The organism is Hephaestia caeni (assembly GCF_003550065.1).
In the GTDB taxonomy this organism is placed as follows: Bacteria; Pseudomonadota; Alphaproteobacteria; order Sphingomonadales; family Sphingomonadaceae; genus Sphingomonas; species Sphingomonas caeni_A.
The window spans coordinates 57,554-169,651 of the sequence record NZ_QXDC01000005.1 but is presented as its reverse complement, the minus strand read 5'-3'; the positions used below and the strand labels follow the sequence as shown (position 1 = coordinate 169,651).

Below are 112,098 nucleotides of genomic sequence, written 5' to 3'. Positions count from 1 at the left end.
TTCAAATCCCACAGGCTGGTGAAGACCTGGTTTTCGGACAGAGCGGCGAGCGTCATCGGCGTCACGAAGTGCGCGCCGCTTTGCGTAAGGACGCAGCGCACCGCGATCCCCGCCTTGCGCGCGAGCCGGATCAGCTCGCACGCCTTGTAGGCGGCGATGCCGCCGCCGACGATCAGCAGGATACGCTTCATCGCTGGGCCCCTGTCATCGCTGGATTCGCGTCACGGTGATGCGGCGCGTATCGAACGCCGCGGTGATGATATCGCGAATCGCATCGGGTGCGAAGGCGAGGCCGATCAGTGCCGTCGGCGCGATCATCAGACCCCAGTAGAAATTGTCAGGCCGCGCGAACAGCCCGATCAGCAGGGCGTAGACGAGCAACGTCGCCAGCGTCCGCGTCGCGAGCGGATCGTTCCACCCCGCCCAGCCGACGATGGCGACGAGCAGCAGCGCGCCCGCCAGCCAGATCGGCAGCGCGGCGAGCGCGGTCGACACCGCGATCGATTCGAGCACGAAGCCAAGCCCCATCATCCCCTGCCAGCCCGGCGAGGTGAGGTCGCCGGGCTGGACGACCATGCCCACCGCGTGGATATGGACCGCCACGACGACCGCGAAGATCAGCACCGTCGCGGCCCAGCCGAGCGCTTCGCGTGATCGGCCTTCGAGCAGTGCCAGCCCGCCCATCGCGAGCACGAACAGCAATGCCGTCTCGCGCACCAGCATCGCGATCAGCCCCAGCGCCACCGCATCGAGCCAGCGTTCCGGCCGGCGCACCGCGAGCGCGAGTGCGATCAGCAGCCCGGCCCAGATTTCATGGAAGACGACAAGCGGAGGCTGGACGAAGGCGATCAGCCCGCCCGCGATCAGCACCATCGCCGCGCCGAGCGGGCCGGGGCGGGGCAGCGCGACCCGCAGTCGCGTCAGCCAGGCCGCGGCGGTGATCGCGGCGAGCACGAACAGCAGCAGCATATCGGCGACCCGCGGCAGCGCGGCCTCGACCACCGCGAGCGTCGGCAGCCGGAAGGCAACGAACGGGCGCAGCGGATAATGGCCCGCCCGCAGCGCATCGGCGGCGACGTCGTAATAGCCGCCGCCGTTGCGGATGCCCTCGACGATGGAGCGGTAGAGCGCGGCGTCGGTCTGGCGATGGCCCGAATCGGCGTGGCGGGGCGGGGGCAGCGACGAACTGGTCGAGAGCGCGACGGCGATCGCGGCGAGCACGACGGCGATCGCGAGCAGCAGCCGGGCATTGTGGCGATGCAGCCCGGCGAAGCGGCTCGGCCGGGCGGTAAAGAGCGGAGGCCGCGCGCGCGCCATCGATCAGTGGACCAGCAGCCAGGTCGCGCCAATGCTGATCGCCGCCGTCACCAGCGCGACCGCGAGATAGCGCCAGCCGCCGCCGATCCGCACGACCTCGATCTCGCGCAGCGGCGGGGCGGGCGGCGCGCCGCCGGGCGGCGGATAGCGCGCCTCGATCGAGCGGATGAGGTCGGGGAGCCGCGCCAGCGTGCGCAGATCGGTGACGATGCGATCGGCGATCGCGGCTTCCGGCCCCAATTCGGTGCGAATCCATTCGCGCACGAACGGCGCGGCGGTATCCCACAGGTTGATATCGGGATCGAGCGCGGTGGCGACGCCTTCGACCATCACCATCGTCTTTTGCAGCAGCAGCAGGTGCGGCTGGGTCTGCATGTCGAAATCGCGGGTGATATTGAACAGCCCGTCGAGCATCATCCCGATCGACATATCCTTGACGGGCAGCCCGCGCATCGGCTCGCCCACCGCGCGCAGCGCGGTCGCGAATTCGGCGACATTGTGGTGCGGGGGCACGTACCCCGCCTCGAAATGGATTTCGGCGACACGCTTATAATCGCCGGTGATGAGGCCGTAGAGAATCTCGGCGAGCCACACGCGGGCACGCCGGTCGATCCGGCCCATGATGCCGAAATCGATCGCGCCGATCCGGTTGCCGGGCAGCGCGAACAAATTCCCCTGGTGCATGTCGGCGTGGAAGAAGCCTTCCGAGATCGCCTGCCGCAGGAACGCATGGACGAGCGTGCCCGCCAGCGCCGACAGATCGTAGCCCGCGGCGACCAGCGCCTCGCGGTTCGACAGCTTGATACCGTCGATCCATTCGAGCGTCAGCACGCGCCCCGAGGTGCGCTGCCAATCGATCGCGGGGACGTGATATTGCGGCTCAGCCTCCATCATCTGCGCGAGTTCGGACGCCGAGGCGGCCTCGCGGCGCAGATCGAGTTCGCGCGCGGTCCAGCGCTTGAAGGTCTCGATGACGAGGCGCGGGCGCAGCCGGGCGATCTCGCCGCCCTGCGCTTCGAGCTGCGCGGCCGCCCATTCGTAGGTTTCGATGTCGCGCGCGAATTCCTTCTCGATCCCCGGGCGCAGCACCTTGACTGCGACCTGGCGGCCGTCGGTGGTGGTGGCGCGGTGGACCTGCGCGATCGACGCGGCGCCGATCGGGGCCGGATCGATCGCGGTGAACAGCGTTTCGAGCGGCCGGCCGAAGCTCGCGCGCATCGCCTCGCGGATCGTCTCGAAGGGAACGGGGGGCAGCGCGTCCTGGAGGCGCAGCAAATCGCTCGCGGCTTCCTCGCCGACGAGATCGGGCCGGGTCGCGAGCGTCTGGCCGAGCTTGATCGCGGCGGGGCCGATCGCCTGGAACGCGTCGGCATAGCGCGGCACTTTGGGCACGCGGGCGCCGAAGCGGGCGACACGCGCCAGCCGTCGCACCGGGGCGGGCGTGTTGGGATCGCGCTCGATTCCTGTCAGCGCGCCGTGGCGGGCGAGCGTGCGGCCCCATTTGAGGAGGCGCCAGAGATGGACGGCGGGGAGAGTCACCGGGCGCGACACTCGGAAGAAATCGGGTTCGCGCAGAGGCGCAGAGGCGCAGAGAGGGCGATTGCGGGCCTGCCGTCGCGCGCCAGCGAGATCTCAACTTTCTTGACTGACCGTGAGGAGGAAGGCCGCTGGCGCGGCTGGGCACGCCACGGGCGACACCCCTCTGCGCCTCTGTGCCTTTGCGCGACCAAGTTCAAATCTTCCACCCCGAATGGATCGCCACCAGCCCGCCGAGCATCGGCTCGACGTGCGTGTTCACGAACCCGGCGTCGGCGATCATGCGTTCGAAGGTCGGCATATCGGGGAAGCGGCGGATCGATTCGATCAGGTAACGATAGCTGTCTTCGTCATGCGCGAGCAGCTTGCCGACCTTGGGGACGATCCTGTGCGAATAGGCGTCGTAGACCTGCGCGAAGCCGGGCCACAAGGTGGTCGAGAATTCGAGGCAGAAGAAGCGCCCGCCGCGCTTGAGCACGCGGTGCGCCTCACGCAGCGCGGCGGGAATGTCGGTGACGTTCCTGATCCCGAACGCGATCGTATAGGCGTCGAAGAAGCGGTTGGGGAACAGGAGCGTCTCGGCATTGGCCTCGGTCCAGACCAGCCCATCGATCCCGCGTTGCTGCGCGCGATCCACGCCGACCTCGAGCATCGCCGGGTTGATGTCCGCGACGGTGACGGCGGCGCCCGATTTGGCGAGCCGGAAGGCGATGTCGCCGGTGCCGCCGGCCATATCGAGAATCTGCTCGCCGGCGCGCGGCTTCACCCGGCGCACGAAGCGATCCTTCCACAGCCGGTGCATGCCCCCCGACATGGCGTCGTTCATCAGATCATAGCTGCGGGCGACGCTAGTGAAGACGCCGCCGACGCGGGCGGTCTTCTCCTCAGGGGCTACGTCGGCGTAGCCGAAGGACACGGTCTCGGTCATGTGCGGCGTGTAGCCAAGGCTTGTGGGGGGAGCAAACGCATCCTAGCTGGATTATTCATCGATCGCGGCCCCGGCCCGCTCCCCCACCCTGCCTCCCACGTGCCGCATACTGAATGGGAGGCGGGGTGGGGGAGCGGGCCGGGTGCGGCACCTGACGGATCATCAATGCCCGAGCTTCCCGAAGTCGAAACCACCGTCTGTGGCCTGCGCCCCGTGCTCGAAGGGCAACGAATCGCGCGCATCCAGGCGCGGCGGGCCGATCTGCGGCGCGCGATCCCGGTCGATCTGGGGCAGCGGCTGACCGGCGCGGTGGTGACGCGACTCGGGCGGCGCGCCAAATACGGGCTGATCGATACCGATCGCGGCGATACGCTGATCTTCCATCTCGGCATGTCGGGGCGCTGGCGAATCGACCCGGCCGAAGTGCTGGCGCACGATCATGTGCTGATCGAGACCGGGGCGGGGCACCGGCTCGCGCTCAACGATCCGCGGCGATTCGGATCGCTCGATCTCGTCGCAAGCGATGCGCTCGATTCGTATCCGCCGTTCGCGGCGATGGGGCCGGAGCCGCTCGGCCCCGATTTCACCGCCGCCGCGCTGCACGCGGCGCTCGCGGGACGGCGCGCGCCGATCAAGGCGCTGCTGCTCGATCAGCGAACGGTGGCGGGGCTGGGCAATATCTATGTCTGCGAGGCGCTCCACATGGCGGGGATCGCGCCGTCGCGCGCGGGCGGACGGATTTCGATGGTGCGGCTCGCGCGGCTGGTCGAGGCGATTCGCGCGGTGCTGACGGCGGCGATCGCGGCGGGCGGATCGAGCCTGCGCGATTATGTGCGGCCCGATGGCGAACTCGGCTATTTCTCCAAGGAGTGGCGCGTCTATGGCCGCGAGGGCGAAGCATGCGACTGTGGCGCGCCGGTGCGGCGGCAGACCGAGGGTGGGCGCTCGACCTTCTGGTGTCCCGTCTGTCAGCGTTAGAGTTTGATCCACTTGTGTGGCAGCGGCACCGCCCTCCAGCGCCATTCCAACGATGCTACGCATCGCCGGAACCTTGGGCGCTTCCGTCCACTCCCCCACGGGGTCCCCGCAAAGTATTACTTTACGGGGTTGCACCCCCACCCGGCCACCCAACGGCAGTATCCTATGGGTGGCCGGGTGGGGGAGTGGGCCGGTGCCGCGAACGAATTCAGTCTGCCGGAATCCCGGTTTCAGGTTGACCGGGGCACCCCAAATCGGTAAGGGGCCAGCCTTCCGAGGGCGGCGGGACCGGTTCCCAGCGCCCTTTTTCATTGAGCATATTCGAGGACAGGCATGGCGAACACGCCACAGGCGAAGAAGCGCATCCGGCGGAACAACCGTCGCGCGGAGATCAACACCAACCGCGTCGGCCGCATCCGTACCTTCGTCAAGAAGGTCGAGGCGGCGCTGGAAGCGGGCGACAAGGACGCCGCCGCCACCGCGCTGGCGCAGGCGCAGCCCGAATTGCAGCGTGGCGTCGCCCGCGGCGTGCTCCACAAGAACACCGCCTCGCGCAAATTCTCCCGACTGACCAAGCGGTTGTCCGCGCTCGCCTGACGCGCGCCCGCTTCGATGATGACGAGCCCGCTGGTGCCCCCGCACCGGTGGGCTTTTTTCGTATCGTGGCGCGACGATCGGGGGGCGAAGCCGCAACCCTAGGTCTCTCCACGATTCGCGGACCCTGGATTTCCCCACTCCGGGCGAAACGATCCCGAATTCAGATGGTTATCATTTTTTCGACGGGTTTCCGAGGCTAGCGCCGAGTCAATCGGATTATTTCAGTTCCGAGACGGTTCGGGGTCTTGATCGACTCGTCCGGCTGTCCCTACACCATCCTTCTGCGGCGATGATCATCGTCGCGGGTCAAGGGACAGCGTCGCTGATACAGCCGGAGGGTGATTCTGGCTGCGGGCGGGCTGTGCCGGGTGACAGGCGCCGTCTGGGGCGTGACAGGCGCGGTAACACGAGAGGGTGGCATAGTGACGCAGCAAGCGGGGGAAAGGCGCGACGAGATTGCCAGGGCATGGCAGACCGTTCGCACTCACCTTCGCGAATCGGCAGGGGCGCGGCTGTTCGATCAGTGGCTCAAGCCGATGGCGCTGATCGATTCGGCCGAGGCCGATGTCGTCCGGCTGAGCCTGCCTTCGCCGTTCATGACCAACTGGGTGCGCAGCCACTATGCCGAGCGGCTGTTCCAGGAATTCCGCGCGCAGGTGCCCACGGTGCGTCAGGTCTCGATCGAGACGCTGCGCGCCGCGCCCGAGCCCGTGGTGCTCGCGGCGTCGGCATCGGTGGCGACAGCGCCCGCGGCGGTCCGGGCGCCGGCCCCCGCGCTCGATCCGCGGCTGACCTTCGACCGGTTCGTCGTCGATACGTCGAACCGGGTCGCGTTCAACGCCGCGAGAGCGCTTGCCGAGCCGGGCGCGCCGCGGTTCAGCCCGCTGTTCCTTCACAGCGGCACGGGGCAGGGCAAGACCCACCTGATGCACGCGATCGGCCACGCCTATCTGGCGGCGGTGCCCGAGGCGGCGGTGATCTGCATGTCGGCCGAACGCTTCATGTTCGAATTCGTGCAGGCGCTGCGCGCGCGCGACACTTTCTCGTTCAAGGCCCGGCTGCGCGCCGCCGATCTGCTGCTGATCGACGATCTCCAATTCATCGCCGGCAAGGATTCGACGCAGGAAGAATTCTTCCACACGATCAACGAGATCATGGCGGCGGGCAAGCGCATCGTCATCACCGCCGATCGCTGCCCGCAGGCGCTCGACGGGGTCGAGCCGCGCATCCTGTCTCGGCTCGCGGGCGGGCTGGTGGCCGATATCAAGGCGCCCGAGCCGGCGCTCAGGCGCGCGATCCTCGATCGGCGGTGCGCGGAGCTTGTCGATCTCGACGTGCCCGAGGACGTGCGCGTGCTGCTCGCGGGGCGCATCACCACCAACATCCGCGAGCTTGAAGGCGCGCTCAACCGCGTCGCCGCTTATGCACAACTGACCGGCGACACGATCGACGTCGATTTCGCGGTCGCGACGCTGGGCGACGTGCTGCGCGGCAGCCAGCGCCGGATCACGATCGACGAGATCCAGCGCGCGGTATCGGCGCATTTCGCGTTGAAGCCGCTCGAGCTGATCTCCGCCCGGCGCGCGCGCGTGGTGGCGCGGCCGCGCCAGATCGCGATGTATCTCGCCAAAAGGCTGACGACGCGATCGCTGCCTGAGATCGGCCGCAAGTTCGGCGGGCGCGACCATTCGACCGTGATCCACGCGGTCCGCCGCATCGAGGAACTGCGCGACAGCGATCGCGATGTCGACGGCGCGGTGCGCCAGTTGATGCATCAGCTCGAAGGCTGACGGAGCCACTCGCCTTTCTGCACACCCGTCATGCCGGACTTGTTCCGGCATCCAACCATCCACAAACACTGGCGCTTGAGGCGGGTTGGACCCCGGAACAAGTCCGGGGTGACGATGCCGCATAGGCGAGCGGAGACACGTTGGCCCCCGGAACAAGCCGGGGTGACGTGAAGGAACGTCAGCCCCGTTCGGGCGCGATCGTGATCTTGACGGTTTCGCCCGAATTGCCGGGGAAGCCGGTGAACATCGCCTCGACCAGATTGGGCACGATCCGCTGGAGCCGATCGGTGCGCGATTGCGCGCGGGCGGTGCCTTCGAACACGCGCTCGCCGGTCGCCGTCTGCTCGATATCGAGATCAAGCTCGCTGGTGTAGACGGTGTAGCTCGACACGTCATTGTCATAGAACGGATCGTGGAAGCCGTAGAAATAGGAGCGGCGATACCAGGGCCAGCCCCAGCCGTAGCGATTGGGGCCGCCGATCAGATCGCTCACCACTTTCTCGCGGCCGGTATCGACATGATAGCCCATGTTGACGACGAGATCGGCCTGCGCGGGGTCGGTTGCCGGGCGATAGCCTTCACGGACCAGATTGGCCGAGACGAGTTGCGCATACTGGCCGAACTCGATCCCGCCCTGGAGCCGCGGATCGCGCGACTGGACGACGAACGTCTGCCCCGTGGGCACCGAAAGCTGCGAGAAGCGCGAAACGCGCGCGTTGAAGGGCGTGGCGCAGCCCGAAAGCGCGAGCAATGCGGCGCCTGCGGCGAGGAAAAGCGATTTCTTCATCGGATACAAACCCTTCCCCCGAGCAATTTCGAGACGGTCATCCATGTGGCGACCATAACCCCGGCGCCATGAATAGCGCTTGAACGCGGTGATAGCACGCTTTGTCGTGCGCCGCACCGGCCCACTCCCCCACCCGGCCACCCATAGGATACTGGCGTTGGGTGGCCGGTTGGGGGAGTGGGCCGGTGCGGTACAAATGATACCCTCACACCTGGAGCCCGACGGCCGCCTGCGCCTCGGCGAGCGTGGGGTTGGCCAGCGTGGCGGCACGGTCGCCGCCGCGCGCGAGGATTTGGGCAACGGCACCGCGGTCGTCGAGCAGCCGCGTCAGCCGGTCGCGAATCGGCCCCAGCGTCGCGATCGCGAGATCGGCGAGCGTGGGCTTGAAGCTGCCGAAACCCTGGCCGGCGAACTCGGCGACCACCGCGTCGGGGGTTTTGCCGGCGAGCGCGGCGTAGATCGTGACGAGGTTCTTCGCCTCCGGCCGCTCGGCGAGCGCGGCGACGGTGTCGGGCAGCGGCTCGGCATCGGTGCGCGCCTTGCGGAATTTCTGAGCGATCGCGTCGTCGCTGTCGGTCAGGTGGATGCGCGACATCTCGGACGGATCGGATTTGGACATCTTGGCGCTGCCGTCACGCAAGCTCATGATCCGGGGCGCGGCGGTCGATACCAAAGGCTCGGGCAGCACGAACAGATCGACCCCGAAATCGGTGTTGAACTTCGCCGCCACATCACGCGCGAATTCGAGATGCTGCTTCTGGTCCTCGCCCACCGGCACATGCGTGGTCTTGTAGACGAGCACGTCGGCGGCCATCAGCACCGGATAGGTGAACAGCCCGGCGCTCTGGCCGTCGCGGTTCTTGCCGGCCTTGTCCTTCCACTGCGTCATCCGGTTGAGCCAGCCCATTCGTGCCGTGCCCTGGAGGATCCAGCACAATTCGGCGTGGGCGGCGACGCGCGCCTGGTTGAACAGGATCGCCTTTTCGGGATCGATCCCGGCCGCGAGCAGCGCGGCGGCCATTTCGATCGTGTTGGCGGCGAGTTCCTTCGGATCGATCGCGACCGTCAGCGCGTGGAGATCGGCGAGGAAGAACAGGCAGTCGCCGCCGGCCTTCGCGACATCATCCTGCATCGCCACCCATTGCTTGATCGCGCCCAGATAATTGCCGAGATGAAGGTTTCCGGTGGGCTGGATGCCCGAGACGACGCGCATGATGTTTCCCTGACAGATGGTGTCTATGCCGCGCGGCGGCGGCTGAGGACGGCCTTGAGATCGGCCGGCCGGAAGGCGCCGGTCACGAAGCACGCGAACGCGTAGATCGCAATACCGGCGATGACGAAAACGCCGAGCGCGGGCAGCGTCTCGATCAGGCTGCCGTGGGCGAACGGCTCGACCAGTGCCTGACCGAAATAGAGCGCGACGCCCATCAATGCCGCCGCGAGGACGAGCCGCGGCAAGCGGCGCCGGAGTTGCGCGTCGGCGACGAAATGCCCGCGCGTGCCCAGCGTGCGGTAGAGCATGTAGACGTTGATCGTCGAGGCGAGCGCGGTCGCGAGTGGTGGGCCGATCGTGCCGATCGTCGGGATCAGGATCAGGTTGCCGACGATGTTCACCGCGATCGAGATCATCGCGTAGCGCACCGGGGTGCGCGTGTCGGCGCGGGCGTAGAAGCCGGGGGTGAGCACCTTGACGAGGACATAGGAGGGCAGGCCGATCGAGAAGGCGGCGAGCGCCCAGCTTGTCACCACGGTATCGGCGGCGTCGAAATGGCCGCGCTCGAACAGCCCGGAGACGATCGGCCCGGCGGCGGCGATGAAGGCGGCGGTGGCGGGCAGCGTGAGGAACAGCGCGAGTTCGATGCCGCGATTCTGCGTCACCATCGCCTCGCGCTCGCGGCCGCTGCTCAAGAGGCGCGAGACGGTGGGCAACAGGATCGTGCCGAGCCCGATCCCGATCAGCCCGAGCGGGAGTTGGTTGAGCCGATCGGCATAATAGAGCGCCGAGATCGAACCTTCGTCGAGCAGCCCGCCGGCGAGCGCGGTCGAGACCGCGAGGTTGATCTGCGCCGCACCCGCGCCTGCCGCGGCGGGCAGGATGAGCTTCATCAACTGCCGCATCTCGGGCGTGAGACGGGGACGCCGCAGCCGCAGACTCACGCCCGAACGGCGACAGGCGAGCATCAGCCAGCCGAGCTGGAGCGCGCCGCCGGCCGAGACCGAGATCGCCTGCGCCTGCGCGGTCTCATACGGATTGTCGCCGTGGAAAAAGAGCAGCGCGACGATCATCGCGACGTTGAGCAGGATCGGCGCGGCGGCGTTGACCCAGAATTTCTCGAGCGAATTGAGGATTCCGCCGAGCAGCGACGCGAGGCTGATCAGCATCAGATAGGGGATGGTGAAGCGCGACAGCATCACCGCGAAGGCGAAATCCGCGTGGCTCGGCTGCTGCTTCGCGAACCCGCCCGACAGCGCCGCCGTCACCGGCCAGGCGGCGGCGAGCATCAGCGCGGTGAAGACGATCAGGATCGGAAACAGGACCGCGAGCGCCTGTTCGGCGAAGCGCAACCCCGCGCTCGTGCCGCCTTCCTCCGCCACCTTGCGGTTGAACATCGGGATGAAGGCGGCCGAGAACGCGCCCTCGGCGAACAGCGCGCGGAACATATTGGGCAGGCGAAAGGCGACGAAGAACGCGTCCGAGGCGAACCCCGCGCCGACATAAGTCGCCTGAAGCGTGTCGCGGCCGAGCGCCAGGACACGGCTGACGAGCGTGAGCCCGCCGACCGATCCCAGCGATCGCAGGAGGTTCATCTCATATGTCCCCGCGCGCCCGGCCCGCGGCGTCAGGCCTGGCCGGTTTCGTCGCCCGCCGCCTCGCTATCGGGCTGCTGTTGCTGTTGCTGCGCTTCGGCCTGCTGGAGATACAGCGCGCTGAAATCGATCGGTTCGAGCAGCAGCGGCTGGAACCCGCCGTCGCGCACCGCGTCGGCGAGCACGCGCCGCGCGAACGGGAACAGGATGCGCGGCGCTTCACCGAGCAGGAACGGCTGGATATGTTCCTGCGGCACGTTCCTCAGGCCGAAAATCCCGGCATAGGTAAGATCGACGACGAACGCGACCTCACCATCGGCCTCGGCGCGCACTTCGAGCTTGAGCAGCACTTCGTGGACCTCGTCGCCGATCTGGTTGGCGCCGATGTTGAACTGGACGTCGATCTGCGGCTGCGCGCCCGAGGGACGCTGGAAGATGCCGGGGGCGTTCGGATTCTCGAACGACAGATCCTTGACGTATTGCGAGATCATGCCGGCGGCGGGCGCGGTGTCCGCGCCGTTCGCCTGCATACCTTCTTCCGGGGCTGCCCTGACTTCGGCCATCGTGATACTTTCCTTCGACTGGAGCGTTGGTTGCGGCGGGCCGCAAACCGTGAAACCGTGCGTGCGCGCCTAGCAGCGCGGGTCGCGCAGTTCAACGGCGGCCGTTCGCAGCGCCGCCGACATGATTTGAACCGGTGCCCGCTTGTGCCTATGTAGGGAGGGACGACATGCCGGAGGCAGAGTGTTCTACGTAGTTCTTCTTGCGATGGTTGCCGCGTTCCTGGCGCTGCGGCTGTATATGGTGCTCGGCAAGCGTACCGGCCACGAACAGCCGCTGGCGCGCGCCGCCGAGGAGCGTGTGCCGCTGCCCGCCATCCCGCGCACCATCGATGCGGTGGCCGAGCCACGCGACACGGGCGCCCGGACGATCGAGCCCGGCGCCGAGGCGGGCCTGCGCGCGATCGTCTCCGCCGAGGGCGGGTTCGACGTGACCCAGTTCCTCGAAGGCGCGCAATCGGCGTATCGCATGATCCTGGAGGCGTTCTGGAAGGGTGATCGCGACGCGCTCGGCTGGCTGACCGAGGCCGATGTCGCGAATGCGTTCGGTGAGGCGATCGATACGCGCGAGGCCGCCGGGCACACACTCGACAACCGGCTGGTGTCGATCGAGCATGCGGTGATCACCAACGCCCAGCTTCAGGGCCGCAATGCGCAGATCACGGTGCGCTTCGACGCCGATATCGCCGCCGTCACGCGCGATGCGGACGGCAATGTGGTCGCCGGCTCGCTGACCGATGCGGTCGAGACGCACGACGTCTGGACCTTTGCACGCACGCTCAAGAGCGACGACCCGAACTGGAAACTTTCCGACACCGACGAGGCGTGACGTGAAACGCGCCTCGGGGGGATTGGCGCTGGCCGCGCTCGTTGCGGCCTGCTCGGGCGGGATCGTGCCGCAAGGGGCGGGGCCATCGAGCGCCGGATCGTCCGCCACGCCGCCGCGAATCGATTATAACGTCCCCGTCCGCCAGCCGACGCCGTCCACCCCGATCGCGCCGGTTGCTGTCGCGACGGTAGCGGGGGCGACCAGCGCGATTACTGCCGGTCTCGCCGCCGGCCCGGCGGTGACGGCGCTTCCCCTCGATCGCGCGCAGGCCGATTCGGCGCTCGCTGCTTTCCGCATCTCGTGCCCGTCGCTCGTCCGCCGCACCGATGCGAGCGGGCTGACCCAAGGCGCCGACTGGCAGGCGGCATGCACCGCCGCGGCCTCGGTGCCGCGTGGCGGGGCGGCCGATTTCTTCGCGCGGTGGTTTTCGCCCGTGCAGGTCGGCGACGGCAAGGCGTTCGCGACCGGCTATTACATTCCCGAAATCCACGGCGCGCGCGAGAAACGGCGCGGGTACGAGGTGCCGATCTACGGGCGGCCGGCCAATCTGGTCGATGTCGATCTCGGCCAGTTCACCGACACGCTCAAAGGCAAGCGCGTGCGCGGCCGTGTCGAGGGCGAGAATCTGGTGCCCTATTACGATCGCACCGCGATCGAGCAGGGCGCGCTGGCGGGCAACGCGCCGGTGATCGCGTGGGGCGCGGACCCGGTCGAGGTGTTCTTTCTCCAGATCCAGGGCTCGGGCAATCTGCGGCTGCCCGACGGCGGCGTCATGCGGCTCGGCTATGACGATCAGAACGGGCGCGATTATACCGGCATCGGCAAGCTGATGATGGATCGCGGGCTGCTCGGCCCCGGCGAATCGTCGATGCAGGGCATCATGGCGTGGCTGCGAGCGCACCCCGACGAGGGCCGCGCGATCATGCGCGAGAACAAGAGTTTCGTCTTTTTCCGCGAGCTTTCCGGCCCGCCCGAGGGCGCGATGGGGCTGCCGGTGACGGGCGGCGCGACGGTCGCGGTCGATCCCAAATTCGTGCCGATGGGCGCGCCGGTGCTGCTGTCGATGGATCGCGCCGATGCGAACGGCATCTGGGTCGCGCAGGATACCGGCGGGGCGATCAAGGGCGCCAACCGCTTCGATACCTTCTGGGGCGGCGGCGATCAGGCGCGCGCGATCGCGGGCGGGATGTCCGCGCGCGGCACTGCCTTCATCCTGCTGCCTCGCGACACGATCGCACGCCTGACCGCGGAGGGGCGGTTTGGAGCGCCGGCTCGCCCCTGAGGAACGCGCGCTGTGGGCGCGGGTGATGGCGAACGTGCGGCCGCTCCACGGCGCATCGGCGCCGGTGCCCGCTGTCGCCCCCGTCGAGGTACAGGCGGCCGGACGTCCCGCCACGACGCGCGTTGTCGCCAAGCCGCGGACCTCGCCGCCATCGCCGCGTCCCAGCCCCGGCGAGACACTCGACGCCGGTTGGGATCGCAAGCTCGCGCGTGGCGTCGTCGCGCCCGATTCGATCGTCGATTTGCACGGGCTCGGCCTTCAGGCGGCCTATGATCTGCTCGACAGGCAATTGGGTGCGGCGATCGCGCGGGGAGACCGCGTGCTGTTGTTGGTCACGGGCCGGCCGCCGCGCGCCGGGAGCGAGCGCCCGCACGCGCGTGGCGCGATTCGCGCGGCGGTGGGTGACTGGATCGCCGCGTCGCGCCATGCCGGCGCGATCGCCGCGATCAGGGCCGCGCATCCGCGCCACGGCGGGGCGGGGGCGCTCTATCTGATCCTGCGGCGCGGCGGTCGCCGGCCTTCATCCAATTCTTAACGAGTTTCCCCGATGATCGCGCGCGCGCCACAGGCACGATGCGGGCGCGAAAGGGGTACGGGCGATCATCAGGAGCGAGGGCGTTTCGTTGAAGAGCCGGGCCGTCGCCTTCGCCTTGTCGGCGGGGGCGGTGGTGTTCATCCTTGCGCTCGCGGCGACGTCGCACGGCCGGGTCGACGCACAGAGCGCGGCCATCGCGCTGATCCCGGCGGTGATCTGCGCGGCGATGAGCTGGGCGTGCGTCGAACGCGCGCTGGCGGGAGTCGCGTCGGCGGTCGATGTCGCGATCGCGCGCCTGTCGCGTGCCGCCAACGGCGATCTCGATGAGGACATTCCGGCGGAAATCGCGCGCACCTTGCCCGAACTGGCGGTCGCGATGGACGGGCTGTTCCGGCAGCTCGGCGAGAATCTGGAAAGCGCGCAGCGGCTGGCGATGTTCGATCCGGTGACGGCGCTGCCCAACCGGATCAATTTCCGGCGGAGTTGCGAACGCGCGCTCGCGGGGCTCGCCCCCGGCAGCGTCGCGGCATTGCTGTTCATCGATCTCGATCGCTTCAAGGCGGTCAACGATTCGCTTGGCCACGCGATCGGCGATTCGCTGCTCGGCATGGTCGCCAACCGGCTGCGCGCGGTCGCCGCGCGGGCAGGGCGGGGAAGCCATGCCATCGTCGGGCGGCTGGCCGGCGACGAATTCACGATCTTCCTGCCCGATATCGGCTCGACCGCGGAGGCCGCGCGGATCGGGCGCGCGGTGCTGTTCGCGCTCAGCGAGCCGTTCGAGATCGCCGGGCAGGAGATCGAGATCGGCGCGTCGGTGGGTGTCGCGCTCCGTCCGCGCCACGGCACCTCGCTGACCGAACTGATGCGCGCCGCCGACGCGGCGATGTATCAGGCGAAGGGGCACGGGCGCGGCCGGGTCGAACAGTTCAGCGAGGCGCTCGCAAGCCAGCTTGCCGATCGCGCGCAGCTCGAGATCGATCTGCGCAGCGCGGTCGAGCGCGATCAGTTCGCGCTCGTCTATCAGCCGCAGGTCCGCCTGACCGACGGCGCGATCGTCGCCGCCGAGGCGCTGCTGCGCTGGAACCACCCCGGCGACGGGCTCAGGCTGCCGGGCAGCTTCATCGAGCGCGCCGAGGAAACCGGGCTGATCGTCGAGATCGGCCAATGGGTGATCGATACCGTCGCGATGACGATCGCGCGCTGGAGCCGGATGGGGATCGAGCAGCGGCTGGCGATCAACGTCAGCCGGCGCCAGCTCGACCACGCGAGCTTCTTTCGCGGCCTGCGCCAGGCGATGCACGCCGCCGGCGCGCCGGCGCGGTTGCTCGAACTCGAAATCACCGAGACGCTGGCGATGCATTGCAGCGACGACGTGCTCGCCGCGATCGGCGAGTTGCGGGCCGATGGCGCGCTGGTCGCGATCGACGATTTCGGCACCGGCTATTCGAACCTCGCGCGGCTCAAGGTCTTGCCGATCGACCGGATCAAGCTCGACCGCTCGATCGTCGAGCATATCGTCGACCATGCCGAGGCGCGCGCGGTGGCGCAGGCGGTGATCGGGCTGATCCACGGTCTCGGTTGCCAGGCGGTCGCCGAGGCGGTCGAGAGCGACGCGCAGATGAACCTGTTGCGCGTGCTCGGCTGCGACGTCGTGCAGGGCTATGCGGTGGCGCCGCCGATGGCCGAAGCCGCGTTCGTCGATTGGGCGCGCGCCGGCGATCGCGCGATCAGCGTGGGATAGAGTCGGCTATCGGGTGCGGCACCCGCCCGCTCCCACGCGAGTGGATCACCCTCTGAATAACCGCGTCGCGATATCGGCGTAGATTTCCGTCAGCCGGTGGAGATCGGCGACCGCGACAGCCTCGTCGAGCTTGTGCATCGTCGCGTTGACCAGCCCGAATTCCGCCGTCGGGCAGAGCACCGACAGGAAGCGCGCGTCCGACGTGCCGCCCGAGGTCGATAGCTCGGGCCGCGTGCCGGTGGCGGCCTCGATCGCATCGCCGATCGCGTCCGACAGCGCGCCGGGCTGGGTGAGGAACGCCTCGCCCGAGATCAGCGGCGTCACGATCGCGGCGGGCGTGTGTTTGTGGGCGATCGCTTCGATCCGCGCCGCGAGATCGGCGCCGCGATGCAGGTCGTTGAAGCGGATGCTGAGCCTGGCCTGCGCGCGGCCGGGGATGACGTTGTGCGCCGGGTTGCCGACGTTCAGATCGGTGACTTCGATGTTCGAGGGCTGGAACCAGTCGGTCCCGTCGTCGAGCACCAGCCCCTCGATCTCGGCGAGGATCGCGATCAGCCGGGTGATCGGATTGTCGGCGAGGTGCGGATAGGCGACGTGGCCCTGCTGGCCGGGCACGTCGATCCAGATATTGACCGAGCCGCGCCGCCCGATCTTGATCGTGTCGCCCAGCCGCGCCACCGACGTGGGCTCGCCGACGAGGCAGAAATCGGGGCGGATGCCGCGCGCGGCCATGCGCTCGATCAGCGCGCGGGTGCCGTGGAGCGCGGGGCCTTCCTCGTCGCCGGTGATGATCAGGCTGAGCGTTCCCGCATCGGCCGATACCTGTGCCGCCGCCGCGACGAAGGCCGCGACCGCGCCCTTCATGTCGACCGCGCCGCGGCCGTAGAGCAGCCCGCCGCGCTCCTCACCCGCGAACGGATCGGCCGACCAGCCCGCGCCCGGCGGCACCACGTCGAGATGCCCGGCGAAGGCAACATGCGGGCCGTCGTGCCCGCGCACCGCGAGCAGGTTTTCGACCGGCCCGTCGGGCGCCTCGCCCGCCGTGAAGCGCTCGACCGCGAAGCCGAGCGGCGTCAGCGCGGCCTCCAGTACGTCGAATACGACGCCGCGTGCGGGAGTCACGCTGTCGCAGGCGATGAGCGCCTTGGTGAGCGCGACCGGATCGGGCAGGATGGCGGCAGACATGGGAGGTTCCATTGCCCAAGCTCGATCCCGATACAATCCCGTTCACCACCGGCAGCGGCTATCCGCCGCCGCTCGACGTGCCGGTCGCGGGGCGCGTGGTGCGCAACCTGTCGGTGCCCGCGGGGGCGACCGACTGGGTGGTGAACCATGTCACGGTGCCGCCGGGCGGCTGGTCGTCGCAGCGGCACTGGCACGAAGGCGAGGACGAAATCGTCGTGATGCTGGCCGGCATGGCGGTGCTGGTCGACGATGAGGGGCGGCACCCGATGCACCCCGGCGATGTCGCGATCTTCCCCAAGGGCGATCGCAACGGCCATCATCTCGTCAACGAATCGGCGGCGGCGTGCGTGTTCGTCGCGCTCGGGCTTCCCGAAGAGTCGCCGTGCCACTATCCCGACGCCGACCTGCTGTGGACGCCGGAAGGCGGCGACACCCACGCGGACGGCACGCCCTATTGAACGGTGCTGAATCGGGAGCGGGCCGGTGCCGCTTCCAAACAAGCAAATCAAACGCTACCCCGCCGACGGGTGTTCGAACTGCTCGATCACCCATTCCTCCTCCTGCGCGGCGGCGATCCAATCCTGCATGAAGGGGTGTTCGAGCACCGCGTGCATATAGGCGGGCGCGAAGCGGGGCACGGGGAGCTGATAGGTGACGATCCGCGTCACCACCGGCGCGAACATGATGTCGGCGGCGCCGAAATCGCCGAACAGGAAATCGCCCCCGCCGCCGAAACGCGCGCGCGCCTCGGCCCAGATCTGCATGATCCGTTGCAGATCGCCGAGCACGTCATCGTCGGGGCGCCGGGCCTCGAAGACCTGGCGGATGTTCATCGAATGCTTGCGGCGCAGCGCCGTGAAGCTCGAATGCATCTCGGCCGCCATCGATCGCGCCATCGCGCGTGCGGCATCGTCGGTGGGCCAGAATGCGTCGCGGCCGGCCTTTTCCGCGAGATATTCGACGATCGCCAGGCTGTCCCACACCACCGCCTCGCCGTCCCACAGGATCGGCACCTTGCCCGAGGAGGGGCCGAACTCCGCGCCTTCGCGCCGCTGGCTCCAGTCGGCGTCGTAGAGCGGCACGACGACTTCCTCGAACGGAAGCCCCGATTGCCTACACGCCAGCCAGCCGCGCAGCGACCACGACGAATATGCCTTGTTGCCGATGATGAGTTTCATGGAAGGGCGGGGTAGGGAACCGCCGCGCGGCTGTCTAGGCCGCGCCGTACGAGTTCGCCTCTAGCCGAGCGCTTCGATCACCGCGGCGCGAAGCTCGGCGATGCCGAGCCCGGTCTCGCTCGACGTCGAAATGATGTCGGGATGCGCGGCGGGGCGCTTGCGCGCTTCGTCGGCGGTCGCCTGCGCGACCGTCACAAGTTCGGTGGGCTTGATCTTGTCGGCCTTGGTGAGGACGATGCGATAGCTGACCGCGGCGTCGTCGAGCATCTTCATCACGTCGCGATCCACGTCCTTGATGCCGTGGCGCGAATCGATGAGGACGAGCGTGCGCTTGAGCACCGCGCGGCCGCGCAGGAAATCGTTGATCAGAAAGCGCCACTTCTTGACGACATCCTTGGGCGCCTTGGCGAAGCCGTAGCCGGGCATGTCGACCAGCCGAAAGACGAGCGGCGTGCCCACGTCGAAGAAGTTCAGTTCCTGCGTGCGCCCCGGCGTCACCGAGGTGCGCGCGAGCGCCTTGCGCCCGGTGAGCGCGTTCAGAAGCGACGACTTGCCGACGTTCGAACGGCCCGCGAACGCGACTTCGGGCGCGGCGGCGTCGGGCAGGAATTGCAGCGACGGCGCGGATTTGAGGAAAGCGATCGGGCCGGCAAAGGCCTTGCGGGCGTGCTCGATCGCCTCCTCGTCGAACCCCGTCACTATTTCACCGCGGCCTGTTTGAGCGCCGGATGTTTCGAATAGAGCCATTGCTGCTGCGCGATGGTGAGCAGGTTCGAGGTGATCCAATAGACCTGAAGGCCGACTGCGAACGGCGCCATCACGAACATCAGCACCCACGGCATCAGCGCGAAAATCTGCTTCTGCGCGGCATCCATCGGCGCGGGGTTGAGCTTGAACTGGAAGTACATCGAGATGCCGAGCAGGATCGGGATCACGCCGATCGCGATGAAGTGCGGCGGCGTGAAATCGAGCAGCCCGAACAGGTTGAGCGGGGTCAGCGGATCGGGCGCCGACAGATCCTTGATCCACAGCACGAACGGCTGGTGGCGCATTTCGATCGTCAGCATCAGCACCTTGTAGAGCGCGTAGAAGATCGGCACCTGGAGCAGGGTGGGCAGGCAGCCCGCGACCGGATTGACCTTCTCGGTCTTGTAGAGCTGCATGATCTCCTGCTGCTGGCGCGGCTTGTCGTCCTTGTAGCGCTCCTGGATCGCCTTCATCTTGGGCTGGAGCGCGCGCATCGACGCCATCGAGGCGAACTGCTTCTGCGCGATCGGGAACATGAGCCCGCGGATCGTGACCGTCAGCAGGATGATCGCGACGCCGAAATTGCCGACCAGTTTGAACAGCCAGTCGAGATAATAGAAGATCGGCTTTTCGACGACGCGGAACCAGCCCCAGTCGATCGCGTAATCGAGCATCGTCACGCCGGCCTTGTCGGTATAGGCGTCGAGCAGGCGCACTTCCTTGGCGCCCGCGAAGAAGCGCGCGGTCTGCGTCACCGCCTGGCCGGGCTGCACCGTCCTGGGCTGAAGCGTGTAATCGGCCTGATAGGCCTTGTTGGCGCCCGCGCGGAACTGCCCCGCGAAGGGCTGCCCCTGATCGGGGATCAGCGCGGTCAGCCAGTATTTGTCGGAAAAGCCGAGCCAGCCACCGGTCGTGTCGAAACGTTCGGGGGCTTTGTCGATATCCTTGAAGTTGATGTCGTAATCGGCGCTGCCGCCATGCACCGCCATCGGGCCGATGTGGATCGTCCAGCTATCGGGATCTTCGGACACGCCCTTCCTGTTGACGAGCGCGTAGGTCGCGACCTGGACCGGCGCGGCGCCCGCATTGGCGACCGTCTGCTGGACGGTGAACATGAAATCCTGATCGATGGCGATCCTGATCTGGAAGCGCTGGCCATGATCGTTGGCCGCGCTCAGCGTCACCGGCGTGGCGGGCGTCAGCTTGGTCCCACTCGCCTGCCAGATCGTGTCCGGCCCGGGCGGGTTGAGCCCCTGCGCCTGCCAGCCGAAGCTCGCGAAATAGGCGTCGGGCGCGCCCGAGGGCGAAAGCAGCCGGATCGGCGCCGAATCCTTGGCGACGGTCTGGTTGTAATCCTTGAGAATCAGATCGTCGATCCGCGGCCCCTTGAGGTTGATCGAGCCCGACAGCGCGGGGGTGTCGATCGCCACGCGCGGCGTTTCGGCGAGCACCTGCTGCCGGTTGCGCACCGCGGCGGGGGCATCGGCGGCGGGATCGGCCGACGGCTGGGGCAAGACCTCGGTCTTGCCGTCCTTGATTGTCGTCACCGGCGGGTTGGCGGTCGGGAAGAACTGGTGCTGCACCAGCGGCCAGCCGAACAGCAGCAGCACCGCGATGAGCGCGAACACGACGAGGTTACGATTGTCTTGGCTCACCAGGCGTGGTCCTTACGTCTGAATTCAAGGCACCGGGTCAGGGCCGTACCCGCCCCACGGGTGGCAGCGCGCGATCCGGCGCGCGGCGAGCCATCCCCCCTTCAGCGCCCCATAGCGGCGGAGCGCCTCGATTGCATAGGCCGAACAACTCGGCTGATAGCGGCAGGTCGGCGGCAGGATCGCCGACGGACCGAGCTGCCACGCGCGGCAGAGCAGGATGAGGAGCCGGGCGATCACCGCGCCACCTTCGCCAGCGCCTTGACGAGTTCGGCACGCAGCGCACCGAAATCGCGCTCGACGCCGCCCGCGCGGCCGATCAGGATGTGATCGGCACCGGCCAGCCCGTGTTCGGGCAACACCTCCCGCGCGAGCGCGCGGAAACGCCGCTTCATGCGATTGCGGACGACGGCATTGCCGATCTTCCTGGTGACGGTGATCCCGATCCGCATCGCCGGATCATCGTCGCCGCGCGGCCGCGCCAGCAGCACGAAGCCGGGCATCGGCGCGCGCCTGCCCGCATTCGCCGCGAGGAAATCGCGGCGGGCCTTGATCGTTGCCACTGCACCAGTCCGTGCCCCCACCATCGTACCCTGTTGGGAGATCGGGTGGAGGGGCGGGCCGGAGCCGTCGCAAATGGCCGTTACGCCGACAGCTTCTTGCGGCCGCGCGCCCGACGCGCCCGGATCACCTTGCGGCCGCCCGGAGTCGCCATCCGCGAGCGGAAGCCGTGACGGCGCGCCCGCACCAGGTTGCTCGGCTGAAAGGTCCGCTTCATCGATCATTCCTCGGAATTCAGAATTGAAAAGGGCCGCCACGCGGACGGCCTTACGGCCCGAGCCCATAGGCAACAGCGCCGCACAAGTCAACGCGAACGCTCCTTGCCGCGCCGCGCGGCGACCCAGCGCCGGACGCGCTCGCGCAAGGGCGGCGTCGGCTCGCGCAATCCCAGTTCGACCTCCTTCGCTCGGCGGCGGCGGAAGCTGCGGCGGCGCAGGCTGTGGTCGGCCATTTCGCCCATTTTCGGCCAGCGTCGCTTGAGCCGCGCGAAGCGCCGCCGCGCCCACAGCGAATTGCGCAGCACCAGCGTCAGCCCCCCGGCAAAGACGAAGATGCCGCCCGGCCCCGGCAGCGGGCCGACGATCGGAGTCGACAGAATCAGCAACGTGCCGACCACCAGCAAGGCGATGCGCACGGCGGGGTGGGAACGGCGCTTGGGGCGATCGGGCGTCACGGGGGCCATCTGGGGTTGGTGTGTTGCGTCTACAAGTCGGCGTGGGGTTGGTTTGCCCCGGAACGGGGCGGTCGCTCTCCTGCCCCGGTTGGCGCGCGGGGAAAAGGGCTTATGGATAAGGTATTGGGGGGATGGGAACATGGTCGCGATCGTATCGACAGTGGCGTATCTCGGGCTCGAGGCGCGCGCGGTCGAGGTGCAGGCGCAGCTCATCGCCGGGCTGCCCGCGTTCCACGTCGTCGGGCTGGCGGACAAGGCGGTCGCCGAAAGCCGTGAACGCGTGCGCGGCGCGGTCGCCGCGCTGGGGCTCGCGCTGCCGCCCAAGCGCATCGTCATCAACCTGTCGCCGGCGGACCTGCCCAAGGAAGGCGCGCATTTCGACCTCGCCGTGGCGCTCGCGCTGTTGGGCGCGATGGGCGTGGTCGATGTCGAGACGCTCGCCGAATACGTCGTCGTCGGCGAACTTGGGCTCGACGGGCGAATCGCGCCGTCGCCGGGGGTGTTGCTCGCTGCGCTGCACGCGTCGACAGAGGGCAAGGGGCTGGTCTGCCCCGCGAGCCAGGGCGCGGAGGCGGCCTGGGCGGGATCGATCGAGGTGGTCGCCGCGCCCGACCTGCTGGCGCTGCTCAACCATTTCAAGGGCCACGGCCTCTTGTCTCCCCCACAGCCCGGCGAGGCGGAGGTGCCCGGCGCGGGGCCGGATCTCAAACAGGTCAAGGGGCAGGAAACCGCCAAGCGCGCGCTGGAGATCGCGGCGGCCGGCGGGCACAATCTGCTGATGGTCGGGCCGCCGGGCGCGGGCAAATCGCTGATGGCGAGTTGTCTGCCCGGCATCCTGCCGCCGCTCGACGCCGCCGAAGCGCTCGAAGTGTCGATGGTGCAATCGGTGGCGGGGACGCTGGCGGGCGGGCGGCTGACGCGGACACGCCCGTTTCGCAACCCCCACCATTCGGCGTCGATGGCGGCGCTAGTCGGCGGCGGGCTCAAGGTCAAGCCGGGCGAGGTCAGCCTGGCGCATCTGGGGGTGTTGTTCCTCGACGAACTCCCCGAATTCCAGCGCGGCGCGCTCGATTCGCTGCGTCAGCCGCTGGAGACCGGCGTGGTCAGCGTCGCGCGCGCCAATGCGCACGTCACCTTCCCGGCGCGCGTGCAACTGATCGCCGCGATGAACCCGTGCCGGTGCGGGCATCTGGGCGACGCCTCGCTCGCCTGTTCGCGCGCGCCGAGGTGCGCGGCGGATTATCAGGCCAAGGTGTCAGGGCCGCTGCTCGACCGGATCGACCTGCATGTCGAGGTGCAGGCGGTAACCGCGGCCGATCTCGTGTTGCCGCCGCCCGCCGAGGGCTCGGCCGAGGTGGCGGCGCGCGTCGCCGCCGCGCGGCAGGTGCAGGCGCGCCGCTATGACGGCACCGAGACGCGCACCAACGCCGAGATCGACGGCGATCTGCTGACGGCGGTGGCGACCCCCGACGAGTCCGGCCGCGTGCTGCTGGCGCAGGCGGCCGAGGCGATGCGGCTTTCGGCGCGGGGCTATACGCGCGTGCTCCGCGTCGCCCGCACGATCGCCGACCTGGCGGGAAGCGACGGGGTAGGGCGGCTCCACGTCGCCGAGGCCCTGAGCTACCGGCGGCAGGCACCGCGCAATTGATCGATCGCGCGCCGCCGACCCCGCTTGCGGCATGCGCGCGCATCGTCTAGCGAGCGGCGCGCTGCCCCTGTGGCGAAATTGGTAGACGCGCTCGACTCAAAATCGAGTGCCGCAAGGCATGCTGGTTCGAGTCCGGCCAGGGGCACCATCATCGGCAATCGACGAGAAAGCCGGGCGTCGGCGTTCGGGGGCGAGGGTACTGGCCTCACCTGAACCTCCCCCGTTGCGTCGTCCGCACGCATCCGCGACAACACCCGTCGATCGCCGGCCGCCGCTCATGATGCGCACCGGGATAGCGGATGGGAGATGGAGCGATGGCCGAGTTGAACACGAGTCGCCGGGATTTGCTGCGCGCGGCCGTGCCGATCGGGGCGGCGCTCGCCGTCGGGATGCCCGCGGGGGCGGGCGCCGCGCCGGTCCCGGCCGCTGCCGCCGCTGCCGGATCGATGGATATCCTGCCCGATCCCGGCTTCGCGCTGTCGCCCTATCTCTATATGCAGTTCATGGAGCCGCTCGGCACCACCGACGGTTCGGTGGAGGCGTCGTGGGATCATTTCACGCAGCGCTGGCGCCCCGATCTGGTCGCCGCCACGCGCGCGCTGGCGCCGCCGATGCTGCGCTGGGGCGGGCTGCTGAGCGCTTATTACCGGTGGCGTGAAGGCGTCGGCCCCCGATCCGCGCGCACGCCGATGCACAATCTGATGTGGGGTGGGGTCGAGACCAGCCAGATCGGCACCGACGAATTTCTCGATTTTTGCGGCCTCATCGGTGCCGAGCCGCTGATGTGCGTCAATTTCGCCAGCGAGGGCGATCCCAAATGGGCGATCAATGCGCTCGGCGAGCACCGCGCGGGCGATGCGCAGGAAGCCGCCGACTGGGTGCGCTATTGCAATGCTGCCACGCATCCCGAACGCGCCGCCAACGGCCACGCCGCCGCGCGGCCGATCCGTTACTGGCAGATCGGCAACGAAACCTCGTACGACAAGGCGCGCTTCAAGAAGCCCGAGGCGATCGCGCAGACGATCGCGTTCGCGCGGGCCATGCGCGGCGTCGACCCGACGATCAAGTTGATCGCCTGGGGCGACAGCGGCTGGGCGCAGGACATGATCGGCGCGGCCGGCGAGCTGATCGACATGCTCGCGTTCCATCATCTGTTCGATCCCGGCCCGGCGTGCGGCGACGAGGCGTACAAGCACGATCCCGCCGCCGCCTGGGAAACGCTGATGGCGAGCGTCGGCACGCAGGAAGCGAAGATCAGGGAGATCCGCCAACAGACCGGATCCACGCCGCTGGCGCTGACCGAGAGCCATTTCACGATCCGGGGCCGCAACCGCGGCGACCTCAATTCGACCTGGGCGGTGGGGGTCGCCTATGCGCGCTTCCAGAACCTCTATCAGCGCCACGGCGACGTGCTCCGCATCGCCAATATCGGCGATTTCTGCGGCAATCGCTGGCAGACCAACGTCGTGATGATGCCCACCCCCAAGGGCGATTCGTATCTGATGCCCGCGGGCAAGGTCGCGGCGCTGTATCGCCACCATAGCGGCGCGCACGCGCTCGCGCTCGCGAGCGTCCCGGGCGACCTCGACGCGGTGGCGAGCCGGACGGGGAACACCGTCTACGTCCATGCCGTCAACACGCGGCTCGATCGCGCCGTCCGGGTGGTGCCGACGATCGCGGGCAAGGCGCCGCGCGCCGTCCGGGCGATCAGGCTGTCGGCGAGCGATCCGTTCGCCGAAATCCAGTCGGCGCGCGAAGACCCGATGGTGCGCGAGGAAGCGACCTATGCGCCGGGTGACGCGGTGCCGTTCCCGGCCGCGTCGGTGACGGTGCTCGAACTCGACGTGTGAGCGGGCCGGCCGGACGACGCCTACGCCGCCTGGAATTTGTCCGCGCGGCGGCGGCCGAGCAGCATGTCGCGTTCGAGGCGGGCGCACAGCGCGGCATAATAATCGAACAGGAAATCGTAATCGTCGCCGTGATCGGGGAGCCCGGCCTTGTGGCGGATCGACGTCGCGACGGTGCGGATCGCGCCGGTTTCGCCCCGGCGCAGCACGTCCTCGAGCGTCTGCAATTCGTAGATTCCGTACAGATCGAGCGCGTCGTCGCTGAACGTCCAGCGCTCGCGATTGATCTGCGCGGCGACGAGATCGCGCCCGAGCGTGCTGCGCACGATATGCACCACCCAGGTGCCCGCGAGCAGATCGCCGACGCGCAGCCGATCGCGGTTGAACAGCGGGAAGAACAGGAAGATGCCGCTCCACAGCAGCGCGCAGACCGTCAGCGCGGTATCGGCGGCGTTCTCCGATCCGCGGAACGCGAGAAACGAGAGCGGGAGGAATATTTCGATCTCGCGCATCGCGTTGCGCACGATCACCGCGCCGCCGGTCAGCCGAGCACCGTCGCGCGCGACGACGCGCAGGCCCATCAGCCGCTTGCCCGGCGTTGCGCCGCGCCCGCCCATCTCGAACAGCGTGAACCAGCCATTGCGCAATACGAAGAAGCCGAGCAGCCACAGGATCGCGACCGCCGAGGCGCCGCTTTCCTCGATATTGCCGAAGATCAGCCAGAGCAGCAGCGTGCCCCCGATCAGGATCGCGAGGATCAGCAGCAGATCGACGAGAAACGCGCCCGCGCGCTCGCCCGCGCCGCCGAGATCGAGCTGGAGGTCGACGCCCTCGGGGGTCACGAAGCTGCGGCGCAGCGATTTGGGCGCGCGACGCTCCGTCGTCTTCTTGCGGCGCCAGATCATGCCCGCCGCCTCGGCGTGTAGAAATAGACCAGCCAGCCGGCGAGCATCCCGAACGCGATCAGATAGCGCTGCCAGTCGACCAGGATCGTCTGGCGGCCTATCCCTTCGAGCAGCCCGGCGACGAGCAGCATCAGGATCACCCCCGCCATCGCCACACCCGCGCTGCGCCCCGCCGAAACCGCCGAATCGATCCGCGACAGGCGGCCCGGAAAGGCCACCGCCATGCCGATGCGGAATCCGGCGGCACCCGCGAGCATAATCGCGAACAATTCGGTCGTGCCGTGGATCAGCAGCCAGCCGCCGAATTCTCCGCCGAGCCCCTTGGGCACGAACACCGCGAAAAACGCCCCGAGCATCAGCCCGTTGTAGACCAGCAGCAACGCGGTCGGCACCGCGAACGCGAAGCCCAGCGCGAAAGCGAACAGGGCGACCTGCGAATTGTGGGTGAACAAGGCGGTGGCGAGCGTCGCCAGCGGGCCGTCGCCGCCGCCGTCATAGAGTGTCGCACGCAGCGACGCGGCCGACGCGGCGGGATCGCGCCCGGCGGCGAGGCCATCGGGGATGATGTCGTAGAACCAGCCCGCATCATGCCGCACGAGCAGATAGCCCAGGATGGTGCCGAACACGGTCAGCATCAGCGCCGCCAGCGTCTCGCGTGCCAGCCCTGCGATCGCATCGGGCCAGCCTTGCGCGACAAAGGCGCGGAGCTGGCGCCAGCCCGAGGTCTGGACGCCGTAGATCTGGAAATAGGCGCGCGTGCACAATTGTTCGAGATAGCGCACCAGCGCGCGATCGAGCGAGGTCTCGCGCGCGACCGACAGCGACGACAGCGCGCCGCGATAGAGCACCGGCAGCGCCAGCAGATCGTCATCGTCGAGCGCGCGCACCGATTTCTTTTCGATCGTGCCGACGATGCGCTCGAGCCGTGCCCAATCGGCCTCGTTCGCGAGGCGGAAACGCGTCGCGTTGACGAGGATCGGCTCGGCGCCCAGCGACGCGCTCACAACAGGTTCCTCCGCTTTAGATCGAGATACGCGGCGATCAGCCGCTCGCCGACGCGATCATATTCGCTCTCGACGACATGCGCGCCCATGTGCCGCAGCCGCGTCAGCACCAGCAGGCGTTCGCGCAGTAGCGCGGCGGCGGTGACCGCGCGAGTGACGTCGTCGACATCCTCAGGCACACGCTCGGCGAGCGCGTCGAGATCGTCGTCGCGCAGCACGACGACGAGCAGCAGGTGCGTGCGCATCAGCCGCGCCGCCGACTGGACGAGGAATTCGGCCGAGGTGGGATCGGTGAATTCGGTGAGCAGCACGATCATCGATCGCCGCGCGAGCCGGCTCGCCAGCGTCGCCAGTGCGAAGGTGTAATTGGGTTCCTCGCCGCTGTAATCGATCCGCGCGGCGAGCCGCTGCAACTCGCCGAACGCGCCCGGGCCGGCGACGAAGCCGCTCGCGAGCCGGGGCCGCGAATCGAACGCGAACAGCGATGCCCGGTCGCCGAGCTTGAGCGCGACCCAGGCGTTTTGCAGCACCGCCGATACCGCGCGATCGAGCCGGGGCAGCCCCGCGATCGGATCGGTCATCTGGCGCCCGGCATCGATCGCGAACACGATCTGGTTGTTGCGTTCGGTGCGAAATTCCTTGGCGCGGAGCTTCAGGTGCCGCGCCGATTGCTTCCAGTCGATCGCGCGGCGGTCCATGCCGGCGCGGAATTCGACCAACGCGTCGAAATCGCTGCCGTCGCCGCGGTTCATCTGCGCGAGTAATCCTTGCAGCGCGTGGCGGCGGAAAATTTCCGAGCCGCGACGCTGGACGGCATCGATATCGGGCAGGATCGCGACATGGGCGTCGATGGCGACGATCCGCTGCTTCCACACCAGCCGGAGCGGTCCACGCCAGCGCACCCACAGCCGCGTGAAGCGCGCGGTGCCGCGGCGCTTTGTGGCCAGCGCAATCGGGGCGGTGCCGTGCCCCTGATCGAGTGCGATCCACGCCTCGCCATCGGCGGTGGCATCGACGAGTGGATCGGGGGGCAGTGCCACTTCGGCCGTGGCGGGCGCGTGCGCGGCATCGATCGTGACATGCGCCAGCGCGACGATCGGCGCGCCCACCGATGCCGTCGCAGGCAGATCGAGCGTCGCACCTGCCGCGCCCGGCCGCGCGCGCGCCACGGCGTCGACGAGCGCGAGCACGATCACCGCGGCGCTCCAGGCAAGCCCCGCATACCATTGGACTGGAAAGAGAATCGCCACCGCGAGCGCGATCGGCGCGCCCGCCGCCGCCGCGATGATCGCCGTTCGTGTCGGATAGATCAACGCGGCGCCTCGATCGTGTCGATGATCGTCGCGACCACCTCCTCGACCTGCCGGCCGTCGATCTCGGCGGCGGGCGATAGGATCAGCCGATGGCGCAGCAACGCTGGCGCGAGCGCCTTGACGTCGTCGGGGATGACGAAATCGCGGCCGTCGATCGCCGCCCGCGCGCGCGCCGCGCCCGCCAGCAATGCGCCGGCACGCGGGCTGGCGCCGCTTTCGAGATCGGCGACGCTGCGCGTGCCGCGGATCAGATCGGCGATATAATCGACGACCTCGTCGACCAGCCGCACGCCTGAGACCGCCGCCACCGCCCCGCCGATCGCCTCGGCATCGGCGGCGCGGGTGACGCCCCAGAATCCGGGGGACATCTGGTCGCTGGCGTTGCCGTGCGCGGCGATGATCCGGCGTTCCTCCTCGGCCGAAGGATAATCGACGATCTGCTTGAACAGGAAGCGATCGAGCTGCGCCTCGGGCAGCGGATAGACGCCCTGCTGCTCGATCGGGTTCTGCGTTGCGATGACGGTGAAGCGTGGCCCCAGCGGCAGCGTGTCGCCGTCGATCGTCACCGTGCGCTCCTGCATCGCCTCGAGCAGCGCGGCCTGCGTCTTGGGCGGGGTGCGGTTGATCTCGTCGGCGAGCAGCATGTCGGTGAAGATCGGCCCGCGCGTCAGCGAGAAGGTCGAGGTCTGGAAGTTGAACAGGTTCGCGCCGATGATGTCGCCGGGCATCAGATCGGGCGTGAACTGGATGCGCCCGAACCGGAGCCCCACCGCCTCGGCGAAACTGTGCGCGAGCAGGGTCTTGGCGGTGCCCGGCGGGCCTTCGAGCAGGATGTGCCCGCCCGAGAACAGCGCGACCAGCATCAGATCGACGGTCGCGTCCTGCCCGATCACGGCCTTCGCCACCTCGCCGCGGATCGCCGCTGCCAGCGTTCGGATGTCGTCAATCGTCACCCAGTCTCTCCCGTTGCCATTGGTGAAGCGCCCGCGCGGCGGCGAGCATCGTTGCATTATCCTCCGCGCCCTCGGCGGCGCTCGCGAGGTCTGAGAAGCGCGTCTCGCCGCCGAGATCGTCGAGATAGGCGTCGATCGCGGGGCCTTTGAGCCGGGGTGACAGCCCGAATCCGCGCACCGCCTGTTCGCGGATCACCGCAGCATAGCGCCCGCCCAGCCGCCGCGCGCGGCCTGCCTTGCGGACCAGCGCCGCGCTGTTATCCACCAGCGCGCGCGTGCCGAAGGCGATCGCCCGGTCGCGCGGGCGCGGCGCCCCGAACCGTCCGCGCGCGCGCCAGCCGAGCAGCAGCGCGGCCGCGGCCAGCGCGAGCGTCATCGCGAGGAAGGGCGGGTCGAACGCGAGCGTGAGCGGGCTGCGACTGCCGCCGAGGCCGTTCAACGTCACGTCGAAGCCGATCGAGGTCGCGTCCTCGCCGTTGATCCAGTCGAGCAGGGCCAGCGCCGAGGCGGCGTTGCGCGCCTCCTTCATCCCGGCATTGTCGAGCAGATCGGGATCGGCGAGGATGTAGAGATTGCCGAGCCGCCCGAGCACGGTGCCGCCCTGGCCGTCGGTGATGAGCGGGATGAAGGGTGGGGGCGCCGCGCCCTCCTCGCCGTCGTCGCCCTCCTCGCTATCCGCATCCGCGTCGACACCCTCGGCGCGCTTGTAATCGACGATCACCTGCGTCTCGCGCGGCGCCGTGAAGGCGATCGCGTCGGGAACGCCCGGTGCGTTGACGAGCGGCTGTCCGCCCTTGCCGCGTCGCCGCATCGAGAAATTTTCGGCCGGCGCCAGCACGCCTTCAGGCTCGTTGATGGGGAGCAGGCCCTTGATCCGCACCCAGCCCGAATGGCGCTCATCCTCCACGGTCTGCCACTTGGGCAGGATCATCAGCGTGGTCTTGTAGAGCCGCGTCTGGGTGAGCCCGCCCACGGGGACGGCCGCGCGCTCGGGGGTCGCGATGACGAGATCGGCGTCGCTCCAGTCGCTGTCGCGGCGGATGATGTGCGGGTTGCGCCCGGTCGCCGAGGCGAGCCGCACGATCCCGGCAAAGCCCACCGCCGATCGCGACAGCGCATGTTCGCCGCCATTGTCGGCCTGGCGCAGATCGGGGGTATAGGCGCCGAGCACGAGCGCGCCGACGAAGCCGATCACCCCGACGATCAGCATCAGCGTCACCGTGCGCGGCGCGAAGATCGCGTCGTCGGTGTCGTGCCGCCCGATGGCGAGATCACTCATCCGCGCCACGCCTTGGGCAGCGCGAAGGTGGCATAAGCCTCGCGCGCCGCCGACCAATCGACGGCATCGACGGCACGGCCGCCGAACAGGCTGCGCTCGACTAGCGCCGCGATCCGCCCGAACAGGTCGCGCGCGGACGCCGGAATGGCATCGGCGGCGGAAAGGTCGCGGCTGGTCGATGCGGGGCGGACGAGCCGCGGCCGGCGCCGTTCGATATCCTCGACACTGCGCAGCAGGAGATGATGGATCGCCTGCGCATAGTCGCCGCGCGCGGCGAACGCGTCGGCCTCGTCGAGCCACCGGCGCGCGGGCGCCGCATCGGGCGCCCAGTCGTCGGCATCCTCGGCAGGGGCGGCGGGTGGCGCGCGCCGCCACAGCGGCAGCCGCCACGCGCCCGTCCGCAACCGCTGGACGGCCATCCAGACGAACGCGGCCAAGGCAGCGGCGATCAGCGTCCACAGCAGGATACGCGCATAAGGCGCGGCGGGCATCAAGCTGGAGATCCAGGCGATCAGCCGGCCGATCGGGCGCAGCACGGTTTCGAACCAATGGCCCAGCGTGCTCAGCCAGGCGGGAGCCTCGGGCGGCGGGGTCACGCTCTGGAGATCGAACTGAACCGACGAATCGCCCCGCAGCGCCCGGTGCGCGGCAACGAAGCGCGGATCACCGGCCGTCGCCTGTTGCAGACCGAAAAATGCCGCAATCACCCCGTTCATTCCCCCGCGCGACCCTCGCCGCTGCGTGCGATCCTAATCGAACGGCGCCGTCGCGCAACCGCCCGTAATGCGCCATCCCTCTGGACAAGCATCGAAATCCCCGTAGCATGGGCTGAAACAAGGGGGAGAGGGGCAATGGCAACCCAGACAGCCGACATCGTCGAGACGGTGTCGATCGGCCGTATTCTCAGCCGCACGGGCGCGGTGCTCGCGGCGAATCCGGTCACCATGTTCGGAATCGCGTTCGTGTTCGGGGCGATCCCGGCGGTGCTCATCAGTTGGTTTCAAGTGTCGCTGCGCACGAGCATCCTCGATCGCTATCAGCAGATGGGGGTAATCGCGGTCGCGATCGTCGCCGGGATCGTCTCGATGATATTCTATGCGCTCGTCCAGGGCGCGCTCGTCCGCGCGACGATCGCGCATACCGAAGGGCAGCGCGCGAGCTTCGGCGAAAGTGCTGCGGCAGGGCTTGCCGTCGCGCTGCCGCTGATCGGGCTGAGCATCCTCGCGGCGCTCGGTATCTGGCTCGGGCTCATCCTGCTGATCGTTCCCGGGATCATGCTGTTCTGCATGTGGGCGGTCGTCGCGCCGGCGCTGGTCGAGGAACGCACCGGGGTGTTCGGCGCCTTCGGCCGCAGCCGCGAACTCACCAAGGGCGCGCGGTGGAAGGTGTTCGGGCTCGAACTGATCCTCCTCGTCGCGATGTGGATCGTGACGGCCGTGTTCGGCCTCCTGATCCTCGGTACCGTCAACGCCGAGGCGATGGCGCAGAATGCCGTGTCGGTCGGCTGGATCGTGGGATCCGCCGTGCTCAACACGCTCATCTATACCGTGTGGGGCACCGTCCAGACCTCGCTCTATGTCGAGCTGCGCAACTGGAAGGAAGGCCCGTCGGGCAAGGCGCTGGAAGACATCTTCGCCTAGATTCGGATTCAGCTACGCTGAATCGGCTGCGGCCCCGGCCCGCTCCCCCACCCCACCTCCCAACGGCAGTATACTGAATGGGAGGTGGGGTGGGGTGTAACCCCACAAAGTACTTTGTGGGGACCCCGTGGGGGAGTGGGCCGGGGCCGCTTCCACGCCAGTGGATCAAACTCTAAGACGGGCCGCCGCCTGCCGTCTCCTCAGGGGAGCGGCGGGACGGCGGCGTGCCGCCGCCGTTCGGCGCGGTGCGTGCGCCGGGCGTAGAACGCGATCACGGCGAAGCACAGGCCGGGCAGCAGCATCGTGGGCTGGATGACGTCGCCGATCGCCTGCGAGGCGAGCCCCATCAGCGGCGGAAACAGCGCGCCGCCGATGATCGCCATGATGATCAGCGGCGCCCCCAGCATCGCGCGATCGCCCAGATCCTTCACCCCCAGCGAGAAGATCGTCGGGAACATGATCGACATGAAGAAGCTCGTCAGCGTCAGCGCCCCCACCGCGACGATGCCGGGCGCGAACGCGGCGATCGCGATCAGCACGATATCGATCGTGGCGAAGACGAGCAGCAGCCGCGTCGCCGATATGCGCTGCATCAGCGCGGTGCCGATGAAGCGCCCCGCCATGAACAGCACCAGGCTGAGCGAAAGCAGGAAGGCAGCGGTCCGCTCAGGCGTCGCGGGGCTCAGTTCCTTCACGAAATCGATGAAGAAGCTCCACACCCCCACCTGCGCGCCGACATAGAAGAATTGCGCGATCACCGCACCGGCGAGCGCGGGCTCGCGCAGCACCGATCGCAGGCCAGACAGCGTCCCCGCGGACGCGCGGTCATGGCTGATCCGCGGCAGCCGGACGAGCGCGATCGCGATGCCGATGCAGATCACGATTCCGGCGAGCGTCAGATAGGGCATCTGCACCATCTGCGCTTCGGAGACGCGATAGGCGGTCAGCTCGGCGGGGGACATCGCAGCCAGCTCGGCGGCGCTGTGCTCGACGCCGGAGAAGATGAACATTCCTCCGATGATCGGCGCCACGAACCCGCCGAAGCCGTTGAACGATTGCGCGAGGTTGAGCCGCTGCGACGCTCGCGCCGGATCACCGAACGCGACGATATAGGGGTTGGCGGCGGTTTCGAGGAACGCCGCGCCCGACGCGATCACGAACAATGCCGCCAGGAACACCCCGTAGGCGCGGATCTCGGCCGCCGGATAGAACAGCACCGCCCCCAGCGCGTAGAGCCCCAGCCCACACAATATCCCCGCGCGATAGCCGAAGCGCCGCATCAGCATCCCCGCCGGCAGCGCCATCAGGAAATAGCCGAGATAGAAGACGAACTGGATCAATCCGGCCTCAGCGCGGTTGAGATCGAGTGCCTTCTGAAAATGGCGGATCAATATGTCGTTGAAATTGTTCGCTATCGCCCAGAGGAAGAACAGGCTGGTGACGAGCGCGAAGCCCAGCTTGAACCCCGGCGTGATGAAGCGGCCGGTGCCGGCTTGTCCGGCATCGGCGTCGGTATCGGCAGTGGCGTCGCCGATCGGCGCAGCGGTGATTCCCATGCGTCCCCTCCTTGGCGCCGCTCTCGTTTCATATCTGATACGGCGTTACGTATATGACGGCGTGCCGCGGCGATGTCGAGGCGCCTTGTCGTCGTCGTTTATTTGGTAGCGTTAACGCGATATGACACACGGCGATAGTGGCCGCGAACGTCGCGGCGGGCGAAACGGGAGAGGGCGCGGGAGATGAACGCAACCATAAGCGGTAACAACGAAAAGCTCACGATCCGCGACGCGCGGGTGGTCGTCACCTGCCCGGGGCGCAATTTCGTCACGCTGGTGATCGAGACCAATCAGGGCATCACCGGCATCGGCGACGCGACTCTCAACGGCCGCGAGCTGGCGGTCGCGAGCTATCTCAACGATCACGTCATCCCCAATCTGATCGGCCGCGACGCGCACCGGATCGAGGATATGTGGCAGTTCCTCTATCGCGGCGCCTATTGGCGGCGCGGGCCGGTGACGATGACCGCGATCGCGGCGGTCGATACTGCTTTGTGGGATATCAAGGCCAAGGCCGCGGGGTTGCCGCTCTATCAATTGCTTGGCGGGCGCTCGCGTGAGGGCGTGCTGGTTTACGGCCATGCCAATGGCGCCGATATCGAGGCGACGGTCGATCAGGTCGGCGTGTATCGCGAGATGGGCTATCGCGCGATCCGCGCACAAAGCGGCATTCCCGGGGTCAAGGGCGCGTATGGCGTCGGCAAGGGCGATCTCTATTACGAGCCCGCGGACGGCACGTTGCCGACCGAGACCCTGTGGTCGACGACCGCCTATCTCAACCACGCGCCCAAATTGTTCGATCGGCTCCGCGCGGTCTACGGCGACGAGATCGAATTGCTCCACGACGTCCACCACCGGCTGACGCCGATCGAAGCGGGGCGGCTGGGCAAGGCGCTCGAACCTTACCATTTGTTCTGGATGGAGGATTCGACCCCGGCCGAGAACCAGGAAGCATTCCGGCTGATCCGCCAGCATACGGTGACGCCGCTGGCGGTGGGCGAAATCTTCAATTCGATCTGGGATTGCCGCGAGCTGATCCAGCACCAGTTGATCGATTATATCCGCACCACCGTCGTCCATGCCGGGGGGATCACCCACCTGCGCCGGATCGCCGATCTCGCGAGCCTCTATCAGGTCCGCACCGGCAGCCACGGCGCGACCGATCTGTCGCCGGTGTGCATGGGCGCGGCGCTCCATTTCGATACCTGGGTGCCCAATTTCGGCATCCAGGAATATATGCGCCACTCGCCCGAGACCGATGCGGTGTTCCCGCACGATTACCGGTTCGACGACGGCTATCTGATCGCGGGCGAAACGCCGGGCCACGGCGTCACCATCGACGAGACGCTGGCAGCGAAATATCCGTACACTCCCAAGCAGTTGCCTGTTGCGCGGCTTGCCGACGGGACGATGTGGAACTGGTGACCGGGGCGAGGCACGGGGGCCGGATCGCGCAGACCGGCCTCAATTGCCAGTGGCTAGGGTCAGGACCCATTGATTGCGCGGTCGTGACGGAGGCGGGAAAGATGGCGCGAGAAGGCGCGAGTGCGGTCCATAGCAGCGCTATGGACCAATCGAGCAACGCCCTCGCGGCGCTTTCCCGCCCCGCCCTTCGGGTGCCGCCATGCAGGTCCGTGGCAGCGTCGACGCGTCTCGACGGGGCAAAAACCCCGCCTTCGGCGCTTGTCCTCGCCACGAACCTGCATGGCGACATCACGATCCTCGCAATCAATGGGTCCTGATCCTAGGTGCGAATCGCGATTATCGTGCCTCGTCGGGATGGTCGGCGAGGCGGAAGATGCGCGTCATCGCGGTCCATTTCTCGCCCTCGGCCGCTGCCGGAACGGGCCGCTGGAAGGCGTCCATCCGGCGTTCCCACGCGATCACCTCGGGGTTGGCCGTATCCAGCGCCGCCTTGCGCGCAAACGAGAAATCGTCGGCGGCGTCGATCACCATCACCATGCGGTTGCCCGCACGAAACAGCTCCATATTCTCGATTCCGGCCGCGCGGATCGATCGGATGATGCCGGGGGGCGTGCGGCCAACCTGGTGCCAGCGTTCGTATTCAGCGATCAGATCGGCATCGTCGACAAGATCGAGCGCCATGCAGAATCGTTGGGTCATGTGGCGGCCCGCCCCCCTGTCGATGAGTGTTGCCTGTCCGGGCTCGTATAGAATGAAACGGCGCCCGCCAGATAGGGGGCCTATTCCGCAATGCCCGGAACCGGGGCGTCGGGGCGGAGCAGCCCCGCGCGCTTCAAGTCCGCCCACAAGGCGGGCGGCAGCGGCGTCGCCATCGCCGCGATCGTCGCCGCCGCCTCGTCGGGGGACGCCATTCCCGGTATCACCGAGGCGATCTGCGGGTGGGCGAGCGGAAATTGCAGCGCCGCCGCCGCCATCGGCACGCCGTGCGCTGCACACAGCGCCTCGATCCGCGCGACGCGGGCGACGATGTCGGCGGGTGGGGGCTCGTAATCGTAATGCACCGGCGCTCCTCCGCCGACGCCCTGCGCGAGGATACCCGAATTATACGGGCCGCCGATCACCACGCCGACCGATCGGCGTTCGCACAGCGGCAGCAAGGTTTGGAGACTGTCCTGTTCGAGCAAGGTGTAGCGCCCGGCGAGCAGGATGAGATCGAGGTCGGCGTGGGCGAGCACCTGTTCGCAGATCGCGACTTCGTTGACGCCGATCCCGATCGCGCGCACCGCCCCGCCATCGCGGAGCGCGCGCATCGCCTTGTACCCGCCGTCGAGGAACGCGCAGAAATGATGGGGATGCGCGTCGCCGTGGGTCAGCCGGCCGAGATCGTGCGCATAGAGCACATCGATCCGGTCGCGGCGCAAGCGCGCGCGGCTCGCCTCATAGCCGCGCATCACCGCGTCATAGCCGTAATCGAACACGCTCTCGACCGGCTCGGGCGAGACGAAGCCCTGGCGCGGGCGCGTGAGATCGGCATCGGGCACCGGATCGAGCCTGCGGCCGACCTTGGTCGACACAATCGCCTGTTCGTCGGGATCGATCTCGGCGAGCGCCGAGCCGAGCCGCTTCTCGCTCAACCCGAAACCGTAATGCGGGGCGGTGTCGAAATAGCGGATGCCCGCATTCCACGCGGCGCGGATCGTGGCGCGCGCGGCGGCGTCGGTCAGCGAGCGATAGAGATTGCCCAGCGGCGCGGCGCCGAAGCCGATCGCGCCCAGCGTGCTCCGGTCCAGCGTCGTCATCGCGAAAGCGTCATCCGCCACGGCATCATCGGTCGCGCGCTCCTCCCGTCGGCATTCCTGCATCGTTCGATGCGCGCGGCAAGGCCATCGATCAACGTCCGCGCCCGAATCGCGGCGACACCCGACGGGCGAACCGCCCGGCGCCGCCGCCCCCCTTATGGCGTGCGCAGCCTGAGCGAGATGCCGATCCGGCGATCTTCCTGAAGGTAATCGCGCGGATGGTTGGGCGTCGCCTGATAGCTCTGCTTCATCTCGCGGGTCAGGTTGACGCCGTCGAGGCTGACCGAGAAGAACGGCGTGAAATCGTAGGAGATGCTGGCGTCGAGCTGGCCGTAGGGTCGGCGATAGATCGGCACCGCGCCGGTGCCGTTGCCGTTGACCGTATCGAGATAGTCGTTGCGCCAGTTCCACGCCGCGCGCGCGGTGAAGCCGTATTTCTCGTAGAAGCCGACGATATTGTAGCTCCACTTCGACAGCCCTTGCAGCGGCGTCTGCAACGGGCGGCCGTTGGCATCGAACGAGACCAGGCTCGGCGCCTTCGAATCGACATAGGTGAGGTTGGCCTGCGCGCCGAAACCATCGAACGGCGAGGGCAGGAAGCTGAAGAAGGTGTTGCCGCCGACCTCGAAGCCCTTGATCGTACCGGCATCGCCATTGACCTGCGCGGTCACCTGGAACGTCTGCGGCCCCTTGCCCGGCACGTCGAACGTCTGGTCGTAGACCGCGGTGCCCTCGAAATTCTTGACCTTCTTGTAGAACAGCGTGCCGTAGAGCATCGTCGTCGAACTCGGATACCATTCGAGCGCGATATCCGCCTGGTTGACCGTCAGCGGTTTCAGGTTCGGATTGCCGCCGGTGCCGGTATTGTTGACGAATTCGGGCACGCACGCCGGATCGGCGGGGTCGGCGCCGGGCGGGCAGCTCGTCGGTGTGCGGTAATTCTCGGTCAGGTTGAAGATCGCGCGCATGTCGTAGAACGGCGGGCGCGAGAGCCCGCGCGATGCAGCGAAGCGCGCCTGTAGCGTATCGGTGATGTGATAGCGCAGATTCAGGCTGGGCAGCACCTCGGTATAATCCTGGCTGCCGCTCAGCGGGGTGGTGACGTTGATATCGGTCGTCGGCGCGCCCGGATCGCGATAGGTGAGCACGTACTGGCCCACCGCGTCGTTCGAGGTCTTGATCACGCGCACGCCGATATTGCCGTCAAGCGGCAGCCCGCCCGAACGGCCGAAATCGAACCGCAACATCGTATAGGCCGTGTAGGTCTTCTCGTGCTGGGTGTTGATGTCGTTGCCGGTGTAGTCGATCAGGGTGCGCGGATAAGGCCCGGCGCCGCCCGACGGCCCGGCGGTATGGGAGAGATTGAGGAAGGTCTCGCCCCCGTTGCGCAGCGTCGGCCAGTTGAAGAAGGGTACGTTGCCCACGACGCCTGTGCCCTCACCGTAGAAGAAGTCGGCGTCGAAGGGGTTGGAGATCGCATAATTGCTGAGCGGCAGCGAATTGCCCGCCCAGGGCGCGGAGAGGAACTGCCAGTTGTACGGCGTCGAGCGGTTGATCGCCGACCGATCGGTATAGCGCACGCCCGCGGTGAAATCCTGGAGCACGCTCGAATCGTCGAAATCCCATTCGAGGTCGAGCCGCCCGGCATATTCGTGCGCGTTGCTGTCTTCGAGGTGATCCATCAGCGCGATGATGTAGTAATTCGCCGGATCGTCGACGCCCGCGGGGCCGAACTGGATCTGCGGCAGCTTGCCCGCAAGATCGATCGAAAGCGTGCCGCCGTCGCGCTGCGGGAAGGCGGTGAAGCTGCGGTTCTCCGCGGTCGCGTCTACGTACTGGAAGTCGCCGTTGATCTTCAGGTGATCGCCCGCGTGCCACTTGAACCCGGCCGAATAATCGGTGGTGATCGATCGGTTGCTGGTGAACTGACTGTTGTTCGCGGTCGCGCCGAAGCCCGAGAAGGCGCCGCTGACGAACGTCCCGTCTTCATCGAACGCGAACGGCCCGTTCGGCTGCATCGTGTTGGTCGCGCAATTGACGTCGGTGCCGCAGGTGACGAACGACGTGTAATTGGGCGTCTCGATCCGGTAATCGGTGCGGAACACCTGGCCGTACAATTCGAGATCGTCGGACGGCGCCCATTGCACCGCGCCATAGAAACCGCGCCGCTTGCGCTCGCCGAAGGTGATGCCGATCCCCGCGCCGTCGGGGACGGAGCGCGCCGTGCCTTCGGAGCCGGGAATGTCGCTGCGGTCGAAATAGGGCTCGATCGTGATGTCGTCGGAGCGGAAGGCGCCCTCGAAGGTCGAGACGTCGACGAGGATGCCGATATCGCCGATCCCGGTCTCCCACCTTTTGCTGGCGAGCAGCGAGGCGTTGAAGCGGCTGTCGTCGATCAGGTCGTAATAATTGAGCCCGACGGTGCCCGAGACGAGCAATTTGTTGTCGGTCTTGTCGAACGGCATCCGCGTGCGCAGGTTGACGAGCCCGCCGACGCCGCCTTCGATCATCATCGCCGACGGGTTCTTGTAGACGTCGACGCCCGCGAGCAGTTCCGACGGCACGTCCTCGAAGCTCAGCGCGCGCCCGCCGCTGGCGCCGAAGCTGTCGCGGCCGTTGACCTCGGTGCGGACCTGGGTGAGCCCGCGGATCGCGATGCTCGATCCCTCGCCGCGGTTGCGCGTGATCTGGATGCCCGAGATGCGCTGGAGTGCCTCGGCGACGTTCTTGTCGGGCAGCTTGCCGATGTCGATCGCGGTCACCGAATCGACGAACTGGCCCGAATTGCGCTTGATCGCCTGTGCCGAGGCGAGCGAGGCGCGCAGTCCGGTGACGACGATCGCGTCGGCGGCGTCTTCTTGCGGCAGCGCCGCGTCGGGCGGCGTCTCCTGTTCGGGCGTGGTTTGCGCCAGCGCCGGGGCGGCGAGGCCGAAGGCGAGCGCCGATGCACCGATGAGCCAGCCCGCGCGTCGCGCTGCCGCCATCTTGCTCATACGTGTGTCGATCATGGCCCTTTGCTCCCCTCCGCGCGTTCAACCGGGCGGCCTCTGGCGGGCGCGCATCGGCGGCGTGAAGATAGCGGTATCACGTCGCCTTATCATCGTCTACAAAAAAACAGAGCATATATGAAAATTGGCGCGGCCACCGGGGCGCGCTACAAGCGACGGTGGGGAGAGCGACGATGAGCGGACGGGCGATACGGAACATCGTGATCGTGGGCGGGGGCACCGCGGGCTGGATGGCGGCGGCGACGATCGGCCGCGCGCTCGCCGATCAGGACGTGAGCGTTACCGTGATCGAATCGGCGGCGATCGGCACCGTCGGCGTCGGCGAAGCGACGATCCCGCCGCTGCTCCATCTCAACCAGTTGCTCGGGATCGACGAGAACGACTTCATCCGCCGTACCAGCGCGACCTTCAAGCTCGGGCTCGATTTCGTTGGCTGGGGCAAGGCGGGGGATCGCTATTTCCACCCCTTCGGGCGCTACGGCGCCGATATCGGCGCGCTACCCTTCCATCAATATTGGCTGCGCGCGCGGGCCGCCGACCCCGCGGCCGCCGGGGCGCTCACCGATTACAGCCTGCCGAGCAAGGCGGCGCTCGCGGGCAAATTCTGCCGCCCGTCGCCCGATCCGAAGAACACGCTGTCCAACATCGCTTATGCCTATCAGTTCGATGCGGCGCGCTACGCGGTCATGCTGCGCGAGATCGCCGAGGCGGCGGGCACGGTGCGGCACGAAGGGCGCATCGTCGAGGTGCTGATGCGCGAGAACGGGTTCGTGCGCGGCGTGCGGCTCGAACGCGGTGAGGTGATCGAGGCCGATTTCTTCATCGATTGCTCGGGTTTCCGTGGGCTGCTGATCGAGGGCGCGCTCGAAACCGGGTATGAATCATGGACGCACTGGTTGCCGTGCGATCGCGCGATCGCGCTTCCGTGCGAGGCGGCGGGCGATCCGACGCCCTACACGCGCTGTTCGGCGCACCGCGCAGGCTGGCAGTGGCGCATTCCGCTCCAGCACCGGATCGGCAACGGGCACGTCTATGCGAGTGCGCACATGGGCGACGACGAGGCCGAGGCGATCCTGCGCGCCAACCTCGACGGCGCGCCGCTGGGCGAGGCCAACCGGCTGCGCTTCACGACCGGGCGGCGACGGCTGTTCTGGAACCGCAACGTGCTCGCCTTGGGGCTCGCCTCGGGGTTTATCGAGCCGCTCGAATCGACCAGCATCCATCTCGTCCAGTCGGGGCTGGCGAAGCTGCTGACGCTGTTCCCCGATCGCGATTTTCACCAGCCCGACATCGATTTCTACAATCGGCAAACCACGGTGGAACACGAACGCCTGCGCGATTTCATCATCATGCATTATCACGCCAACCAGCGCGTCGGAGAACCGTTCTGGGATGCGTGCCGGGCGATGCCGATCCCCGATACGCTCGCCGAGAAGCTGGCGATGTGGCGACGGCATGGCCGCGTGTTCCGCGTCGATGACGAATTGTTCGGCGAACCGAGCTGGGTCGCGGTGCTCGAAGGGCAGGGCTTCCCGCCCGAACGCTACGATCCGCTCGCCGATGCGCTGCCGCCGGAAAAGCTCGCCCGGCTGCCCGCGATCCGCGCCGCGATCGCGCGCGGGGTCGCCGCGATGCCCGAACACGGCGCGTATCTCGCGGGGGCCGGTACGATCGGCACGGCGCCGCCGCGCGCCGTTCCTCCCGATACGCTGGCCGGGCTGGTCACGACTCACACCGGCAGCATCGGCCCGGCGGTGGTGCGGCGGTAAGGTCGCGCGCTATCGGCGGCCCGTCACCCCAGCGCTCCATGTCTCTCGCGATCGGCACCACGGCTAGAGATAGACCCCAGCCTGCGCTGGGGTGACGATATCCTTGCCCGTCCTCTGCGCATGAACCACGCCTTCGAATACCCCCTGTTTGTTCTTTTCGTTGTCCTGCAACCTCCGATCCGTGCCATGTTGCCCGTCGTGTCCGTTGCGCGGGGGAAGGCGAAACAAGCGGGCGTAGTGTAACCTTTGTAACCTTCCGCGCGCTTGGGAAGCGCTTTCGGGGCCGTCCCGGTCGCCGGCGGGGTGCTTCAACCCGGTACGCGGTGTGCGCTCGACGACCGCGGCCAGGCGTAATCGATCAACGTCTCGGGCTTCATCTCGATCGAATAGCCGGGCGCCCGGGGCACCTGATAGGCGGCGTTTTCGACCACGCACGGTTCGACGAAATGTTCGTGGAGGTGATCGATATATTCGGCGACGCGGCCTTCCTTGGTGCCCGCGAAGCATAGATAATCGATCATCGCGAGGTGCTGGACATATTCGCACAAGCCCACGCCACCGGCGTGTGGGCACACCGGCAGATCGTATTTCGCGGCCATCAGCAGCACTGCGAGCACCTCGTTGACGCCGCCGAGCCGGCACGCGTCGAGCTGCACCACGTCGATCGCGCCTTCGGCCATGAACTGTTTGAAGAGGATGCGGTTCTGGCACATCTCGCCGGTTGCGACCTTGATCGGGGCAACGCCTTCACGAATGCGGCGGTGGCCGGCGACATCGTCGGGGCTGGTCGGTTCCTCGATGAACCAGGGCCGCGCGAAGGCGAGCGCGCGGACATGGGCGATCGCTTCGTCGACTTCCCAGATCTGGTTGGCGTCGATCAGCAGCTTGCGATCCGGCCCGATCACCTCGCGGGCAAGGCGGGCGCGGCGGATATCGTCGTCGAGCGACAGCCCGACCTTGAGCTTGATGTGATCGAACCCCTGGTCGACCGCCTCGCGGCACAGCCGGGCCAGCTTCTCGTCCGAATAGCCGAGCCAGCCTGCCGACGTGGTGTAGCAGGGATAGCCATTGGCCTCGAGATCGGCGACGCGCGCCGCCTTGCCCGCCGCGCGCTCGGTGAGCAGCGCGACCGCCCCGTCGGGGGTGATGCAATCGGTCATGTACCGGAAATCGATCTGTCGGACGATGTCCTCCGGCGACATCTCTCCGATCAGCCGCCACAAGGGCTTGCCCGCGCGCTTGGCGAGCAGATCCCACACCGCGTTGACGACCGCGCCCGCGGCGAGGTGGATGGCGCCCTTTTCGGGGCCGATCCAGCGCAACTGGCTGTCGCCCGTCACATGCCGCCAGAAACGGGCGCCGTCCTCGGCGATCCAGTCGAGGTCGAGTCCTTCGACCAACGGCGCCAGCGCCGCGATCGCGGCGCAGCAGATGTCGTTGCCGCGCCCGATCGTGAAGGTCAGCCCGTGGCCCGTGAGGTCCGGCTGATCGGTCTCGAGGATGCAATAGGCCGCCGAATAATCGGGATCGGGGTTCATCGCGTCCGATCCATCGAGCTGCATCGAGGTCGGGAAACGAATGTCGAGGACGCGGAGCCGGGTGATCTTCATCGCGTCCACCTTTTGTCAATGGATTACATTTTCATATGTGCAAAATGCAATCCATGCAAGCGTTCGCGTGTCAGATCCGGTTGTCGCCCTCGGTCAATTGGGTCGAAATGCGGTTCGCCGCCGCGCGGACGGCGGTTGCCGTCTCGTCGGGTGTGGTCGACGGCAGCACCTTCTTGATGTACGGCACCGTCAGCGCCGCCGCCGCCGCGCCGCCGCGCATCACCGGGGCCGAGATGTCGGTGATCCCGGCGACGAAGCGGCTCGGCGTCAGCTCGACCTGGCGTTTGGCGATGGCGCGGGTGTGGACGCGGAATGCCTCGAGCGCGGCCTTGGGAAGCGGCGGATCGAGCAGCTTTTCCCACCGTTCCTGGATGTCGGGCGGCTGGAAGGCGTAGAGCACCGCGCCCGAGGCCGATTCGTGGAGCGCGCGGCGATAGCCGACCCGGACCGAGAAGCCGAGTTGCTCGCTCGATTCCATCCGCGCGATCACCGCCATCTGGCCGCGCGTATGGACCGCGAGGTGGCACGATTGCTCCACCTCGATCGTCAATTGCCGCATGATCGGCAGCGCGATCTCGACGAGGTTCTGGATGCGCGGCTGCTGCATCCCGAGCGAGAAAAGCTGGTCGGTGAGCCGATAGCCGTCGCTGGCGCGGTCCTGCTCGATATAGCCGCGATATTCGAGCACCTGCACCATGCGGAACAGTTCGCCATGCGATCGCTCGAGCCGGTTGACGATCGCGGTCAGCGTCATCGGCAGCGGCTCACTGGCGAGCAGCTCGAGGATATCGAGCCCCTTGTCGAGCGCGGGCGCGCGATAGCGTTGCGGCGCTTCGGCCTCGTCGTCCTTCTTCGCCACCGCTTTCTCCCGCTTGCGTGCGGCGGCGACTGTAGCGCCTTCACGCCGCCTGTGAAGTTGCGATGGTAACGCTCTCAGGCGGGAACGCCGAACAGATCGTGCGCATCGGCGTCCTCGATCGCGACGCGCACGATGTCGCCGACCGCCAGATGGCCCGCGTCGCGCAAATGGACCTCGCCATCGATCTCGGGCGCATCGGCCTCGGAGCGGCCGGTGGCGCCGCCGCTCTCGGCATCGACCGCATCGATGATGACGTCGAGCGTGCGGCCGACCTTCACGGCGAGCTTCTCGGCCGAAATCCGCGCGGTGAGTTCCATCAGCCGAGCGTAGCGCTCTTCCTTGATCTCCTCGGGGACAGGATCGGGAAGCGCGTTGGCGGCGGCGCCCTCGACCGGCTCGAAGCGGAACGCGCCGACGCGATCGAGCTGCGCTTCTTCCAGCCAGTCCATCAGGTAGCGGAAATCGTCCTCGGTTTCGCCGGGGAAGCCGACGACGAAGGTCGATCGCACTGCGATGTCGGGGCAGATCTCGCGCCAGCCCTTGATCCGTTCGAGCACCTTGGCCTCGTTGGCGGGGCGGCGCATCGCTTTCAGCACGCTGCGGCTGGCGTGCTGGAACGGGATGTCGAGATAGGGGAGCACCAGCCCCTCGGCCATCAGCGGGATGACATGGTCGACGTGCGGATAGGGGTAGACGTAGTGCAGCCGCACCCACGGCGCGATTCCGCCGAGTTCACGGGCGAGGTCGGTCATGTGCGCACGCACCTCGTGGCCGTGCCACGTCCGCGGGTGGTGCTTGATGTCGACGCCGTAGGCCGAAGTGTCCTGGCTGATGACCAGCAGTTCCTTCGTCCCCGCCTCGACCAGCTTCTCCGCCTCGCGCAGGATCGCGTCGGGGCGGCGCGAGACGAGATCGCCGCGCAGGCTGGGGATGATGCAGAACGCGCAGCGGTGGTTGCAGCCCTCCGAAATCTTCAGATAGCTGTAGTGCCGCGGCGTGAGCTTGAGGCCGCTTTCGGGAACGAGGTTGAGGAAGGCGTTGGGCGGCATCGGCGCCGCGTCATGGACGGCGCCCACGACGTCCTCATATTGATGCGCCCCCGTAACGGCGAGCACGTCGGGGAAGCGCGCGCGGATCGTCTCGGCTTCCTTGCCCATGCAGCCGGTGACGATGACGCGGCCGTTTTCCGCGATCGCCTCGCCGATCGCCTCCAGGCTCTCCTCCTTGGCGGAATCGAGGAAACCGCATGTGTTGACGAGCACGACGTCGGCGCCGGCATAATCGGGCGACATCTGATAGCCGTCGGAGCGGAGCTTGGTCAGGATGCGCTCGGAATCGACGAGATTCTTCGGACAGCCGAGCGACACCATGCCCACCTTGGGCGGAAGAGGAAGTTGCGTTGCCATGAGAAGTGCGCGCACATAATCGATCGACGGGGGATTTTCCAGATGGAAGCGATGTGCCGGCCTACGATCTGACTCCGCACCCTGATCATCGCGGGAGCGCCGTTCGCAGCATCGCCGTTGATGCCCGGCGCGGTGCCGGTGGCGTGCTGAGGCTCGACTATCGCGTGCGCGGCGCGATCGATGCCGTGCGCTGGCCCGAGCCGGCGGCGCACGAATTCGCTGATCTGCTCTGGCAGCACAGTTGTTTCGAGGCTTTTATCGGTGCGCGCGGCGCGGCCGGCTATCGCGAATATAATCTGTCGCCCTCGTCGCGGTTCGCGATCTACGCCTTCGACGGCCACCGCGACGGGATGCGCAATGCCGCCGACGCGATCGTGACCGGGCAGCATTTCTCGCGCACCGCCGACGAAGCGCGGATGAGTGCGGTGGTGCGGCTCGATGGCCTCGCGCAAGCGCCCTTATGGGAGGTCGGGCTGACGATGGTGATCGAGGAGATGTCGGGCGCCAAGGCGCTTTGGGCGCTGGCGCATCCCGAGGGCACGCCCGATTTCCATGCGCGGGATTGCTTTGTCGCCCGGCTCGCGGCACCTGACGCCCCATGAAGTTCGGTATCGATCGGCTGCTTGCCGACCCCGCCCTGCGCGCTGGCCTTGATGGCAAGCGCGTCGCGTTGCTCGCGCATCCGGCATCGGTGACCGAAGACCTGACGCACAGCCTCGACGCGCTGATGGCGGCGGGGGTGAACATCACCGCGGTGTTCGGGCCGCAGCACGGGGTGCGGGGCGACCTTCAGGACAATATGATGGAGTCGCCCGACTTCACCGACCCGACCTACGGGATGCCGGTGTTCAGCCTCTATGGCGAGGTGCGGCGGCCGAAGCCCGAATGGATGGGCGCGTTCGACGTGGTGCTGATCGACCTCCAGGATCTGGGGTGCCGCATCTACACTTTCATCACGACGCTGCTCTACATGCTCGAAGCGGGCGCCAAGTACGGCAAGAGCGTGTGGGTGCTCGATCGCCCCAATCCCGTGGGCAGGCCGGTCGAGGGGCTGGCGCTGCTGCCGGGATGGGAGAGTTTCGTCGGCGCGGGACCGATGCCGATGCGGCATGGGCTGACGATGGGCGAGTTGGGGCGGTGGTTCGTCGATCATTTCGGGCTCGATGTTGAGTACCGGGTGATCGAGATGGAGGGCTGGGCGCCCGAGGCGGGGCCGGGCTTCGGCTGGCCGGCGGCGCGCATCTGGATCAATCCGAGCCCCAATGCGCCCAACCTCGTCATGGCGCGCGATTATGCGGGCACGGTGATGCTCGAGGGCACGACGCTTTCCGAGGGGCGGGGGACGACGCGGCCGCTCGAATTGTTCGGCGCGCCCGATCTCGACGCGCGCAAGGTGATGGCCGAAATGGAAGCGCTCGCGCCGGAATGGCTTTCGGGGTGCCGGTTGCGCGACATCTGGTTCCAGCCGACCTTCCACAAGCATGTCGGGCAGCTCTGCAACGGCGTGCAGATCCATGCCGAGGGGCCGGGCTACGATCATCATGCGTTCAAGCCGTGGCGGGTGCAGGCGCTGGCGTTCAAGGCGATCCGAACGCTCTATCCCGATTATCCGCTGTGGCGCGATTTCCCGTACGAATACGTGCTCGACAAGCTCGCGATCGACGTGATCAACGGCGGGCCGGGATTGCGGGAATGGGTCGACGACGAGGCTGCCGAGCCGGGCGATCTGGACGGCGCGGCGACGGCGGACGAGGCCGCCTGGGCCGAAACGCGCCGTCCGTTCCTGCTCTACTGATTCACGATTTCGCGGGCGCCTTTTTGGCCGCGGGCTTGCGCGCGGCGGGCTTCTTTGCCGCCGGCTTTTTCGCGGGCGATGCCTTCCTGGCCGTCGCGGGCTTGGCGGGCGCTTTCTTGCCGGTCACCTTCGCGCGGACCTTGGGCGAGGCGGCGGCTGCCGCCGCCGCGCCGGCGACCACGGCCGCGCCGACCGCAGCGGCAGTCTTGCCGGGATTGGCCATCGCCTTCTTCTCGGCGGATTTGGCGGTCTTCGACGCTGATTTGGCGAGCGATTTCGCCTTTTCCGAGACCTTCTTCGCGGTCGCTCTGGCGGTTTTGCTGGCATTGTCGACGGCCTTGCGCGCCTTCGACTTGAACGTGTCGTCGTTGCTGGACGGGGCCTTGGCGTGGGGCATGGCTGACTCCGGGATGTGCGACATGGCTGCGAACTCCTACCTGTTCCGATACAACCGGAACGGGCGCGCAATGTTCCCGCGCAGACGGCTCATCGCTTCCGCGTCAACTCGCGCATTGCGTCGTCGAGCCCGCCAAGCGTGAGCGGGTACATGCGATCGTTCATCAATTCGCGGATGATCCGAACGCTCTGCGAATAGCCCCATTGCGGCTGCGGCACCGGATTGAGCCACACCGCCGATGGATAGGTGTTGGTGAGCCGGCGCATCCACACCGCGCCCGATTCCTCGTTCATATGCTCGACCGAGCCGCCGGGATGCGTGATCTCATAGGGGCTCATTGAGGCATCGCCGACGAACACGAGCTTGTAGTCGTGGCCGAATTTGTGGAGCAGTTGGGCAGTCGGCGTACGCTCGGTGAAGCGGCGCTTGTTGTCCTTCCGCACGCCTTCGTAGGGGCAATTGTGGAAATAGAAGAATTCGAGGTTCTTGAACTCGCTCGTCGCGGCCGAGAACAGTTCCTCGCAGAGCTTGACGAACGGGTCCATCGAGCCGCCGACGTCGAGAAACAGCAACAGCTTGACGGCATTGTGGCGCTCTGGCCGCATGCGGATATCGAGCCAGCCCTGCCGCGCGGTGCCTTCGACCGTGGCGTCGAGATCGAGTTCGTCGGCCGCGCCCTCGCGTGCGAAGCGGCGCAGGCGGCGCAGTGCCAGCTTGATGTTGCGCGTGCCCAGTTCGCGGGTGTTGTCGAGGTTCTTGAACGCGCGCTGGTCCCACACCTTGAGCGCGCGCTTGTGCGTGCTCTCGCCGCCGATCCGCACGCCTTCGGGATTGTAGCCCGAATTGCCGTAGGGCGAGGTGCCGCCGGTGCCGATCCATTTGTTGCCGCCCTGATGGCGGCCCTGCTGTTCCTCGAGCCGCTTCTTGAGCGTCTCCATGATCTCGTCCCACGAGCCGAGCGCTTCGATCGCCGCCATTTCCTCGGGCGTGAGGTATTTCTCTGCAACCGCGCGCAGCCAATCGGCGGGGATGTCGGGAGTCTCGGTGCCGTAACGGGTGGCGACGCCCTTGAAGACCTTCGCGAACACCTGATCGAAGCGATCGAGCAGGCCTTCGTCCTTCACATAGGTGGCGCGGGCGAGGTAATAGAATTGCTCGGGGCTGCGCTCGACGACCTCGCGGTCGAGCGCCTCGAGCAATGTGAGATGCTCCTTGAGGCTGGCCGGGATGCCGGCGGCGCGCAGCTCATCGAGAAGGTTCAGGAACATGCCGCTGCGCGCCTGCGAAGTGGAGAAAGTGGAGAGTGTGGGACGATCTTCTCCATGTCTTCGGAATCGGTCCTTGCCAGCCCTTCTCCCTAGGGTCAGGATCTATACCGGAATTGGAGGCTGTAGGACAGCCAACCCCCAATCAATACCCCGCCTGGCGAAGCTGGTTGCGCCAGAAGGCGAGTGAACTGGCGGGGGCATCGGGGCGGGGGGCGGCAGGCTTGCCGTCGCGCAGGCGCTTCTTGTCGCGCTCGGGCGGATCGACGATGCGCACGCGCACCGGCGCGGTGCCCGCCGCGCGGATGCCGAGTTGTTCGGCCGCGCCCTTGCTCAGATCGATGATGCGGCCGCGCGCGAAGGGGCCGCGATCGTTGACGCGCACGAGGATCGTGCGCCCGGTCTGGAGCGACGTGACCTCGACATAGCTGGGCAACGGCAGCGTCTTGTGCGCAGCGGAGATGCCCTTCGGACGAAATTTCTCGCCGTTCGCGGTCATGTTGCCCGATTCGCTGCCGTACCAGCTCGCATAGCCGAGCATATCATAGCGGGGATCGGCGGCCGGCGTGTAGGTGGTGCCGCGCACCGTATAAGGGCGGCCGATCTTCACCGGCGTGTCGCTCACCGGCTTGTAGCCGCCCGCGCAGGCGGCGAGCGCGGCGACGGCGAGGAGGGGGAGGAAGCGGCCAGCGCGGGCGACGAGCGACGTGAGGGGCGCCCTTCGATCGCCATTTCCGTTATGCCGGCCCTGTCCCGGCGGCGATCGCGGGGCAGGAGCCGCGCCCTTACTGTTCGTGGCGCGTTGGACCCCGGAACAAGTCCGGGGTGACGGAAGGGGGATGCTGCCAGGACCGTTGCGATCCTGGTCGCCAGGTGTCGTGCCCCAAATCCGCATGTCCGCCTCCCCGATAGCCGAGGTGCGGGTGCCACAGCGCGCGGGGCGGTGCCAAGGGGTTTGCGAGGACCTGTGGTGCTGGGCTCGTCGAAGCACTGCCTGCCGGGGTTGCTGTCCGTGGAGGCGGACAGCACTTCGACCAGCCCAGCGGATTGCGGTCAGTTGCGCGCGTAGGCGTCGATCAGCGCGGCGACGAAATCGGGGTCGCGGCCGGTAAGCTCGGCGGCGGCGCGGGCCTTGTGGACGGTTGCCGGCGCATCGCCGGCGGGCGCGGGATAGATGAATCCCGACACCGGATAGGTCGAGCCGCCGAGGCCGTCCATGTCGCGATACCAGACTCGGACCTGGCTCCAGTCGTTGCCCGGCGAGACATCGTAGAGCGTCACGTCCTGTTCGGCATGGCCGCGCTCGCCGTCGATGCGCGACCAGTTGGCGTGCGTCACCATCGCGACGCGGGAGTCGACGATCCGGCTGATCACCGCGACGTGGCCGAGGCGGAGCTTGGGCGATCTGGCGAACACGATCACCGAGCCGATGCGGGGCGTGTGGCCGCGCTGATAGCGGTCCTCGGCCTGGCCCCACCATGTCCAGGCGTCGCCATAGATCTGGATGCCCGAGGCCGCGCGCGCGAACGGCACGCACTGGCCGACATAATCGAGCAGCGAGCTGGCGCCGACCGGACGGGTCGGAATCGCCATCGCGAGCGCGATCAGCACAGGAAGGCGAATCGGGGGGATACGCATACGAACACACACTGACTCAACCACATGGGAAAATGGTGAGCGGAAATAGTTAACGAAAAGTTAATGGTTTTTTGTGAGGCGGCACCGGCACGATGCGGCGATGCTTGATCCACCTCGAGCGGGTTGCGTAATCCCGTTCGTGCTGAGCTTGTCGAAGCACCGTTCTTGTTGCGACGTCGGAAAAAGAACGGCCCCCTTCGACTGCCTGCCAAGGCAGGCGCTCAGGACAGGCTTCGACAAGCTCAGGGCGCACGGTTCAGGTTTAACGCCCGCCGCTCTAACGCCCGCCCTGCCGCCGCGACATGAACGCGAGGCGTTCGAACAGCATCACGTCGGCCTCGTTCTTGAGCAGCGCGCCGTGAAGCGGCGGGATCGCCTTGGTGGGGTCGCGATCCTGCAACACCTCGAGCGGCATATCCTCGTGGAGGAGCAGCTTGAGCCAATCGAGCAATTCGCTGGTCGAGGGCTTCTTCTTGAGCCCGGGGACATCGCGGACATCGTAGAAGATGTCGAGCGCCTTGCCGACGAGCAGCTTCTGGATGCCGGGGAAATGGACGTCAATGATCGCCTGCATCGTCTCGCGGTTCGGGAAGGCGATGTAATGGAAGAAGCAGCGGCGCAGGAACGCGTCGGGCAGTTCCTTCTCGTTGTTCGAGGTGATGACGACGATCGGGCGTTCGGCGGCGCGGATCGTCTCACGAGTTTCGTAGACGTGGAATTCCATCCGATCGAGTTCCTGAAGGAGATCGTTGGGAAACTCGATATCGGCCTTGTCGATCTCGTCGATCAGCAGCACGGGCGGGGTGGGGGCAGTGAACGCCTCCCACAATTTGCCCTTGCGGATGTAGTTCGCGATGTCGTGGACACGCTCGTCGCCGAGCTGGCCGTCGCGTAGCCGGGCGACCGCATCATATTCGTAAAGCCCCTGCTGCGCCTTGGTGGTGGATTTGATGTTCCATTCGATCAGCGGCGCGCCGACGGCCTGCGCGATCTCATGCGCGAGCACGGTCTTGCCGGTGCCGGGCTCGCCCTTGACGAGCAGCGGGCGGCGCAGCGTGACGGCGGCGTTGACCGCGACCTTGAGGTCGTCGGTCGCGACGTAATTGCTGGTGCCTTCGAAGCGCTGCATATCGCGGTCCCGATCGTTTCGACTATCGGGTACGGCCATAGAAGCTGGGCCGGGGGCCGCGCAAGCGGGCGCGGATCAGGCGCGGTCGCGGGCGGCGGCGCGCGATTCGAGTAGGCCCCACAAACCGCGATGCTGCGCCAGCACCTGTTCGGTGCCGAACAGGATCGCGCGTTCGACCGCCGGTGAGGTGAACGCCGTCGCCAGCAACGTGGTGGTATCGGCCGCAATCGGGAGCGTGCCGGACGCGATGTCGATCCCGAAGCGTGTGGCGGCGAGATCGAGCAGGTCGCGGATCGCCGCCCAATCGAGCACGAGCGCGACCGCCGCGCCGATCGCGCAGCCGGTGCGGTCCGATTGTGCGAGCGTATCGAGGGCATGCGCCTGCGCCACGATCGCGGCTTCCGATTCGGCCTGGCCGGGGGTCGAGGGCAGCGGCCCCGCGGCGGCGACGAGGCGGACCAGATAGGCGCGCTCGGTGACGAAGGCCTGCGCCGCCTCGGCGAGCCAGGCTTCGGTCGAATGGCCGGCATCGTGGGCGTGCGCGAAATCGACGACGCCGGGATGGCGCCCGTGGAGCAGGCAGATCGCATGGACCGCGTCGATCACGTCGCGCAACGGGGCGGTGGGCGTCAGCAGCGCGCGATACGCGGGATGCGCGGCGGTGCCGTCGGCCGCGACGAGCGCGGGCACGGCCCGCCACGGGGCGCTGGAACTTGCGAACTGGGCGGTCTCCACCGTCATCGAATCCTTCCCTGAAGCCGTGCCTGCCACCTGCGATCGGCAGGCGTCCACACGTCTTCGGCCCGAGTTCTATACCGAAGCGCGTAAAGACAGGGTTAGCGCGCCGTTCATCCTGTCGCTTCGGCGCTCATCGGGGGCGATCCGTCGACGATCATATAGCGTGCGGAGACGAGCCCCTGGGGCGTGTCTGCCCGTGCAAGCGCGAGCGTGACCGGCACCGGCTCGGCGCCGTGGCGCAGCAATGTCGTCGCGATCCGCGCGCGGCGCGACTGTTCGAACACCGAATCGACCGCGGCGTTGACCGCGGGGCGGTCGGCGACATCGACGATGCTGGTCAGCCGCATCCCGCGCAATTGATCGCTGGCGACCCCGACCAGCGTCGCCAGCGCGTCGGGCGCGCCCTCGATCAGCCCGCGCGCGGTGAGGCGGCCCGTCGCGACCCGCCCGCTCGCCTCGCACAAGGCGGCGAGCCCGTCGGCGCTGGTGCGCGCGGCGGCGAGATCGTCGGTCAGCGACATATCGTCGAGGAACAGCGCGACCCCGCGATCGAACGGCGCGAACCGCGCCTGTAAGCGCCGGTTCGCGAACAGCCCCGATTCGAAATCGAACGTCTCGCCGACCCCGGTATCGCGGACCCGGGCGGCGGCATCGGCGAGCAGCGTACGCCGCGCCTGGGGCATGATCGCATCGAGCGGGCGCCCGATCGCGTCGCGCTCGGAGACGCTCAGATAGGCGCGCGCGGCGGCGTTGATGCCGGTGATGACGAGATCCGAATCGAGCACGATCATCATGTTGCGCATATGATCGAGCGTGATGTCGTGGAGCGCCGCCAGTCGCGCGTCGCCCGCATCATGATCGGCTTCGTCGGCGAGGTTGGACAGCAGCGGTATCGATATCAGCGCCCAGCGCGGGTTGCCGTGGTGGAGGACGAAGACCGGCCGCTCGCTCGCGACATTCTGCCAATGGCCGAAGCGGCGGACGAGTTGCGACGCCGAGACGCGATCTGCGGCGCGCAGCGCGCGCATGGTTTCGATCGACATGATAAACCCCTCTGGACGCGCCGGTTTTTGGCGCGAATCGAGGCGTAGCGCGGGCGATGCCGGTGGGCGTGCGGAGGTACCTCCGCTTCTGCGGTGATGATCGCTGTGATTCGCGGTTCGATGAGGAAATCGCGGCTCCAATTGGCACCGGAATGGACGAGATCGCTCGCCAATAGCGTAAGGCCGCCGTCGTCATCGGTTAATTGTGTGACGGAAGCGGTGCGAATCCGGCCCCGATCCTGCGTATTTTGCGTGATCGGACGGAGAAGATGGTTATCGTCGGCATAACCGGCCGCGCGCCATAACCGGGTCATCGTCGAACCGGGCCGACCGATCGAGCGCCCTGATCCGAAAGGCCCGGTTCGACGAACCACGATGCAGGCGGCATCCGTCCCCGCGGGCCGCGTGCAGGGCGCTCGTTTCCGGCTCCATCCACCCGGGAAAGGGCGATTGCCCCGGCAGGGTTCTTGCGAAACCTGCCGGGGCGTATCCTTATTGATCGAGGAAGCTGCGCATCTTGCGGCTGCGGCTCGGATGCTTGAGCTTCCGCAGCGCCTTGGCCTCGATCTGACGGATGCGCTCGCGCGTCACCGAGAATTGCTGGCCGACCTCCTCGAGCGTGTGATCGGTGTTCATGCCGATGCCGAAGCGCATTCTGAGCACGCGCTCCTCGCGCGGGGTGAGGCTGGCGAGCACCCGCGTCACGGTTTCCTTGAGGTTGGCCTGGATCGCGGCATCGACCGGGATCACCGCGTTCTTGTCCTCGATGAAATCGCCCAGATGCGAATCCTCCTCGTCGCCGATCGGCGTTTCGAGGGAGATCGGCTCCTTGGCGATCTTCATCACCTTGCGGACCTTTTCGAGCGGCATCGACAGACGCTCGGCCATTTCCTCGGGCGTGGGCTCGCGGCCCTGCTCGTGGAGGAACTGGCGGCTGGTGCGGACCAGCTTGTTGATCGTCTCGATCATATGGACCGGGATGCGGATCGTGCGCGCCTGATCGGCGATCGAACGCGTTATCGCCTGACGAATCCACCAGGTCGCATAGGTGCTGAACTTGTAGCCGCGGCGATATTCGAACTTATCGACCGCCTTCATCAGGCCGATGTTGCCTTCCTGAATGAGATCAAGGAATTGCAGGCCACGGTTGGTGTATTTCTTGGCGATCGAGATCACGAGCCGCAGATTGGCCTCGACCATCTCCTTCTTGGCGATCCGCGCTTCGCGTTCGCCCTTTTGCACCATGTTGACGATGCGGCGGAATTCGGGGAGCGCCATGCCCGTCTGCTGCGCGATCTCGGCGATCTCGGTGCGGATGCGATCGACCGAATCCCCTTCGTTCTCGACGAACGCCTTCCACTTCTTGTCGAGGCTGCCGACCGAATCGAGCCAATGCTCGTCGAGTTCGTTGCCGATGTAGCGATCGAGGAAATCCTTGCGCGGCACCTTGTGGCGTTCGGCAAGCCGCAGCATCTGGCCGCCGAGCGCGGTCAGCCGCCGGTTGTACGAATAGAGCTGGTCGACCAGATATTCGATCTTGGCGTTGTGGAACTGGACGCTCTCGACCTCGGCGGTGAGTTCTTCGCGCAGCTTCTGATATTTGCGCTCGTCGGATGACGACAGCTCGCTGCCGGCCGCCATCGCGTCCAGCCGCGCGCCCTCCATCCGGGAGAATTTCTTGTAGATCGCGGTGATGTTGGCGAACTTCTCGAGCGCCTGCGGCTTGAGCGTCTCCTCCATCTGCGCGAGGCTGAGCGTATTGTCTTCCTCGTCGTCGTCGGTGGGGCGCTTGGCGCGCCGCTCGGTCATCGAATCCTCTTCGTCGTCGGACGATTCCTCCTCGACATCGTCTTCCTCCTTGTAGGAGGGGCCGGCGGTCTTTTCCGAAATCTCGCCGTTGTCGTCGCCGTCCTCGTCGTCCGACAGGCTCTCGGGCGCCGGATCCTTGGAAAGCATGGCGTCGAGATCGAGGATTTCGCGGAGTTGCATCGCGCCCTCGTTGAGCGCGTTGGACCATTCGATGATCGCGGTGAAGGTGATCGGCGATTCGCACAGCCCGAAGATCATCGTGTCGCGGCCCGCCTCGATGCGCTTGGCGATCGCGATCTCGCCTTCGCGGCTGAGCAATTCGACCGCGCCCATCTCGCGCAGGTACATGCGCACCGGATCGTCGGTGCGATCGACGGTTTCCTTCTTCTTGGGCGCTTCGGGCGGCGCAGGCGTGCCGTCGCCGGCGTCGACCGCCTCGACCTCGTCGTCATCGTTCTTGTCGGGCTCGCCGTCTTCGCCGGCTTCCTCGTTCTCGACGATGTTGATGCCCATCTCGTTGATCGCCGACATGACGTCTTCGAGCTGATCCGAGGACATCTGATCCTGCGGCAGCGCCTCGTTCAATTCGTCATAGGTCAGATAGCCGCGCTTCTTCGCCCGCGCGAAGAGCTTCTTGATCGACGCATCGTTGAGATCGATCAGCGGCGCGTCGCTCGGTTCGTTCGTCTCGGCCGCGTCCGCCGTATTCGCCTTCGCCATCAATTGCCCTCAAGCATCAAGAGTTTCGTCGTCTTCGTCCGCCAGCACCAGATTTGCAAGACGCTCGCGGAGCGCTGCTTTCTCCCGTACCAACGCATTCTGTCGCGCAAAGGCTTCCACGGTCCCTTCAGCCTTCAGCGCCGCGGTGGCATCGGCAAGCGCCTGATCCACCTCCGGCCCTGCCGCGAGCACCGCGATCGCCTCGTTCAGATCGGCCGACGCGCGCAGTGCATCGCCCGTCTTCCGAGTGAACGAGAAGGGCAGGGTGTCGGCCCTCAGCAGATCGCCGGCCACCGAGTCAAATCCGGACTTCGCCAATATGGTAAGCAGGTTCGCGCTATCAAGCGCCTGATCTTCGAGCGCAAGATCGACCACCGCTTCAAACAGGCGCCCGAGCGCGCCGCCCGCAAGCCTGAGCGACCCCAGCACCTCGACATGCCGCGCGATCTCGGCCGGATGGCGGATCAACCCGGCCAGTACCGCGCGGGCGAGGATGGGGTCGATGCCCTGCGCGTGGACAGCCTTGGCCTGATGCGTCACCGGGAGCGGTGGCGGCACCCAGCGGCCGTTCCTGCGCTGACCGGGCGTGAACGGACGGTTGGCGCCGAACCGGCGGGGCGGGGCTGCGAATTGTTCGTCGAAGCGGCGGCGGAAATCGGCCAGATATTCCTGACGGACGTTGCGATCGACGATCGTATCGGCGCGTTCGGTGAGGCGCTGGCGAAGCCCCGCGCGTTGTTCGGGTGTGTCGAGCGTTTCGGCGGCCAGCTCGTGCGCCCAGAGGCGCGAGACCAGGGGTTCGGCCTCGTCGAGCAACGCCTCGAAGGCGCGGGCGCCGCGCTGACGGACGAGATCGTCGGGGTCGAGCCCCTGCGGCAGCGTCACGAAGGCGAGGCTGCGGCCCGGTGCCAGCATCGGCAGCGCGCGCCCGGCGGCACGGATCGCGGCCTTTTGCCCCGCCGTGTCACCGTCGAAGCACAGGATCGGCACGTCGGTGAGGCGCCACAGGCGTTCGAGCTGCCCCTCGGTAAGCGCGGTGCCGAGCGGAGCAACCGCTTCCTCGATGCCGGCCTGCGCCAGTGCGATCACGTCCATATAACCTTCGACCACGAGCACGCGGCCGGTCTTGCGGCTGGCCGGTGCCGCGCGATCGAGATTGTAGAGCGTGCGCCCCTTGTCGAACAGCGGGGTTTCGGGGGAGTTCAGATATTTGGGTTCGCCATCGCCGATGATGCGGCCGCCGAAGGCGATCACGCGGCCGCGCGGATCGCGGATCGGGATCATCAGGCGGCCGCGGAAACGATCATAGGGCTCCTTGCCCTCGACCTCGATCAGCAGGCCGGCTTCGACGAGCATCGGATCGCCGTATTCCTTGAGCGCGGCTTTGAGCTTCCCGCGCGAATCGGGGGCAAAGCCGAGGCCGAACGCCTTGGCGATCGCGGTCGAGATGCCACGGCGTTCGAGGATGTTCCGCGCCTCGGCGCCCGCGATGCCGTTCAGTTGCTGGACGAACCAGTCGGCGGCATCGCTGCTCGCCTCGTGCAGCCCCCTGGCGCGCTCGGCGCGTTCGGCCGCGCGCGGATCGGGGGCGGGCATCTCCATGCCGGCGGCCTGCGCCAACTCCTTGACCGCATCGATGAACGGCAGCCCGCGCTGATCGGTCATCCAGCGGATCGCATCGCCGTGCGCGCCGCAGCCGAAGCAGTGGTAGAATGCCTTGTCGTCGTTGATGTAGAAGCTTGGCGTCTTTTCGTTGTGGAACGGGCAGCAGCCCTTGAACTCGCGGCCCGCCTTCTGAAGCTTCACCGATTTCCCGACCAGCGCGGACAGCAGGGTACGGGCTCGAAGCTCGTCGAGGAAGGCAGCCGAGAGACTCATGGTGCGGCCATTATAATCGTATGCCGCGTACGCGATGAAATCGCAATGCGGGGCGCGTCAGGAAAGGGCAGGAGAGCGTTGGTCGCCTTTGTCCATGACAAGCCCTCCCGCAGGCGGGAGGGGAGGAAGGTCGCGCCGCCCGGCCATTTCAGCCCAGCGCCGCTTTTACCAGGCCGCTCGCCTTCGACATATCGAGTTGCATCGCGTGGCGGGCCTTCAGCGCGGCCATGACGCGGCCCATGTCCTTCATGCCCGTGGCGCCCAGTTCGGCCTTGATCGCCTCGATCGCGGCGCGGGTTTCGACTTCACCCATCTGTGCGGGCAGGAAGCGCTCGATCACCGCGACCTCGCGGGCCTCCGCCTCGGCGAGTTCGGGGCGGCCGCCCTTTTCGTAGAGTTCGATCGATTCGCGGCGTTGCTTGACCATCTTCTGCAACACCTCGACGACGAGCGCGTCGTCGTCGGTCACCGGCGCCTGCGTGCGTACCTCGATATCGCGGTTCTTGATCGCCGACTGGATCAGGCGCAGCGCCGCGGTGCCCTCTTTGTCGCCGCCTTTCATGGCGGTCACCAGCGCAGCCTTGATATCGTCGCGAATCATGTTCCGGTCCCTCGGGTAAAGCTGGCGGATAGACCGACCGGCGATATTTTAACAGGATTGACGCGGGGGCGTCACGCGCTTAGCGGGTGGGCCTTAGCGACATCGCCAACCTCAAGCTTCGGAGTGCCCGCCATCATGGCCGACGCCAAACCTACGCCTGCGCCCACTGGAGCGACGGGGGTATTGGTTCTGGCCGATGGCACCTTGATCTGGGGCAGGGGCTTCGGCGCCGAGGGACAGGCGGTCGGCGAGGTGTGCTACAACACCGCGATGACCGGCTATCAGGAGGTGATGACCGATCCCTCTTATGCCGGGCAGATCGTCACCTTCACTTTTCCGCATATCGGCAACGTCGGCACCAATGCCGAGGATGTCGAGGCCGACAGCCCGCACGCGCTGGGCATGATCGTCCGCGAGGATGTGACCGCCCCGTCCAATTTCCGCAGCATCGAGCCGCTCGGCGCGTGGATGAAGGCGCATGGCCAGATCGGGCTCGCGGGGATCGATACCCGCGCATTGACGCGGCGGATGCGCACGATCGGCGCGCCCAACGGGGTGATCGCGCACGCGGCCGACGGGCAGTTCGATCTCGATGCGCTGCTCGAGCTGGCACGCGACTGGCCTGGGCTGGAGGGGATGGACCTCGCCAAGACCGTGACGACTGCGACCGATTACGATTGGGAAGGCGGCGTCTGGCGGCTGGGCTTCGGTTATGAAAAGTCAGGCGAAGGTGCGGCCAACGCGCCCGCCCGCCCGCATGTCGTTGCGGTAGATTATGGCAGCAAGCGCAACATCTTCCGTAATCTTGTTAAGGCTGGTGCTAAAGTTACGGTGGTGCCGGCGACGACGAGCTTCGAGGCGATCATGGCGCTCAAGCCCGACGGCATTTTCCTGTCGAACGGCCCCGGCGATCCTGCCGCGACTGCCGAGTATGCGGTGCCGGTGATCCGCAAGTTGCTCGACGCCAATCTGCCGCTGTTCGGCATCTGCCTCGGCCACCAGTTGCTGGGGCTGACGGTGGGCGCGCGGACGATCAAGATGTTCCAGGGGCATCGCGGCGCCAACCATCCGGTCAAGCGGCTGTCGGACGGCGTGGTCGAGATCACCAGCATGAACCACGGCTTCGCGGTCGAGCGCGAGAGCCTGCCCGCCCACGCGCGCGAGACCCACGTCTCGCTGTTCGACGGCTCGAACGCCGGCCTCGAACTGACCGACCGCCAGGCGTTTTCGGTGCAATATCACCCCGAGGCCAGCCCGGGCCCGCAGGACAGCTTCTATCTGTTCGAGCGGTTCGTGGGGATGCTGGGGTGATGAGGGCGTGGCTTAGGCCTTTCGCTGCAGGCGTAGCGACTTCTACCGCTATCTTTGTCGCAGGTTGGATAGTGCAGCAAACCATAGCTAGCCCTCAAACTATGGTGCTTGAATATAGGTGGAATACGGGGCCCGCTACTTGGCCCGAAACCGGCGTCGATAACCCCGCGCCTCATGCTCGGAGTGTTGGAGAATATGCCGGTGAGATAGCGGCTCGCTGCAATATCGCTGCTTGGACCATGACGGATAATCTGAACACGACTGATGTCGATGAGACCGCTCAAGTTCGGTTTGATCCGGACCGAGTGAGCACAAAGAGCTTTAATTGCCTTACTTCGTACGTTCGGCCGCCTTTCGTTCGTCTATATCTCGAGAATAAAAAATAATGCCCAAACGCACCGACATTTCCTCCATTCTCGTCATTGGCGCGGGGCCGATCGTTATCGGGCAGGCGTGCGCGTTCGATTATTCGGGGACTCAGGCGATCAAGGCTGCCAAGGGTTGATGATGTCGGCGCCGGATTGGGACATTTCAGCCACGTTGCGCGTTACAAGCGGCACGCCCAGACTCATTGCGTGCGCCGCGATGAGCATGTCGCGCTCTCCGAAGAGTTGGCCGGCTCGTCTAAGGCGGGCGCGCAACTGCCCCCAACTGGCCGCCGCAGAATCGTCGAAATCGACGATCCGGCTGCCGAGCCGCACGAGCACATCGTCGTGGAACGCCTGTAGATCGCGCTGCCGCGCGCCCTGTGCAAGCGCAATCCCGTATCGAATTTCACCGAGAACGATGGTCGACAACATACAACGGTCGAAATTCCGGATCATCCAGGCATCGACCGCGGCATCTGGACGCTTGCGGGTCAGCTCACTCCAGACATTGGTGTCAATCAGCACCAAAAATATCCTCGTCGTCGTCGATCGCCTTCTCAAAGTCGAACGCCCCTTCGCCGGCGCCGTTCGCCGTCGCGATAAGATGTCGAACGAACTCCGCCCCGCTCATCGCCTTGATACGCGCGGCATGATCGTCCTTCTCATCGGCATAAGCCCGTTCGAGCAAGGCGCGCAGTTCGGCCTCCAGCGAACGCCCGTTGGCCGCCGCCGCCAGTCGCGCGTTGCGTTTCACCGCATCGTCGAGGTTGCGGATGGTCACGCTACCCATCGCCCTTCTCCCGTGATTGCAATGCAATCAATGTATGCAATGAGAGCGTCGTAAACAATGCCTAAACGCACCGACATTTCCTCCATTCTCGTCATTGGCGCGGGGCCGATTATTATCGGGCAGGCGTGCGAGTTCGATTATTCGGGCACGCAGGCGATCAAGGCCTTGAAAGAAGAGGGCTATCGCATCGTCCTGGTCAATTCGAACCCGGCGACGATCATGACCGATCCCGAGCTGGCCGACGCGACCTATGTTGAGCCGATCACGCCGGAGGTGGTCGCCAAGATCATCGAGAAGGAACGGCCCGACGCCGTCCTGCCGACGATGGGCGGGCAGACCGCGCTCAACACCGCGCTCGCGCTGTTCGAGGACGGCACGCTGGAGAAATACGGCGTCCAGATGATCGGCGCCGATGCCGAGGCGATCGACAAGGCCGAGGATCGGCTCAAGTTCCGCGAGGCGATGAGCAAGATCGGCCTCGAAAGCGCGCGCTCGGCGATTGCGCACACGGTCGAGGAGGCGCTGGCGGCGCTCGATCATACCGGGCTGCCGGCGATCATCCGGCCGTCGTTCACGCTGGGCGGCACCGGCGGCGGGGTCGCGTACAACCGGTCCGAGTTCGAGGAGATCGTGAAAAGCGGGCTCGACGCGTCGCCGACCACCGAGGTGCTGATCGAGGAATCGCTGCTCGGCTGGAAGGAATATGAGATGGAGGTGGTCCGCGACCGCGCGGATAATTGCATCATCATCTGCTCGATCGAAAATGTCGATCCGATGGGGGTCCACACCGGCGACTCGATCACTGTCGCCCCGGCGCTGACGCTGACCGACAAGGAATATCAGGTCATGCGCAACGCGAGCATCGCGTGCCTGCGCGAGATCGGCGTCGAAACAGGCGGTTCCAACGTCCAGTTCGCGGTCAATCCGGCGGACGGGCGGCTCGTCGTGATCGAGATGAACCCGCGCGTGTCGCGATCATCGGCGCTGGCGTCGAAGGCCACGGGGTTCCCGATCGCCAAGGTCGCGGCCAAGCTGGCGGTGGGCTATACGCTCGACGAGATCGAGAACGACATCACCGGAGTGACCCCGGCGTCGTTCGAGCCGACGATCGATTACGTCGTCACCAAAATCCCGCGCTTTGCGTTCGAGAAGTTCAAGGGCGCCGAGCCGTTGCTGTCGACGGCGATGAAGTCGGTCGGCGAGGTGATGGCGATCGGGCGCAACATCCACGAATCGTTGCAGAAGGCGCTGCGCGGGCTGGAGACGGGGCTGTCGGGCTTCAACCAGGTCGATGCGCTGGTCGGCGCGCCGCGCGAGCAGATCGAGGCGGCACTGGGGCGGCCCACGCCCGATCGGCTGCTGGTGGCGGCGCAGGCGCTGCGCGAAGGCTTCACCGTCGCCGAGGTGCACGCGATCGCCAAATACGATCCGTGGTTCCTCGAGCGGATCGCCGAGATCGTCGCCGCCGAGGACGAGGTGTGCCGCGACGGGTTACCGCAGGATGCGGGCGGCATGCGGCGGCTGAAAGCGATGGGCTTCAGTGACAAGAGACTGGCGTATCTTGCGCTGAAATCGGCCAATCTCGCGGGCAACGAGCGCGGGATCGCGCGCGGATCGGGGCTGATCCACGAGGCGGTCAAGGCGATGACCGGCGGCGTCACCGAGGCCGAGGTGCGCAGCGCCCGGCACAAGCTGGGCGTGCGGCCGGTGTTCAAGCGGATCGATACCTGCGCGGCCGAATTCGAGGCGCGCACGCCGTATATGTATTCGACCTACGAGGCGCCGAGCTTCGGCGAGCCGGAGGACGAGGCGGCACCTTCAGATCGCAAGAAGATCGTCATCCTTGGCGGCGGGCCGAACCGGATCGGGCAGGGGATCGAGTTCGACTATTGCTGCTGCCACGCCTGCTTCGCGCTGGAGGATGCGGGCTTCGAGACGATCATGGTCAATTGTAACCCGGAGACGGTGAGTACCGATTATGATACGTCCGATCGGCTCTATTTCGAGCCGCTGACCGCCGAGGACGTGCTCGAGATCCTCCACGTCGAGCAGTCGACGGGCGAACTGGTGGGCGTGATCGTGCAGTTCGGCGGGCAGACGCCGCTCAACCTCGCGCGCGCGCTGGAGGCGGAGGGGATTCCGATCCTCGGCACCTCTCCCGACGCCATCGACCTCGCCGAGGATCGCGAGCGCTTCGCGGCGCTGGTGAACAAGCTGGGGCTCAAGCAGCCCGCCAACGGCATCGCGCGGAGCCGCGACGAGGCGATCGCGGTCGCCGAGCGGATCGGCTATCCGGTGCTGATGCGCCCGAGCTACGTGCTCGGGGGGCGTGCGATGGAGATCGTCGACGGCCGCGCGCAGCTCGAGGAATATATCCAGACCGCGGTGCAAGTCTCTGGCGATGCGCCGGTTCTGATCGATCAATATCTGCGCGACGCGATCGAGGTCGATGTCGATGCGATCGCCGACGGCATCGATGTCGTCGTCGCCGGCGTGCTCCAGCATATCGAGGAAGCGGGCGTGCATTCGGGCGACAGCGCGTGTTCGATCCCGCCCTACAGCCTGCCGGCCGAGGTCATCGCCGAGATCGAGCGGCAGACGCACGCGCTGGCGCGCGCGCTTTCGGTCAAGGGGCTGATGAACATCCAGTTCGCGGTCAAGGCGGGCGAAGTCTATCTGATCGAGGTCAATCCGCGCGCCAGCCGCACGGTGCCCTTCGTCGCCAAGGCGATCGGCGTGCCGGTGGCCAAGATCGCCGCGCGGGTGATGGCGGGCGAAAAGCTCGCCGACCTGCCCGCGATCGACTGGCGGATCGATCATGTCGCGGTGAAGGAGGCGGTGTTCCCCTGGGGCCGCTTCGCCGGGGTCGATCCGGTGCTGTCGCCCGAGATGAAGTCCACCGGCGAAGTGATGGGGATCGATCGCGATTTCACCGCCGCATTCGGCAAGTCGCAGCTCGGCGCGGGCGTGGTGCTGCCCGAAAAGGGCACGGTGTTCGTCAGCGTCAAGGATAGCGACAAGCCCCAGATCGTGCCCGCGGTGAAGATGCTCGCCGATCATGGTTTTGCGATCGTCGCCACCGGCGGCACCGCCGATTACCTGATCGAGCGCGGGGTTTCGGTCGAGCGCGTGAACAAGGTCGCGCAGGGGCGCCCGCACATCGTCGACCGGATCAAGGACGGCGGCATCGCGCTGATCTTCAACACGACCGAGGGGTGGCAGAGCCTCAAGGATTCGCAGCCGATCCGTGTTGCGGGCGTCGCGCAGAAGATTCCCTATTTCACCACCGCTGCGGCAAGCGTCGAAGCGGCGAAGGCGATCGTCACGCTCGCGACGCGAAACCTTGAAGTACGCCCTTTGCAATCCTATTATTTGCGGTCGCACAACTGATCCCCCCGACAGTGCCAAGGACGTGCGGGCGAACCCCGGGGTTCGCTTGGATCGGGGATGTTTGGACGAGGGACGAAGGATATGGCCACGGTCGAAAAGATGCCGATGCTCGCGGAAGGGCATGCGAAGCTCACCGCTGACCTCAAGCGCCTCAAGGAAGAACGCCCGCAGATCGTGGACGCGATCGAGGAAGCGCGCGCGCACGGCGACCTTTCGGAAAACGCCGAATATCATGCCGCCAAGGAGCGTCAGGGCCAGGTTGAGGCGGCGATCGCCGATATCGAGGATCGGCTCGCGCGGGCGCAGGTGATCGACCCCAGGGAGCTTTCGGGCGATCGCATCGTGTTCGGCGCGACCGTGACGTTGCTCGACGAGGCTGACAAGCCGGTCAAATACCAGATCGTCGGCCAGACCGAGGCCGACGCCAAGAGCGGTCGGATTTCGTACAACTCGCCGCTGGGCCGCGCGCTGATCGGCCGTCAGGTCGACGACGAGATCGAGGTGACGGTGCCCGCGGGCGACAAATATTACCTCGTCTCGAAGGTCGAATTCATCTGAGGCTCGGCCGCTTCTCGGACACGCCCGCGACGGTAGCGATCGCCGCCGCGACGATTCTCGTCTCGCTGCTGATCAGTTTCGCGCAGGCCGAGAATATGGCGGCGGTGGTCGGCGGGTTCATCCCGCTGCTCGCCTCGGGCGTGGAGATCACGCCCGGCGCCGGCCTCAACCCGTTTCCCGCGTGGATCACGCCGCTGACCGCGACGCTGATCCACGGTGGTTACGCGCATTTGCTGCTCAACATGGTGATGTTCGTCTATTGCGGGCGGATGGTCGAGCGCGGGCTGGGGACCAGGGGATTGATCATCCTCTACGTCGTCGGCGCCTATGTGTCCGCGGGCGGGCAATGGTTGCAGGCGCCGCAGTCGCCGGTGCCGATGGTGGGCGCGAGCGGGGCGATCTCGGCGATCATCGCAGCCTATGCATTACTGTTCAGCGAGCAGAAGGTGCGCGACATCGGCCCTGTCCCCGGCACGTTGGTGCGCGTCGCCTGGTTGGCGGCGGCGTGGATCGGCGTGCAATTGCTGATCGGGCTCGCGGGGCTGGGCGGCGGTCCGCAGATCGCGATCGCCGCGCATATCGCCGGATTCCTTGTCGGGCTGGCGCTCACCCGGCCGCTGCTGCTGTGGCGCTATCGCGGGGCGTAAGGCGGCGAAAGAGCCAAGCCGAGGCATCGAGCCTCGGTTTTGCTAAACCTGCCCTCAATCCCTCCCTTGCAGGGTGGGGAGAAATGTCAGCCCTTCGCTTTGGGTAATTCCGGCTCGAGCAGGCGATGGAGGTGGACCACGACGAATTTCATCTCGGCGTCGTCGACGGTGCGCTGCGCGGCGGCGCGCCACGCTTTCTCGGCAGCGGCATAATCGGAGTAGATGCCGACGACCTCGATCGTCGATACGTCGAAGTCGAGCGTCTGCGGGTTGGTCACGCGGCCGCCGAAGACGAGGTGGAGCTTGCTCATCGGATAACGTCCTTGGAGGAAGGGTTACGCGCGCCCTAGCCGTGCCGGCGTCCGATTTGAACCCGCTTCGATCACTTGACCTTGGCCTTTTCCTTCGCGGCCCTGGCGGCCGCCGAGCCGGCGTTGCCCGCCGCCTTGACGACACCTTCGATGAGGCGATTGGCCTCGCGTCCAGCCGCGTCCTTGCTGATGCCAAGCGACGCGAGTTCCTGCTTGCCCGCATCGCGCGCGGCCTGGGCGGCGGCGGTCGCTGCCGCGTTCAGCCGCTTGCCGGTCTTGCCCAGCACCTCGCGCTCGCGCAGGCTGGCGGGGATCAGCGCGCCGAGCAGGGCGCCGATCGCAGCCCCGCCAGCGAGCACCGCCATCGGGAAATCACCGATCTCGTCGCCGGCCTTGCGCGCCGCCTTGCCGGCCTTCGCGCGCGTTTTGGCCAGCGCCTCGCTCGCGCTGTCGCGGGCGTGCTCGTAGCTGCGCTCGATCTTGTCGCGGCTGGTCTTGTTGGTCTGCTCGGTCATGGCAACATCCTCATCGGCGCGGGGGCGCTCTTCAAGTGATCAAACTCGTTCGGGGGACTCGGGTTTCCTGCGGCGCTTGCGCCGGGTGAACGGCGCCGCCAGCGCGAGCCCCAGCACCAGTGATACGGCGCCGACGACCCGCGCCGGACGCCGTCGAGCGGCGTCGGCGCCCTTGCACACCAGCGCTTCGGCGGTTGCGCGCAATTCGTCCTGCGCCGCCGCCGCGATCGCCGACGGATGTAGCCGGGCCTTGATCTCGTCGATCGTGCACAACAGGCGGTCGCGCGCTGCGTCGGACCGCGCCTCGGCACGCATCAGCTTGGTTCGGGTGAGGCTGGGCATCAGTCGTCGTCGTCCTTTCCGATCGCGCCTCGCAGCAGCGCGAGGGCCACGCGCGCCATGATGGCGGCGACGATCAGCCCCCCGATCGTCACGATCACCGTCGCCCAGCCGAAGCCCACCTGCGCGGCGAGGATGAACAACAGCCCGGTCATCATCACGATCACCGCCGCCTGGGCGAGCAGCAGGCTGCTCGCGGCGACGATCACCGCGTAGCGCGATTCGACCGCGCGGCGCAGCACCTGCGCGCGACGCCGCGCGACTTCGGCGCGCACGAAATCCCTGGTGTCGGCGATCAGACGCTGGAACAGCGTGCGTAGCGACTCATCGCCGGGCGGCGCTTCGGTAGCCGGCGCCCCGCCGTCTTCACCCCCGTCCGCCATGCTCAGGCGTCGTCGGCCGCGTCGGTGTCGAACCCGGACTTGACGAGCCGCGCGAGCACGAAGCCCACCGCTGCCGCGGTGCCGATCGCGATCGCGGGGCTCTTGCGCACGAAATCGCGAGCCTCGTCGAGCAACTGGTCGATGTCCTTGGCGTCGAGCGACTGCGAGAAACCCGAGAGCGACTGCGCGGCCGAGCGGGCGTAATCGCCGTATTGCGCGCCCAGCCTCTCATCGACCGAGCCCGCGGCGTTGGTCATCAGTTTCGAGAATTCCTCGAGCACGTCCGATGCCTTGGCCTTGCCCTGCGCGGCGTAATCGCGTGCCTTGCCGCTCGCCTGTTCGGAGAGCTTGCCGGCATTGTCCTTGAGCGTCTTGGCGGCATTATCCTTCGCCTTGACGGCTTCCTTCTTCACCGTTTTGGCGGCGGTTTTCGCCTTGGTTCGCGTGGTCTTGCCGGTAGACGTCGCGCCCGGCGCTTTCGTGTCGTTATCGGCCATGTTCAAAGCCCTTTCCCGTTTCCCATGATCAACAACCCGGCCGCGCGAGCGTTCCATGTTGCATTGCCGAATTGCCGTCCGCGGCGTGAGCGGGTAGAGCGCCGCCGCCGCCGAATATCTCACGCCCGATCTAGGAGGATCATTTCGTGACCGCAATCATCGACATCCATGCCCGCCAGATCCTCGACAGCCGCGGCAACCCCACGGTCGAGGTCGATATCCTTCTCGAAGACGGCAGCTTCGGCCGCGCCGCTGTACCTTCGGGCGCGTCGACGGGCGCGCATGAGGCGGTCGAGAAGCGCGACGGCGACAAGAGCCGCTGGGGCGGCAAGGGCGTGCAGGCCGCGGTCGACGCCGTCAATGCTGACATCGCCGAAGCGGTGCTGGGGATGGATGCCGAGGATCAGGCCGATCTCGACGCGGCGATGATCGAATTGGACGGCACCGAGAACAAGGGCCGGCTGGGCGCCAACGCGATCCTGGGCGTCAGCCTGGCGGCGGCGAAGGCGGCCGCCGACGCGCGCGGCTTGCCGCTCTACCGCTATGTCGGGGGTGTCTCCGCACACCTGCTGCCGGTGCCGATGATGAACATCATCAACGGCGGCGAACATGCCGACAATCCGATCGATTTCCAGGAATTCATGATCGTGCCGGTGGGCGCGGAGTCGATCGCCGAAGCCGTGCGCTGCGGATCGGAGATTTTCCACACGCTGAAGAAGAAGCTCGCCGACAAGGGCCTGATGACCGCGGTGGGCGACGAAGGCGGCTTCGCGCCCAACCTCGCGAGCACCACCGACGCGCTCGACTTCATCATGGCGAGCATCGACAAGGCCGGGTACAAGGCGGGCGACGACGTGATGCTCGCGCTCGATTGCGCCGCGACCGAATTCTACAAGAACGGCAAGTACGTGATCGCGGGCGAGGGCAAGACGCTCGGCTCGGACGAGATGGCCGCGTATCTCGCCGATCTCGTCGATCGCTATCCGATCTTCTCGATCGAGGACGGCATGGGCGAAGATGATTGGGACGGCTGGAAGACGCTGACCGACCTGGTCGGTGACCGCTGCCAGTTGGTCGGCGACGATCTGTTCGTGACCAACCCGACGCGGCTGGCGCGGGGGATCGAGCAAGGGATCGCCAACTCGCTGCTCGTCAAGGTCAACCAGATCGGCACGCTCACCGAGACGCTGGAGGCCGTCTCGATGGCGCAGCGCGCGGCCTATACCGCGGTGATGTCGCACCGTTCGGGGGAGACCGAGGACGCGACGATCGCCGATCTCGCAGTCGCCACCAATTGCGGGCAGATCAAGACCGGCAGCCTCGCGCGATCGGACCGGCTGGCGAAATACAACCAGCTCATCCGCATCGAGGAGGAACTGGGCGACGCCGCGCGCTATGCGGGGCGCGATGTGCTTCGGCGGGCTTAGAGTCTGTTTGGGAAATCGCGAAAGAGCGATTTGCGTTGCCGCACCGGCCCCCAATAAGACGAATCGCCACAAATACAGCTTGATCCGCGAGTCGCGGTGGTTCAGAATCGTGCGATGGCGAAGCGTTCGACCTTTTCCGTACTGCTGCGGCGGACCTGGCTGCCGGCGCTCGCGCTCGTCGTGATGGCGTTCTTCGGCGGCTATGCGGTGCTCGGCCCCAATGGGGTGCTCGCCTATGGCGAGTATCGCCACCAGCTCGCGGCGAAGAAGGTGACCTACGAAGCGCTCGATCACCAGCGCGCGGAATTGCGCAACCGCGTCAACCTGCTCGACCATCGCCACGCCAATCCCGATCTGGTCGACGAACTCGCGCGCAAGAAGCTCAATGTCGTCCATCCCGATGAGATCATCGTGCCCTTGAATTGAACGATCGGGGCCGGGCGGATCAAACCGCCGCGGCGTCGCGTTTTCATGGGACACCCGCCGATCGGCCGGCGAGACGTTCCGGGTGATTGCGCCCGGCGACGGAACCGGCCTATAGGCTCGCACTCATTCTCCCCTACGGAAACGAGGTTGTTCTCCCGTGGCAAAAGCCCCCGCGCGCCAGCGCAAAGCAGAACCCCCCAAGTCCAATCGTGAACGCCCCGACGAGCCGAAGCGGTTCGAGGCGTCGAAGGAGCAGTTGCTCCAGTTCTACAAGGACATGCTGCTGATCCGCCGCTTCGAGGAGAAGGCCGGGCAGCTTTATGGGCTCGGCCTGATCGGGGGTTTCTGCCATTTGTATATCGGGCAGGAAGCGGTTGCCGTCGGGTTGCAATCGGCGCTTTCGGACAAGGATTCGGTGATCACCGGGTATCGTGATCACGGCCATATGCTGTTGTGCGGAATCCCGCCCAAGGATGTGATGGCCGAACTGACCGGTCGCGCCGCCGGGATTTCGAAGGGCAAGGGCGGATCGATGCACATGTTCAGCGTCGATCACAAATTCTACGGCGGGCACGGCATCGTCGGCGCGCAGGTGCCGCTCGGCACGGGGCTGGCGTTCGCGCACAAATACAATGACGACGGCGGCGTGTGCCTTGCCTATTTCGGTGACGGCGCGGCCAACCAGGGCCAGGTCTATGAGGCCTTCAACATGGCCGAGCTTTGGAAGCTGCCGGTGGTGTTCGTGATCGAGAACAACCAATATGCGATGGGCACCAGCGTCAACCGCAGCAGCGCCGAGGATCAACTCTACCGGCGCGGTGAGAGCTTCCGCATTCCGGGCATCCAGGTCGACGGGATGGATGTGCTCGCCGCGCGCGGCGCCGCCGAGGAAGCGCTTGCCTGGGTGCGGGCGGGCAAGGGACCGATCATTCTCGAGATGAAGACCTATCGATACAGGGGCCATTCGATGTCCGACCCCGCCAAATATCGCAGCCGCGACGAGGTGCAGGCGGTGCGCGACAAATCCGATCCGATCGAGCACGCCAAGCGCGAACTGGAAGGGGCGGGCGTCACCGAGGATGAGATCAAGAAGATCGAACAGGAAATCCGCCGCGAGGTGAACGAGGCCGCCGACTTCGCCGAGCAGACGCCCGAACCCGAGGCATCCGAACTCTATACCGACGTGCTGGTGGGGACTTACTGAGATGGCGATCGAGATCAAGATGCCGGCGCTGTCGCCCACGATGGAAGAGGGCTCGCTGGCCAAGTGGCTCGTCAAGGAAGGCGACGCCGTCAAATCCGGCGACATCATGGCCGAGATCGAGACCGACAAGGCGACGATGGAATTCGAGGCGGTCGACGAAGGCACGATCGCGAAGATATTGGTGCCCGAGGGGACCGACGGCGTCAAGGTGGGCGCGGTGATCGCGATGCTCGCCGAAGAGGGCGAGGATGCCGCGTCGGTGTCGGCGCCCGCCGCTGCGGCGTCTGATGCGCCTGCTGCCAAGGAAGAACCGGCCGCCCCCGCGGCGTCCGAAAGCCCGACTCCGCACAAGGTGGAGACCGGCGCGCGCAAGATGTACGACGCCGCCAGCCACGACGCCGAGACCCCCGATCCCGAAGTTCCCGAAGGCACCGAGATGGTCAAGATGACCGTCCGCGAGGCGCTGCGCGACGCGATGGCCGAGGAAATGCGCGCCGACGCCCGCGTCTTCGTGATGGGCGAGGAGGTCGCGCAATATCAGGGCGCGTACAAGGTGACGCAAGGATTGCTCGAGGAGTTCGGCGACAAGCGCGTCGTCGATACGCCGATCACCGAATACGGCTTTGCCGGGCTCGGCACGGGCGCGGCGATGGGCGGCTTGCGCCCGATCGTCGAGTTCATGACCTTCAACTTCGCGATGCAGGCGATCGATCACGTCATCAATTCGGCCGCCAAGACCAACTATATGTCGGGTGGTCAGATGCGCTGCCCGATGGTCTTCCGCGGCCCCAATGGCGCGGCGAGCCGGGTGGCCGCGCAGCATTCGCAGAATTACGGGCCGTGGTACGCGAGCGTTCCTGGACTGATCGTGATCGCACCCTATGACGCGCAGGATTGCAAGGGGCTGCTCAAGGCCGCGATCCGCAGTGAGGATCCGGTCGTGTTCCTCGAAAACGAGTTGATGTACGGCCGCACCTTCGAGGTGCCCAAGATCGACGATTTCGTGCTGCCGATCGGCAAGGCGCGGATCATGAAGCCGGGCAAGGACGTGACGCTGGTGAGCTATTCGATCGGCGTCGGCATCGCGCTGGAGGCGGCGGAGAAGCTGGCCGGCGAGGGCATCGACGCCGAGGTGCTCGACCTGCGCACGCTGCGCCCGCTCGACAAACAGTCTGTGCTCAAGAGCCTCGCCAAGACCAACCGCATGGTGGTGGTCGAGGAAGGCTGGCCGACCTGCTCGATCGCCTCGGAAATCGCCGCGATCTGCATGGAAGAAGGCTTCGACGACCTCGACGCGCCGGTCCTGCGCGTCACCAACGAGGACGTGCCGATGCCCTATGCCGCCAACCTCGAAAAGCTGATGCTGATCGACAGCGACAAGGTGGTGAAGGCCGCGAAGAGGGTCTGTTACAAGGATTGAGCGCCGCGATTGGTGAAGGGAAATAAGGGGCGGCCGGCATCGGTCGCCCCTTTTCGTTCCAAGATACGGCTATTTGATCAGGTGTGCGCTGGCGATCGCTTTGGTGAACAGCGTGCGAAGCGCGTCCGAGATGCTTTCATCGGTCTTCACCGTCATCATCAGGTTAGGCGACGCGCATTTGTTGAGCGCCGGCGCGATCTTGGGAATCGCTTTCTCTGCGATCGCGCGCTGGCCGGGTTCGTCATCCTTGATCGATTCGACGGTATATTCGGTGTAGAGGATCGCGATCTTGATGCCGCGATTCTTGATCGCGTTGCATTGGTCTATCTGCTGCTGCTGCATCGCGTCGCGCGTGCGGCCGCTGCCGATATTCTCGTCGCTCATCCCGTCCGTCACCATGAACAGGAACGCTTGCGGCGTATCGCCCGGTTCGTCGGTTCCCTTGCCCGATGTGGCGGGCAGGACGTCGTTCTCCATCTTCTTCAGGATACTCTTGAAGCTGGTGAACAGATACTCCTGGCCCGAACTTCCATCAGGCGGACGGCCATTACCCATCTGGTCGTTGACCGTCACCAGATCGACGTTGTTCGCTAGTGTGCTCACATTGGCCAGATTCGAGGTCAGTGACGCGATCGTCTTCAGATTGGTGCTGTGATCGAACGTATAGAGCGCGGCCCGATAATCGCGATGGTTCGATTCTGCGTAGGATTGCGCGAGCGTCATCAGATCCTGCACCGCGGTTCGTTCGTCAGTGACGCGCAGATTGATGTTCTGGTTGCGCGCGTACCAATAACTGTCCGCATAGGTGCCGTCGGCGTTGTAGACGCAGATGTCTTTGTTGCTCGAGCTGGTTTTGCACTTGGAATCTGTGGCATCGCGATTGACGTAGATGTAGCTGTTGTCGTCGTCGATATACTGCTTCTTATTGGAACCGCTGCCACTACTCCGGTAAGCGCCCTTGATGATCGAGAACTTGGCATTGTCGAGGATGAGGCTCGGCAGCTTGCCGATACCAGAGCCGATATATTGCTGAATCTTGTTCGAATGACACGCGAACGAGCAGTTCATCTTCTCGTCCATGTGTTCGATGCCTGCGCTCGTGGTCGGCAGCGCCATCGACGGCGAGGTATCGAGAGCGATGTAGAAATCCATGTCCGGCGGGCGCGCTGCCGATGCGGTCGAACTGCCGGCGACGGTGATCGCGTGCATCTTGAGCACGCCGCCGAACGAGTTGAGCGACTTCGCGGTGTAGGTGACGTCGGCCGTGCGCGAATTGGCGCCGTCGGGATGAGAGAGTTCGATATGGAATTCGGGCGTCCCCACCATCCCGCCCAGGGTGTCGGCCTGCGCCTTGAACATGACGGTCGCGGCCGCCTTGACCTTGCCCTCGTCCTCTTCCTCCATCATCGTCTGGGTCACGGCGGAGAGTGCGGCAGCGTCGGCGAGCGCGTTGAGCTTGGTGCGCAGCCGCGCGGCGCGGGCATAATCGATGCCCATCCCCGTCGCGAACACCATCGGGATCATCGCGAAACCGAACAGCATCAGCACGTTGCCGCGCTGGCTGGCGCGGAGCCGGGCCAGAAAGGCCGAGAAGCGCGAAATCATGAGCTTTGTCCTTCGTCGACACAGACGGGCGCGCCGACCGTGCCCGAATTGAGACAGACCGAATCGGATCGGCGCGGGTTCATGAAGATGTGATCGCTGAGCGTCATCGACCCGAGCAGCGAGCCGCCGACAACCGGCGTGTAATGAAACACGATCTGGCTGAAAACGACGTGGGTGTTGGGCACCTTGAGCGATTCCGGCAGATCGACGTCGTCGACCGACACGACCGCGTCGCTCGGCCATTTCCACACCAGATGCGGCGCGCCGTCGCCATCGACCTTGATTTCGGCGAGGATCAGTGTCGAATCCTCGGTCGAATAGGGTGTCATCACCTGGCGAGCGCCGTTGATGATCGACGTGGCCTCGGCATAGGTGATCGATTCGTTCTGCGATGTCAGGTCCGCCAGTGTTCGCGCGGTGACCGTCACCTTGCGATAGGCGGAGATCGCATCCATCAATTGATACCCGCCCAGATACAGCAGGATCAGCACCGGCGCGGTGATCGCGAACTCGACCGCGCCGATCGCGCGCACCTCGGCGACGAGCCGGGCGAGTAAGTGCCGCATGGGACGGAGGGCGGCGGCGCTCATGTGAGATACGGTTCCGATTTGAACACCGAGGTCGCGATCAGCAGCCGTCGGTCGCCGCTGTTGGAAAGATCGAAGCCAAACGGCCCGCCGATGACCGGAAACAAGTACATCGTCCGCATGACGACGATGCTGCCCGCGCCGCCGGGTTCGAATTTCCAGTTGTTCTCGACCTTGCCGTCGCTGTCATACTGGAGCGCGGGCGCCTTGGTGTCGGCATCGGCGAATGAATCGACCGTCTGGACGTCGATCATCAGATTGTCGCAACTCATGAACGATGGCAGATTCTCGCATGCCGCTTCCTTGAAATCGCTTTTGCTCATTCCCGCCTTCTGTGCGGCGCCGGTGACGAGCTGGCGTGCGGTTTCTTCGGACGTCGTCTCGAGTGTTTGCTGAGCAAAAAACACGAGGCTGGTCTGGAGGATAGCGATCAGCAGCGCGATGAAAGGTAGCGCCACGATCGCGAATTCGATGATCGTCGCGCCGCGCGTGTCGCGGGCGAGCGCCCGCGCCCTCCGACGGAAGGTGTATTTCCGGTGCCCTTCTATCCCGTCCCGCATCGATCAGGCCGCTCCATCCGATGCCGAAGATGCCGCACCGGGCTTAATATTTGGTTCAAGCGGCTCGGGCGGTTGCGTGGGCAGGCGGCAGGCGGCAATGCGAACCTATGGCGACCGAGGATCCCGAACTGGCGTTGGCGATCTGTTACGCACCGCACGCGGCGCGGGCGGCGTTGCGGGCGCTGTTCGCGCTCGATACGACGCTGGCGGATGTGCTGCGCACCACGACCGAGCCGATGCTCGGCCAGATGCGGCTGACCTGGTGGCACGATGCGCTGACGCGGCTCGATACCGCACCGCCGCCCGCCGAGCCCGTTCTGGTCGCGGCGGCGGCCGAACTGTTGCCGATCGGGGTGACGGGCGCCGACCTTGCGGCGCTGGTGGCTGGGTGGGAGGAACTGGTCGAGCCCGAACTCGACGATGCCGGGCTGTTGCGCCACGCGCGCGAACGCGGCGGCCGGCTGTTCACGCTCGCCGGCCGGGTCGTCGGCGTCGATCGGCCTGTGCTGGCGCCTGCCGGAGAAGGCTGGGCGCTGGCTGATCTTGCGCACCATGTCGACGATCGGGTGCTGGTCGAGCGCGCGCGCTTGCTCGCGCAGGTGCGGCTCGACGGCGCGGCCGACGCCGATTGGCCGCGGGCGGCGCGCACGCTCGGCGCGCTCGTCCATCTCGCACGCTTCGATCTGGCGAGCCCGGAGGGCCAGCGCCCGGCCAAAGGCGCGCCGCGCCGGGTTGCGCGCCTGCTATGGCATCGGATGTCGGGCCGCTGACGATTTGACCTGACGCGCGGTCGCGCTAGCCTGTCGCCCGATCGTGGGGGAGATCGGCGATGTGGCGGATTTTGGCCGGGGGCGGCGCGGTGCTGTTGCTGGGGATGGCGGGGGTGTTCCTGTTCGGCAGCCGCGCGGCGGCGCCCGTGCTTCCGCCCGCGCCACCGCCTGACGCGATCGCGCCGCCGGCACCGCTCCCGAGCAAGGCACCCGAGGCGAACGAGAAGACGCGCGAGCAGAAGCGCTTCGATCGTTACGACAAGGATCGCGACGACATCATCACCCGCGACGAATTGCTCGCGCCGCGGCGCAAGGCCTATGCGAAGCTCGATACCGACCATGACGGGCGGCTGAGCTTCGAGGAATGGGCGATCGCCACCAGCGAGAGGTTCGCCCATGCCGATGCCGACAAATCGGGCAAGCTCACCCGCGCCGAGTTCGCGACCACGCGCCGCAAGACGAAACCCAAGCCGAAATGCGTGTGCTCCGAAGGGGGTGAATAGGAAGGGCCTCGCGCGTGCTTACCTGGCGATCCACCCGGCGAGCGCTTCACGCGCGCGCGACGTGTAGAGTTTTTTGCGATCGGCCTTCTTCGTGCGGCCCTCGATCGGTGGAAACAGGCCGAAATTGACGTTCATCGGCTGGTAGGTTTCGGCCTCGGCGGCGCCGGTGATGTGGCCGAGCAGCGCGCCCAACGCGGTAGCCGGCGGTGGCGGTGCCAGCGCACGTCCGGCAAGCTCCGCCGCCGCGAAACGCCCCGCGAGCAGCCCGATCGCGGCGCTTTCGACATAGCCTTCGCAGCCGGTGATCTGGCCGGCGAAGCGGATATTCGGGTGTGCCTTGAGCCGTAGCGTGGGATCGAGCAAGTCGGGCGAGCGGACGAAGGTGTTGCGGTGCAGCCCGCCCAGCCGCGCGAATTCGGCATTTTCCAAGCCCGGAATCGTGCGGAACAACCGCACCTGCTCGGCGTGCTTGAGCTTGGTCTGGAAGCCGACGATGTTCCACAAGGTCGCCGTGGCATTATCCTGCCGCAACTGGACGACGGCATAGGGCCAGCGCCCGGTGCGCGGATCGTCGAGCCCGACCGGCTTCATCGGGCCGTAGCGCAGCGTATCCACCCCGCGCGCGGCCATCACCTCGATCGGCATGCAGCCCTCGAAATAGGGCGTGTCCTTTTCCCATTCGCGGAATTCGGTCTTTTCGCCGTCGAGCAGGCCGGCGTGGAAGGCGAGATACTGATCTTTATCGAGCGGGCAGTTGATGTAATCCTTGCCGTCGCCCTTGTTCCACCGCGACTGGAACCAGGCGACGTCGAAGTCGATGCTGTCGCGATAGACGATCGGTGCGATCGCATCGAAGAAGGCGAGGGCGTCGGAGCCTGTGGCGCCGCCGATGCTCGCCGCGAGACCGGGGGCGGTGAGCGGCCCGGTGGCGACGATCGTTAGGCCCTCGGCGGGCAGCGTGTCGATCTTCTCGCGCACGATCATGATATTGGGATGCGCGGTGAGCGCCGCGGTGACGCCGGCTGAAAAGCCGTCGCGATCGACCGCGAGCGCGGAGCCCGCGGGCACCTTGTGGACGCCGCCCTCGCGCATGATCAGCGAGCCCAGGCTGCGCATTTCGGCGTGGAGCAGCCCGACCGCATTGCTCTCCGCATCGTCCGAGCGGAAGCTGTTCGAGCAGACCAGTTCGGCGAGGCCATCGGTCTGGTGCGCGGGCGTGGTCTCGCCCGAACCGCGCATTTCGGAAAGGCGCACTTGCCACCCCGCTTCGGCGAGCTGCCAGGCGGCTTCCGATCCGGCGAGGCCGCCGCCGATGATGTGAACGTCATAGGTACTCATGGCTTGGCGCTTGGCATCGTCGCGGAGACAAGACAAGTTGTGGTGACACGACGGGGAGGGGACGATGCGCGGATTGCTGTGGGCGGCGCTGGTGGCGGGGGGCTCCTTTTGCCTCGCGGCGTGGTTGGGCTGGAACGGACCGGCCATGATCGCCTGGAAGGGCGCAGGCGTCGCGCTGCTCGCGGCGTGGGCGGCAAGCGAGGCGCGGGGCCTCGACGGCTGGCTGATCGCGATTGTGCTTGCGCTGGGCGCGGCGGGTGACGTGCTGCTCGAGGCGGTGGGGATGATCGCGGGGGCGGCGGCATTCCTTGCCGGGCATCTGGTCGCGATCGGGCTCTACCTGCGGCATCGGCGGGCGGCGCTCACCCCCAGCCAGCGCGCGCTCGGCTGGCTGGTCGCGCCGGCGACGGTGGCGATCTCGGTCGCCCTAGTGTGGCGCGGTGATGACGTGGTGGCGGTGGGAATCTATGCTGCAATCCTCGGGCTGATGGCAGCGATGGCGTGGACGAGTCGCTTCCCGCGCTATCGCACCGGCATCGGCGCGATGCTGTTCGTGGCGTCGGACCTGCTGATCTTCGCGCGTTTCGGTCCGCTGGCGGGCTCGTTCGTGCCGACGCTGCTGGTGTGGCCGCTCTATTTCGCCGGGCAGGCATTGATCGCGGTGGGGGTGGTGCGGACGCTCGCTGCGGACTCAGCCCGCGACGGGTAGGCGGATGGTGCCGTCGGGTTCGTGTTCGAGCGGGCCGTAGGCGATCACGGTTTCGAGCAGGAGCGGGCCGTAGAGATGGGGGAAGCGTGCGCCGCCGCGCGATTCCTCCCATTTCACGGGATCGTCCTGCGCCTCCAGATCGACGGCGGCGAGCCAGAGGTCGCCTTGGCCGGCGAAGTGTTTCGCGATCGTCCCGGCGAGCTGATCGGCGGTCGAGAGGTGGATATAGCCGTCCGACAGGTCGACCGGCGCGCCCGCGAAGGCGCCGGTCTCCAGCGCCTTCATCTGGGGCTCGGTCAGCACCTTGTAGGCGACCGGTGGCGTCACTCGCCGTCTTCGGGGCCGGCGGCGAGATCCTCGCCGGTGTCGCCGTCGGGGGTGGGGGCGTCGTGCTTCGGGCCGTCGCCGAGATCGGCCTCGGCGTCTTCCTCATTCTCCTCGAGCAACGCGGCGGAGACGACGTGCTCGCCCTCGGCGACATCGAACAGCCGCACGCCCGCCGAGCCGCGGCCGATGACGCGCAACGAATCGAGCGGCATGCGGATCAGCTTGGCCTGGTTGGTGACGAGCATGAGTTGGTCGCTCTGCGTCGCCGGGAAGCTGGCGACGACGGGGCCGTTGCGGCGGATGTTGTCGATATTGGTGATGCCCTGGCCGCCGCGTCCGGTGCGGCGATATTCGTAGGCCGAGGAAAGCTTGCCATAGCCGCCCGCGCAGACGGTGAGGATGAACTGTTCGCGGCCCGACAGCTCGGCGAAGCGTTCCGCAGTCATTGCGGGGGCGCCTTCCTTCTCGGCCTTCCACGGCGCGAAACGCAGATAATCCTCGCGCTCCTGCTGGTCGCGCATCCCACCGCGATGGAGGATCGAGAGCGAGATCACCTCGTCGCCTTCGCTGGCAAGGCGGATGCCGCGCACCCCGGTCGAGTTGCGGCTCTGGAACGCGCGGACGTCGTCGCCGCGGAAGCGGATCGCCTTGCCGCGGCGGGTGGCGAGCAGCACGTCGTCATTGTCGCCGAGCAAGGCGACGCCGATCAGCCGGTCGTCCTCGTCCTCGCCTTCGAACTTCATCGCGATCTTGCCGTTCGAGGGGACGTTGGTGAACGCATCCATCGAGTTGCGCCGCACAGAGCCTTTGGCGGTGGCGAACATGACGTGGAGCGCACCCCATTCGGCCTCGTCCTCGGGGAGCGGCAGCACCGTCGAGATCGTCTCGCCCTCGCCGAGCGGCAGAAGGTTGACGAGCGGCCGTCCGCGTGTCGCCGGGCCGCCTTCGGGTAGCCGCCAGACCTTCATGCGATAGACCTTGCCGGCGGTCGAGAAGAACAGCACCGGCGTGTGCGTCGAGGTGACGAACAATTCGGTGACGACGTCTTCGTCCTTGGTCGCCATGCCCGCGCGGCCCTTGCCGCCGCGGCGCTGGGCGCGGAAGGTATCGAGCGGGGTGCGCTTGATATAGCCTTCCATCGTCACCGTGACGACCATGTCCTCGCGCTCGATCAGATCTTCGTCCTCGATCCCGTCGGCGGCGGCGGTGATCTCGGACTTGCGCGGGGTGGCGAATTCATCGCGGATCGCGGCCAGTTCGCCGCGCATCACGCCGTAGAGCTTCGCGCGGTTGGACAGGATTTCGAGCAGATCGGCGATCGATTCGGCGAGCTGCTGCAACTCGTCGCCGATCTCGTCACGGCCCAGCGCGGTCAGGCGGTGGAGGCGCAGATCGAGGATTGCGCGGACCTGGATTTCGGAGAGCTGGTAGGTGTTGCCGGTAACCTCGGCCTCGACCGCTTCGACGAGCCGGATATAGGGCGCGATCTCGGCGATCGGCCATTCGCGGGCGAGCAATGCGGCGCGCGCGGCGGCCGGGCTCGCCGATCCACGGATGATACGGACCACTTCGTCGAGATTGGTGACCGCGATGACGAGACCAAGCAGAATATGGGCGCGTTCGCGGGCCTTGAGCAGCTCGAACTTGGCGCGCCGGGTGATGACCTCCTCGCGGAACTTGACGAACGCCTCGATGATGTCGCGCAGGTTGAGCGTCTCGGGCCGACCGCCGCGGATTGCGAGCATGTTGGCGGGAAACGACCCTTGCGCGGGCGTGTGGCGCCAGAGCTGGTTGAGCACGACTTCCGGCGTGGCGTCGCGCTTGAGATCGATGACGATGCGCACGCCTTCGCGGTTCGATTCGTCGCGAATATCGCTGACGCCCTCGATACGCTTGTCCTTGGCGGCCTCGGCGATCTTCTCGACCAGCGCGTTCTTGCCCTGCTGGAAAGGGATTTCGGTGAGCACGATCGAGCGCCGGTCGCCGCGTCCTTCCTCGATCACATGGCGCGAGCGCACGATGATCGAGCCGCGCCCGGTCTGGTAGGCCGAGCGCGCGCCCGAACGGCCGAGGATCAGCGCCCCGGTCGGGAAATCGGGCGCGGGCACGATCTCCATCAGTTCGTCGACGCTGATCCCGCCGTTGTCGATATAGGCGAGGCAGGCGTCGATCACTTCGCCCAGATTGTGCGGCGGGATGTTGGTCGCCATGCCGACCGCGATGCCGCCGGCACCGTTGACGAGCAGGTTGGGGAACGCCGCCGGCAGCACCTGCGGCTCGCTCTCGCTGGCGTCGTAATTGGGCTGAAAATCGACCGTATCCTTGTCGAGATCGGTCAGCAGCGCGTTCGCGACCTTGGCGAGGCGCGCTTCGGTGTAGCGCATCGCCGCGGGCGGATCAGGGTCCATCGAGCCGAAATTGCCCTGACCGTCGATCAGCGGCACGCGCATCGACCAATCCTGCGTCATGCGCGCGAGGGCGTCGTAGATCGCGGTATCGCCGTGCGGGTGGTACTTACCGATCACGTCGCCGACGATGCGCGCGGACTTGCGATAGGGCCGGTTGTGATAGAAGCCGCTCTCGCTCGCCGAATAGAGGATGCGGCGGTGGACGGGCTTCAACCCGTCGCGCACATCGGGCAGCGCGCGCGCCACGATCACGCTCATCGCGTAATCGAGATACGAGGTCTTCATCTCCTCGACGATGGAAATGGGGGTAATGTCCGAGGGGTCGCCGAGGACGGTCTCGTCGGTCAAATTTTCACGCTTTCGGATGTATGTTTCGGTTGGGAGACGGTCTAGCGGGTCGCGGCCCGCTTGTCACGCGCGCGCACGTATGCGCGCGCGCGAACACGCCCCGCCACCCCGGGCGTGTTCCGGGACGCTGGGGCTCGCCTAAAGCGCGTTTGCGGCGCTCAGAACAGCGCGGACCGAGGCTGTCGCGATGTCGGTATCGCGGCCGACGCCGAATACGGTGCGGCCGTCGGGCGTGGTGCATTCGAGATAGGCCGCGGCGGCGACCTCCGAACCCTGGCCGATCGCATGTTCGTTGTAATCGGCGACGTCGAGCGCGATCCCGCACGCATCGCGCAGCGCGATGACGACGCTTGAGATCAGGCCGTTGCCGCGCCCGCTGACCGAGCGTTCCTCGCCGTCGATCGCGATCCGGCCGACGAAGGTGCGCTGCCCGGTGGGGCCGCTTTCCTCGTAATCGACCAGCACGAAGCGATCCGTGTCGCCGGGCAGATAGGTACGCTTGAAAAGTTGCCAGATGTCATCGGCGTTGAGTTCGCGACCGGCCTCGTCGGCGAGCTGCTGGACGTGACGGCTGAACGCAGCCTGGAGCCGTTTGGGGAGCTTCAACCCCTTGTCCTGTTCGATCACCCAGGCGACCCCGCCCTTGCCCGACTGCGAATTGACGCGGATCACCGCCTCGTAATCGCGGCCCAGATCCTTGGGGTCGATCGGCAGATAGGGGACTTCCCAGAACTCGTCGTTGCGCGCTTCCTGTGCGGCGAAACCCTTTTTGATCGCGTCCTGGTGGCTGCCCGAAAACGCGGTGAACACCAGATCGCCGGCATAAGGCGTGCGCGGATGGACGGGCAGGTTGGTGCAGTAATTGACCGTGTTCACCACCTCGTCGATGTCCGAGAAATCGAGCCCCGGATGCACGCCTTGCGTGTACATGTTGAGCGCGACCGTCACGAGATCGCAATTGCCGGTGCGCTCGCCATTGCCGAGCAGGCAGCCCTCGACGCGATCGGCGCCCGCCATCAGCCCCAGTTCGGCTGCCGCGACCCCGGTGCCGCGATCGTTATGCGGGTGAAGCGAGATCACCACGCTGTCGCGGTTCGGCACGTTGCGGCAGAACCATTCGATCTGGTCGGCATAGACGTTGGGGGTCGCGCATTCGACCGTCGCGGGCAGGTTGAGGATCAGCGGCCGTTCGGGCGTGGGCTGGAGCACGTCCATCACCGCCTCGCAGACCTCGACCGAGAAATCGAGTTCGGCGGTCGAGAAGGTTTCGGGCGAATATTCGAAATGCCAGTCGGTATCGGGCTGCTTCGCGGCTTCGTCGCGCAGCACCTTGACGCCGTCGACCGCGATCTGGCGGATCTCGTCGCGGCTCATGCCGAACACGATCTTGCGCCATGCCGGCGACACCGCGTTGTAGAGGTGGACGATCGCGCGCGGGGCGCCGACCAGGCTCTGGAAGGTCGTTTCGATCAGGTCGCGGCGCGACTGGGTGAGCACCTGGATCGTCACGTCGTCGGGAACACCGCCCGATTGGACGAGGCCGGCGATGAAATCGAACTCGGTCGCGCCGGCGCTGGGGAACCCGACCTCGATTTCCTTGAGCCCCACCTTGACCAGAAGATCGAAGAAACGGCGCTTCCGCTCGGCGTCCATCGGGTCGATCAGCGCCTGGTTGCCGTCGCGCATGTCGGTGGAAAGCCAGCGCGGCGGCGTGGTGATGACGCGGCTGGGCCATTGTCGATCGGGCAGATCGATCTGGGGGAAGGGACGGTATTTGACGCTCGGATCGTTCAGCATGGGGTGTCCTGTCACGGTGACGCCCGCGGCGGCCGGGCCGCACGACGGATCGGTATCGAAAGCAAACGGCCCTTAGGCGGGAGCGCGCACGCGCCGGATCGTTCCGCCTAAGGGCGGATAAGTCGCAGCGGAAGAAGAAGCGCGGTCAGCGTCATCGTGGGTGCGTATTGGCGCAGACGCGCGGTCTTGTCCAGCACCGCGACGTTTCGGGCGCTATAAGCTGCGCTAATCGCCGCCGAACAGCCGGTCGACGGGGCTGGTCGGCAGGAACCAGAACAAGGCAACCAGCGCGGCGCAGGCGATACCGAGCCAGGGTGAGACGAAGGTGAGCGCCATCCCCGAGGCATAGAGGAAGGTCGCGAACACGCCCTTGCGCGTCGTCTGCTGATGATAGGCGCGGGCATCATGGCTTTGGCTGCCGGTGCGCCGGATCACCGTTTGCAACCAGACATAGGCGAAGGCGGGCAGCAGCATCGTGACGAGATAGAGCCAGGTCGCCTCGCGGCTGAAATGATGCTCGCCCAGATACGAGGTCGAAAACGGCACCAGCGACAGCGTGAACAGCAGCGCCATGTTGGACCAGACCAGCGCGTTGGTGACACAGGTCGCGTGGCCGAACAGGCGGTGGTGGTTGACCCAGTAGATCGCGACATAGGCGTAGCTCAGCACATAGGCGAGGAAGATCGGCCAGAGCGTCCACAGCCGGCCGAATTCGGGTGCGACCGGGGGATGGAGTTCGAGCACCATGATCGTGATGATGATCGCGACCACGCCGTCCGAAAACGCCTCGACCCGGCCGACGCCGCGCGCGCCTTCGCCGGGCTCGCTCATTGCTGGATGAAGGCGGCGTTGATCGTCAGCAGCACCTCGTCGGAAACCAGCGGAATGCCGTAGCTGATCCCGAAATCGCTGCGCTTGATCGTCGTCGTCGCGGCGAAGCCGACATTGACCTTGGGCGGCCCCATCGGGCCGTTGCCCGCGCCGACGAACTGCGCGTCGAGAGTCACCGGTTTGGTGACGCCCTTGAGCGTCAGGTTGCCGTCGATTTGCGCGGTCTGGTTGGCGATCGTCACCTTGGTGGAGACGAAACGGCCGGTCGGATATTTGGCCGCGTCGAAGAAGTCGGCGTTCTGAAGGTGCTCGTCGAGCCCGGCGGCGGTAGTCACCACCTTGGCGATCGGGAAGGTGATGTCGATTTTGGCGGCGGACGGGTTCTTCGGATCGATCGTCAGCGTGCCGGTCGGCGCGACGAACATGCCGGTATACGTGCTGAAGCCCAGGTGCGTGACGGTGAACAGCACCTGCGTATGATCGGAATCGACAGTGTAGGTGCCCGCGACGACGCGCGACGGATCGGGCGCGCCCGGCGCTTTGGTCGGCATGTCCTGCGCGAGGACCGGAACGGCGGCGAAGGCGAGAAGCGAGGCGAGGACCAGACGCATGAGCACGACTCCCGGTTGTTGCAGGGTCGCTATAGCCTCAATCGTCATCCCCGCGAAAGCGGGGACCCATCTCCTGACGCCGCCAGACACGCGTCGTGCGCCTGTGGGTCGAATATGAGATGGGGCCGCGCGTTCCGCGGGGATGACCGCGGAGGTCAGTTCTTGTCCTTGTCCACCAGCTTGTTGGCGCCGATCCAGGGCATCATCGCGCGCAGCTCGCTGCCGACCTTTTCGATCGGATGGGCGGCGGCGGCCTTGCGGCTGGCCTTGAGTTCGGGCTGGCCGGCGCGGTTGTCGAGGACGAAATCCTTGACGAAACGGCCCGCCTGGATGTCGGCGAGGACGCGCTTCATCTCGGCCTTGGTCTCGTCGGTGATGATCCGCGGGCCGGTGGTGATGTCGCCGTATTCGGCGGTATTCGAAATCGAATAACGCATGTTGGCGATGCCGCCCTCATACATCAGGTCGACGATCAGCTTCACTTCGTGGAGGCATTCGAAATAAGCCATTTCGGGGGCGTAGCCCGCCTCGACCAGCGTCTCGAACCCGGCGGTGATGAGGTGGGTGAGGCCGCCGCACAGCACCGCCTGCTCGCCGAACAGGTCGGTTTCGCATTCCTCGCGGAAATTGGTCTCGATGATCCCCGAAAGGCCGCCGCCGACGCCGCTGGCATAAGCGAGCGCGATATCATGCGCGTTGCCGCTGGCATCCTGATCGACCGCGATCAGGCACGGCACGCCGCCGCCGCGGACATATTCGCTACGCACGGTGTGGCCCGGGCCCTTGGGGGCGATCATGATGACGTCGATGTCGGCGGGCGGCTCGATCAGCCCGAAATGGACGTTGAGGCCGTGCGCGAAGGCGATCGCGGCGCCGGGGCGGATATTGCCCTTGAGGTCCGCGTCCCAGATCGCGGCCTGATGCTCGTCGGGGGCGAGGATCATCACGATGTCCGCCCATTTGGCGGCTTCGGCATTGGTCATCACCTTGAAGCCCGCTTCCTCGGCCTTCTTACGTGTGGCCGAGCCTTCGCGAAGCGCGACCGCCACCTCCTTGACGCCCGAATCGCGCAAATTCTGCGCATGGGCATGGCCCTGGCTGCCATAGCCGACGATCGCGATTTTCTTGGTCGTGATGAGGTTCAGATCGGCATCGCGATCGTAATAGACACGCATGTTCTTCCCTTTGCTCTTTATTCCTCGCCCAGCGGGAGAGGATACGGAGACCGGCCGGCCTGCCGGCTAGTCGGAGTTGGTGAGGGTGGAGACGTTGCCGTTCTCACCCTTCCGCCGGCTTCGCCGGCTCCCTCCCTCTCCCAGCGGGAGAGGGATTGGTGATTCATGCCCCCTTCGGCCCCCGCGAGATCGCGACGATGCCGGTGCGCGCGACTTCGACCAGGCCGACCTCGCGCATCAAATTGACGAAGGTGTCGAGCTTGTCGCTGCCGCCGGTGACCTCGAACACGAAGCTCTCGATCGTCGCGTCGATCACGCGCGCGCGGTACACGTCGGCAAGCCGCAGCGCCTCGATGCGATGATCGCCCGTGCCGGCGACCTTGACCAGCGCCAGCTCGCGCTCGACGTGCGGCCCCAGCGCCGTCAGGTCCGAGACCTTGTGGACGGGCACCAGCCGCTCGAGCTGGGCGATGATCTGCTCCATCACGCTTGCCGAGGCCGAGGTGACGATCGTGATCCGGCTGACGAGATCGTCCTCCGAAATGTCGGTGACGGTCAGGCTCTCGATATTGTAGCCGCGTGCGGTGAACAGGCCGGCGATCCGCGCGAGAATGCCCGGCTCGTTGTCGACGATGACGGCAAGCGTGTGCCGCTCGATGGCTTCTTCCTTGATGTGCATGCGATCAGACCAGTGCCTTGGCTTCATCGTTCATCGTGCCGGAGACTTCGGCCGCCTGAAGGATCATGTCGGTATGCGCTGCGCCCGACGGGATCATCGGGAAGCAATTGGCGAGCTGCGACACCGCGCAATCGACGATCACCGGCCCGTCATGGCCGAGCATGGCGGCGATGCCGTCGTCGAGCTGGTCGCGGGTCTCGATGCGGATGCCCTTCCAGCCGTACGCCTCGGCGAGCTTCACGAAATCGGGCAGGGATTCGCTGTAACTCTGTGAATAACGGCTAGAATAGGTCAGTTCCTGCCACTGGCGGACCATCCCCATATACTGGTTGTTGAGGATGAAGACCTTGACCGGCAGCCGGTATTGCGCCGCGGTCGCCATCTCCTGGATGTTCATCTGGATCGAGGCTTCGCCGGCGATGTCGATCACGAGCGCATCCGGGTGGCCGAGCTGCGCGCCGATCGCGGCGGGGAGGCCGTAGCCCATCGTGCCGAGCCCGCCCGAGGTCAGCCATTTGTTGGGCGCCTCGAAGCCGAAATGCTGCGCCGCCCACATCTGATGCTGGCCGACCTCGGTGGAGATGATCGGGGCGCGATCCTTCGTCGCCTCATAGAGCGCGCGGATCGCGCGTTGCGGCATGATCGCCTGCGGGTCCGTCTCGGGGAAATCGAGGCTTCTCGTCGCGCGCCAGCCGTCGATCCGGCGCCACCATTCGCCGAGATCGGGGCGGGGGTGCCGGCGTTCCTTCCACACGCGGATCATGTCCGCGAGCGCATGGCCGACATCGGCGATGACGGGCAGATCGACACGCACGTTCTTGTTGACCGACGAGCGATCGATATCGACGTGGATCTTCTTCGAATGCGGCGCGAAGGCATCGAGACGGCCGGTGACGCGATCGTCGAAGCGCGCGCCCAGCGCCACGATCAGATCGGCCTTGTTCATCGCCATATTGGCCTCGAACGTGCCGTGCATCCCGAGCATGCCGAGCCATTGTTCCGACGAAGCAGGCAGCGCGCCGAGCCCCATCAGCGTCGAGGTGACCGGCGCGCCGGTGAGCGCCGCCAGTTCACGCAGCAACCGGCTCGCCTCCGGGCCGGAATTGATGATGCCGCCGCCGGTGTAGAAGATCGGGCGCTCGGCCGCCGCGATCATCTCGACCGCGCTGTCGATCAGCGCCGGATCGGCCTCGGCGGGGGGGCGATAGGTCTTGTGCCGGATCGGGCCGGGCGCGGTATAGCGCGCGGTCGCGACTTGCACGTCCTTGGGAATGTCGATCACGACCGGGCCGGGGCGGCCCGAGGTCGCGATATGGAATGCCTCATGGATCACCTCGCCAAGCCGCGACGGATCCTTCACCAGATAATTGTGCTTGGTGCAGTGGCGCGTGAGGCCGACCGTATCGGCTTCCTGAAAGGCGTCGGTGCCGATCAACGCGGTCGGCACCTGGCCGCTGATGACCACCATCGGGATCGAATCCATCAGCGCGTCGGTGATGCCGGTGATCGCGTTGGTCGCGCCCGGCCCCGACGTGACGAGCACCACGCCGGGCTTGCCGGTTGCGCGCGCATAGCCCTCGGCCGCGTGCGTCGCCGCCTGTTCGTGGCGCACCAGGATGTGGCGGATTTTCTTTTGATGAAAGAGTGCGTCGTAGATCGGCAGCACCGCGCCGCCGGGATAGCCGAACACGATCTCGACGCCGAGATCGCCCAACGCCTCGATCAGAATGTCGGCACCGCTTTTCTCAGCCATCGTCCACGTCCTTTCTTGCCGCACCGCAATAGCATGCGGACGGCGGGGCTGCTAACCGTTATAAAAATACTCGTCAACCCCGTATAAGAGAAATTATATTTCAAATTTCCCGAGAAGGTAATTTATTTCTGTCGCATCCGTGCGCGGCCATGCCGGGGGAGGCTGGTTGCGGAACCACGTAAACTGGCGCTTGGCGTAGCGTCTGGTCGCCGCCTTGCCGTCGGCGATCGCTGCACTGCGGTCGCGCTCGCCCGCAAGCCAGGCGGCGATCTCGGGGACGCCGATCGCCCGCCGGATCGGCGCGGCGGCGGGCAGATCGGGCCGCGCGAGCAATCGCCGCACTTCTTCGACTGCGCCTTGATCCAGCATCGCCTCGAACCGTGCGTCGCAGCGCGCGAACAGCCAGTCGCGATCGGGCAACAGCACCAGCGGCCTGAGCGCGATCCGGTCACCGATCCCGCCTCGGCGCGTCGCCTGCCACTCGGCGAGCGGTTTTCCCGTCGAACGCACCACTTCGAGCGCGCGCGCGACCCGTGTCGTATCGGCAGGCGCGAGCCGCGCCGCGGCGGCCGGATCGATCTGCTCGAGCGCCGCGTGCGCGGCGGCGACGGGCATCGCGCGGACCTCGGCGCGGATGCGCGGATCGATCTCCGGCACCGGGGCGATGCCGTCAAGCAGCGTGCGCAGGTAGAGCCCGGTGCCGCCGACGAGGATCGGCAGCCGCCCCGAGTCGTGCGCGTCGGCGATCGCGGCGGTGGCATCTGCCGCCCAGCGCGCCGCCGAACAGGCGTCGGCGCCGTCGATATAACCGAACAGACGATGCGGCACGCGCGCCTCCTCATCGCGCGTGGGGCGCGCGGAAAGCACGCGCAGATCGGCATAGACCTGCGCCGAATCGGCATTGATCACGGTGCCGCGATGGCGCTCGGCCAGTGCGATCGCGAGCGCGGACTTGCCGCTCGCGGTCGGGCCTGCGATGAGCGCCACAAACTGGGGACAGGAGGCCGTCATTTATATCGCCACGTTGGTTACCGCTGGTGAGATCAGCACCGGCGACCTTTCGAGCCTATGCGACCGCTTGGCGCAAGCCGGTTGCGCGCCGCAGGTATCGGTGCGGATCGACGGCGGCCGGGCCGCCGATATCGCGTTCCAGGGCGGCCCCGCCACTGCGCGCAAGTCGCTCGACGGCGCGCTCGCGCATACCGACGTCATCGTGCAACCGATGGCGGCCCGTGAGAAGAAGCTGCTGATCGCCGACATGGATTCGACGATGATCACCGTCGAATGCCTCGACGAACTGGCCGATTACGCGGGCATCAAGGACGAGATCGCCGCCGTCACCGAGCGCGCGATGCGCGGCGAACTCGATTTCGCGCAGGCGCTCGACGAGCGGGTGGCGCGGTTGAAGGGGCTCGACGCGTCGGTGATCGACAAATGCCTTGCCGAGCGAATCCGCGCGACGCCCGGCGCGGCGACGCTGGTGCGGACGATGAAGGCGCGGCTAGGCGCGACCACGCTCCTCGTTTCGGGCGGCTTCTCGCGCTTCGCCGATCGCGTCGGCGTGGCGATCGGGTTCGATCGCGCGCTCTCGAACGAGCTTCAGATCGAAAACGGCAAGCTCGCCGGCACGGTCGCCAAGCCGATCGTCGATTCGGCGGCGAAAGAGAAGGCGCTGCTCGACACCGCAGCGACGCTCGGCATTCCGCTGTCGCAGACGCTCGCGGTCGGTGACGGCGCGAACGACCTGCCGATGATCCGCAAGGCCGGGCTCGGTGTCGCGTATCGGGCCAAGCCGGTGGTCGCCGCCGAGGCGGACGCGCGGCTCGACCACACCGATCTCACCGCGCTGCTCTATGCGCAAGGCGTGCCGAGCGCCGAGTGGGAACAGGCCTAATATGGTGGAATCGAAGTTCCTGTCATCACCGTCACCCCGGGCATGACCCGGGGTCCCGCTTCCTTGCGCGGACGGACCGAAGAAAAGCGGGATCCCGGGTCAAGCCCGGGATGACGACATCAATGCGGCGAACTTCAGATTCAGGGGCCTAGGATTTGTTCCACTTACGTGGAAGCGGCCCCGGCTTTCTACGGCCTCACCGGCAGGCAATCATTGCCCTTGGCCTTGACCGATGCACAGGCGCTTGCTGCCTCGCCTGAAGACGCGAACGGGCCGGCTTGCAGCCGCACCACCGATCCGGCCTTGACGAAATAGGACTGGCGGTTGCCGAGCGTGCTCACGCGCGGTTGGAGCCGCCCCCACAAGCGACGCGCATTGGCTTCGTTGCTGAACGCGCCGAGCTGGATGCGCCATTTGCCTTCGGGCCTGGGCAGCGGCTGGACCGTCGCGGGTCGCGCGGGCGCGGGTGTCGGCTGCGGGGTCGCGACGGGGGCCGGGGTGGAGGGAACGGGCGCCGACGCGGTTCTGCCGGGCACCGGGTATGGCGCGCCGGGCTGCGGCGCTGTCGTTGTGGCGGTGGCGGTCGAGGGCGGCAGCGCCACGGTGCGGATCGGGGGCTTGGTGTTGCTGGACGCGAGCACCTCGGGCGGCAGCGCGGGGCGCTGCGCCTGCACCTGATATTGCCGCGCGAGTTCGAGCCCCTTTTGCCGCTGATCCTTCGGAATATATTCGTCCATCTTGGCCAGCGTCTCGCTCGCCTGCGACAGGCCCGATCCCGACGCGCGCGTCAGCAGCGCATAGGCGCGGACCCAATCCCTGGTCTGCCCGCCGTCGCCGTTGAACAGCATCGTGCCGTAGACGAGTTGCGCGCGCGGCGCCCCGCGCATCGCCGCTTTTTCGAGCCACGGCGCGGCCTCGGCGCGCTTGCCGTTCTGAAACAGCGTGAGGCCGTAATTCTCCTCGGCCTGGTAATGGCCCTGCTCGGCGGCCTTGCGATACCATTTCTCCGCCTCGGCCGGATTGGCCGCCACGCCGCGGCCCAGCTTATAGGCTTGCCCGAGGTTGAACTGCGCGTCGGCGTCGCCGTGTTCGGCGGGGTCGCGCCACGCCTTGACCGCGGCGGCATCGTCGCCCCGGCTCCAGGCATCGACGCCTGCTTTCACCGGGTTGGCGGTCGGCGCCGTCTGCGGTGCGGCGGCGGCGAGCACGACGCCGGCGATGCCGGCAAAAGCGGGCGCGAGAAGGCGGGTCATATCGGCTCCTGTCGGGCAGCGCGGACGAACCGCGCGGAATATTGGCGGGAAATCAGGCTTGTGCAACGAGTCCCTCGCGAGCGGTGCGGCGGATGCACGCGATTTTGGCCGGCAAATCTTAAGTATCGGTGGAATTAACCTCGATCAACGGGAACCGGATCATTCCGGGGATGTTCTGTCGTCGCCTCTCGCGCGAGCGGGGGAACTGGCAGCATTCCCCCTAACAGTGCTGCCGGCCGGATGGGGGCGGCAGACCCCGGCTGAGATGCCCGCCGCCCCCGAAGGCTCCCCCCGCCTTCTTGGGTTGGACCATAGCCTCACGGGCAGGTCTGTCACCCCCAAACGGGCGTGTTCTGTATCAATATGAAACACGCCCGGGGCGGCGGCGGCTGGTGCCGTTTGCCGTGTGACAACCCCGCTAACCACCCCGTTAACCGCTTCTTATCGTTCCCCGTGGCATTCGCCGCCACAGGAACAGCAGGATTTTCAGGGGACGCGAATGCGGGTTCTCGCGATGGCATCGCAGAAGGGCGGGTCCGGCAAGACCACGCTTTCGGGGCATCTGGCGGTGCAGGCTCAATTGGCCGGCGCCGGGCCGGTGGTCTTGATCGATATCGATCCGCAGGGGTCGCTCTCGGATTGGTGGAACGAGCGCGACACCGATTATCCGGCGTTTGCGCAGACCACGGTCGCGCGGCTTGCCGCCGATCTCGAGGTGTTGCGCCAGCAGGGCTTCAAGCTGGCGATGATCGATACGCCGCCGGCGATCACGATGGCGATCCAGAGCGTGATCGCGGTCGCCGAGCTGATCGTGATCCCGACGCGCCCCAGCCCGCACGACCTGCGCGCCGTGGGCGCCACGGTCGATCTGTGCGAGCGCGCGGGCAAGCCGCTGCTGTTCGTCGTCAACGGCGCGACGCCCAAGGCGCGGATCACCTCCGAGGCCGCGGTGGCATTGTCGCAGCACGGCACCGTCGCCCCGGTCACCGTCCACCATCGCACCGATTTCGCGGCCTCGATGATCGACGGCCGCACGGTGATGGAGGTCGATCAGAAATGCCGGTCGGCGCAGGAGATCGTCCAGCTCTGGAGCTATATCTCGGATCGGCTCGAAAAGAATTTCCGCCGCACGGTGTTCAGCGCGCCCAGCGCCAACGGGTTCGTGGCGCCACGGCAGACGGCGGGTGGCTTCGGCCGCCGGGTGGTGAGCTGATCATGGCGCAGCTCAAGCCTACCGCATCGCTTTCGTCCGGCCTGCTCGCACGCAAGGGGCAAGCGCGCCCGGCGATGCGCCCGCAGGGCCTGTCGGGTTTCGGCACGATGACCGACCAGCTCGAGGATCTCGGCTGGAACGACATGGGGCCAGCCGACGAACCGGCCGCGCATCACGGGCCCCGGCCGGTGCTGACGCCGATGGATACCGTCACCGGGAGGCCCACCGTGCTTCGCCAGCGCGAGGCGCTGCGCGAGGAGATCGAGGCACCCGCGCCCGAACGCGCCGCGCCGGCCGAACCGGTCGCCGTCGAAGCGCCGCCGCCGGTTGCCGAGGCGCCGCAGCCCGCGCGCACGCCGCGCAAATCGGTCTCGGTCGCCACCGCGACGCGGATCGGCCGCGAAACCTCGGGCAAGGGCAAGGGGCGCGTCAGGCGCAACGCGTCGGGCAAGGCCGCGTTCACGCTGCGGCTCGATGCCGATCGCCATCTGCGGCTGCGGCTGGCGAGTGCGCTGTGCAACCGCTCGGCGCAGGTGCTCGTCACCGAGGCGCTCGATCAATTGCTCGGCTCGTTGCCCGAGGTCGAGGATCTGGTGCGCCAGTTGCCGCGCCGCGATTGAGCTCACGGATTGAAGGGGGAAATCTGATGAAAACCCGGATCATGCTGACCATCGGCGCCTCCGCGCTGCTGTTCGGCGGCACGATGGTCAGTTGTGCGGGGCATGACGTCGGAGTCGCTTCGGCGAGCACGCGGGATGCCGATGCCGGTGCGCGCCAGGCCGCCAAGCTGATCGACAAGGCCAATCGCGCGCTTGCCCGCAACCACGCCGACGATGCCGTCGATTATGCCGAAAAGGCGGTGGCGCTTGCCCCGCGCGAGGCCGGCTATCGCGTGGTGCTCGGTCAATCGTATCTCGCCGACGGCCGTTTTACCTCGGCGCGGCAAGCATTTACCGATGCGCTCGCGCTCGATTCGAACAATGGTAAGGTTGCCCTCAGCCTCGCGCTTGCACAAACCGCCGAAGGCGACTGGGCCGCCGCGCGCGCGACGCTGGACGATCATGCGGGGGTGATCCCCGCCACCGATCGCGGGCTTGCGCTTGCGCTCGCGGGCGATCCCAAGGCGGCGCTTCAGGTGCTCGTCCCCGCCGCGCGTGAGCGCGGAGCGACGGCCAAGACGCGCCAGAATCTCGCGCTCGCGTTCGCGCTTGCGGGCAATTGGCAGGCCGCGCGCTCGATCGCGATGGTCGATCTGCCGCCCGCCGAGGTCGACAAGCGGATCGAACAATGGGCTGCCTTCGCCACACCGCGCAGCGCCTCGGATCAGGTTGCGGCGTTGCTCGGCGTCAAGCCTCGGGACGATCAGGGCCAGCCCGTCGCGCTCGCGCTCAACGCCGAGGTCGCGCCGGTCGCGCTGGCGGCGGCTGAACCGGCCGAGCCCGTCGCGCCTGGCCCCGCGCTCGCGCCCGCCGCGACGGTGGCGGTTGCCACGTCGGCGGCGACGCCGAGCTTCGCCAGCCGCGTCGCGTCGGTGGTGTTCGGCCCGCGCAAGGAAGTCGTCCAGCCGATCCCGACGCAGGCGGTGCGCGTGGCGTCGGCCGCGAAGCCGGTGGCCGGAAAGGCCGCCGCGCCGCTCGCTCTCGCGTCGGGCAATTGGGTCGTCCAGCTTGGCGCCTACGAGAACGCCGCGGTTGCGCGCGACGGCTGGAACCGCATCCGCCGCGTGCTGCCGGCGTTCCGCGATCAGACGCCGCAGGGAATGCATTTCAGCGGCAATGGCGGCGACTTCTATCGCCTGTCGGTCGGCGGCTTCGCGCGGAGCGATGCCGATCGGCTGTGCCGTCGCTACAAAGCCAAGGGCGGCCATTGCTTCGTGCGGCAGGATGCCGGCGATCAGGTCGCCAAATGGATCGATCCGGGCAAGCAGCTCGCGGCGCGCTAACCTCCCGGCCCGAAATCGCTCTAGGTCGAAAAAACCTCGGTGCCGCCCTTGAACAGGCGGTGTACCTTGCCCTGAACCGGTAACCCGTCGAACGGCGTGTTGCCGGTTTTGGCGGTCATGGCCTCGGTGGCGATCTGCCACGGCGCGCCGGCGTCGAAGGCGACGAGATCGGCAGGCGCTCCTTCGCTGAGCGTGCCGCCCTCGACCCCGAGCACCTTGGCCGGGTTGGCGGAAAGCAACGCGAACAGCCGGTCGATCGTGAGCCGCTCGTCGCGGACCAGAGTCAGCGCGAGCGCGAGAAGATGCTCGGCATCGGCCGCGCCCGGTGCGGCGTCGGCGAAGGGCAGGCGCTTCTCCTCGGGGCCGCGTGGATCGTGGCCCGAGGCGAGCACGTCGATCGTGCCGTCGGCGATCGCGGCAAGCGCGGCCTGACGATCGTCCTCGCCGCGCAGCGGCGGCGAGAGATGCGCGAAGCTGCGAAAATCGGTCATCGCGATATCGCTGAGCAGCAAATGCGCGGGCGTGATCCCGCACGTCACCGCAACGCCGCGACGCTTGGCCGCGCGGATGAGATCGAACCCCGCCGCGGTCGTCACCTGCCGGACATGCAGCCGCGCGCCGGTTTCCTCGGCGAGCATCAGATCGCGCGCGATCGCCAGCGGTTCGGCAAGCGAGGGTGCCGACGCGAGCCCCATCCGGGTCGCCGCTTCGCCCGCCGTCGCAACAGTACGTCCCGTCAGTCCGCCGTCCTCGGCGTGCGATATCACCGTGAGGCCGAGGTCGCGCGCATAGCCCAGCACTTTGCGCATCACGCCCGAATCGGCGATCCAGCCGCGCCCGGTCGCGACCGCCTTCGCGCCCGCCTGCCGGTTGATCGCCATTTCGGCGAGGTCGGTGCCCGCAAGCCCCTTGGTCGCCGCGGCGATCGGGTGAATCCACAGGGTCGGCTTGCCGATCAGCGCGGCGCGCTGGACGATGCCGGGATCGTCGAGCACCGGCGACTGATCGGGCATCAGCCCGACGCGTGCGATGCCGCCGGCATGGAATGCGGGCAGATCGATCGCGAACACGCCCAGATCGACGATTGCGGGCGCCAGCGTCAGCCCCTTGCACTCCACGACGTCGGTGTCGCTCGGCAGGCCGGTCTGCCCCACCGAGACGATCCGGTCGCCTTCGGTGATCAGCGTGCCGGTAACGATGCCGCGCGTCGGGCAGACGAGGCGGGCGTTGGTGAACGCGCGCTTCATGCCCAGCCCTCCACGCCGCGGGCGCGGCGCGTCAGCACGTCGAGGCACGCCATGCGGACCGCGACCCCCATTTCGACCTGTTCGGTGATCGCCGAATGATCGGGATGGTCGGCGACGTTCGACGCGATCTCGACGCCGCGATTCATCGGGCCGGGGTGCATCACCAGCGCGTCGGGCCTGGCGCGCGCCAGCCGCTCGAGCGTGAGCCCGTAGCGCAGATGATATTCACGCGTGGAGGGGATGTAGGCGCCCGCCATGCGCTCGTTCTGGAGCCGCAACATCATCACCACGTCGCACGCCTCGATCGCCGCATCGAAATCGGTGAAGGGCGTCACCCCCATGCGCTCGATCGCGGGTGGCATCAGTGTCGTCGGCGCGCAGACGCGCACCTCGGCGGCGAGCGCGGTCAGCGCGAGAATGTTCGAGCGCGCGACACGGCTGTGGAGCAGATCGCCGCAGATCACCACGCGCTGCCCGGCGACTCCGCCGCGCCGCCGCCGGATCGTCAGCGCGTCGAGCAACGCCTGGGTGGGGTGCTCGTGCGCGCCGTCGCCGGCGTTGAGCACGGGGCAATCGACCTTGTCCGCGATCAGTTGCACCGCGCCCGAACTGGCATGGCGGATGACGATCACGTCGGCGCGCATCGCGTTCAACGTCATCGCGGTGTCGATCAGCGTTTCGCCTTTCTTCACCGAGCTTTGCGCCGCGTGCATGTTGACGACGTCGGCGCCCAGCCGCTTGCCGGCGATCTCGAACGACAGCAGCGTGCGCGTCGAATTCTCGAAGAAGGCATTGATCTGCGTCAGCCCGTCGAGCGGATGCTGGCTCTTGGCGTGGCGGCGGTTCCAGTCGACCCATTGTTCCGCCTCATCGAGAAGGAACACGATCTCGTGCGGCTGGAGCCCCGCGATGCCCGTGAGGCTGCCGTGCGGGAAGACGGCGCCGCCCGGTATCTGGGCGGCCGGCGAATGATCGGATGCTGGCATCAAAGTGGCCGCGTAGCGCGCGGGACGCCACCGCGCAAGCGTCGGCGGTGGAAGCCTTCGGTGCCGCTGCCGGTTCAGCTACTCGCGAGCACCGCGGCGTCGTCGGCCGGCGTGTCGATCGGGAACGAATAATCGAGCACCGGTGCCGCTTGCGGTGCGGGCTGCGCGGCCTCCGCCATGCGGATCGCGTCGTCGTTGCCGCTCCAGTTGTTCGTCACCATCACGGTGTCGCCCAGCTTGGCGTTGTCGAACAGGATCTTGGCGAAGCCGTGGGGCAGGCCGATGCAGCCGTGGGTGGCGATGTCGTCGGCGATTTTACGGCTGCCGTGGATCGAAATCCCGGTCCAGGTCAGGCGCAGCATCCAGGGCATTGGTGCGCCCTTGTAGATGTTCGACACGTGGTCGATGTCTTTCTGGAGGATCGGATAGACCCCCGTCGGCGTCGGCTTTTCGTCGTAACCGTAGATGATCGACGAGCGGCCGATTTCGTTCCCCGCGCGATAGACGTGGATCAGCGCCGCATCGAGATCGACGACGATCGTGGTCTTGCCGGGGGCGATGCCGTCTGCATCCCACACATAATCGCCGGGCTGGAGCGGGGCGTCGAGCCCGAGCACGCTCTTGACCGGGAATTTCGCGGTCGCGCCCGCGGCGCTGGCCGGCGAGGCGAGCAGCGGAAGCGCCACCAGCGCGGCGAGATAGAGCGCGGCCCTGATCCAGGAACGGGCGCGGTGCGCGGCGGTTCGCTTGGACATCGAAACAAATCCCCTGATCGAACGGTCACGGGAATTGTATGCGGGCCCGGCCTTTATCGCCAGCCCGCGATTTGGCGTGTTCCAGCGTGGGACGCCCCCGGACCGTGTTAGGGACTCGGATCGGCGGGAGGGGGGATCATCGCCAGCGCGTCGATCGCGCCCTGGAGGATGTAGGCGGCGGCCATCTTGTCGACCAGTTCGGCGCGTTTCGCCCGGCTCGCGTCCTGCTCGATCAGCGTGCGCGTCACCGCCTGGGTCGACCAGCGTTCGTCCCACAGCAGGATCGGCAGATCGAGATCGGCGAGGTTGCGCGCGAACGCGCGGGTCGATTGGCTGCGCGGGCTTTCGCTGCCGTCGAGGTGAAGCGGCAGGCCGATCACGATTCCGCGCACCTGCTGCGCGGCGATCAGCGCGGCGAGCGCGACCTTGTCCTTCTGGAATTTGGTGCGATGGATCAGCTCGGCGGGGCTCGCGAAGCTCCAGCCCGCGTCGCACAAGGCGGTGCCGATCGTCCTGGTGCCGACATCGAGACCGATCAGGCGGCCGCCGTTAGGCAGGGCATTGTGGAATTCGGTGCGGTCGGTGGTGATCATCGCCGCCGCTATAGCGCGTGGGCGCCGTCGGTCGATACGAAACGCGCCGACCGAAAGGGATCGGCCGGCGCGCCACGTCGTGGATAGCTTACGTTCGTTAGCTGGCCGGTTTCATCTTGCTCTGCGCGGCCGTCTGGATGCGCGCCTGAAGCGCGGGATCGGCCTGCGAGGCCTGCGCGATCTGGTTGAAGCGTTCGGCGCTCAGGCCCGAACTCTGGACGGCAGCCGCCATCTTCTCCTGCTTCGCGTCCTCGGCGACGGCGGTGTCGCTGCCGATCTTCTGCACCTCGACGGCCGCACTCGCGAACTGATCGACCTCGGCGTCGCTTACTTCGGTCGTCTGCGGCGCCTGCGCGGGGTCGGCGGCCTGCGGCGTCATCGCCGGATCGGCCTGCATCGACGGATCGGTCTGCTGCGGCGCGGCGGGATCGGCCGGGGTCGTCTGCGCCAGGGCCGGCGCGGCGATCATGCAGGCACCCGTCAGCATGGCGGTCTTGAGAAGCGTCTTCATCGTGATGTCTCCCTCGGGGATTGAAACAGTGGGAACGATGACGCTCAGATCGCGAGGGAGTTGCAGCCGATCAATGAGAATGGGGCCGAATCGTGGCAGGTGAAAGATAGATCGAATCAAGTGCTGACGAGGCGAGCGAAAGCATCGATCAGTTGTTGAGATAGGTGTTGAGCCGCCGCTCTGCATCCGCCCTGATGTTCGCCCAGAACAACGAATAATCGAAAACGTGGTAATTGTTACCCGGAAGCACGTAATTGCCTACCATATTCGGCGGCGGCCCCACCGAAAGGATGCCGCGACCTTCGCATCGGGCGGAAATCCTGCCGGGCAGGATATCGGCGGTGGCAAGGTCCGCCGAAGGAAAGAGCGCCCCCAGATTGGCGCTGGCGGGCGCCGCTGCGTCGGGGGTGCCGGTGAGCGGGTTGGTGCAGATCACCTCGGTGTCGCCGCGCGGAGCGCCGGTATAGCCTTCTGTTCGGTCGAACGTATCGAAGATCAGCGACGGATCGGCGGGCTCGGCGAAGGTCTGCCAGGAAAGGATGCAGCCGGTCTGGGCCGCGGTTTCGCATTGCGGCAGACCAAGCGCGGGCAGGTCGGCGGTTTTCGAGACCGGCCAGCCGACGACATAGGCCGCGACGATTCGCGCCGCGAGCGGGGTGCCCGCCACGCGGTCCTTGAGCAACCGCGTCAGGTGAAGTGCGCCCTGGCTGTGCCCGGCGAGGATGATCGGCCGATCGGGGCCGATCTCTTTCATGAACTGGTCGAATGCCGTCAGCACGTCGCGATACGCAAGATCGAGCGCCTGGCCCGCGGCGGCCTCGCTCGTCAGGAATGCGCCGAACGTCGCCTGGCGATAGCGCGGCGCCCAGATGTCGCCGGCCTCGTTGAACGCGCTCGCCTGCCCGCGCAGGAACAATTTGGCGCGCTCGTTCGCCTCCTGATTGTCGAGCGGCGCGTTCCAGTGCGAGCGATCGAGATAGGAGGTCGGGTGGATGAAGAATACCGCCGCCACCGGCTTCTGTGCCGGTTGATATCCCGCCGGGGTCCAGCGCGAGGGATCGTCCGCCTTGCCGGGCCGCGAAAACCACATCGCCGGATCGGCATAGACCGACGGCGCCGCATCCGCCTGATGCTCGAACTTGGTCGTCGGCACCAGCGCGGTGCGCAGGATCTGCACGCCGAACAGGCGGTAAGCGAACGCGGCGGCGATGGCGAGCATGATCAGGATCGCTATCAGATAGAGGAATTTGCGGGCCAAGGCGGTGTCCTTGCTGCGATGCAACATAGGGGTGGCGGGAGCGGGGCGAAACCCCTGCACGACGATCGCGACGCTTGCAATCGCTGCGAAGGCATGGCCGAATTCGGAGCCACGGGAGGATGATCATGGACGACGCGCACGCTCAAGACGAGGATCGCTGGCCGGTGCGGCCGATCCTGCTGGCGGTGGTGGGCGCGCTGGCGTGCCTCGCGGTCCAGCAGATCGGCGACGGGGGCAGCCTCGGCGCCGCCCAGCGCGCGCTGATGGCGGCGATCGCGACCGGCGCGCTCGCCTTCGGCTTCACCGCCGAGCGGGTGCGGCTGGCGTGGTCGGTGATCTTCGCCGCGGTTGTGGCGGTGGTGACGGGGCTCGTCTTCTGGTGGAGTGGCGCGCCCGACGGCGGCGTGTGGTGGGTGAGCGGCTGGAGCGACGCCAGCCTGTTTCTCGCGATCGCGATCGCCGCGCCCCTGTTCCAGACCGCGCGCGATCAGGGGCGGGCGGCCTTCCCCTATGACGAGGTCCACGCGCATGTCTGGACCAATATCGTCTTGTGGTGCGCCTCATGGGCGTTCGTCGGCGTCACGCTGGCGCTCGCCTTTCTGTTGTCGGCGCTGTTCGAACTGATCGGGATCGGCGTGCTGCGCGACCTGCTCGAAAAGGAATGGTTCGTGGCGCTGCTAATCGGCGGCGCGTTCGGTGGGGCGCTCGGGCTGTTCCGCGAACGCGAGGCCGTGGTGCGCACGCTGCGGCGGGTGGTGACGGCGGTGCTGTCTGTGCTGGCGCCGGTGCTGGGGACGGGGCTGGGGCTGTTCCTGCTTGCCTTGCCCTTCACCGGCCTCAGCGCGCTGTGGGAGGCTACCAAATCGACGACGCCGATCCTGCTCGCCTGCGCGTTTGGCGCGTGGGTGCTCGCCAACACCGTGATCGGCGACGGGGTGGAGGACGAGGCGACCAATCCCGCGTTGCGCTGGGGCGCGGCGGCGCTGGGCGCGGTGATCCTGCCGCTCGCCGTGATCGCGGGCGTCGCGACGGGCCTCAGGATCGACCAATACGGCTTCACGCCCGAACGCCTGTGGGCGGTGGTGTTCGTTGCGATCGCGATTCTCGTCGGGCTGGCGTATTGGGTTGCGCTTGTGCGCCGGCGGCTGCGCTGGGCGGAAGGCGCGCGCCCGGCGAACCTCAGGATCGCCTTCGCGGTGGCGGGCGTGGCGCTGTTCCTCGCCACCCCGATCCTGAGCTTCAACGCGCTGTCGGCGCACGATCAGGTCGCGCGGCTCGAAGCGGGCAAAGTGACGCCCGACAAATTCGACTGGGCCGCGCTGGCGTTCGATTTCGGCGAGCCGGGCAAGCGTGCGGTGGCGCGGCTGGTGCAATCGAAAAATGGCGAGGTGGTTCGGCTCGCCAAGAAAGCCGCGGCGGCGAAAGATCGCTGGTCGCTCGCCGATCGTCAGCAGGCCGTGGAGCGTGCGAGCAACCTACAGAAGCGGCTTCGCATCCTGCCGCGCCCGATCGCGCTGCCCAGGGAATTGCAGGAAGGGCTTGCCGATTGGAACGCTTGCGGCTGGGATGATCGCCCATGCATTGTGGTGTGGCAATCGGGTAGTGCCGAGGCGATTTCGATCTCCGGCACTTGCAAAATCGGCGACCACGCTGGGCAGAACGGCAAGGAGGTCGCAACGCGCAGCGATTGTGCGGTCGCGCATCTCGTCAAAAGAGACGATCGATGGAAAGTCGAGTCAGCGGGAGGGCTTAGCTATCTCTCGGACAACGACCGCGCGAAAATCGCCGATGCGCTGGCCAGCGGAGAGGTGTCGATCCGCCCTGTCGAGCGCCGTCAGGTGTTTATCGGCGGCGTTCCGGTGGGCGACGCGTTCGAATAGCATTGCGTGCAGCGCGGCGGCTCTGCTAGCCGCTCGGCCATGTCCGTAGACACCGCAACCGTAAAGCGGATCGCGAGCCTTGCGCGCATCGCGATCACCGACGCCGAAGCCGAGCGCCTCGCGCCCGAACTGGGCAATATCCTGGGTTGGATCGAGCAACTGGGCGAGGTCGACACCGGCGACGTCGCGCCGATGACCGCCGTCATCCCCAACCATCTCAGGTTGCGCGATGATGTCGTCACCGACGGTGGTGCGCGCGACGCGGTGCTGGCCAATGCACCGCAGGCCGAGCATGGGTTTTTCGCGGTGCCGAAGGTGATCGAATGATGTTTTCCACCATCATTCCCGCGAAAGCGGGAACCCATCTTCCGACTGTAGCACCCGGCCTCACCCACGGGAGCTGGGTCCCCGCGTTCGCGGGGATGACGAAGGGGAAGGCTGCATGACCGACCTTACCGATCTCGGGATCGCCGCGATCCGCGATGGCGTGCGCGAGGGCGCGTTTTCCGCGCGCGAGGTGGCCGAGGCATTCGTCGCCAGGGTGGCGGCCGCCAAGTCGCTCAACGCCTTCCTGGTCGAGACCCCGGATCACGCGTTTGCCGCCGCCGATGCTGCCGACAAGGCACGCGCTGCGGGCGAGACGCTTAAGCCGCTCGCCGGCGTGCCGATCGGGATGAAAGACCTGTTCTGCACCAAGGGCGTCGCCTCCACCGCGGCGAGCCACATTCTCGAAGGCTTTGTCCCGCCGTACGAATCGCGGGTTTCGCAGAACCTGTGGGATGCCGGCGCGGGGATGCTCGGCAAGCTCAACATGGATCAATTCGCGATGGGCTCGTCGAACGAGACCAGCGCGTTCGGCAACGTCATTTCCCCGTGGCGGCGCAGCGACGGCGGCGCTTCAGGTAAAAATTGGGCGCCGCTCACCCCCGGCGGATCGTCGGGCGGTTCGTCGGCGGCGATTGCCGCAAGACTTTGCCCGGCGGCGACGGGCACCGACACCGGCGGCTCGATCCGTCAGCCCGCTGCCTTCACCGGGATCGCCGGGATCAAGCCGACTTACGGTCGTTGCTCGCGTTGGGGCGTGGTGGCGTTCGCCTCGTCGCTCGATCAGGCCGGGCCGATGGCGCGCGACGTGCGCGATTGCGCGATCATGCTCGAGGCGATGGCGGGGTTCGACCCACGCGATGCGACCTCGCTCGATCTCGACGTGCCCAAGTGGGAGGCCGGATTATCGGGCGATCTCAAGGGCAAGAAGATCGGTATTCCCAAGGAATATCGGGTCGAGAACATGCCCGCCGAGATCGAGGCCTTGTGGCAGCAGGGGATTGCCTGGGCGAAGGACGCCGGCGCCGAGATCGTCGAAGTGTCGCTGCCGCATACCCGCTATGCGCTGCCCGCTTATTACATCATCGCGCCTGCAGAGGCCTCGTCCAACCTCGCGCGCTATGACGGCGTGCGCTACGGCCTGCGCGACCTGCCCGACGGCGCGAACCTTCAGGAGATGTACGCCGCGACGCGCGCGGCGGGCTTCGGCGACGAGGTCAAGCGCCGCATCATGATCGGCACCTATGTGCTGTCGGCGGGCTATTACGACGCGTATTTCACGCAGGCATCGAAGGTCCGCACGCTGATCGCGCGCGATTTCGAAGCGGCGTGGGAGAGTTGCGACGTGCTGTTGACGCCGACCGCGCCCTCGGCGGCGTTCGCGCTGGGTGAGAAATCGGCCGATCCGATCGCTATGTATCTCAATGACGTCTTCACCGTGCCGAGCAGCCTCGCCGGGCTTCCCGCGATGAGCGTGCCGGGCGGGCTCGACGCGGCGGGACTGCCGCTGGGCTTGCAGATCATCGGCAAGCCGCTCGACGAGCAGAGCGTGCTCAATGCTGGCCTCGCGATCGAGCAGCGCGCAGGCTTCACCGCACGGCCGGAGCAATGGTGGTGATTTTCCGTGCTCCTGCGAAAGCAGGAGCCTAGGGTTATTTGGCACTGGGTTCCTGCTTTCGCAGGAACACTGGGAAGAGATGAGATGGAATCGACGTACCGCATCCAGGGCGCAACCGGCGAGTGGGAGGTCGTGATCGGCCTCGAAGTTCATGCGCAGGTGACCTCGAACGCCAAATTGTTCTCGGGCGCGTCGACCGCGTTCGGGGCGGAGCCGAACACGCAAGTTAGCCTCGTCGATGCGGCGATGCCGGGGATGTTGCCGGTGCCCAATCGCGAGTGCATCCGCCAGGCGGTGCGCACCGGCATGGCGATCGAGGCGCAGATCAACAAATGGTCGCGGTTCGATCGCAAGAATTATTTCTATGCCGATCTGCCGCAGGGCTATCAGATTTCGCAGCTCTATCATCCGCTTGTCGGCGAAGGTTCGATCGAGATCGAGGTTGATGACGCGACCAAGACGATCGGCGTCGAGCGCATTCATGTCGAGCAGGATGCGGGCAAACTGATGCACGATCAGCATCCGACGCGTTCTTACGTCGATCTCAACCGCTCGGGCGTCGCGCTGATGGAAATCGTCAGTCGGCCGGATATGCGGTCGCCTGCGGAAGCAGGGGCTTACCTGAGGAAGCTGCGATCGATCCTGCGTTATGTCGGCAGTTGCGACGGCAATATGGAAGAAGGATCGATGCGCGCCGACGTCAACGTTTCGGTGCGCAAGCCCGGCGACGATCTCGGCACGCGCACCGAGACCAAGAACGTCAATTCGGTGCGCTTCGTGATGCACGCGATCGAGCATGAGGCGAACCGCCAGGTCGATGTGATCGAGGCCGGTGGCCGGATCGTCCAGGAAACGCGGCTCTACGATCCCGATACGGGCACGACGCGGTCGATGCGCTCCAAGGAGGACGCGCACGATTACCGCTATTTCCCCGATCCCGATCTGCTGCCGCTCGAACTCGACGATGCTTTTCTCGACGAATGCCGCGCGAGCCTGCCGGAACTGCCCGGCGCCAAGCGCGCGCGCTACTTGAGCCAAGGCATCACCCCGTACAATGCCGGGGTGCTGACCGCCGAGGTCGAAACCGCGCGCTGGTTCGACGCGCTGCTGGAGGCGGGCGCGGCGCCCGCGCAGGCATCGAACTGGGTCGCTTCCGAGCTGTTCGGGGCACTCAATCGACTTGGTAAGGGGATTGAGGAAAGCCCGGTAAGTCCATCACAAGCTGCGGAACTGCTTGGTCTCGTGGCCGATGGCACGCTGTCGGGCAGCCTCGCCAAGCAGGTGTTCGAGATCATGCTCGAAACCCGCGGCGACCCAGGCAAAATCGTCGAGGAGCGTGGGCTCAAACAGACCAGCGATACTGGCGCGATCGAGCAGGTCATCGCCGAGGTGATGGCCGCGAACGAGGACAAGGTCGCCGATTATCGCGGCGGCAAGGACAAGCTCTTCGGCTTCTTCGTCGGCCAGACCATGAAGGCGATGCAGGGCAAGGCCAATCCACAGGTGGTCAACGAGTTGCTGAAGAAGGCGCTAGGATGAACCTGCTCGCGCTCGCATCGGTGCTGATGCTGGCAGCGGTGCCGGCGGTGGCGCAGGACGCCCCCGGCCGCACGCCGATGGCCGAGGCGGCGCTCCAATCCGATGCGCACCTGCCGCGCGTCGCGATCGAAACCAGCGCGGGGGCCATCGTCGTGGCGCTCGATACCGAACGCGCACCGGTGACCGCGAACAATTTCCTCGCCTATGTCGATCAGCACAAGCTCGACGGCGTCACTTTCTATCGCACGGTGAAGGTGCAGGATCGCTTCGGTTTCGTGCAGTTCGGGGTGAACGGCGACCCGAAGCTCAGCCTGCCGCCAATCCGGCATGAGCCGACCACCGAAACGGGGTTGCATCACGTGAGCGGCACGCTTTCGATCGCGCGGCTCGAGCCCGGATCGGCACGCGGCGAGTTCACGATCATGGTGGGGGATCAGCGCCCAGGATTCGATGCCGATCCGGCCGCTTCCGGGGATAATCTGGGCTATGCCGCCTTCGGCCATGTCGTCGCGGGGATGGACGTGGTCGAGGCGATTATGGACGCGCCGGTTGATCCCGCCGCCACGGTGCGCGGGGCGTTCAAAGGCGAGGTGCCCGCCGCGCCGATCAAGGTCATCAGCGCGACGCGGCTGAAGCCCTGATTATCGTCGCCTGATTTTTCCTCGGGTTTCAGGAATCCTGCCGTAGCAGCGTGAGGCGGGCCTTGCCGTGAATGCGGCTGGCATCGATCGTGAAACCGTTGATCGCCATTTCCTCGTTGCGTGCGGTCTCGATGCTGATCCAGGTGCCGGGGCCGGTCCAGCCGAGCCGGGCGAGCTTGTCGAGCGCAACCGCACCCGCGCCGGTGCCGTACGGCGGGTCCATCAGCACCAGATCGAGCGGCGCGCGCGCCGGGCCGAGCGCCAGCACCGATTGCGCGCGCACGTCGGCGCCGGTCGCGCCCAATTTGGCGACATTGGCGCGCAACGCATCGAGCGCGGCACCGTCTTGCTCGACGAACAGGCATGAGGCCGCCCCGCGCGACAACGCTTCGAGCCCGAGCGCGCCCGATCCGGCGAACAGATCGGCGACCGCGAGATCCTTGAAGTCGCCCAGCCGGCTCGCGAGCATCGAGAACAGTGCCTCACGCGTGCGATCCGCCGTGGGGCGGGTCGCGTCGCCCCTGGGCGCGACGAGCGGCCGCCCGCGCCACTGGCCGGCGATGATCCTCATTTGCGTCCGCGACCGCCGCGCGGCTTCGGGCCGGGTTTGATCTTGGGCCTGGCCCAGCCGGGCCGGCGCTTGGGCGTCGGCTTAGGATCTGATGGCGCGGCCATATCGGCTTTCGGTCCGCGACGGCGATCATCGGAGGCAGGCGCTGGGCGGTTGGGGGCGAGCGGAGCAGTGGCTCGCGGTTTCCCGCGTGGCGCGCGCTTCCGATTGGCATCGGGGGCAGCGCCTGGCCGTGTCGAAGGGCCGGGCTGTTTCCGAGCGCGCGAAGGCGGGGACGGTGTTTCGACGGGACCGGCACGTGCGGGGGGCGCAGGCGAGGGCAGCGTTGCCACCTCGACGGCGGTGTCGCTTTTGGTGCCTTTGGCGAGCGTCTGCCGGAACGCGACGAGATCGTGCTGGCGCACCTCGCCGATCGCGCCCACCGGCAGATCGCCGAGCACGAACGGGCCGTAGCGCGTGCGGATCAGCCGTGATACTTCGAGCCCGAGATGTTCGAGCACGCGCCGCACCTCACGGTTCTTGCCTTCGGTGAGGATCAGTTCGATCCACACATTGGCGCCGGTGCGGCGCTCCAGATTGGCGTCGATTGCGCCGTAGCGGATGCCGTCGATCTCGACACCCTCGATCAGTTCCTCAAGTTGCGCCTGGCTGACCTCGCCATAAGCGCGCGCACGGTAGGCGCGCTCGACGCCGGTCGAGGGTAGTTCAAGCTGGCGCTTGAGCCCGCCGTCGGTGGTGAGCAGCAGCAGCCCTTCGGTGTTGTAATCGAGCCGCCCGACCGGAATCAGCCGCGGCAGCCCCTTGGGCAAGCGGTCGTAGATCGTGGGGCGGCCTTTGGGGTCGCGTTCGGTGGTGAGCACGCCCGCGGGCTTGTGAAAGACGAACAGGCGGGCAGGGCGCGGCGCTTCGACCGGGCTGCCGTCGACGGTGACGCCGTGGAGCGATGCAACGAGTGTCGCAGGCGTATCGAGCGTCTTGCCGTCGATCGCAATGCGGCCATCGGCGATCATCCGTTCGATCTCGCGCCGCGAGGCAATTCCGGCGCGGGCGAGCAGCTTGGCGATGCGCTGCGGTTCCTTCGGGGCGGAGGCATGTGACACGCCGCGCCCATACATCCTTTTGGCGCGCGCGTTCAAAAACTTTGCGCCCGCAAGGGGGTTCGGGCGTTAGAGGACGATGGCGTAACGAGATCGGGCGGCGAGCAGATCGGCGGATAAGGGCGGAAGGATGTTGTTCGCGAAGAAAAATCGTCGGATCAAGCGCTTGCTGATCGTCGAGGATGAGCCGCTGGTGGCGTTCGATACCGAACGCTATCTCACCGACGAAGGCTTTGGAATCGCCGCGACCGTGGATACCGTGGCCGAGGCGATCGCCCTTCTGGGGAGTGGCGAGGTCGACCTGGTGCTGGTCGACGTGACGCTTCCCGACGGCAGCGGGATCGCGGTGGCGGAGGCAGCGCGTGCGAGGGGTGTCCATGCGCTGTTCGTCACCGGCGACTGCCCGATGGAGGCGCGCGGGGTGGCGGCAGGATGCCTTGCCAAGCCCTATGCCCAGCGCGACCTGCTGCAATCGATCTGCGCGATCGACGATGTGCTGCGCGGAAAGAAGCCGCGCAGGCTGCCGGGCGGGTTCAGCCTGTTTCTCGAAACGGCGGCGTGAGAGGTCGTTTCTCGTTCCGTGATTTGCCGTTAGGGTCCGTCACGAAAGATCGGGAGTGATTGTGGGAATGGGCGATTCCGGGGGTCTGAAGGGTTGGAAGCTCCTGAGGGCTGCCTTCACCAATCGCAAGATCGGCGTGATGTTCGCGCTCGGCTTCGGGTCCGGCCTACCTTATGCCCTGTTGCTGGGAACGCTATATGCGTGGTTGAGCGATGCCGAGGTCGATCTTGAGACGATGGGCGTCTTCTCGCTGATTGGCCTCGCTTATGCCTTCAAATTCCTTTGGTCGCCGGTCGTGGACCGGGTGCGGCTACCGCTCATCGGCGGCATCGGACGGCGCAAGGGGTGGCTTATTCCAGCCCAAGGTTTGCTTGGTGTGATTCTGATCGCTCTGTCGCTGTTTGATCCTGCGCGATCGCTCGGATGGTTTTCAGCGCTTGCCGGATTGGGCGCTTTTGCTTCAGCCACGCAGGATATCGCGACCGATGCGTGGCGCGTCGATCAGGCTGATGACATCGCGACACTGGATATTCTGTCGACCGTCTATCAACTCGGCTATCGAATCGCAGCGCTGGCGGGGGGCGCGTTGGCGCTCGTGCTTGCCGCGCGCATCGGATGGCCGGCCGTATATGCCGTGATGGGGTGCGCTCTATTGGCGGTGATGGCGATCACCTGCTTCGCTCCCGACAGCGATCAGCAGAATATCGTCGAGGACGAGCATGAACTGCGGCGTGCGGGCGAATTGTCGCCGCAGGTGAGGGGCGGCGCGCTCGTCATTGTCGGCACCTTGTGGGCTTGGTCGATCTTTATGGTCATTGTGTTCATGGTTCGGTCGCTTGGTGCAGCCCCGGCAGACAGGCCCGATCCCACCGCCTTTGTGGCGTTCTATGGCCCGGTCATCGTTTTTGCGACGGTGATCCTGCCCGCCATCATCGCCGCCGTGCTACAATCGTGGAAGCGCAAGGGACGACATGTGATCGATCGCCCGGCACCAGCGGCCAACCGCTGGAATCGTATCGTCGATCATGGCTATTCGACGTTGATCCTGCCGTTGGCGGACCTGATCGACAGGCTGCGTTGGGGCGCTATCCTCGTTCTGGCGCTGATCTTGACCTACCGTATAACGGATTCGATCTGGGGCACTTTTGCTTATCCGTTTTACCTGGGGTTTCTGGACTATACGAACGACCAGGTCGCGATTGCCTCGAAGTTCTTCGGCGTCGGCATGACGATGGCAGGCATCGCTATGTCAGCGCTGTTTTTCAGTTGGATCGGCCGTATGGCGACCGTGGTACTGGGTGCGGTAGTCGCCGCAATCAGCAATCTTTTATACGCCGATCTCGCGAACGGAGGCGCGGGACTGGACGTCTTCGGTCACACGACGGGCCTCTATTGGCTATTCGCGCAATTCGGTTCGGACGACCGGATGTCTCGGCTATTGTTGGCGATTTCCGGCGAGAATATCGCTGGCGGCCTCGCCGGAGCGGCGTTTGTTGCCTATCTCAGTTCGATCGCGTCGAAACGATATAGCGCCGTGCAATATGCGTTGCTGTCGTCATTGACATTTCTCGTCGGATCGCTGGGACGGGGAGCGCTCGGCAAAGCGATCGAGGTACACGGCTATGCGTGGGTTTTCTATCTGACGGCTGGGTTGGGCTGCTCTGCGATCGTATTGGCAGCGCTGGAATGGTGGCGGGAGCGTCGACGTGTCGGCGAGGCGTAGAGCGCGGATCGCAAATCGCTAACATTGGATCGGTCGCCCCGCATCGGCGAAGGCGGCGGCGACTGCGGCAGCGCTTGCCAATACCCCATCCACCGCGCGCGTGCCGAGCTGATCGGCAAGCAGCAATCGCGCTTTTTCGGGACTGGTCTCGGCACGCGCGAGGACATCGAGGAGCGCGGCTTCGGACGCGGTCGCCCGCGCGCAGCAGCACGGTGCGATCGCGATCGGCTGCGCGGCGGTGCTGGCCACGTCGAGCATGAACGCGCGCATCAGCACGAGCGGGCGACGGAACGCCTCGCCGAACGCGGTGACGAAGGCGTGGGCGGCGCAGGCGTCGTGCAGCCCGTGCGCGCCCAGCCGCCGGATCGCGAACAGCACGAGCCGCGCGTCGGCATCCTCGGGGAGCGTGTGGGGAAGGGTGTGGGTGATGGTTCGGGTGCTGGTCATGCGCGACTCCTGTCTCGGGCGCGTATGGTTCCTCACTCGCTATTGCAAGTCAATCGCAAATAGGAATTAGTTGGGAAGTTCGCCGTTGGTGGCCAACACCTCGCCGGCGAGATAGAGCGAACCGACGATCAGAACGACGGGATCGGTAGCGTCGTGCCTGTCGGCGATCCGTCGCAGTGCGTCGCCTACCGTGTCGGCGACGTTCGTTTCCAGCCCGAGCGCTGCCGCCGTGCGCGCGAGCGCGGCGGGCGGGTGGCACGCGTGGCCGGGGATCGGAACTGCCGTCAGGGAGGATGCCTGCCGTGCTAGCGGCGCCAGGAAGCCCGCCGCATCCTTGTTGGCGAGCATGCCGCAAACCAGATGGAGCGGGCGGTCGCCGCGCAGGTCGGCGATCGCGGTTGCGACCGCGGCGCCCGCGGCCTGGTTGTGCCCGCCATCGAGCCATAGCGCGCTTGCGGCGGGAAGCCGGCGAGTCAGCGGCCCGTCCGCCAATCGCTGCATTCGTGCGGGCCAGTTCGCGCATCGCGCGGCCGTCTCGATGGCGGTGGTAGGAATGGCGAGCTGCGTCTGGTGGCGCAGCATTGCAATCGCCAGCGCGAGATTGCCGGGCTGGTGCGGGCCGGGCAGGCCGGGAAGCGGTGTATCGAGCGCCCCCTGCGCGTCGCGATAATCGAGGCGATCGCCGCGCACCTCGTAGAACCAGTCGACACCGAGCGCCTTGACCGGCGCGGCGGCGGCCGCCGCCACTTCGGCGATGCGGCTTGCCACGCCGTCGGCGTAGCGCATCGTCACCAGGGGGACGCCCGCTTTGGCGATGCCTGCTTTTTCGGCGGCGATCCCTTCCGCGCTGTCGCCGAGGAAGGCCTGGTGATCGATGCCGAGTTGGGCGATGCCGGTGACGAGCGGGTGCTGGATGACGTTGGTGGCGTCGAGCCGCCCGCCGAGCCCGACCTCGACGACGCAGGCGTCGGCGGGGTTGCGCGCGAAGGCGAGGAAGGCGACCGCGGTCGTCACCTCGAAGAAGCTCGCATCGAGTCCACCGGCGTGATCGAGCACTTCCTCCAGCAATGCCGCGAGCGCGCCGTCGTCGATCAGCGTGCCCGCGACGCGGATACGCTCGTTGAAGCGCACCAGATGCGGGCTCGAATAGACGTGGGCGGCAAGGCCGGCGGCGTCGATCGCCGCGCGCAGGAACGCGCAGGTCGAGCCCTTGCCGTTGGTGCCGGCGACGTGGAGCACGGGGGGCAGGCGGTGTTGCGGATCGCCCAACCGATCGAGCAGGCGCGTGATCCGTTCCAGCCCCAGCGTGTCGGCGCCGGGCGACAGCGACCACAGCCGATCGAGCTGACGCTGGACGGCGGGATCGGAAGAGGTCGCGTAATCGGACATTTGCAGGGGCTGGATGTTGTTTACGCCGCCCGCTTCGCGTCGTCGCCCAGATAGCCGATCACCGTCGCGAGCCTGTGCTTCAGCTCCTTGCGGTGGACGACCATGTCGATCAGCCCGTGTTCGAGATAATATTCGCTCGTCTGGAAATCCTCGGGCAGCTTTTCGCGGATCGTGTTCTCGATCACGCGGCGGCCGGTGAAGGCGAGCGTCGCCTTGGGCTCGGCGATCTGGATATCGCCCAGCATCGCATAGGCCGCCATGACGCCGCCCGACGTGGGATCGGTGAGGACGACGATATAGGGCAGGCCGGCGTCGTGGAGCATCTGGATCGCGACCGTCGAGCGCGGCAT

At 66.8% G+C, this 112,098-nt stretch carries 108 protein-coding genes, 1 tRNA gene and 1 pseudogene (2 of these 110 only partly in view); 39 read left to right on the top strand and 71 right to left on the bottom strand.

Translation table 11 applies throughout. The features are described from left to right. The 4 genes from coaBC to DFR49_RS19850 all read right to left on the bottom strand — a co-directional run. Positions 1–191, bottom strand: the beginning of a protein-coding gene (gene coaBC / locus DFR49_RS19865) for a bifunctional phosphopantothenoylcysteine decarboxylase/phosphopantothenate--cysteine ligase CoaBC (protein ID WP_119037458.1). Its footprint begins 1,003 nt before the window's first position; 191 of the gene's 1,194 nt are visible here — the first part of the coding sequence; it begins with the start codon at positions 189–191; the stop codon falls past the left edge of the window. Positions 192–204: 13 nt separating this feature from the next. Then, the gene (locus DFR49_RS19860) at positions 205–1,317 is read right to left on the bottom strand and encodes a hypothetical protein (RefSeq protein ID WP_119037457.1); all 1,113 of its coding nucleotides are present in this window, start codon (positions 1,315–1,317) and stop codon (positions 205–207) included. 3 nt (positions 1,318–1,320) lie between these two features. Then, positions 1,321–2,856 (bottom strand): 2-polyprenylphenol 6-hydroxylase, encoded by a 1,536-nt coding sequence (gene ubiB, locus DFR49_RS19855; RefSeq protein WP_119037537.1) that lies wholly within the window; start codon positions 2,854–2,856, stop codon positions 1,321–1,323. A gap of 193 nt (positions 2,857–3,049) precedes the next feature. Beyond that, a complete protein-coding gene (locus DFR49_RS19850) occupies positions 3,050–3,781 on the bottom strand; it encodes a class I SAM-dependent methyltransferase (RefSeq protein ID WP_119037456.1) in 732 nt (243 codons plus the stop codon). A gap of 165 nt (positions 3,782–3,946) precedes the next feature. Between DFR49_RS19850 and mutM the strand changes: the two genes are divergently transcribed. The 3 genes from mutM (at position 3,947) to dnaA (ending at position 7,146) form a co-directional block, all read left to right on the top strand. After that, complete coding sequence (mutM, locus tag DFR49_RS19845) at positions 3,947–4,759, top strand: bifunctional DNA-formamidopyrimidine glycosylase/DNA-(apurinic or apyrimidinic site) lyase (RefSeq protein ID WP_119037455.1); 813 nt, start codon at positions 3,947–3,949, stop codon at positions 4,757–4,759. A 333-nt stretch (positions 4,760–5,092) separates the two neighbouring features. After that, on the top strand, positions 5,093–5,356 hold the full coding sequence (gene rpsT, locus DFR49_RS19840; protein WP_119037454.1) for a 30S ribosomal protein S20: 264 nt from the start codon (positions 5,093–5,095) through the stop codon (positions 5,354–5,356). Positions 5,357–5,775: 419 nt separating this feature from the next. After that, entirely contained in the window at positions 5,776–7,146 is a 1,371-nt protein-coding gene (gene dnaA, locus DFR49_RS19835) for a chromosomal replication initiator protein DnaA (RefSeq protein WP_119037536.1), read from the top strand. 178 nt (positions 7,147–7,324) lie between these two features. Here dnaA and DFR49_RS19830 read toward each other — a convergent pair whose 3' ends face one another. The 4 genes from DFR49_RS19830 to secB form a co-directional block, all read right to left on the bottom strand. Continuing rightward, positions 7,325–7,933 carry a DUF4136 domain-containing protein gene (locus DFR49_RS19830; RefSeq protein WP_119037535.1) on the bottom strand — a complete coding sequence of 203 codons (609 nt, stop codon included), beginning with the start codon at positions 7,931–7,933 and terminating at the stop codon, positions 7,325–7,327. 205 nt (positions 7,934–8,138) lie between these two features. Then, the gene (gene trpS, locus DFR49_RS19825) at positions 8,139–9,146 is read right to left on the bottom strand and encodes a tryptophan--tRNA ligase (RefSeq protein ID WP_119037453.1); all 1,008 of its coding nucleotides are present in this window, start codon (positions 9,144–9,146) and stop codon (positions 8,139–8,141) included. Between the two features lie 23 nt (positions 9,147–9,169). Then, positions 9,170–10,741 carry a murein biosynthesis integral membrane protein MurJ gene (murJ, locus tag DFR49_RS19820; RefSeq protein ID WP_119037452.1) on the bottom strand — a complete coding sequence of 524 codons (1,572 nt, stop codon included), beginning with the start codon at positions 10,739–10,741 and terminating at the stop codon, positions 9,170–9,172. A 32-nt stretch (positions 10,742–10,773) separates the two neighbouring features. Further along, the gene (secB, locus tag DFR49_RS19815; RefSeq protein ID WP_119037451.1) at positions 10,774–11,304 is read right to left on the bottom strand and encodes a protein-export chaperone SecB; all 531 of its coding nucleotides are present in this window, start codon (positions 11,302–11,304) and stop codon (positions 10,774–10,776) included. 205 nt (positions 11,305–11,509) lie between these two features. Between secB and DFR49_RS19810 the strand changes: the two genes are divergently transcribed. The 4 genes from DFR49_RS19810 (at position 11,510) to DFR49_RS19795 (ending at position 15,688) form a co-directional block, all read left to right on the top strand. After that, positions 11,510–12,130, top strand: coding sequence for a Tim44/TimA family putative adaptor protein (locus DFR49_RS19810; protein WP_119037450.1), 621 nt, complete (start codon positions 11,510–11,512; stop codon positions 12,128–12,130). A gap of 1 nt (position 12,131) precedes the next feature. Further along, on the top strand, positions 12,132–13,412 hold the full coding sequence (mltA, locus tag DFR49_RS19805; RefSeq protein ID WP_245968665.1) for a murein transglycosylase A: 1,281 nt from the start codon (positions 12,132–12,134) through the stop codon (positions 13,410–13,412). A gap of 25 nt (positions 13,413–13,437) precedes the next feature. Further along, entirely contained in the window at positions 13,438–13,947 is a 510-nt protein-coding gene (locus tag DFR49_RS19800) for a Smr/MutS family protein (protein WP_119037534.1), read from the top strand. A gap of 88 nt (positions 13,948–14,035) precedes the next feature. Beyond that, the gene (locus tag DFR49_RS19795) at positions 14,036–15,688 is read left to right on the top strand and encodes a putative bifunctional diguanylate cyclase/phosphodiesterase (protein ID WP_245968664.1); all 1,653 of its coding nucleotides are present in this window, start codon (positions 14,036–14,038) and stop codon (positions 15,686–15,688) included. Between the two features lie 45 nt (positions 15,689–15,733). On the opposite strand, the gene dapE is transcribed toward DFR49_RS19795, so the two are convergent. Further along, the gene (dapE, locus tag DFR49_RS19790; RefSeq protein WP_119037447.1) at positions 15,734–16,873 is read right to left on the bottom strand and encodes a succinyl-diaminopimelate desuccinylase; all 1,140 of its coding nucleotides are present in this window, start codon (positions 16,871–16,873) and stop codon (positions 15,734–15,736) included. An 11-nt stretch (positions 16,874–16,884) separates the two neighbouring features. Here dapE and DFR49_RS19785 point away from each other — a divergent pair, with 11 nt between their 5' ends. Continuing rightward, entirely contained in the window at positions 16,885–17,331 is a 447-nt protein-coding gene (locus DFR49_RS19785; protein ID WP_119037446.1) for a cupin domain-containing protein, read from the top strand. A gap of 54 nt (positions 17,332–17,385) precedes the next feature. Here DFR49_RS19785 and DFR49_RS19780 read toward each other — a convergent pair whose 3' ends face one another. The 7 genes from DFR49_RS19780 to DFR49_RS19750 all read right to left on the bottom strand — a co-directional run bounded on the left by DFR49_RS19780 (position 17,386) and on the right by DFR49_RS19750 (position 21,684). Continuing rightward, on the bottom strand, positions 17,386–18,051 hold the full coding sequence (locus DFR49_RS19780; protein ID WP_119037445.1) for a glutathione S-transferase: 666 nt from the start codon (positions 18,049–18,051) through the stop codon (positions 17,386–17,388). A gap of 60 nt (positions 18,052–18,111) precedes the next feature. Then, a complete protein-coding gene (gene yihA, locus DFR49_RS19775; protein WP_245968663.1) occupies positions 18,112–18,750 on the bottom strand; it encodes a ribosome biogenesis GTP-binding protein YihA/YsxC in 639 nt (212 codons plus the stop codon). After that, positions 18,750–20,453, bottom strand: coding sequence for a membrane protein insertase YidC (yidC, locus tag DFR49_RS19770; protein ID WP_119037443.1), 1,704 nt, complete (start codon positions 20,451–20,453; stop codon positions 18,750–18,752). The genes yihA and yidC overlap by 1 nt, the downstream gene beginning before the upstream one ends. 24 nt (positions 20,454–20,477) lie before the next feature. Continuing rightward, positions 20,478–20,690 (bottom strand): membrane protein insertion efficiency factor YidD, encoded by a 213-nt coding sequence (gene yidD, locus DFR49_RS19765; RefSeq protein ID WP_119037442.1) that lies wholly within the window; start codon positions 20,688–20,690, stop codon positions 20,478–20,480. Further along, positions 20,687–21,013, bottom strand: a complete 327-nt coding sequence (gene rnpA, locus DFR49_RS19760; RefSeq protein WP_245968662.1) for a ribonuclease P protein component — start codon at positions 21,011–21,013, stop codon at positions 20,687–20,689. The genes yidD and rnpA overlap by 4 nt, the downstream gene beginning before the upstream one ends. Before the next feature lie 80 nt (positions 21,014–21,093). Further along, complete coding sequence (rpmH, locus tag DFR49_RS19755) at positions 21,094–21,228, bottom strand: 50S ribosomal protein L34 (protein WP_119037440.1); 135 nt, start codon at positions 21,226–21,228, stop codon at positions 21,094–21,096. 87 nt (positions 21,229–21,315) lie between these two features. Further along, the gene (locus DFR49_RS19750) at positions 21,316–21,684 is read right to left on the bottom strand and encodes a PGPGW domain-containing protein (protein WP_211325949.1); all 369 of its coding nucleotides are present in this window, start codon (positions 21,682–21,684) and stop codon (positions 21,316–21,318) included. 139 nt (positions 21,685–21,823) lie between these two features. On the opposite strand from DFR49_RS19750, the gene DFR49_RS19745 reads away from it, so the two are divergent. From DFR49_RS19745 to DFR49_RS19735, 3 genes are all read left to right on the top strand, one after another. Beyond that, the gene (locus tag DFR49_RS19745; protein ID WP_119037439.1) at positions 21,824–23,332 is read left to right on the top strand and encodes a YifB family Mg chelatase-like AAA ATPase; all 1,509 of its coding nucleotides are present in this window, start codon (positions 21,824–21,826) and stop codon (positions 23,330–23,332) included. A 63-nt stretch (positions 23,333–23,395) separates the two neighbouring features. Further along, positions 23,396–23,480, top strand: a tRNA-Leu gene (locus DFR49_RS19740). Positions 23,481–23,646: 166 nt separating this feature from the next. After that, the gene (locus DFR49_RS19735) at positions 23,647–25,182 is read left to right on the top strand and encodes an alpha-L-arabinofuranosidase (protein ID WP_119037438.1); all 1,536 of its coding nucleotides are present in this window, start codon (positions 23,647–23,649) and stop codon (positions 25,180–25,182) included. A 20-nt stretch (positions 25,183–25,202) separates the two neighbouring features. Here DFR49_RS19735 and DFR49_RS19730 read toward each other — a convergent pair whose 3' ends face one another. From DFR49_RS19730 to DFR49_RS19705, 6 genes are read right to left on the bottom strand one after another with little or no spacing between them, the layout of a single operon-like run. After that, entirely contained in the window at positions 25,203–26,084 is an 882-nt protein-coding gene (locus DFR49_RS19730) for an RDD family protein (RefSeq protein WP_119037437.1), read from the bottom strand. Next, entirely contained in the window at positions 26,081–27,088 is a 1,008-nt protein-coding gene (locus tag DFR49_RS19725) for a stage II sporulation protein M (protein WP_119037436.1), read from the bottom strand. Before DFR49_RS19725 ends, DFR49_RS19730 begins: the two co-directional genes overlap by 4 nt. Continuing rightward, positions 27,085–28,401 carry a DUF58 domain-containing protein gene (locus tag DFR49_RS19720; RefSeq protein WP_119037435.1) on the bottom strand — a complete coding sequence of 439 codons (1,317 nt, stop codon included), beginning with the start codon at positions 28,399–28,401 and terminating at the stop codon, positions 27,085–27,087. Before DFR49_RS19720 ends, DFR49_RS19725 begins: the two co-directional genes overlap by 4 nt. Further along, positions 28,398–29,354: an AAA family ATPase gene (locus DFR49_RS19715; protein WP_119037434.1), complete on the bottom strand. Its 957-nt coding sequence runs from the start codon at positions 29,352–29,354 to the stop codon at positions 28,398–28,400. Before DFR49_RS19715 ends, DFR49_RS19720 begins: the two co-directional genes overlap by 4 nt. Continuing rightward, positions 29,344–30,633: a hypothetical protein gene (locus DFR49_RS19710; protein ID WP_119037533.1), complete on the bottom strand. Its 1,290-nt coding sequence runs from the start codon at positions 30,631–30,633 to the stop codon at positions 29,344–29,346. Before DFR49_RS19710 ends, DFR49_RS19715 begins: the two co-directional genes overlap by 11 nt. Then, positions 30,630–31,349: a DUF4129 domain-containing protein gene (locus tag DFR49_RS19705; protein ID WP_119037433.1), complete on the bottom strand. Its 720-nt coding sequence runs from the start codon at positions 31,347–31,349 to the stop codon at positions 30,630–30,632. Before DFR49_RS19705 ends, DFR49_RS19710 begins: the two co-directional genes overlap by 4 nt. A 135-nt stretch (positions 31,350–31,484) precedes the next feature. Between DFR49_RS19705 and DFR49_RS19700 the strand changes: the two genes are divergently transcribed. After that, positions 31,485–32,273 (top strand): hypothetical protein, encoded by a 789-nt coding sequence (locus DFR49_RS19700; RefSeq protein WP_119037432.1) that lies wholly within the window; start codon positions 31,485–31,487, stop codon positions 32,271–32,273. A gap of 200 nt (positions 32,274–32,473) precedes the next feature. Here DFR49_RS19700 and fucP read toward each other — a convergent pair whose 3' ends face one another. Continuing rightward, positions 32,474–33,829, bottom strand: a complete 1,356-nt coding sequence (gene fucP / locus DFR49_RS19695; RefSeq protein WP_119037431.1) for an L-fucose:H+ symporter permease — start codon at positions 33,827–33,829, stop codon at positions 32,474–32,476. Positions 33,830–34,012: 183 nt separating this feature from the next. On the opposite strand from fucP, the gene manD reads away from it, so the two are divergent. Continuing rightward, complete coding sequence (gene manD, locus DFR49_RS19690) at positions 34,013–35,254, top strand: D-mannonate dehydratase ManD (RefSeq protein ID WP_119037430.1); 1,242 nt, start codon at positions 34,013–34,015, stop codon at positions 35,252–35,254. 336 nt (positions 35,255–35,590) lie between these two features. Here the strand turns inward: manD and DFR49_RS19685 are convergent, their stop codons facing one another. The 3 genes from DFR49_RS19685 to DFR49_RS19675 all read right to left on the bottom strand — a co-directional run bounded on the left by DFR49_RS19685 (position 35,591) and on the right by DFR49_RS19675 (position 40,061). Continuing rightward, positions 35,591–35,953 (bottom strand): L-rhamnose mutarotase, encoded by a 363-nt coding sequence (locus tag DFR49_RS19685; RefSeq protein ID WP_119037429.1) that lies wholly within the window; start codon positions 35,951–35,953, stop codon positions 35,591–35,593. Between the two features lie 80 nt (positions 35,954–36,033). Further along, a complete protein-coding gene (locus DFR49_RS19680; RefSeq protein ID WP_119037532.1) occupies positions 36,034–37,053 on the bottom strand; it encodes an aldo/keto reductase in 1,020 nt (339 codons plus the stop codon). A 155-nt stretch (positions 37,054–37,208) separates the two neighbouring features. Then, positions 37,209–40,061, bottom strand: a complete 2,853-nt coding sequence (locus DFR49_RS19675) for a TonB-dependent receptor (RefSeq protein ID WP_119037428.1) — start codon at positions 40,059–40,061, stop codon at positions 37,209–37,211. 173 nt (positions 40,062–40,234) lie between these two features. On the opposite strand from DFR49_RS19675, the gene DFR49_RS19670 reads away from it, so the two are divergent. Next, the gene (locus DFR49_RS19670) at positions 40,235–41,830 is read left to right on the top strand and encodes a tryptophan halogenase family protein (protein ID WP_119037427.1); all 1,596 of its coding nucleotides are present in this window, start codon (positions 40,235–40,237) and stop codon (positions 41,828–41,830) included. Positions 41,831–42,138: 308 nt separating this feature from the next. Here the strand turns inward: DFR49_RS19670 and DFR49_RS19665 are convergent, their stop codons facing one another. From DFR49_RS19665 to rimO, 3 genes are all read right to left on the bottom strand, one after another. Then, positions 42,139–43,440, bottom strand: coding sequence for an L-fuconate dehydratase (locus tag DFR49_RS19665; RefSeq protein ID WP_119037426.1), 1,302 nt, complete (start codon positions 43,438–43,440; stop codon positions 42,139–42,141). Between the two features lie 70 nt (positions 43,441–43,510). After that, the gene (locus tag DFR49_RS19660; protein ID WP_119037425.1) at positions 43,511–44,299 is read right to left on the bottom strand and encodes an IclR family transcriptional regulator; all 789 of its coding nucleotides are present in this window, start codon (positions 44,297–44,299) and stop codon (positions 43,511–43,513) included. Between the two features lie 74 nt (positions 44,300–44,373). Then, complete coding sequence (gene rimO / locus DFR49_RS19655) at positions 44,374–45,705, bottom strand: 30S ribosomal protein S12 methylthiotransferase RimO (RefSeq protein WP_119037424.1); 1,332 nt, start codon at positions 45,703–45,705, stop codon at positions 44,374–44,376. Positions 45,706–45,758: 53 nt separating this feature from the next. Between rimO and DFR49_RS19650 the strand changes: the two genes are divergently transcribed. Both DFR49_RS19650 and DFR49_RS19645 read left to right on the top strand, forming a co-directional pair. Then, a complete protein-coding gene (locus DFR49_RS19650) occupies positions 45,759–46,307 on the top strand; it encodes a DOMON-like domain-containing protein (RefSeq protein ID WP_119037423.1) in 549 nt (182 codons plus the stop codon). Beyond that, the gene (locus DFR49_RS19645) at positions 46,304–47,500 is read left to right on the top strand and encodes an exo-beta-N-acetylmuramidase NamZ family protein (protein WP_119037422.1); all 1,197 of its coding nucleotides are present in this window, start codon (positions 46,304–46,306) and stop codon (positions 47,498–47,500) included. The genes DFR49_RS19650 and DFR49_RS19645 overlap by 4 nt, the downstream gene beginning before the upstream one ends. A gap of 1 nt (position 47,501) precedes the next feature. Here DFR49_RS19645 and DFR49_RS22070 read toward each other — a convergent pair whose 3' ends face one another. The 10 genes from DFR49_RS22070 to DFR49_RS19595 form a co-directional block, all read right to left on the bottom strand. Continuing rightward, a complete protein-coding gene (locus DFR49_RS22070) occupies positions 47,502–47,897 on the bottom strand; it encodes a histone (RefSeq protein ID WP_170151071.1) in 396 nt (131 codons plus the stop codon). A gap of 89 nt (positions 47,898–47,986) precedes the next feature. Beyond that, positions 47,987–49,165: a vWA domain-containing protein gene (locus DFR49_RS19635; RefSeq protein WP_119037420.1), complete on the bottom strand. Its 1,179-nt coding sequence runs from the start codon at positions 49,163–49,165 to the stop codon at positions 47,987–47,989. A gap of 142 nt (positions 49,166–49,307) precedes the next feature. Next, entirely contained in the window at positions 49,308–49,787 is a 480-nt protein-coding gene (locus DFR49_RS22320; RefSeq protein WP_245968661.1) for a septal ring lytic transglycosylase RlpA family protein, read from the bottom strand. 428 nt (positions 49,788–50,215) lie between these two features. Then, the gene (locus DFR49_RS19625; RefSeq protein WP_245968660.1) at positions 50,216–50,755 is read right to left on the bottom strand and encodes a CHAP domain-containing protein; all 540 of its coding nucleotides are present in this window, start codon (positions 50,753–50,755) and stop codon (positions 50,216–50,218) included. Positions 50,756–51,077: 322 nt separating this feature from the next. Continuing rightward, positions 51,078–51,929 (bottom strand): AAA family ATPase, encoded by an 852-nt coding sequence (locus DFR49_RS19620; protein WP_119037417.1) that lies wholly within the window; start codon positions 51,927–51,929, stop codon positions 51,078–51,080. Positions 51,930–52,004: 75 nt separating this feature from the next. Beyond that, positions 52,005–52,670, bottom strand: coding sequence for a DUF6975 family protein (locus DFR49_RS19615; RefSeq protein WP_119037416.1), 666 nt, complete (start codon positions 52,668–52,670; stop codon positions 52,005–52,007). A gap of 107 nt (positions 52,671–52,777) precedes the next feature. Continuing rightward, entirely contained in the window at positions 52,778–53,710 is a 933-nt protein-coding gene (locus tag DFR49_RS19610) for a PAS domain-containing protein (protein ID WP_119037415.1), read from the bottom strand. 492 nt (positions 53,711–54,202) lie between these two features. Further along, positions 54,203–56,239 carry an RNA polymerase sigma factor RpoD gene (gene rpoD, locus DFR49_RS19605; RefSeq protein WP_119037414.1) on the bottom strand — a complete coding sequence of 679 codons (2,037 nt, stop codon included), beginning with the start codon at positions 56,237–56,239 and terminating at the stop codon, positions 54,203–54,205. A gap of 9 nt (positions 56,240–56,248) precedes the next feature. Beyond that, positions 56,249–58,117: a DNA primase gene (gene dnaG / locus DFR49_RS19600; protein ID WP_119037413.1), complete on the bottom strand. Its 1,869-nt coding sequence runs from the start codon at positions 58,115–58,117 to the stop codon at positions 56,249–56,251. Positions 58,118–58,265: 148 nt separating this feature from the next. Then, complete coding sequence (locus DFR49_RS19595) at positions 58,266–58,718, bottom strand: GatB/YqeY domain-containing protein (RefSeq protein ID WP_119037412.1); 453 nt, start codon at positions 58,716–58,718, stop codon at positions 58,266–58,268. Between the two features lie 135 nt (positions 58,719–58,853). Here DFR49_RS19595 and carA point away from each other — a divergent pair, with 135 nt between their 5' ends. Continuing rightward, positions 58,854–60,029: a glutamine-hydrolyzing carbamoyl-phosphate synthase small subunit gene (gene carA, locus DFR49_RS19590; protein WP_119037411.1), complete on the top strand. Its 1,176-nt coding sequence runs from the start codon at positions 58,854–58,856 to the stop codon at positions 60,027–60,029. Positions 60,030–60,414: 385 nt separating this feature from the next. After that, positions 60,415–60,528: pseudogene (locus DFR49_RS22615) on the top strand (carbamoyl phosphate synthase preATP-grasp domain-containing protein); the annotation flags it as partial. Here DFR49_RS22615 and DFR49_RS19585 read toward each other — a convergent pair. Next, positions 60,515–60,922 (bottom strand): PIN domain-containing protein, encoded by a 408-nt coding sequence (locus tag DFR49_RS19585; protein WP_170151070.1) that lies wholly within the window; start codon positions 60,920–60,922, stop codon positions 60,515–60,517. The pseudogene DFR49_RS22615 and the gene DFR49_RS19585 overlap by 14 nt on opposite strands. Continuing rightward, positions 60,912–61,187 (bottom strand): FitA-like ribbon-helix-helix domain-containing protein, encoded by a 276-nt coding sequence (locus DFR49_RS19580; RefSeq protein WP_119037409.1) that lies wholly within the window; start codon positions 61,185–61,187, stop codon positions 60,912–60,914. Before DFR49_RS19580 ends, DFR49_RS19585 begins: the two co-directional genes overlap by 11 nt. Before the next feature lie 57 nt (positions 61,188–61,244). Here DFR49_RS19580 and carB point away from each other — a divergent pair, with 57 nt between their 5' ends. From carB to DFR49_RS19565, 3 genes are all read left to right on the top strand, one after another. Then, on the top strand, positions 61,245–64,577 hold the full coding sequence (carB, locus tag DFR49_RS19575; protein ID WP_119037408.1) for a carbamoyl-phosphate synthase large subunit: 3,333 nt from the start codon (positions 61,245–61,247) through the stop codon (positions 64,575–64,577). Between the two features lie 81 nt (positions 64,578–64,658). After that, a complete protein-coding gene (gene greA, locus DFR49_RS19570) occupies positions 64,659–65,135 on the top strand; it encodes a transcription elongation factor GreA (protein ID WP_119037407.1) in 477 nt (158 codons plus the stop codon). 95 nt (positions 65,136–65,230) lie between these two features. Beyond that, positions 65,231–65,782, top strand: coding sequence for a rhomboid family intramembrane serine protease (locus DFR49_RS19565; protein ID WP_245968659.1), 552 nt, complete (start codon positions 65,231–65,233; stop codon positions 65,780–65,782). Positions 65,783–65,868: 86 nt separating this feature from the next. Here the strand turns inward: DFR49_RS19565 and DFR49_RS19560 are convergent, their stop codons facing one another. From DFR49_RS19560 to DFR49_RS19540, 5 genes are all read right to left on the bottom strand, one after another. Beyond that, complete coding sequence (locus tag DFR49_RS19560) at positions 65,869–66,093, bottom strand: DUF4170 domain-containing protein (protein WP_119037405.1); 225 nt, start codon at positions 66,091–66,093, stop codon at positions 65,869–65,871. 71 nt (positions 66,094–66,164) lie between these two features. Then, on the bottom strand, positions 66,165–66,608 hold the full coding sequence (locus DFR49_RS19555) for a hypothetical protein (protein ID WP_119037404.1): 444 nt from the start codon (positions 66,606–66,608) through the stop codon (positions 66,165–66,167). Between the two features lie 39 nt (positions 66,609–66,647). After that, positions 66,648–66,950, bottom strand: coding sequence for a DUF3618 domain-containing protein (locus DFR49_RS19550; RefSeq protein WP_119037403.1), 303 nt, complete (start codon positions 66,948–66,950; stop codon positions 66,648–66,650). After that, positions 66,950–67,330, bottom strand: coding sequence for a phage holin family protein (locus DFR49_RS19545; RefSeq protein ID WP_119037402.1), 381 nt, complete (start codon positions 67,328–67,330; stop codon positions 66,950–66,952). Before DFR49_RS19545 ends, DFR49_RS19550 begins: the two co-directional genes overlap by 1 nt. 2 nt (positions 67,331–67,332) lie before the next feature. Further along, a complete protein-coding gene (locus DFR49_RS19540) occupies positions 67,333–67,827 on the bottom strand; it encodes a hypothetical protein (RefSeq protein WP_119037401.1) in 495 nt (164 codons plus the stop codon). Between the two features lie 146 nt (positions 67,828–67,973). Between DFR49_RS19540 and eno the strand changes: the two genes are divergently transcribed. The 4 genes from eno (at position 67,974) to DFR49_RS19520 (ending at position 72,304) form a co-directional block, all read left to right on the top strand. Continuing rightward, positions 67,974–69,254 carry a phosphopyruvate hydratase gene (eno, locus tag DFR49_RS19535; protein WP_119037400.1) on the top strand — a complete coding sequence of 427 codons (1,281 nt, stop codon included), beginning with the start codon at positions 67,974–67,976 and terminating at the stop codon, positions 69,252–69,254. A gap of 114 nt (positions 69,255–69,368) precedes the next feature. Further along, positions 69,369–69,680: an FtsB family cell division protein gene (locus tag DFR49_RS19530; protein WP_245968658.1), complete on the top strand. Its 312-nt coding sequence runs from the start codon at positions 69,369–69,371 to the stop codon at positions 69,678–69,680. 157 nt (positions 69,681–69,837) lie between these two features. After that, complete coding sequence (gene pdhA / locus DFR49_RS19525; RefSeq protein WP_119037399.1) at positions 69,838–70,884, top strand: pyruvate dehydrogenase (acetyl-transferring) E1 component subunit alpha; 1,047 nt, start codon at positions 69,838–69,840, stop codon at positions 70,882–70,884. A gap of 1 nt (position 70,885) precedes the next feature. Further along, complete coding sequence (locus tag DFR49_RS19520) at positions 70,886–72,304, top strand: pyruvate dehydrogenase complex E1 component subunit beta (RefSeq protein ID WP_119037398.1); 1,419 nt, start codon at positions 70,886–70,888, stop codon at positions 72,302–72,304. 69 nt (positions 72,305–72,373) lie between these two features. On the opposite strand, the gene DFR49_RS19515 is transcribed toward DFR49_RS19520, so the two are convergent. The 3 genes from DFR49_RS19515 to DFR49_RS19505 are packed head-to-tail and all read right to left on the bottom strand — an operon-like array spanning position 72,374 to position 75,056. Continuing rightward, entirely contained in the window at positions 72,374–73,909 is a 1,536-nt protein-coding gene (locus tag DFR49_RS19515; protein WP_170151069.1) for a TadE/TadG family type IV pilus assembly protein, read from the bottom strand. Then, positions 73,906–74,499 carry a TadE/TadG family type IV pilus assembly protein gene (locus DFR49_RS19510; RefSeq protein ID WP_119037530.1) on the bottom strand — a complete coding sequence of 198 codons (594 nt, stop codon included), beginning with the start codon at positions 74,497–74,499 and terminating at the stop codon, positions 73,906–73,908. Before DFR49_RS19510 ends, DFR49_RS19515 begins: the two co-directional genes overlap by 4 nt. Further along, positions 74,496–75,056: a TadE/TadG family type IV pilus assembly protein gene (locus tag DFR49_RS19505; RefSeq protein WP_119037396.1), complete on the bottom strand. Its 561-nt coding sequence runs from the start codon at positions 75,054–75,056 to the stop codon at positions 74,496–74,498. Before DFR49_RS19505 ends, DFR49_RS19510 begins: the two co-directional genes overlap by 4 nt. 107 nt (positions 75,057–75,163) lie before the next feature. On the opposite strand from DFR49_RS19505, the gene DFR49_RS19500 reads away from it, so the two are divergent. Further along, positions 75,164–75,826, top strand: coding sequence for a squalene/phytoene synthase family protein (locus DFR49_RS19500; protein ID WP_119037395.1), 663 nt, complete (start codon positions 75,164–75,166; stop codon positions 75,824–75,826). Positions 75,827–75,885: 59 nt separating this feature from the next. After that, positions 75,886–76,329, top strand: coding sequence for an EF-hand domain-containing protein (locus DFR49_RS19495; protein WP_119037394.1), 444 nt, complete (start codon positions 75,886–75,888; stop codon positions 76,327–76,329). Positions 76,330–76,347: 18 nt separating this feature from the next. Here DFR49_RS19495 and trmFO read toward each other — a convergent pair whose 3' ends face one another. Next, a complete protein-coding gene (gene trmFO / locus DFR49_RS19490; protein ID WP_119037393.1) occupies positions 76,348–77,667 on the bottom strand; it encodes a methylenetetrahydrofolate--tRNA-(uracil(54)-C(5))-methyltransferase (FADH(2)-oxidizing) TrmFO in 1,320 nt (439 codons plus the stop codon). 64 nt (positions 77,668–77,731) lie between these two features. On the opposite strand from trmFO, the gene DFR49_RS19485 reads away from it, so the two are divergent. Continuing rightward, on the top strand, positions 77,732–78,376 hold the full coding sequence (locus DFR49_RS19485) for a lysoplasmalogenase family protein (RefSeq protein WP_119037392.1): 645 nt from the start codon (positions 77,732–77,734) through the stop codon (positions 78,374–78,376). On the opposite strand, the gene DFR49_RS19480 is transcribed toward DFR49_RS19485, so the two are convergent. The 9 genes from DFR49_RS19480 to miaA all read right to left on the bottom strand — a co-directional run bounded on the left by DFR49_RS19480 (position 78,359) and on the right by miaA (position 89,316). Next, positions 78,359–78,661: a DUF952 domain-containing protein gene (locus tag DFR49_RS19480; protein ID WP_119037529.1), complete on the bottom strand. Its 303-nt coding sequence runs from the start codon at positions 78,659–78,661 to the stop codon at positions 78,359–78,361. The two genes, DFR49_RS19485 and DFR49_RS19480, sit on opposite strands and share 18 nt — an antisense overlap. Positions 78,662–78,699: 38 nt before the next feature. Continuing rightward, positions 78,700–81,459 (bottom strand): DNA gyrase subunit A, encoded by a 2,760-nt coding sequence (gyrA, locus tag DFR49_RS19475; protein WP_119037391.1) that lies wholly within the window; start codon positions 81,457–81,459, stop codon positions 78,700–78,702. A gap of 138 nt (positions 81,460–81,597) precedes the next feature. Further along, complete coding sequence (leuA, locus tag DFR49_RS19470; RefSeq protein WP_119037390.1) at positions 81,598–83,256, bottom strand: 2-isopropylmalate synthase; 1,659 nt, start codon at positions 83,254–83,256, stop codon at positions 81,598–81,600. A gap of 225 nt (positions 83,257–83,481) precedes the next feature. Beyond that, complete coding sequence (locus tag DFR49_RS19465; protein WP_119037389.1) at positions 83,482–84,087, bottom strand: TMEM175 family protein; 606 nt, start codon at positions 84,085–84,087, stop codon at positions 83,482–83,484. Further along, positions 84,084–84,698, bottom strand: a complete 615-nt coding sequence (locus DFR49_RS19460) for a YceI family protein (protein ID WP_119037528.1) — start codon at positions 84,696–84,698, stop codon at positions 84,084–84,086. Before DFR49_RS19460 ends, DFR49_RS19465 begins: the two co-directional genes overlap by 4 nt. Before the next feature lie 155 nt (positions 84,699–84,853). Continuing rightward, positions 84,854–85,873 (bottom strand): ketol-acid reductoisomerase, encoded by a 1,020-nt coding sequence (ilvC, locus tag DFR49_RS19455; RefSeq protein ID WP_119037388.1) that lies wholly within the window; start codon positions 85,871–85,873, stop codon positions 84,854–84,856. A 163-nt stretch (positions 85,874–86,036) separates the two neighbouring features. Then, complete coding sequence (gene ilvN / locus DFR49_RS19450; RefSeq protein WP_119037387.1) at positions 86,037–86,552, bottom strand: acetolactate synthase small subunit; 516 nt, start codon at positions 86,550–86,552, stop codon at positions 86,037–86,039. 4 nt (positions 86,553–86,556) lie between these two features. Next, entirely contained in the window at positions 86,557–88,305 is a 1,749-nt protein-coding gene (locus tag DFR49_RS19445) for an acetolactate synthase 3 large subunit (protein WP_119037386.1), read from the bottom strand. 93 nt (positions 88,306–88,398) lie between these two features. Beyond that, positions 88,399–89,316, bottom strand: a complete 918-nt coding sequence (miaA, locus tag DFR49_RS19440; RefSeq protein WP_119037385.1) for a tRNA (adenosine(37)-N6)-dimethylallyltransferase MiaA — start codon at positions 89,314–89,316, stop codon at positions 88,399–88,401. On the opposite strand from miaA, the gene serB reads away from it, so the two are divergent. Then, positions 89,315–90,199, top strand: a complete 885-nt coding sequence (gene serB, locus DFR49_RS19435; RefSeq protein ID WP_119037527.1) for a phosphoserine phosphatase SerB — start codon at positions 89,315–89,317, stop codon at positions 90,197–90,199. The genes miaA and serB overlap by 2 nt on opposite strands. A gap of 188 nt (positions 90,200–90,387) precedes the next feature. Here the strand turns inward: serB and DFR49_RS22435 are convergent, their stop codons facing one another. Continuing rightward, positions 90,388–91,452, bottom strand: a complete 1,065-nt coding sequence (locus tag DFR49_RS22435; RefSeq protein ID WP_119037384.1) for an SPOR domain-containing protein — start codon at positions 91,450–91,452, stop codon at positions 90,388–90,390. A gap of 499 nt (positions 91,453–91,951) precedes the next feature. Between DFR49_RS22435 and DFR49_RS19425 the strand changes: the two genes are divergently transcribed. The 3 genes from DFR49_RS19425 to DFR49_RS19415 are packed head-to-tail and all read left to right on the top strand — an operon-like array spanning position 91,952 to position 94,607. Further along, a complete protein-coding gene (locus tag DFR49_RS19425) occupies positions 91,952–92,665 on the top strand; it encodes a ParA family protein (protein WP_119037383.1) in 714 nt (237 codons plus the stop codon). Between the two features lie 2 nt (positions 92,666–92,667). Further along, complete coding sequence (locus tag DFR49_RS19420) at positions 92,668–93,285, top strand: hypothetical protein (RefSeq protein WP_119037382.1); 618 nt, start codon at positions 92,668–92,670, stop codon at positions 93,283–93,285. Between the two features lie 26 nt (positions 93,286–93,311). Continuing rightward, positions 93,312–94,607: an SPOR domain-containing protein gene (locus tag DFR49_RS19415; RefSeq protein WP_119037381.1), complete on the top strand. Its 1,296-nt coding sequence runs from the start codon at positions 93,312–93,314 to the stop codon at positions 94,605–94,607. Between the two features lie 20 nt (positions 94,608–94,627). Here the strand turns inward: DFR49_RS19415 and DFR49_RS19410 are convergent, their stop codons facing one another. From DFR49_RS19410 to DFR49_RS19385, 6 genes are all read right to left on the bottom strand, one after another. Beyond that, the gene (locus DFR49_RS19410) at positions 94,628–95,854 is read right to left on the bottom strand and encodes a dihydroorotase (RefSeq protein WP_119037380.1); all 1,227 of its coding nucleotides are present in this window, start codon (positions 95,852–95,854) and stop codon (positions 94,628–94,630) included. Then, positions 95,851–96,840: an aspartate carbamoyltransferase catalytic subunit gene (locus tag DFR49_RS19405; protein ID WP_119037379.1), complete on the bottom strand. Its 990-nt coding sequence runs from the start codon at positions 96,838–96,840 to the stop codon at positions 95,851–95,853. The genes DFR49_RS19410 and DFR49_RS19405 overlap by 4 nt, the downstream gene beginning before the upstream one ends. A gap of 74 nt (positions 96,841–96,914) precedes the next feature. Continuing rightward, positions 96,915–97,595, bottom strand: a complete 681-nt coding sequence (locus DFR49_RS19400) for a L,D-transpeptidase family protein (protein ID WP_119037378.1) — start codon at positions 97,593–97,595, stop codon at positions 96,915–96,917. A 107-nt stretch (positions 97,596–97,702) separates the two neighbouring features. After that, the gene (ruvX, locus tag DFR49_RS19395) at positions 97,703–98,188 is read right to left on the bottom strand and encodes a Holliday junction resolvase RuvX (RefSeq protein WP_119037377.1); all 486 of its coding nucleotides are present in this window, start codon (positions 98,186–98,188) and stop codon (positions 97,703–97,705) included. Positions 98,189–98,285: 97 nt separating this feature from the next. Further along, positions 98,286–98,699, bottom strand: a complete 414-nt coding sequence (locus tag DFR49_RS19390; RefSeq protein WP_245968657.1) for a DUF4168 domain-containing protein — start codon at positions 98,697–98,699, stop codon at positions 98,286–98,288. 148 nt (positions 98,700–98,847) lie between these two features. Beyond that, positions 98,848–99,957: a DUF3089 domain-containing protein gene (locus tag DFR49_RS19385; protein ID WP_119037525.1), complete on the bottom strand. Its 1,110-nt coding sequence runs from the start codon at positions 99,955–99,957 to the stop codon at positions 98,848–98,850. A gap of 125 nt (positions 99,958–100,082) precedes the next feature. Here DFR49_RS19385 and DFR49_RS19380 point away from each other — a divergent pair, with 125 nt between their 5' ends. The 5 genes from DFR49_RS19380 (at position 100,083) to DFR49_RS19360 (ending at position 105,959) form a co-directional block, all read left to right on the top strand. Beyond that, positions 100,083–101,837, top strand: a complete 1,755-nt coding sequence (locus DFR49_RS19380) for a DUF4153 domain-containing protein (RefSeq protein ID WP_119037524.1) — start codon at positions 100,083–100,085, stop codon at positions 101,835–101,837. Between the two features lie 39 nt (positions 101,838–101,876). After that, the gene (gene gatC / locus DFR49_RS19375; RefSeq protein ID WP_119037376.1) at positions 101,877–102,164 is read left to right on the top strand and encodes an Asp-tRNA(Asn)/Glu-tRNA(Gln) amidotransferase subunit GatC; all 288 of its coding nucleotides are present in this window, start codon (positions 101,877–101,879) and stop codon (positions 102,162–102,164) included. Between the two features lie 115 nt (positions 102,165–102,279). Then, positions 102,280–103,779 (top strand): Asp-tRNA(Asn)/Glu-tRNA(Gln) amidotransferase subunit GatA, encoded by a 1,500-nt coding sequence (gene gatA / locus DFR49_RS19370; RefSeq protein ID WP_119037375.1) that lies wholly within the window; start codon positions 102,280–102,282, stop codon positions 103,777–103,779. A gap of 84 nt (positions 103,780–103,863) precedes the next feature. Then, a complete protein-coding gene (gene gatB / locus DFR49_RS19365) occupies positions 103,864–105,318 on the top strand; it encodes an Asp-tRNA(Asn)/Glu-tRNA(Gln) amidotransferase subunit GatB (RefSeq protein WP_119037374.1) in 1,455 nt (484 codons plus the stop codon). Then, positions 105,315–105,959, top strand: a complete 645-nt coding sequence (locus DFR49_RS19360; RefSeq protein WP_425454969.1) for a peptidylprolyl isomerase — start codon at positions 105,315–105,317, stop codon at positions 105,957–105,959. Before gatB ends, DFR49_RS19360 begins: the two co-directional genes overlap by 4 nt. A gap of 28 nt (positions 105,960–105,987) precedes the next feature. Here DFR49_RS19360 and rsmD read toward each other — a convergent pair whose 3' ends face one another. Together rsmD and DFR49_RS19350 are read right to left on the bottom strand one after the other, a co-directional pair. Further along, on the bottom strand, positions 105,988–106,530 hold the full coding sequence (rsmD, locus tag DFR49_RS19355) for a 16S rRNA (guanine(966)-N(2))-methyltransferase RsmD (RefSeq protein WP_119037373.1): 543 nt from the start codon (positions 106,528–106,530) through the stop codon (positions 105,988–105,990). After that, positions 106,527–107,630, bottom strand: coding sequence for a pseudouridine synthase (locus DFR49_RS19350; RefSeq protein ID WP_245968656.1), 1,104 nt, complete (start codon positions 107,628–107,630; stop codon positions 106,527–106,529). Before DFR49_RS19350 ends, rsmD begins: the two co-directional genes overlap by 4 nt. Positions 107,631–107,757: 127 nt before the next feature. Between DFR49_RS19350 and DFR49_RS19345 the strand changes: the two genes are divergently transcribed. Beyond that, the gene (locus DFR49_RS19345) at positions 107,758–108,189 is read left to right on the top strand and encodes a response regulator (protein WP_119037372.1); all 432 of its coding nucleotides are present in this window, start codon (positions 107,758–107,760) and stop codon (positions 108,187–108,189) included. A 67-nt stretch (positions 108,190–108,256) separates the two neighbouring features. Further along, positions 108,257–109,912 (top strand): AmpG family muropeptide MFS transporter, encoded by a 1,656-nt coding sequence (locus DFR49_RS19340; protein ID WP_119037371.1) that lies wholly within the window; start codon positions 108,257–108,259, stop codon positions 109,910–109,912. 18 nt (positions 109,913–109,930) lie between these two features. Here DFR49_RS19340 and DFR49_RS19335 read toward each other — a convergent pair whose 3' ends face one another. From DFR49_RS19335 to accD, 3 genes are all read right to left on the bottom strand, one after another. Then, on the bottom strand, positions 109,931–110,359 hold the full coding sequence (locus DFR49_RS19335; RefSeq protein WP_119037370.1) for a DUF6628 family protein: 429 nt from the start codon (positions 110,357–110,359) through the stop codon (positions 109,931–109,933). 66 nt (positions 110,360–110,425) lie between these two features. After that, positions 110,426–111,748: a bifunctional folylpolyglutamate synthase/dihydrofolate synthase gene (locus tag DFR49_RS19330; protein WP_119037369.1), complete on the bottom strand. Its 1,323-nt coding sequence runs from the start codon at positions 111,746–111,748 to the stop codon at positions 110,426–110,428. A 20-nt stretch (positions 111,749–111,768) separates the two neighbouring features. Continuing rightward, positions 111,769–112,098, bottom strand: partial view of an acetyl-CoA carboxylase, carboxyltransferase subunit beta gene (gene accD / locus DFR49_RS19325; protein WP_119037368.1) — the 3' portion only. The gene runs 528 nt beyond the window's last position; 330 of the gene's 858 nt are visible here — the last part of the coding sequence; its start codon lies beyond the right edge, outside the window; the stop codon is at positions 111,769–111,771.

What these genes read in the sequence shown, in the direction of transcription:
- fucP (WP_119037431.1), bottom strand. Translation starts at nt 33,829, where the DNA reads ATGGGAATCACCGCTGCGCCGATCGGCGACGCCACTGCCGATACCGAC.
- DFR49_RS19665 (WP_119037426.1), bottom strand. Translation starts at nt 43,440, where the DNA reads ATGAAGATCACCCGGCTCCGCGTCCTCGACATTCGTTTCCCGACCTCG.
- DFR49_RS19380 (WP_119037524.1), top strand. Translation starts at nt 100,083, where the DNA reads ATGGACGACGCGCACGCTCAAGACGAGGATCGCTGGCCGGTGCGGCCG.
- DFR49_RS19390 (WP_245968657.1), bottom strand. Translation starts at nt 98,699, where the DNA reads ATGAAGACGCTTCTCAAGACCGCCATGCTGACGGGTGCCTGCATGATC.
- DFR49_RS19645 (WP_119037422.1), top strand. Translation starts at nt 46,304, where the DNA reads ATGAAGTTCGGTATCGATCGGCTGCTTGCCGACCCCGCCCTGCGCGCT.
- DFR49_RS19680 (WP_119037532.1), bottom strand. Translation starts at nt 37,053, where the DNA reads ATGACGACGCTGGACCGGAGCACGCTGGGCGCGATCGGCTTCGGCGCC.
- DFR49_RS19445 (WP_119037386.1), bottom strand. Translation starts at nt 88,305, where the DNA reads ATGGCTGAGAAAAGCGGTGCCGACATTCTGATCGAGGCGTTGGGCGAT.
- DFR49_RS19505 (WP_119037396.1), bottom strand. Translation starts at nt 75,056, where the DNA reads ATGCGGGACGGGATAGAAGGGCACCGGAAATACACCTTCCGTCGGAGG.
- DFR49_RS19615 (WP_119037416.1), bottom strand. Translation starts at nt 52,670, where the DNA reads ATGACGGTGGAGACCGCCCAGTTCGCAAGTTCCAGCGCCCCGTGGCGG.
- ruvX (WP_119037377.1), bottom strand. Translation starts at nt 98,188, where the DNA reads ATGATCACCACCGACCGCACCGAATTCCACAATGCCCTGCCTAACGGC.
- DFR49_RS22070 (WP_170151071.1), bottom strand. Translation starts at nt 47,897, where the DNA reads ATGCCCCACGCCAAGGCCCCGTCCAGCAACGACGACACGTTCAAGTCG.
- DFR49_RS19540 (WP_119037401.1), bottom strand. Translation starts at nt 67,827, where the DNA reads ATGGCCGATAACGACACGAAAGCGCCGGGCGCGACGTCTACCGGCAAG.
- rsmD (WP_119037373.1), bottom strand. Translation starts at nt 106,530, where the DNA reads ATGAGGATCATCGCCGGCCAGTGGCGCGGGCGGCCGCTCGTCGCGCCC.
- DFR49_RS19745 (WP_119037439.1), top strand. Translation starts at nt 21,824, where the DNA reads ATGGTCGCGATCGTATCGACAGTGGCGTATCTCGGGCTCGAGGCGCGC.
- DFR49_RS19780 (WP_119037445.1), bottom strand. Translation starts at nt 18,051, where the DNA reads ATGAAACTCATCATCGGCAACAAGGCATATTCGTCGTGGTCGCTGCGC.
- DFR49_RS19595 (WP_119037412.1), bottom strand. Translation starts at nt 58,718, where the DNA reads ATGATTCGCGACGATATCAAGGCTGCGCTGGTGACCGCCATGAAAGGC.
- DFR49_RS19515 (WP_170151069.1), bottom strand. Translation starts at nt 73,909, where the DNA reads ATGATTTCGCGCTTCTCGGCCTTTCTGGCCCGGCTCCGCGCCAGCCAG.
- dapE (WP_119037447.1), bottom strand. Translation starts at nt 16,873, where the DNA reads ATGTCTGCCGCCATCCTGCCCGATCCGGTCGCGCTCACCAAGGCGCTC.
- DFR49_RS19410 (WP_119037380.1), bottom strand. Translation starts at nt 95,854, where the DNA reads ATGAAGCGCGCGTTCACCAACGCCCGCCTCGTCTGCCCGACGCGCGGC.
- DFR49_RS19465 (WP_119037389.1), bottom strand. Translation starts at nt 84,087, where the DNA reads ATGAGCGAGCCCGGCGAAGGCGCGCGCGGCGTCGGCCGGGTCGAGGCG.
- DFR49_RS19625 (WP_245968660.1), bottom strand. Translation starts at nt 50,755, where the DNA reads ATGGCGATTCCGACCCGTCCGGTCGGCGCCAGCTCGCTGCTCGATTAT.
- DFR49_RS19555 (WP_119037404.1), bottom strand. Translation starts at nt 66,608, where the DNA reads ATGACCGAGCAGACCAACAAGACCAGCCGCGACAAGATCGAGCGCAGC.
- dnaG (WP_119037413.1), bottom strand. Translation starts at nt 58,117, where the DNA reads ATGAGTCTCTCGGCTGCCTTCCTCGACGAGCTTCGAGCCCGTACCCTG.
- DFR49_RS19860 (WP_119037457.1), bottom strand. Translation starts at nt 1,317, where the DNA reads ATGGCGCGCGCGCGGCCTCCGCTCTTTACCGCCCGGCCGAGCCGCTTC.
- DFR49_RS19545 (WP_119037402.1), bottom strand. Translation starts at nt 67,330, where the DNA reads ATGGCGGACGGGGGTGAAGACGGCGGGGCGCCGGCTACCGAAGCGCCG.
- rpmH (WP_119037440.1), bottom strand. Translation starts at nt 21,228, where the DNA reads ATGAAGCGGACCTTTCAGCCGAGCAACCTGGTGCGGGCGCGCCGTCAC.
- DFR49_RS19485 (WP_119037392.1), top strand. Translation starts at nt 77,732, where the DNA reads ATGCGCGGATTGCTGTGGGCGGCGCTGGTGGCGGGGGGCTCCTTTTGC.
- mutM (WP_119037455.1), top strand. Translation starts at nt 3,947, where the DNA reads ATGCCCGAGCTTCCCGAAGTCGAAACCACCGTCTGTGGCCTGCGCCCC.
- DFR49_RS19730 (WP_119037437.1), bottom strand. Translation starts at nt 26,084, where the DNA reads ATGATCTGGCGCCGCAAGAAGACGACGGAGCGTCGCGCGCCCAAATCG.
- leuA (WP_119037390.1), bottom strand. Translation starts at nt 83,256, where the DNA reads ATGCTGAACGATCCGAGCGTCAAATACCGTCCCTTCCCCCAGATCGAT.
- DFR49_RS19850 (WP_119037456.1), bottom strand. Translation starts at nt 3,781, where the DNA reads ATGACCGAGACCGTGTCCTTCGGCTACGCCGACGTAGCCCCTGAGGAG.
- carB (WP_119037408.1), top strand. Translation starts at nt 61,245, where the DNA reads ATGCCTAAACGCACCGACATTTCCTCCATTCTCGTCATTGGCGCGGGG.
- DFR49_RS22435 (WP_119037384.1), bottom strand. Translation starts at nt 91,452, where the DNA reads ATGACCCGCCTTCTCGCGCCCGCTTTTGCCGGCATCGCCGGCGTCGTG.
- DFR49_RS19330 (WP_119037369.1), bottom strand. Translation starts at nt 111,748, where the DNA reads ATGTCCGATTACGCGACCTCTTCCGATCCCGCCGTCCAGCGTCAGCTC.
- trmFO (WP_119037393.1), bottom strand. Translation starts at nt 77,667, where the DNA reads ATGAGTACCTATGACGTTCACATCATCGGCGGCGGCCTCGCCGGATCG.
- DFR49_RS19810 (WP_119037450.1), top strand. Translation starts at nt 11,510, where the DNA reads ATGGTTGCCGCGTTCCTGGCGCTGCGGCTGTATATGGTGCTCGGCAAG.
- DFR49_RS19830 (WP_119037535.1), bottom strand. Translation starts at nt 7,933, where the DNA reads ATGAAGAAATCGCTTTTCCTCGCCGCAGGCGCCGCATTGCTCGCGCTT.
- DFR49_RS19710 (WP_119037533.1), bottom strand. Translation starts at nt 30,633, where the DNA reads ATGAGTGATCTCGCCATCGGGCGGCACGACACCGACGACGCGATCTTC.
- carA (WP_119037411.1), top strand. Translation starts at nt 58,854, where the DNA reads ATGGCCGACGCCAAACCTACGCCTGCGCCCACTGGAGCGACGGGGGTA.
- DFR49_RS19500 (WP_119037395.1), top strand. Translation starts at nt 75,164, where the DNA reads ATGGCGACCGAGGATCCCGAACTGGCGTTGGCGATCTGTTACGCACCG.
- DFR49_RS19340 (WP_119037371.1), top strand. Translation starts at nt 108,257, where the DNA reads ATGGGCGATTCCGGGGGTCTGAAGGGTTGGAAGCTCCTGAGGGCTGCC.
- manD (WP_119037430.1), top strand. Translation starts at nt 34,013, where the DNA reads ATGAACGCAACCATAAGCGGTAACAACGAAAAGCTCACGATCCGCGAC.
- secB (WP_119037451.1), bottom strand. Translation starts at nt 11,304, where the DNA reads ATGGCCGAAGTCAGGGCAGCCCCGGAAGAAGGTATGCAGGCGAACGGC.
- DFR49_RS19345 (WP_119037372.1), top strand. Translation starts at nt 107,758, where the DNA reads ATGTTGTTCGCGAAGAAAAATCGTCGGATCAAGCGCTTGCTGATCGTC.
- ilvC (WP_119037388.1), bottom strand. Translation starts at nt 85,873, where the DNA reads ATGCGTGTCTATTACGATCGCGATGCCGATCTGAACCTCATCACGACC.
- DFR49_RS19550 (WP_119037403.1), bottom strand. Translation starts at nt 66,950, where the DNA reads ATGCCCAGCCTCACCCGAACCAAGCTGATGCGTGCCGAGGCGCGGTCC.
- DFR49_RS19460 (WP_119037528.1), bottom strand. Translation starts at nt 84,698, where the DNA reads ATGCGTCTGGTCCTCGCCTCGCTTCTCGCCTTCGCCGCCGTTCCGGTC.
- DFR49_RS19635 (WP_119037420.1), bottom strand. Translation starts at nt 49,165, where the DNA reads ATGTTCCTGAACCTTCTCGATGAGCTGCGCGCCGCCGGCATCCCGGCC.
- DFR49_RS19670 (WP_119037427.1), top strand. Translation starts at nt 40,235, where the DNA reads ATGAGCGGACGGGCGATACGGAACATCGTGATCGTGGGCGGGGGCACC.
- rpsT (WP_119037454.1), top strand. Translation starts at nt 5,093, where the DNA reads ATGGCGAACACGCCACAGGCGAAGAAGCGCATCCGGCGGAACAACCGT.
- DFR49_RS19705 (WP_119037433.1), bottom strand. Translation starts at nt 31,349, where the DNA reads ATGAACGGGGTGATTGCGGCATTTTTCGGTCTGCAACAGGCGACGGCC.
- DFR49_RS19400 (WP_119037378.1), bottom strand. Translation starts at nt 97,595, where the DNA reads ATGTCCAAGCGAACCGCCGCGCACCGCGCCCGTTCCTGGATCAGGGCC.
- DFR49_RS19560 (WP_119037405.1), bottom strand. Translation starts at nt 66,093, where the DNA reads ATGAGCAAGCTCCACCTCGTCTTCGGCGGCCGCGTGACCAACCCGCAG.
- miaA (WP_119037385.1), bottom strand. Translation starts at nt 89,316, where the DNA reads ATGACGGCCTCCTGTCCCCAGTTTGTGGCGCTCATCGCAGGCCCGACC.
- DFR49_RS19685 (WP_119037429.1), bottom strand. Translation starts at nt 35,953, where the DNA reads ATGACCCAACGATTCTGCATGGCGCTCGATCTTGTCGACGATGCCGAT.
- DFR49_RS19405 (WP_119037379.1), bottom strand. Translation starts at nt 96,840, where the DNA reads ATGCCAGCATCCGATCATTCGCCGGCCGCCCAGATACCGGGCGGCGCC.
- DFR49_RS19700 (WP_119037432.1), top strand. Translation starts at nt 31,485, where the DNA reads ATGGCAACCCAGACAGCCGACATCGTCGAGACGGTGTCGATCGGCCGT.
- DFR49_RS19415 (WP_119037381.1), top strand. Translation starts at nt 93,312, where the DNA reads ATGAAAACCCGGATCATGCTGACCATCGGCGCCTCCGCGCTGCTGTTC.
- rpoD (WP_119037414.1), bottom strand. Translation starts at nt 56,239, where the DNA reads ATGGCGAAGGCGAATACGGCGGACGCGGCCGAGACGAACGAACCGAGC.
- DFR49_RS19510 (WP_119037530.1), bottom strand. Translation starts at nt 74,499, where the DNA reads ATGAGCGCCGCCGCCCTCCGTCCCATGCGGCACTTACTCGCCCGGCTC.
- DFR49_RS19530 (WP_245968658.1), top strand. Translation starts at nt 69,369, where the DNA reads ATGGCGAAGCGTTCGACCTTTTCCGTACTGCTGCGGCGGACCTGGCTG.
- DFR49_RS19800 (WP_119037534.1), top strand. Translation starts at nt 13,438, where the DNA reads ATGGCGAACGTGCGGCCGCTCCACGGCGCATCGGCGCCGGTGCCCGCT.
- gatB (WP_119037374.1), top strand. Translation starts at nt 103,864, where the DNA reads ATGGAATCGACGTACCGCATCCAGGGCGCAACCGGCGAGTGGGAGGTC.
- DFR49_RS19735 (WP_119037438.1), top strand. Translation starts at nt 23,647, where the DNA reads ATGGCCGAGTTGAACACGAGTCGCCGGGATTTGCTGCGCGCGGCCGTG.
- DFR49_RS19620 (WP_119037417.1), bottom strand. Translation starts at nt 51,929, where the DNA reads ATGCAGCGCTTCGAAGGCACCAGCAATTACGTCGCGACCGACGACCTC.
- ilvN (WP_119037387.1), bottom strand. Translation starts at nt 86,552, where the DNA reads ATGCACATCAAGGAAGAAGCCATCGAGCGGCACACGCTTGCCGTCATC.
- greA (WP_119037407.1), top strand. Translation starts at nt 64,659, where the DNA reads ATGGCCACGGTCGAAAAGATGCCGATGCTCGCGGAAGGGCATGCGAAG.
- DFR49_RS19480 (WP_119037529.1), bottom strand. Translation starts at nt 78,661, where the DNA reads ATGAAGGCGCTGGAGACCGGCGCCTTCGCGGGCGCGCCGGTCGACCTG.
- trpS (WP_119037453.1), bottom strand. Translation starts at nt 9,146, where the DNA reads ATGCGCGTCGTCTCGGGCATCCAGCCCACCGGAAACCTTCATCTCGGC.
- DFR49_RS19360 (WP_425454969.1), top strand. Translation starts at nt 105,315, where the DNA reads ATGAACCTGCTCGCGCTCGCATCGGTGCTGATGCTGGCAGCGGTGCCG.
- murJ (WP_119037452.1), bottom strand. Translation starts at nt 10,741, where the DNA reads ATGAACCTCCTGCGATCGCTGGGATCGGTCGGCGGGCTCACGCTCGTC.
- gatC (WP_119037376.1), top strand. Translation starts at nt 101,877, where the DNA reads ATGTCCGTAGACACCGCAACCGTAAAGCGGATCGCGAGCCTTGCGCGC.
- DFR49_RS19610 (WP_119037415.1), bottom strand. Translation starts at nt 53,710, where the DNA reads ATGTCGATCGAAACCATGCGCGCGCTGCGCGCCGCAGATCGCGTCTCG.
- rimO (WP_119037424.1), bottom strand. Translation starts at nt 45,705, where the DNA reads ATGGCAACGCAACTTCCTCTTCCGCCCAAGGTGGGCATGGTGTCGCTC.
- DFR49_RS19580 (WP_119037409.1), bottom strand. Translation starts at nt 61,187, where the DNA reads ATGGGTAGCGTGACCATCCGCAACCTCGACGATGCGGTGAAACGCAAC.
- DFR49_RS19495 (WP_119037394.1), top strand. Translation starts at nt 75,886, where the DNA reads ATGTGGCGGATTTTGGCCGGGGGCGGCGCGGTGCTGTTGCTGGGGATG.
- DFR49_RS19520 (WP_119037398.1), top strand. Translation starts at nt 70,886, where the DNA reads ATGGCGATCGAGATCAAGATGCCGGCGCTGTCGCCCACGATGGAAGAG.
- DFR49_RS19565 (WP_245968659.1), top strand. Translation starts at nt 65,231, where the DNA reads ATGGCGGCGGTGGTCGGCGGGTTCATCCCGCTGCTCGCCTCGGGCGTG.
- DFR49_RS19335 (WP_119037370.1), bottom strand. Translation starts at nt 110,359, where the DNA reads ATGACCAGCACCCGAACCATCACCCACACCCTTCCCCACACGCTCCCC.
- gatA (WP_119037375.1), top strand. Translation starts at nt 102,280, where the DNA reads ATGACCGACCTTACCGATCTCGGGATCGCCGCGATCCGCGATGGCGTG.
- DFR49_RS19425 (WP_119037383.1), top strand. Translation starts at nt 91,952, where the DNA reads ATGCGGGTTCTCGCGATGGCATCGCAGAAGGGCGGGTCCGGCAAGACC.
- DFR49_RS19420 (WP_119037382.1), top strand. Translation starts at nt 92,668, where the DNA reads ATGGCGCAGCTCAAGCCTACCGCATCGCTTTCGTCCGGCCTGCTCGCA.
- DFR49_RS19675 (WP_119037428.1), bottom strand. Translation starts at nt 40,061, where the DNA reads ATGATCGACACACGTATGAGCAAGATGGCGGCAGCGCGACGCGCGGGC.